Here is a 115,343-nt window from a genome sequence, read left to right as displayed (position 1 = left end):
AGTGCTGCATCACACGGTCGCGATAGGCTCCCACGGTGAGTGGTTCCTGGCGCAGCAGAGATGCCAGCGCCCGCCTGCGCACGGTCCAGGGTGTCAGGGGTCGAACGCAGACTTCGGCGCACAAGGCCTCGACCGGCGCGACGTATTGCCAGTCCGCAGGATCGTCCACGAACGTACCGAGGTACACCCGGTGGCGCTGCGCGAGTCGCTGCAGCACGTGGTACGAGCGGATCTTGTCGCCTTTGCTCGGCGGCCAGGGCAGTCGGTGGCAGAGGAAGAGTATGGAGCGCATGGCTACCCCAAATCCCTGGCCACCCACGGGCCCAGCGCGCAGCTGATCGGCAATGGCAGACGCTGCCAGGCCTTGATGAACAGACTGTACTTGCTGTTGGTGGGGCTGATGTTGGGGACGGTTTTGGCGCGCACCAGATGGTAGGCATAGGGCAGCGGCTGCGGCTCAAAACCCCAGTGCTTCTTGAAATGATACGAACCGGTGTCCTGCTTGCTGCGGCCGAAGTCGAACAGGCGGGCGCCCCGCTCCACCGCGCGCTGCATGACCGACCAGTACATGAAATCGTTGGCCGCCAGATGACGGCCTCGCGCCACGCTGCCACCGTAGTAAGGATGCACTTCATCGCGGAAGTACAGGCTCATCACCGCCGCGACGGGCTCGCCCTGATGCGTGACCACGGTGATTTCGCAATCCTCCCCAAACGTCTGTTGAAGTCGCATGTAGTAGTTGCGCGACAACACCGGCGTGCCGAGATTGCGCACGCTCTCGGCGTAGACCCGGTAGAACTCGGCGACACTGCCGCCGTGGCGTGCCTCCAGGCCCAGGCCGATGCCTTTGCGAACCATGGCGCGCTGCTTGCGTGGAATCGCCTTCAAGTTTTTGTCATGGTCCGGATCAATCGCCTTGCGGAAGCTGACGTACAGGTCCTTGACTGGCCACGCTGCATGGCGCAACGCGCGGTCACGCAATTCGAGATAGTCCACGCGCAACTCGTCGGCAAGCGCGGCCGCCGCGCGCGTGAGCTGTGCCTCGGCGTCCGCGTCAGCTGCCACCACGCCGCCATAAACGCACTGCGGCGTCGAAATGAGGGAGTGGCCAAACAGGCGACTACGTATTTCGGCCAGCGGCAATATGCCAGCCACCAGTCCATTCCGTTCCACATACAAATAGTGGCAGCGGTGACCGAGCTCCTGCTCTATGATGTCGCGCCAGGCGGCGCGATGGAAAAACGTCGCTTCGGGCGCGTCCTCGGCAAATGCGTCCCAGCGTGCCTCATCACCACGTTGCAGGCGCTTGATGGCACAAGTGTCGACTGGACTTTTGTCGTCCGCTTGATCCGGCATGTCCTGATTGCCCTCAATTCGCACAGAGTTCGGCAGCCTGCAACGTCACCACGGGGAAGTCGGCGGCTGCATCGGCAAGAAACACACGATCCATGCGGTCGAAGCGAAAATCGCCTATCAGACGCTCGAGCCGTGGCATCGTGCGTTTCAGATTCAAGTAGTGGCGCACCTGGTTCTTGAACGTCACGCCGGGCACCCTGGGCTGCTCCGGATCCGTCTCCCATGGATGGAAATAGAACACGCCGGCGGCCCGTTCCTGACGATTGACGCGGCGCAGACCGCGCTTGAACAACGCGTACGGCAGCAGGCGGAAGTAGCCACCGCCTCCACAGGGCCAGTTGCGCCCCCATCGCCGGGCGGTGGTCACCGGGATCTCGAGCAGGCCCGACTGCGACGTGAAAAACGGAAACCTGGGCGCGTCCGGCATGCCGTAAAGGTCATGATGAATCGGCACGATGCTGGAACTGTAGCGATAGCCGGCTTCACGCAATTCGTCGTGTGCCCACAGCGTCCCGGGGCCGATGGAATAGCTCGGCGCCCGGTAACCGGAGACGGCGAAGCCAGTCACGTCCTCCAACAGGTGTTTGGTGCGGACAATGTCGTCACGGAAATCGCCGCGCGTCAGATTGGTGATTCGCTCATGGCCAAAGCCATGGCTCGCAACCTCGTGTCCGGCCGCATGGATGTCTCGCACCAGCCCGGGAAAGCGTTCCGCCACCCAACCCAGCACGAAGAAGGTGGCGTGCACGTCGTTTCGCGCGAAAAGCTCCAGCACGCGCCGGGTGTTGCCTTCGACTCGCACGGGCCACCGCGGCCAGTCCTCGCGCCGGATGCACTTTTCGAACGCGGCAACCTGGAAGTAATCCTCGACGTCCACCGTCATGGCGTTGACAACGGGCGCCCGTGGCGGCGACGTGTTCATTTGCGCTTTCGCCGGGAACGGCCACGTCGCGGCTTGCTTGCCACGGCTTCTTCCGTGACGGGCGCTGCTGGCGGTTTGGTCTTCAGCAAGCTCCTGAGCTGGATGTTTTCGTGCATCAGCTGCAGCAGGATATTGTTCCGCTGCTTGAGGTCGAGCTCGGTGTATTCGGCTTCACGCTGGGCCGGTGTCGTGGGTGACGCCGGATCCAGACGCGACGGCGACGGAGGCGCCTCGAGCGTCTGCGGCACGTCGGCCATTTCCTCGCGAATTTCTTTCAGCACCGTGGTCAGCGCCGCCTGGTCGAGGATGTGCAACTCCTCCAGGTACCCATGCAGAAGCAACCGATCCATGATCAGGTTGACCTTGCGCGGGATACCGCGGCCCGCAAGATACACGCCCGCGAAGATGCCCGGCGCGAGCTCGGGATCATGGTTCCAACCAACCGCGCGCAGGCGATGCAGGATGTAGTCGCGACATTCCTCGGCCCCCATCGGCTCCAGCTTGTGGGACGCGATGATGCGCTGGCGCAACTGTTCCATGCGATGGTCGACGATGGTGCGTTGCAGCTCGGCCTGGCCAATGAGAAAGACCTGCAGCAGCGCATGGCCGTTGATCTCGAAATTCGACAGGATGCGCAGCATCTCCAACGCCGCCGCAGTCAGGGTTTGCGCCTCATCCACCACCAGCAGCGCATGTGAATGACGCTCACGCAGGCTCGCCAGGTGCTGCCTCAGGTCCTGCAGCAGGGCCTCCTTGCCGCGCCCCTCGTAGGCCAACTGGAAAGCCGAAGCCACGGCCGGCAAGATGTCCTCACCGTCGAGATTGGCCGACGCAATACCGGCGATCGCAATGTCGCGATGTGCGAGTTCTTCGAACAGTTTCTGGATGAGCAGCGTCTTGCCGGTGCCAACCGCGCCGGTGATCATCACAAAGCCTTCACCTTGTTCGAGCCCGTACAAAAGGTACGACATCGCGCGCTTGTGACCCTTGCTCGGAAACAACATGGCCGGGTCTGGCGTCAATTGAAAAGGTTTGCTGTGGAACTTGTAGAACGCCTGATACATATGGCTCTCAGAATAAATGGGTCCACTGCACGAAGACCACGTTCACCCGATAACCATGCGCGCCGGGCACACCGGAATACACGTTACGCGAGTCATGGCGCACCCGCAAACTGGCGAAGCTCTTCGGAGTCATCTGGTGCACGAGTTCCAGCTGCGCATAGCGATTGTAGTTTGTCTGGCCATCCTGGAATTGATATCGCTGCCATCCCAGCATGGGCGTAATCGCGGTGAATGCGCCAAGATCAAACCTCCATGAAAGGTTGGCATTGGCAACCTTTTCCTTGCCGTCATCCAGCATGAAGAACGTTCGTTTCTCGTCGTACAGCATGAGGCGCAGGCTGCTGGTCGGCATGGTATAGGTTGCCGAGGCGGTGGCACGCTTCATGAGGTAGATCCGACGCTCTGCCAGCGATGGAATCCCCGAAATGTTGACCGGCGGGCGAATCACCTGCGCAGGATCCTGACCCAGCAACTGCTGGTTGAGATCGGTGGGCTGCTCCACGTAACTTGCAGTTGTCGTCAGTAGCGCTGCAGTCCGTGTCCATGAAAACTGGTAGCTGCGCCCGTAGAAACGGTGCCCCGTCAGAAGCTTCAGGCTGTTGCGGCCCTGCGTCCAGTCGAATCCGACATCCCAGAAGTCGGTGCCGAGCTTGCGCGATGTACCGTCCGGCAGGTACCTGTTTTCCTTGCCGAAGTCGGCCAGCAACCTGATGCTGCTGTTGACCCGCCAGAAGACCCCCAGCTTGGCCATGGCAAAGTCGACACTTTGGCCGAAGTCGGGCCGCAGGCGCTGATCGGAATAACCTGCATTCCATCCCCAGGTTTCATATTCGGGGCTCACCAGACTGAACAGCAACGCGTTGCTGGTGACATTGGGAATCCCGCTCAAGCGACCGGCACTTTGCCCCTTGATGCCGTGATCGTCATAGGTCACGCGTCCCAGGGTATAGCGCAGCATCATCGTGCCGCCCCTGCCCAGGTCCTGACGCCAATAGGGGCTGAGCGCAGCCCTGGCCACATTGGCGTTGTTGTTGTTCAGAAAGAAAGTGCCGGACCCGGACGGCAATTCGTTGTTGATGACCTCGCGCCCGTACTGTGCCGCACCATCGATGAAAAGATGCTGCGGAACAACGGTAAAAGTGCCAAACGTCTTGAGGTCCTGGGCCAGTTGACTGGAGTGGGATTGTCCTGCGTACAGGTAGCCGGTCAATTGGTAATTGAGCACGCCGGAAAATCGCGGGCCGTTGCGTGCCCATCTGAAAAACGGCTGGACCTGGGTAATCCAGCTCGACTGCTTGGGGTCGCCATTGGCCGCCAGCTTCAGATTGTCGGTATAGAGCTCACCCAGGGTGACGCCCAGCACCATGCCGGGTGAGTCGATGGTCGGCTGCGGGATCACACCCACCGGTGCGTCGGCATCGGCGCCCGGCGCCTGTTCATCAAGAAACGGATCCCGTGCGTTCGATGCATCGACACGCATGCTCTGCGCCGTTGCCGCGCTCAACCATCCGCCCAGGACGACTGACGACAACACCGCGGTGGTCGTCAACGTACGCATTTAGGCTTCTCCTTTGAGGACCTTGATATCCTGACCGTGATCTTTGTAATAGTTCTCGCCCGCGGGCTGCCGACTCATGTTGAGAAGCAAGCCGACATACTGCAAGTCGTCCAACCGTCTCAACGCCGAGTTGACCGATTGCCGCCGGGTGCGACTCGCCGCCACCACCAGAACGACCTGGCCCATGTGCGAAGCCAGCACCTGCGATTCCGAAGTTGCCAGCAGCGGCGAAGAATCAAACACCATCAGACGCCGCCGGTTGCGCCCACCGAATTCATCGAGGACATGCTCCATGCGTCGACCGCGAAACAGTTCCGCCGCGAGAGGATGACGCGCCCCCGCAGGCACCACCAGCAGATTCGGCACATCGGTACGCATGATCGCCTCGGACGGAGCGCGCCGTTCATCCGCCAGCACGTCCATCAGACCGGTTTGTCCGCCGAGGCCGAACACACGGGTGATATCGGATTTCGGGATGTCGCCGTCCACCAGCAGCACTTCGAAATCCGTCTCACGCGCCAGGCTCAGGGCCAGATTCAGCGCAGCAAAGGTCTTGCCTTCACCTGCCTCCGCGCTGGTCACCATGATGCGTTTCCCGCGGACCAGTGCCTGGGAACCCTTGTCAATCGCATTGGCCAGCAACGGTCGCTTCACACCGCGCAACTCGTCTGCAAGCCGACGCTCCGCCTCGCCATCGACCGGCAGCAGTCCCAAACGCTTGAGCTCGCCGGCATCCACTTTCCACACCGTCTGTGGTTCCTCGGGCTGTTCCGGCGCGCGCGCCCGCTCCTGCAAACGCTCCACCGTCGACGTGGCTGCCGACTGGGGCGCGGCCTCGACCGGGGGAGGCGCCGATGGCGCCACCGGTGGCGAGGTTTTGAGCTTTTCGGCGGCTTTCTCGACAATACTCATGCGACACCCATGACAAAGAAGTGCTGCACCATACGGGCAAGATGTCCGTCGAATGCAAACGCAAGCACCAGCACCATGGGCAGCAGGCCTGCCCCGGCACAGAATCCGATCATGCTGCGACGTTGTTCCCGACGGCGCGCCCGCGACACGATCAAACTGAACGCGCCAAGTACCGGGTAGTCGCCGGCGGATTGCAGGCCCCTGATAGTCACGAATACGGGCGTTATCTTGTGAAGGAGATAGGCAAACCCGGCGCCGGCGGCTATCGCAAAGCCGAACACCAGCAGCAACAGCAGACCGCGATCCGGGCTAGCCGGGATTAACGGCACAGTCGGCGGATTGATCACCCGGAATTTCAGGTTGTTGCCGCTTTGCGTCGCGTCCTGCGACAACTGCGCCGTGTTCGAACGCTCCAGCAATTGGTCGTACTGCTTCTTGGTCACGTCGTAGTTGCGCATCAGCTGCTGCAACGTGGCCTGCACATCGGTAATCTTGTCCGCCTCGCTTTTGAGGGTGGCGATCTGGCGTTTTTGCAGGGCAATCTGGGTAGCCAGTGTCTGGATATTGACCTGGGTGGTGTACATCGACTTCTGCATTTCCTGGTACACCGGATTGTCCGAGGCCACGCCCATCACCGAGCCGCTCGCCACGTTTTGTTGCAGGGCCGCCCGCCGTGCCTGGAGCTGCGCGATCATGCGCCGCGTAGAAATCACGTCCGGATATTCATCGGTATAACTCAGCAACAGCGTGTTGAGTTTCTGCTGGTAGGCGGCAATTTGCTTGTCGACCACCTGGGTGCGTGGATCGACCCCGGAACCAGCCGAGCCAGTCGCCATCGCGCGCATCTGCTGCTGAGTGGTGGCGCGGCTGGCGATAGCCGTGTCGTATTGCGCCTGCAAGGTCTGCAGTTGCGTCTCGGCCGCCTGCAATCGCGTGAAATAGCTGCTGCCACCCTGGCTCGGGATATAGCCAACGTTGGCTTTCTGGAAATCTGCCAACTTGTTCTCGGCCTCGCTCAACCGCTTGCCGTAATCCTCGACCTGTTGGTCGAGGAAGTTCTGGGCGGTCGTGGTGGAGGCGGTGTTGGCGCCCACGGTGTCGTTCATCAGGATCTGCAGAAAGGCCTGCACCACCTTCTGCGCCATGTGCCGGTCCGAGTCGCTGTAGCTGATGTCATATAGGCTTTTCGTGCCAGCGTCCTTGATTCGTACGGCGTTGCCCAGTTTCAGCAGCAGCGCATCCTTGTCCGCCGGCGTCGAGGCTCGCAGGGACAAGCCGGTCTTGTCCGCCACCGTCTCCAGATTGGGGCGTGACAACAAGGTATGCGTGACCACCTGCAGTCGCGCGCGGACATCCGGCTGCACCGCGACACCGCTCAACAACGGATTCGTCAATGCATCGGTGTCCGCATACACCTGCGCGCTCGCTTCATATTTGTTCGGCAGGCTGAAAACCAGCAACACGCCCACGATCATCACGCACCACGCGACGATCAGCGCACGCCAGCGATAGCGCCAGGCAGCGCGGACCTCCAGCAGCACGTACTGGAACAGCTCATGTAAATCGAATGAATCGGTCTGCATTGCTCAGTTTTCCGGGGGTCGCCAACGGCAGTCGTGTCGTGGTCTTGTCAAAACAGTGACTGGGGAATGATCAGGATGTCGCCGGGTCGCATGACGACGTTGTCCTTGATCGCGCCATCCATCAAGGCGCCGAGGCGTACCGGGATGGTCTGCTCCTTGCCGTCGGGTGTGCGCCGGACAATCTTGGCGCTGTTGCCCGCGGCAAACTTGGTGAGGCCGCCGACTTCGATCATCACGTCCAGGACGGTCATCCCGCTGCGATAGGGCACGGCCTTGGGCGTCATCGCCTGGCCCACCACGCGCACCTGCTGGCTGTAGGCACCCACGAAGCTCTTGACGATCACGGTGACCAATGGAGCCCGGATGTAGCGACTCAGCTCCGTCTGCAGGTCACCCGCCAGCTCCTCCGGAGTCTTGCCTGCCGCCATCATGGATTGCACCAGCGGAATGGAAACGCGCCCGTCCGGGCGCACCGGCACCGTGGTGGTAAGTGTCGGGTTGTCGCGCACGAATATTTCGAGCGAATCGCCCGGACCGATGATGTAGCGCTCCACCGATGGCGACGACGTCGCCGCCGGCGAGTGGACGGTCGGCGTCGTGCTGCAACCTCCCATCAGAAGGAAGCCGACAACAATCATCAGCCAGAAAGCATGGTTTCGCGTCAGCGGTTTCACTTGCTCTTCTCCTTGACTTCAGCGGGCACCGCGTCCGAACAGCACAACTTCCACCGTCTGGACCAGAATGATCAGATCGAACACGAAATTGTGGTTTTTCACGTAAAAGAGGTCGAACTTCAGTTTTTCCTCGGCATCCTCGAGGGATGAGCCGTAGGGGTAACGCAATTGCGCCCAGCCGGTCAGTCCGGGCTTGATGGAGTGTCGCAGCGAGTAGTAGAGAATGCGATTGTTGAAATCGTCGACGAACTGCGGCCGCTCCGGCCGCGGGCCGATAATGCTCATGTCGCCGCGCCACACGTTCCAGAGCTGCGGCAATTCGTCGATCCGGACCTTGCGGATGAAACGCCCCACCTTGGTCACCCGGTCGTCGTACTTGGTCGCCCAACGTGCCACGCCATCACACTCGGCGTCGGTACCCATGCTGCGAAACTTGATCACCCGGAACAGCTTGCCGTTTTCACCCACGCGCGTCTGGTAATACAACACCGGGGCGCCCAGGCCCGACTCCAGCCAGATGGCCAGGACGGTCAACAGCATCAACGGCCACGTCAGCAACAATACCAGCGAAGCGATGACCAGATCGAAGGCACGCTTGATGGCGCGCCTGGCGGGAGAGATGTTGAAGCCATCCGAAAACACCAGCCACGACGGATTGGTCGGTTCCATCTTGATCTTGCCAGCCTCGCGCTCGAAGAACTCGGCGAGCTCGGTTACGGCGATCCCTCGCTGCTTGCATTCCAGCAGCTCGTTCACCGGCAAGGTACCGCGGCGGTCGTCCGGGCCGACGACAAGTTCGTCGATGCCAAGCTTGGTCGCCCAGTCAAACAGTGCTTGACCGGGCTGCAGCAGCAGGGACGGCGGGATGGACACCGGATCGCCACCCACCGGCACGCAACCGAGAATCTTGAACCCGCGTTGATCGGATTTGCGCCGCATCATGCGAATCATCTCGGCGGCGCGCGCACCGGCGCCGAGCACGACCACGCGGCGCTTGAACAGATCGGCATCCACGAAGCCCAGGAATGACACTCTCCATATCGCCAGAACCAGATAGCCGAGCAGCAAGGCTATGCCAAGAACCCCGCGCCCCAGGTACGCGACGGGGAAGGCGTAATAGAGGACGGACAGTGCAACACCGCCCAGCAGGAAGGCGACGCCCTGTCGGCTGAGGCGACCCAGCCAACTGGCACGCAAGTGAACTTGATACAGGCCGAGCGAAGCCATGGAGAGAATCAGCACCACGGCCACCAATGGCGTGCGCCATCGTATCGCGTGACTGAACGAGCTCTGTGTGGTGGCGTCCCCCCAATAGCGCAACACCACGGCAGCGTAAACGCATGCCACGAGCAGCAAAAACTCCACGAGCACCAAAAGTATCTGCCACCGGGCTGCCCCAAGTCGCAACAGTCGAGACACGTCGCACCTCCTTCGCTGACCAGCGCTCTAGACGAGTAACCCCTAGTTGCAAAAATGGACAGGCACTGTATCACGAAGTGTGACTATGCTCATGTTTTTTCACAGCTCCCTGTGTTAAAGCATAAAGCATGCCTGACAACGATGGCGGACTGTGAGCTGCGCCGCATGCCAGCATATTGCATCGCAACATCAGCAACCCCCGGAAGTGGCCTCCGCACCGGGCGCATTGGGTGAATGAAACCGGGAACGGCGCGCCCGTCCTTTGGTTTGCCGGGAGGCGTTTTGTTGCGACGCTGGGCAGGCCTCGACGAAGACATTTTGCTGCCCGCAACGCCCCAAGGCGTGGTCGTTCCGGCTTCGATCCGTTCGAAATCCGACACAGGCGTGGCAGCCTGGAAAGTGCGCGCCGGCTCAGGAAGGTCACTCTTTGACCCTGACCGTCGCCGCCATGGTCGGGCAGCGCTTTCACCTGGATGGCAGTTGCTGGTGTATCCACTCGACGGAGTCCCCCCGCAGCGAACCGGCACGCAAACCAAATCCATCAAGAGAGTGAGGGAGCGGGGCCGGATTGGTTCGGACGCCCGATGTGGTCGTTGCCGGGTGGCGTGCAGCCGCACATGCATCGGTTCACGTGGTGTCTTCGGCCAAAGGAATTGACGATCTGTCGACCTTGACGGCAGCTGCGGCAATCGTGCTGGTCTGCCAAACTCCCGAGATCGCGCACAGCAAGGCACAACCCGGCCACATCGATTTCTGCCACGGACCGCAATTACACTCGGCAGTCGGTACTGGTTCGCCTGACGGGCCCGAAGCCAATGCGCCGGGTTGTTTGGCGCAACTTTTTTGTGGAAGCGCTCGACGTTTCCGTCCAGCCCACGAGTAGCCCATCATGAATGCGATTCTGGTCACCGGCGGCGCCGGCTACATCGGCAGTCACGTCGTTCAACAGCTCAGCCAGCGCGGGGAGCGAGTCGTTGTACTCGACAATCTGGTCAGCGGCTTTCGCGAAGCGGTACGTGGCGCCGAACTCGTGGTCGGTGATGTCGGAGACCAATCGCTGGTCGCACGCATCCTGGACGAACACCGGATCGACGCGGTGCTGCACTTCGCGGCGCACACGGTAGTACCGGAGTCGGTACGCGACCCGCTCAAGTACTACGGCAACAACACCTGCAACACGCGCAATCTGCTCGCCTGTTGCGTGGAGGCCGGGGTGCGCCGGTTCCTGTTCTCGTCGACCGCGGCTGTCTACGGCATGCCGGCCAGCGGCATCGCCGATGAGGGCAGTCCGGTGCAACCGATCAATCCCTACGGATCATCCAAGCTGATGTCAGAAACCATGCTGCGCGACGTCGGCTCGGCGGGGGCGATGCAGTATGTGATCCTGCGCTATTTCAACGTCGCCGGTTGCGACCCACAGGGTCGCATTGGTCAATCCACTCCGCATGCCACCTTGCTGGTGAAGGTTGCCTGCGAGCATGCCCTGGGCAAGCGGCCAAGCCTTTCGATATTCGGTACCGACTACGACACCCCGGACGGTACCGGTATCCGCGACTACATTCACGTCGAGGATCTTGCGGCGGCTCACCTGCGCGCGCTCGACCACCTTCGCGCGGACGGCGAGTCATTGACCCTGAATTGCGGTTACGGCCACGGCTACAGCGTGCGTGAAGTGATCGACGCGGTGCGAAGGATCAGCGGCCGACCGCTGACCGTGATCGAGGAGCCGCGTCGAGCCGGTGATCCACCGATGCTGATTGCCCGGGCCGATCGACTGCGCGAACGACTCGGCTGGACTCCGCGCCACGACGATCTGGATTTCATCGTGAGTACGGCGCTGGCGTGGGAACGCACGCTGTAAGCACCTGACCGCGCTACGCGCGATGTGCGGCGTCGACGCTGCTGCAGGCGCCCTTGTCGAGCGGTGATGACCAGGGGCGCGCGGGCCACGTTGCGCCTGGCAAGAGGGGAAGGTCGGAAGATCGCACGGACAAAAAAAGCCCGCCATGCGGCGGGCCTTTTTTCGTCTGTTGAAATGACGCTGACCGCTCAGAGAATGTAGACAAACATGAACAGCCCGAGCCAGACCACGTCGACGAAGTGCCAGTACCAGGCCACCGCCTCGAAGCCGAAATGATGGTCCTTGCTGAAATGGCCCTTCAGCACCCGGAACCAGATCACCGCCAGCATGATGGTGCCCAGGGTCACGTGCAGGCCGTGGAAACCGGTCAGCATGAAGAAGGTCGAGCCGTACACGCCGCTGCCCAGGGTCAGGTTGAGTTCGGTGTAGGCTTCCATGTACTCGTGCGCCTGGAAGTACAGGAAGGTGGCGCCCAGCAGGACGGTCAAGCCCAGGAACAGCAGGATCTTGCCGCGATGTCCCGCGCGCAGCGCATGGTGGGCAATCGTCACCGTGACGCTGGAGGTCAGCAGGATCACCGTATTCAGCAGGGGCAAGCCCCAGGCCGGAACGATCTCGAACGCACCACCCACGTTTGCCGGGCCGTTGCCGCCATTGGCGCCCCAGGCAGCCGCGTAATCGCTCCACAGGAACTGGTGGGTGAGCACGCCGTGACCTTCACCACCCAGCCACGGCACCGAGAACATCCGGATGTAGAACAACGCACCGAAGAAGGCGCCGAAGAACATCACCTCGGAGAAGATGAACCACATCATGCCCATGCGGAACGAGGTGTCGACCTGGTGGTTGTAGCTGCCGGCGAGCGACTCCCGGATCACCGAGCGGAACCAGCCGAAGAACATGGCCAGGACGCCGATCACGCCGACGGTCAGTACCGTCTTGCCGAATCCGGCCTCGCCCGGCTCCGCATTGAGCCAATGCCCGGCGCCGAACATGAAGATGAACATGACCACCGCGGCGACGATCGGCCAGTAGCTCTTGGCCGGTACATAGTAGACGTCGTGTTGCTGACTCATGCTGGAACCCCGTGGATTTCTCTTGATGACCTGCCCCGCCTGCCGCCCGGGGTACTGCCCACCGATCGTACCCAAGCGCACGATCGTGAGGGAACTAAATGGTGCCGCGCGATCACTACTTCATCAGCAATATCTGGAGGAACGCCAGCAAGTAGAAGCCGATCACCACCGCAACAAGAATTGCCACGGTGCGCCGCACGCCGCGGCGACTGCCCGCGGCATCCTTGTCTTTCATTGGCTGCGTCATCTCCACAGGCTTCCCGATCCGGATCAGGCGTGCACGTCGCCGTGCGCCAATTCCTCGTCATGGATTACCGGCGGCACGGCAAAAGTATGATGCGGTGCCGGCGAAGGCACTGTCCATTCCAGGCCCTTGGCGCCTTCCCACGAACGATCGGCGGCCTTCTTCTTCGAGAAGAACACGCAGTGGATCACCACGCCGAGGAAGATCAGCTGCGAGGCGCCGAACAGGAAACCGCCGATCGAGCTGATCATGTTGAAGTTGGCAAACGCGACGTTGTAGTCGGGAATACGCCGCGGCATGCCGGCCAGCCCGAGGAAGTGCTGCGGGAAGAACAGCACGTTCACCCAGATCACGCTGTTCCAGAAGTGCACCTTGCCCCAGAACTCGTTGTACATGTGGCCGCTCCACTTCGGCAGCCAGTAGTAGGCCGCCGCAATGATGGCGAACAACGCACCGGTCACCAGCACGTAGTGGAAGTGCGCCACCACGAAGTAGGTGTCCTGGTACTGGAAGTCGGCCGGCACCAGCGCCAGCATCAGGCCGGAGAAGCCGCCGATGGTGAACAGGATGATGAACGCGATCGCGAACAACATCGGCGTCTCGAAGGTCATCGAGCCGCCCCACATGGTGGCCACCCAGTTGAACACCTTCACGCCGGTGGGCACCGCGATCAGCATGGTGGCGTACATGAAGAACAGGTCGGCACCAAGCGGCAGGCCCACCGCGAACATGTGATGTGCCCACACAATGAATGACAGGAACGCGATGCAGGCCAGTGCGAACACCATCGCCTTGTAGCCGAAGATCGGCTTGCGCGCGAAGGTGGGCACGATCTCCGAAATGATCCCGAACGCGGGCAGGATCATGATGTAGACCTCGGGATGGCCGAAGAACCAGAACACGTGCTGATACAGCACCGGGTCGCCACCGCCGCCGGGATTGAAGAAACTGGTGCCGAAATACTTGTCGGTCAGCAGCATGGTCACCGCGCCCGCCAGCACCGGCATCACCGCGATCAGCAGGAATGCGGTGATCAGCCAGCTCCACACGAACACCGGCATCTTCAGCAGGTCCATGCCGGGCGCGCGCATGTTGAGAATGGTGGCGATGATGTTGATCGCACCCATGATCGAGCTGATGCCCATCAGATGGATTGCAAACACCACGTAGGCCAGCGAATCGCTCTGCAGCGACAGCGGCGGGTACATGGTCCAGCCGCCGGCCGGGCCGCCGCCTGGCAGGAACAGGGTCGACAGCATCAGCGCAAAGGCGAACGGCAGGATCCAGAACGACAGGTTGTTCATGCGCGGCAACGCCATGTCCGGCGCGCCCACCATCATCGGGATCATCCAGTTGCCGAGGCCGACGAAGGCCGGCATGATCGCGCCGAAAATCATCACCAGCGCATGCATGGTGGTCATCTCGTTGAAGAAGTAGGGCTGCACCAGTTGCAGGCCCGGCTTGAACAGCTCGGCGCGGATCGTCATCGCGAAACTGCCACCGATGAAGAACATCGTCAGCGCGAAGATCAGGTACAGCGTACCGATGTCCTTGTGATTGGTGGACATGACCCAGCGCTGGAAGAAATTCTTCGGCGCGCCGTGGTGATCATCATGCTGATCATGGGTGGCTGCGTAGGACATGGCCGTGCACCTCTAACCTGTTATTGAATACGACTGCGATGAAACGTGATGGAACCGGGCTCAGCCGCGCTCGGCAGTTGCCGGCGTGCTGGCGGAAGCGGATGCGGGCGCGGCGGCATCGAACGGTGCGGGCGGCGGCGGCGCCTTCTTCGACTCGGCCTCCTGTTCGCTCAGCCACTTGGCGAAGTCCGCCTTGGACTTGGCCACCACCACGATCGGCATGAAGCCGTGATCCTGGCCGCACAACTCGGCGCACTGGCCGCGATAGGTGCCGGGTGTCTTGATGTTGGTCCAGGCTGCGTTGATGATCCCGGGGATGGCGTCGAGCTTCCAACCCAACGCCGGCACCCACCAGGAGTGGATCACGTCGCCACCGGTGATCACGAAGCGGATCTTGGTGTCGACCGGCACCACCAGCGGCTTGTCGACGTTCAGCAGGTAGGTGTGCTCGTCGCCGACCTTGACCGCATACGGGTCCATGCCCGAATCCAGCTGACGAGTCTCGTCGCTCTGCTTGTCGAGCTTGGACATGAAGCCGACTTTCTCGATCGGCTTGCCCATGTAGCTCACATAGTCGTAGCGCCATTTCCACTGGTAGCCGGTGACTTTCACCGTCATCTGCGAGCCGGTGGTGTCGGCCCAGCTGGTGAGACCGCCGGTGGCCAGGTACGCCAGCGAGATCAGGATGATCACCGGTATGGTCGTCCACACCACTTCGACCGTGGTGTTGTGCGCCCACTTCTCGGGAACCGCCCCACGCGATTTGCGGAAGCGGAACATGGCGATGAACATCGCGCCGAACACGAGAATGCCGATCACCACGCAGACGATCAGCGAGATATTGTTCAGATCGTAGGGCACGTGCGACCACGTGCTTGCGCCCGGCTCCATGTTCAGCTGCCATGGATGCGGTTCCGCCAGTGCCACGCCGCCGAACGATGCAAGGGCTAGGCTCGCCGCTGCCATGAATGATCGCCTGATCCCGCCAGATGTCATGTCTTGCACCTTTGTTGAACCTGCTTGCGCCACTGCCCATGGAAATCAGCCAGCAGCACCTTGAGTTTTTCCGACAACACCACGCGCTCCGATTCCGCCAGGAACGCGCCAATTTCCAGATCGCGACCGTGCGATGACAGCAGCAGGCGTCCGTTGCCAGTCTCCATGCGTACGCGCACCCAGTACGACTGGAAGCGCACACTTCGCCGGCCGGGCAACGACCGCACCTCCAGCGACGATTCGTCGAGGGTAATACGCTCGCAGCGGTCGCCAGCCCGCCAGGCCACGCTCAAGGCGACGGCCATGGCAGCGGATTCCACCAGGGCAAACAGCGGAGCAAACACATTCCCCTGCAAAGCTCCCAGTTCTGCCGTTGTCAGCACCAGTACCACCAGAACCACGATCAGTCGACGCAACCCGCGCCGGCTGAGCGAGCGATTGGGCTTGAGCCACATCGTCACGCGGGGCAAGCCGGCGGAAGCTGGTCGAAGCACGATCATGGGGACCCAGCGTGCCTGGAACGGCAGAATGATAGGCCGCGACGACGCAAGGGGCAAGAATGTCGCACCTGATTGATCTGGATCAACGCACGACGTGCGCCCGCGAATGGCCCGGAACGGGTTTGCAGCAAGCCAAAGTATCATGCTTGCGCAGGGCTGTACGAAGCCCGCGGATTCGCCCAAATCGCACGGTGTCCGGCGTACAATCCGGCGTTTGCCCAACCGCCAGCAGCCATCATCATCGACACGCCCGTGAACTCAACCATACTCAGCCCCGAGCTACCGGTTCAAATCACCCCTGCGCGCGCGCGAATCACCGCCGCCTGGTTACGCGACGAAACCGAGGCGGTCAATGACCTGCTCGACCAGGCCGACCTGCCGCCGGACGAGCGCGAACAGGTCATCGACCGGGCTGCGGGGCTGGTGACGCGGGTGCGGGCGCGGGCCAAAGACCAAAGCATGGTCGAGTCGTTCATGCGCCAATACGACCTTTCCAGCGAGGAAGGCATCCTGTTGATGTGCGTGGCCGAGGCGCTGCTGCGCATCCCGGACAAGACCACCACCGACAAGCTGATCCGCGACAAGCTCGGCGATGCCAACTGGCGCAAGCACCTGGGACGCAGCGAGTCGCTGCTGGTCAACGCGTCCACCTGGGGCCTGCTGCTGACTGGCCGCCTGGTGAACCTGGCCAACGGCACGCGCGACGACTTCAATGGCGCGATGCGGCGGCTGGTGACCCGCGTCGGTGATCCCACGATCCGGGTGGCGGTGCGCCAGGCGATGCGCATCATGGGCCACCAGTTCGTGATGGGGCAGAACATCGAGGAGGCGCTCGATCGCAGCACCAAGAAGGAGAACGCGGTCTATCGCTACTCGTTCGACATGCTGGGCGAGGCGGCCATGACTGCCGACACGGCCGAGCGCTACCAGCAGGATTACCGCAACGCGATTGCCGCGCTGGGCGCGCGCGGTCCGTATGCGAACCATGCCGATGCGCCATCGATCTCGGTGAAGCTTTCGGCGCTGTTCCCGCGCTACGAGCTGGCCCAGCGTGCGCGGGCGCGTGCGGCACTCACCGAAAAGCTGCTGGAGCTGTCGCAGCTGGCGATGAAGCATGGCATCGCGCTTTCGGTCGACGCCGAGGAAGCCGATCGCCTGGAGTTGTCGCTGGACATCATCGGCGAGGTATTCGCGCACCCGTCGCTGGAAGGCTGGAACGGCCTCGGCATCGTGGTGCAGGCCTATGCCAAGCGCACGCCTTTCGTGATCGACTGGCTGGTCGAGACCGCGTTGGCGTGCGGAAGGCGCTGGTACGTGCGGCTGGTCAAGGGCGCGTACTGGGATTCCGAAATCAAGAAGGCTCAGGAACAAGGCCTCTCCGGCTACCCGGTGTTCACGCGCAAGCCGAACACCGATGTGTCGTACCTGGCCTGTGCGCGACGTCTGTTCAATGCCGGCGGCAACTTCATCTACCCGCAGTTCGCGACCCACAACGCGCACACCATCGCCGCCGTGCATCACATGGCGCAGGGGCGGCCGTTCGAGTTCCAGCGCCTGCACGGCATGGGGTCGGACCTGTATGCCGAGGTCATCGGCAAGAACAGCTTGAACGTGCCCTGCCGCGTGTACGCGCCGGTCGGCACCCACGAAGACCTGCTGCCCTACCTGGTGCGCCGCCTGCTGGAAAACGGCGCCAACACCAGCTTCGTCAACCGCGTGGTGGACGAAGACGTGCCCGCGCGCGACCTGGTGGCCGACCCGTGCGAGACCGTGCGCGCCTTCGATCACATCCCGCATCCGCGCATCCCGCTGCCGGCCAATCTCTACGGTGAACTTCGGAAGAATTCCATGGGCGTCAACTTTGCCAACGACAACGAACTGAACGAACTGGCCGCCGCGGTCAACGCGCAGCAGGGGCCGTGGAAAGCCGGCCCGCTGGTGCCTGGCGCGGACGGCAAGGGCGAGACGGTGCAGGTCACCGATCCGTCGGACCGTCGCCGCACCATCGGCAGCTACGTCTGCGCCGACCAGGCCACGGTGGATCAGGCGATGGCCAACGCCGTGGCCGCCCAGGACCGCTGGAACATGCTGCCGGTGGCCAACCGCGCCGCGATGCTGGAGTACGCCGCCGACCAGCTGGAGGCACGCCGCGCCGAGTTCCTCGCGCTGTGCGTGCGCGAGGCCGGCAAGAGCCTGCCCGACGCGATCGCCGAAGTCCGCGAGGCCGCCGATTTCCTGCGCTACTACGCCACCATGGCGCGGCGCCTGTTCGCCGCGCCGGAACAGCTGCCCGGCCCCACCGGCGAAACCAACGAGCTGTACCTGGAAGGCCGCGGCGTGTTCGTGGGCATCAGCCCGTGGAACTTCCCGCTGGCCATCTTCGTCGGCCAGGTCAGCGCGGCGCTGGCCGCCGGCAACACGGTGATCGCCAAGCCGGCCGAGCAGACCAGTCTGATCGGCTACCTCGCCACCCAGCTGCTGCATGATGCCGGTATCCCGAAGGATGTGCTGCAGTTCGTGCCTGGCGACGGCGCCAGCGTCGGCGCCGCGCTGACCCGCGATCCGCGCGTGGCCGGCGTGGTCTTCACCGGCGCCACCGAAACCGCCTGGGCGATCAATCGTGCGCTGGCGGCCCGCGATTCGCAGATCGCCGTGCTGGTGGCCGAGACCGGCGGCCAGAACGCAATGATCGCCGACTCCTCCGCCCTGCCCGAGCAGATCGTCAAGGACGTGATCGCCTCCGCGTTCCAGTCCGCCGGGCAGCGCTGTTCCGCGGCCCGCGTGCTGTACATCCAGGAAGACATCGCCGACAAGGTGATCGAGATGCTGGCCGGCGCCATGGCTGAACTGAAGGTGGGCGATCCCGGCCTGCTGTCCACCGATGTCGGCCCGGTGATCGACGAAGATGCCAAGGCGATCCTGGTTGCCCATGCCGAGCGCATGGACAAGGAAGCGAGGAAGATCGCCCAGGCACCGATGGATCCGGCCGCCACCGAGCACGGTACCTTCTTCGCCCCGCGCGCCTACGAGATTCCGTCGCTGTCGGTGCTCAAGCGCGAGATCTTCGGCCCGGTGCTGCACCTGATCCGCTTCAAGGCCAGCAAGCTGAAGGAGGTCGTGGACGAGATCAACAGCACCGGCTACGGCCTGACCCTGGGCGTGCACAGCCGCATCGACGCCACCGTGCACTACATCAGCCAGCACGCCCGCGTCGGCAACTGCTACGTCAACCGCAACCAGATCGGCGCGGTGGTCGGCGTGCAGCCGTTCGGCGGCGAGGGCCTGTCCGGCACCGGCCCCAAGGCGGGCGGCCCGCACTACCTGTTGCGCTTTGCCGGCGAGCGCACGATCACCATCAACACCACGGCGTCCGGCGGCAACGCCTCGTTGCTGACGATTGGCGAATAAGCGCGACCCCGGGGAGCGCTTGCGCGCTGCACAAGCGCTCCGCCGTCCACGCATGATAGAAAGTCATGGACGCCGGTTCGCACCGGCCCGTTCACGCGTCGGAGCAAGCGCACCATGGCACGTCCTGCAGCACAAGTCAGCCTCGAAGATCTTGCGCCAACGATCAAGGATCCGCGCTTCACCGCTGCCGAGTTCCCACCAAATAAATTGCTGTATCTGGCCCAGATGGCCGACGCACGTGGCATCGACAGCCGCCCCTGGTTCGCCGGCCTGGCGCTGACCCGGGCACAGATCGCCGATCCCGCCCTGCGCGTCTCCTATCGCCAGGCCTGCACCTTCGTGAGACGGGCGCTGCAGGCACTCGATGTCCCCGATGCCGGATTGCTGATCGGCCGCGAAGGCACGATCGGCGGCTTCGGCCTGCTCGGCCTGGCGATGATGACCTCGCGCACCCTGGGCGAGGCGATGATGGCGGGCATCGCCCATCACAAGATTTGTGGCTGCCTGCTGGAACTGCACTTCGAGCCCGTGAGCGAGGGCGAGGTGGCGCTGGTGGCGCAACCGCGCTTCGGCGACCACGAGCTGCTGCCATTCTTCTGCGAGGAGCTGTTCGCCAGCTGCCTGATGATCGCTCGTGAACTCGTCGGCGATGTCCTGCGGCCCTCGCGCATCGAACTGGCTTATCCGCGCCCGGCCTATGCCGATCAATACACCGCACTGTTCGGTTGCCCGCTGCAGTTCGATGCGCCGCAATGCCGCTTGCTGATCGATACCCACTGGCTGGCCCAGCCACTGCCGGGCCACAATCCACTGACCGCCAAACAGGCCTTGACCCTGTGCGCGCAACAGATGACGCCGGAAGGGGGCGAGCCGCACCAGGAAATCGTGGCGGCGGTGGAGCGATTGCTGCGCAGCCGGCTGGCGCAGCAGCCAAAGCTCCACGACGTGGCGCGCACGCTGAATCTCAGCGAGCGCTCGTTGCGGCGCAAGCTGGCCGAGAGCGGCCGGATCTTCCGTGAGATCCACGACCGCGTGCGCGCCGAGCGTGCGTTGCAACTGCTGCAGGCGGGCGGCCTGAGCGTGGCCGAGGTGGGTTGCGCGGTGGGTTTCACCGATCCGCGCGAGTTCCGTCGCGCCTTCAAGCGCTGGACCGGCATGCCGCCCCAGGACGCGCGGCGCGCCGCAGCCTGAGCAATCTGGCCGATTTACCCCCCGTCGATTGGCCGATTTGCCCTCCCCTTGCGCGAAGGAATGGGCGAGAGTCGGAGACATCGCCGTTACTTGTCTTCCGAGGGGGAATCCGACCATGCGCAATCTGCTTTTCACCGTCGCGCTCGGCGCCGCCCTGGCCGGTTGCGGCAAGCAGGACGCGGCGCCGCAGAACACTGCCGACGCCAGCTTCGAGGCGAAACTGCAGGAGCAACTGCTGGATGCCAAGCCCGGCAGCGTGATCGAGATCCCGGCCGGACACTACTCGCTCAAGCGCGGCCTGAGCCTGCGCACGGACGGCGTCACCATCCGCGGCGCCGGCATGGACAAGACGGTGCTGTCGTTCAAGGGCCAGGTCGTCGGCCCCGAGGGGCTGCTGGTCAACGCCAGCGACTTCACCATCGAGAACCTGGCGATCGAAGACACCAAGGGCGATGCGCTGAAGATCAACCAGGGCAAGAACATCACCATCCATGGTGTGCGCATCGAATGGACCGACGGCCCCAGGACCACCAATGGCGCCTACGGCCTGTACCCGGTGAAGACGCAGAACGTGCTGGTGGAGGATTCGGTGGTGATCGGCGCCTCCGATGCCGGCATCTACGTGGGTCAGTCGCAGGACATCATCGTGCGACGCAACCGCGCGGAGCAGAACGTGGCCGGCATCGAGATCGAGAACTCGGTCAATGCCGACGTCTACGACAACACCACCACGAAGAACACGGGCGGCATCCTGATCTTCAACATGCCCAACCTGTCCCGCGAGGGTCACAGCACGCGCGTCTACAAAAACAAGGTATTCGCCAACAACACCGGCAACTTCGCCGCCAAGGGCGCCGCGGTGGCCAGCGTGCCAGCCGGCTCGGGCGTGGTGATCAACTCCAACGACAAGGTGGAGATCTTCGACAACGACATTGCCGACAACCAGACCGCGAACATCATCATTGCCAGCTATTTCTCCACCAACTACTACAACACGCGTGGCGTCGCCCCGGATTACAACCCGTATCCCAAGGGAATCTTCGTGTACGGCAACCGCCTCAAGGGCGGCGGCGATTCGCCCGACGGGCTCAAGCTCAAGACACTGAAGACCGCGATGTACGGTCTTGGCGGCAGCTTTCCCGATGTGCTGTGGGATGGCTACGCCGATCCCAAGGATCTGGTCGATGGCCTGCCTCCCGCCGAGGACCGCATCTGCCTCAAGGATGTCAACGGCGTGCTCAACGCCGATGGCCCGCACGACTACAAGAATCCGAGCAAGGACATGAAGCCGTTCGAGTGCACGCTGCCCAAGCTGCCGGCGGTGGTACTGAACCCTGAGCCGAAGGTGTGAGGCCGCTCGTGCAGAACCTGTTCCCCAGGCTTGCGCTCGTCGCCTGTGCGCTGATGTCCCTGGTCGGGTGCCAACAAGGCATGGATCCGGTGGCCTTCCACGCCGAGGGTCGGCCCGCCAAACTCAGCGACTGGCATGTGGTCGAAGTGCATGGCGGCAAGCTGCAACTCAATGACGGCGTCGTGCCCTACGACCTGAACACGCCGCTGTTCACCGACTACGCGCACAAGTTGCGCACGATCTGGATGCCCCAGGGGGTCTCGGCCACGTACAAGCCGGTCGACACCCTGGACTTCCCGGTCGGCACGGTGATCAGCAAGACTTTCTATTACCCGCGCGCCGCCGACGGCAAGTTCACCGACGTCGCCCGCACCGACGACTACTCCGGCGACTTCGCCGGCCAGGGTCTGGACATGGCCAAGGTGCATCTGATCGAGACGCGCATCCTGGTGCATCGCAAGGATGGCTGGGCGGCGATTCCCTACGTTTGGAACGACGAGCAGACCGAGGCCACCCTGGCGCGCACCGGCGCGGTGCTGCCGCTGACCCTGGTCGCCGCCAGGACCCGGGACGGCGTGCCGGCGCGGGAGGACTTCAACTACGTCGTGCCCGACGAAAGCCAGTGCGCCAGCTGCCATGCGCAGGACTGGATCGACCGCAAGGTGCATCCGATCGGCCCGAAGGCGCGCCACATCAACAAGAGCTATCTCTACGCCGATGGCGAGCACAACCAGCTCGAACACCTGGCCAAGGTCGGTTACCTCAGTGGCCTCCCGGCGCTGGACTCGGTGCGGCGCGACGTCGACTGGGCCGATCCGAAGGCGCCGCTTGATGCGCGTGCGCGCGCCTGGCTGGACATCAACTGCGGGCATTGTCACAACCCGCATGGTGCGGCCAATACCACCGGCCTTTCGCTGATCTACGGCACTCCCGAAAACCACGAGCTGGGCATCTGCAAGCCGCCCACCGCCGCCGGCCAAGGCACGGGCAACCACTTCTTCGACATCGTGCCGGGCAAGCCGGACGAATCGATCATCCCGTATCGGCTGGCGTCCACCGAGCCGGGCACGATGATGCCGGAGATCGGCCGCAGCACCGCTGATCGCGAGGCCATCGCCCTGATCAAGGCATGGATCGCCGCGATGCCGGGGACCTGCGTCGTGCTGCACTGAACCACCCACCACACGTCCGCCGCGGCCACCGGGCCACGGTCATTCCATGCATGGGGAGCACGGTATGAAACTGCGCCAACGTCCACTTCCAACCGCGCTGCGCTGCCTGTTGTTTGGCGGCACCGCGATGCTGTTGTCCAGCCCGTTGCTGGCGCAGACGACGGCACCGGAGCAAGCCGCCGCATCCACCGACGCCCGTTCCCACGGTGCGAATTCGGACCATCCCACGGAACTGGGCGCCATCACGGTCACCGCGCAAAGCCGCAGCCAGCAGATGCAGTCGGTGCCGATCACACTGCAGATCGTCACCGCGAAGCAGATCGACACGCTGGCCGCCACCGACCTGAGCAAGATGAGCCTGTTCGTGCCGGGCCTGGTGGTCAGCGCCAACCAGCCGACCCAGCCCAACTATCAGCTGCGCGGCATCAGCACCGATGACTTCGGCGTGGGCACGGAATCGGCTGTGGGCGTCTACGTCGATGGCGTCTATGCGGCACGTTCCGGAGGCGCACTGCTGGCGTTCAACGACATCCAGCGGATCGAAGTGCTGAAGGGACCGCAAGGTACCCTGTTCGGCCGCAACGCCGCCGCCGGCGCGATCTCGATCGTCACCAACGAACCCGGTGACAAGCTCGAGGGCAAGGTGCGCCTGCGCCTGGGCAACTACGGCAAGCGCTACGGCGATGCGCTCCTGAACCTGCCGCTCAACAACGACATGGCGCTGCGCGTCAGCGTGCTGGACAACCGCAGCGACGGCTGGGTCAAGGACGCGGCCAGCGGCAAGCGCTACGGCCGCGACAACGACTGGGGTACGCGCGCGGTATACCGCTGGAACATCACACCGAACACCCGCGTGCTGCTGTCATGGGATCACGAAAAGCTGGACCAGCCACCGCAACCCGCGTTCGGGCTGATTCCGCAGTCAGACTTCTCCACCGCCTCGGGCATCCTGGTTCCGCCATACCCGGCCAATCCGTCGAACTACCTCAACCCGCTGCATGCGCCGCTCTACAACGACGCAGTCGGTGGCGCCGAAACCCGCCGCTTCGATGGCTCCACCCTGACCATCGACCACAGCTTCAGCTGGGGCAGCCTCACCTCGACCACCGCGTGGCGCAACTTCGACACCTTCAACCGCGGTGACTACGACGGTACCAATCACCTCACCACCTATCTCGACACCACCAACATCGAGCACAACAACAGCTGGTATCAGGAATTCAAGTTCGCCGGCAGTACCGGCCTGGTGGACTGGGTCGCGGGCACCAGCTGGTACAGCGAACAGGCGCGCCAGACCAGCCAGACCAATGTCTACACCGACAGCATCGACACGCTGGCGCTGAACGTGGGTGGCGCCAGCTTTGGCAGCACGTTCGCGGGCTTCGATGCCTTGCTGCAGTCATTCGGGCTGCCCTACACCCTGCTTGGAGACCCCTGGCGCGAGCAGATCAACAACAACGGCCGCTTCAAGGCCTACGCCCTCTACGGCGACGTGATCTGGCACCTCAGCGACCAGCTGAACCTCACCACCGGCGTGCGCTTCACGCGCGACCAGAAGCAGTTCTCCTGGTTCAATCCGCCGCGCCAGGCACCGGCACTGGACCAGACCCTCGAGGCGCTCGACGCGATGGGCATCCTCGCCATGGCCGGCGTCACCCCCGCGGATTTCCAGCAAAACCTGATCTTCAACGCAGGCAGCGCCGCGCCGGTGAATACCCTCGTGAAGGCCAAGAACACCTGGAACGACCTGAGTCCGCGCGTGGTCGTCGATTACACCTTCAGCCCGAACGTGATGGTCTACGGCTCGGTCACCAAGGGCTACAAGGCCGGCGGCTACAACAGCGTGCAGATCGGCTCGCGGTTCGCCCCGGAAAAAGTGCTCAACTACGAGGCCGGCATCAAGACCTTGTTCCCCGGTCCGAATCTGCTGCTCAACGCCAGCACCTATTACTACCGCTACGACAACCGCCAGTCGCTCACGCTGGATCCGAACAGCGCCGGCTCCGGCGTGCCGCGTTACCTGGTGACCAGCACCAACCAGCAGGCGAACGGGCTGGAGGTGGAACTGCAATGGCAGCCGAACACGGCCTTCCGTCTTGGCCTCAACGGCGCCTGGATCGACGCCACCTACCGCGACGCGACGGCGCCCTCCGGCGCCAGCCTGGACGGCCAGCCGACCGGCGAGCCGAGATTTTCGTACGCCGCCAATCTGGCCTACATCTGGCATGACGTGGCCAACGGCGCGGTGGAGTTCGATCTCAGCCATGCCTACCGCGGCCCGTCCCGCTGCAACAACGATTCGCAGTTGCAGGGCACCTGCCAGATCAGCCCGAATTTCCGGGTGGGTGCCGCACGCCAGAGTACCGACGTGCGCCTGGGCTGGAGCTCGGCGCAGGATCGCTGGGGCGTGGCCGTCTACGGTACCAACGTGTTCAACAAGCGCTACGTGATGGGCGTCAACAACATCACCACGAGCGTGTTCGGCACGCCGTTCGCGAGTATCTCGCCGCCGCGCATGTGGGGCGTGGAGTTGCACGCACGGTTCTGATGACTGGGTGAGAGCCGGCGCTCGTCACGCCGGCTTTCACCACTGGCGTGCATGCTGCAGACCTTCCCCCGAGTAGCCTGATGACCCACGACAACGCTTCCCAGCTCACCGAACGCCTGCAGTCGCTGCGCGACGCCCAACGCGCCCGACCCATGCCCGACTGGGTCGAGCGCGCAGCCCGCTTGCGCGCGCTGGACAGCATGCTGCGCGACAACCGCGAACGCATCGTGGAAGCGATCCATGCCGATTTCGGCTGCCGCCCACGCGAGGAGACCGAGTTGCTGGAGTTCTTCCCCAGCCTGTCCGCGATCCGCCACGCACTGGCCAAGGGGCGACGCTGGATGAAGCCGCGCCGGCGTCTGGCCGACCTGCTGTTCCTGCCCGCGCGCACCGAGTTGAGACCACAGCCGCGCGGCGTGGTCGGCATCATCGTGCCGTGGAACTACCCGCTGTATCTGGCGGCGGCGCCGTTGGTCGATGCGCTGGTGGCGGGCAATCGCGCGATGGTGAAGATGAGCGAATTCACCCCGCGCTTCTCGGCGCTGTTCGCGGAACTGGTCGGCAAGTATTACAAGCCCGACGAGGTGACCGTCGTCACCGGCGATGCCGACGTGGCGCAGGCGTTCTCGGCATTGCCTTTCGACCATCTGCTTTTCACCGGCTCCACCGCCGTCGGTCGCCACGTGATGCGCGCCGCCTCGGCCAACCTCACTCCGGTGACGCTGGAGCTGGGCGGCAAGTCACCGGCGATCATCGGACCCGGCGCACGACTGGAGCATGCGGTGGAACGGATCATGCTCGGCAAGCTGCTCAATGCAGGGCAAACCTGCATCGCCCCGGATTACGTGCTGCTGCCGCGCGCGCAACTGTCCGCCTTCATCGAGCTGGCCGGACGCGCGGTGTCGCGGATGTATCCGCAACTGCAGCAGAACCCGCAGTACGCCAGCATCGTGTCCGATCGCCAGTACCAACGTCTGGTCGGCCTGCGCGACAGCGCCGTGGCTGCGGGCGCGGACGTGCATGCACTTGGCGAGGCCAGCGAGGACGCGGGGCGTCGCCTGCTGCCGCCGCACCTGGTCAGCGGCGTCAGCGACGACATGCCGGTGATGCAGGAAGAGATTTTCGGGCCGTTGTTGCCGCTGGTCCCCTACGATTCGCTGGACGAGGCGATTGCCTATGTCGCCGCCCGCCCGCATCCGCTGGCGCTGTATCTGTTCGAACGGGACTCGAGCCGCATCAAGCAGGTGCTCAGCCAGACCCACGCCGGTGGCGTCAGCGTCAACGACACCATTTACCACGTGGCGCAGCACAACCTGCCGTTCGGCGGCATCGGCCCGTCCGGCATGGGCGGATACCACGGCAAGACCGGTTTCGAGACCTTCAGTCACATGAAGGCGGTATTCCGGCAATCCCGCTTCAATGGCGTGGGCCTGCTCAACCCGCCGTACGGGAAACGTTTCAAGCGCATGCTGGCCCTGATGTTGAAGCGCGGTTGAATCACCGGGCCTGATCGGGCCCCTCGATGTCGCGCTGCTGCTACGCTGGCGAGTGCCGCGGGTCGCGCCCGCATTCCGGAACGGTAACGCGATGCACTGTCATGTCTACGCGAGCCTGCGCAAGCCCGACAGTTACCTGTGGCTGGCGCAGCGCGACGGCTTTGAAGTCGTACCCGAATCGCTGTTGCTGATGTTGGGCGAGCTGCGCTTCGTGATGGAGGTGCAGCTGGAGGCTGAGCGCAAATTGCCGGTCGAGGATACGGCCCAGGTCATCGAACACCTGCGCGACCAGGGCTGGCATCTCCAGTTGCCGCCAAAGGAAACGCTGGCCGCGGCAAACCATCCTGCGTACACCCACTCTCCCAAGAATGACCGGCTCGAATGAGTCATCCACGCATCGGCGCTGGCGAAGTCGTCATCGAAGTTAACGCTCGGTTACCGTATGCCGGTTCAACGATTTCTATACTGTCGCCATGACCCAGCCCAAATCCCGTCGTCGCCCTCCCTTTTTGCACGCGCTGGCCTGGTTCATTCCCGGCCTGCTGGCCGTCGCCATCGCAGGTCTGGCAACGCATCCGCTGACCCTGATCCCGCTGCTGGTGGCCAACGCGCTGACCATGGCCGCCATCTGTCACGCCATCGGCTTCGACCCCGAACCGAGATTCACCCGGACCGTGCTGCGCCGGGGCGCCGCGCATCTGGTGATGTTCACCGCTTACTGCGTGCTGGTGTTCCTGCTGGTGGCCTGGCCGATGCTGCAACTGAGCCACGCACCCAGTCTCAGCGCCGCGCTGCTGCTGGCTGCGGCACTGGTGCTGGCGCTGGTCGTCCTGTGGCGTCTCTGGCCGGCATTCGGACTGGTGTTCGTGTGGGATGACGCGTATCCGCCGCAGCGCGACGGTTCGTGGATCTTCACCGCCACCCTGCGCAGCATGGCCTTCGGTCGACACCTGTCGCGCGAGGAGCGCTTTTTCAGCCACTTCCTGCCGGCATCCCTGTGCCTGCTGATACTCGCCTTCGGCGCGATCGCGCTGACCGGCCTGGTCGGCATGCTGCCGGAGGAAATGCGCATCGCGGCGCTGGCGATCTATGCCGTGGTGATCATGCCGCTGGCCTGCCTGGTGATCGCCAACCGCACGCTGCGTGCCCTGCTGTGCGAACGGCATACGCCGCGTCGTCGCACGGATGAAGACCCTGCCGCCAGCGACGCGCCACGTCCGGTGCTGAATGAGCGGGAACGGATTGTCGGCAGCGCCGAACAGGCCGCGGCCCTGCTGGCCGCCACCCGCGACGGCGACATCGAACGCGCGCTCGCGCTGCTGGAAGTCGGCGCCGACCCTGGCACCGCGCCGGATCCGGACGACCGCGACCAGCGCCCGGTGCTGATGCTCGCCGCGCTGCTGCCAGACACCCGCCTGCTGCGTGCGCTGATCGCCAAGGGCGCCGATGTGAACCAGTCCAGCGGCGGCATCACCCCCCTGCTGGCCGCCACCCGCGACAGCCGGCACGGCCGCGCCGAGGCGGTACTCACCCTGCTCGCCAACGGCGCCGATGCGCTGGTGACCGATGCCGACGGCAACACGCCGCTGCACGGCGCAGTACTCAGCGCCGACGCCGGCGTCGCGGCGATGCTGCTCGATGCCGCCGCACCGATCGACGCATTGAACCAGGCCGGCCTGAGCCCGTTGGCCACCGCCTGCCGCGCAGGCAACTGGCCACTGGTCAAATTCATGCTCGAACGCGGCGCCAAGACCAGCCTTCCGGGTGGCGAACCGGCGCTGGTCGCCGCCGCCACGATTGCCGATGACGATCCCGCCGGGGTCAAGCTTCTGCTCAAGCACCGGGCCGCCGTGAACGCGCTGGACGGGCGCAAACGTCACGCCCTGCTTGGCGCGGCGACCGAAGGCCACGAACAGATCGTGCGCGCGCTGTGCGAGGCCGGCGCCGACGTCAACCTGGCCGACCAGCACGGCAGTACCGCCTTGATGGAGGCCGCGCGCGCGGGTGCCAGCGGCATCGTGCAACGGCTGGCCGAGGCCAAGGCCAACGCGCTGGCACGCGACCAGCACGGTCGCGACGCGCTGATGCTGGCCTGCCAGTCGCCGCACGCCGACGCCACCACGATAAGCTCCTTGCTTGCGCTGGGAGCGGACGCCAAGGCAACCGGCAGCGACGGACGCAGCGCGCTCGATCACGCCACCGCGGCCGGCCGCTGGGATCTGGTCGCCCTGCTCGATCCGGACACGGCGTTGCCGGCCAACCTCAGCCATGACCTGCTCGGCGAGGGTGCCGACACGCCGCAACATCTGCTCGACGCGCTGCGCTTCGGTCACTGGGCGATCGTCTCCGCCTTCGCCGAAACGGTGCGGTCATGGCCGCAGCCACAACTGGCCCGGCTTTACCTCGAGCTGGCCGCGCCCGGTCTCGGCACGGCGCGCCGCTGGTTGCTCGACCACGGGCTGGATCCAGAAACCCGACTGGAAGCTCCTCGTGTCGATGATGCCGACACCGGCGACGAGGCCGCCTTGCCGCCACTGGGCCGGCGCCTGTTCGATGCGCTGCTGCAGCAATTGCCGGATGCCGCCGAAGCGGTGGAAGACCTGCTGCAGGCCGGCGCAAGCCCGGCCGGTACAGGCCTGCTCGCCACGGCGCTCGCGCAGTTGGGCGATACCGCGCGCGCGACAGCCTTGCCGATCAGCCTGCTCGAACGCGGCGCCGATCCGTTCGGCCCCGATGCCAACGAACGCACCCCGCTGCATCTGGCCGCGATGTACTCGCAGGATGCGTTGCTGCGCACCCTGCTGGTCCGCGGCTGCAACCCGAACACGCGCGATCGCCACCAGCGCACACCCCTGTTCGCCGCACTCGAACACGGTGTGGCGGCGCTGCCGCTGGTGCGCAGCCTGATCGCTCACGGCGCCGATCCTGAAGCGACCGACAGCCACGGCGAAACGCCGCTGGGACTGGCACTGGATCACCCTGTGCTGGAGCGCTGGCTGGACTGGCGCGACTGGCCCTTGCCCACCCGCCCGTTGCGCAGCGACGACCTGCCGCTCGCCGCCGCCGCTGGCGCGCTGGATGCCGTGCAACGTCTGCTTGAACTCGGCTTCGCCGTCGACGCCCGCGACGAGCAAGGCGCCACCGCGCTGCTGCGCGCCTGTGGCGCCGGTCATCGCGAGGTGGCCGCTTGCCTGCTCGACGCCGGTGCCGACCCGGCGTTGCCGGCGAACAGTGGCGTCACCCCCCTGGTCGCGGCGGTGACGGCACGCCGCGAGGCGCTGGTGGCCTTGCTGCTGCAGCATGCTGTCGCGGTCGACCAGCGCCTGCCCAACGAAGCCACGGCCTTGATGGTGGCGGCAGCACTCGGCTACCCGGATATCGCCGCACAACTGCTCGAGGCCAATGCCGACGTCAAGGCGGTGGACGCCGCCGGGCGCGGCGCGCTGCATGCTGCCGCCCAGTTCGGTTTCGAGCACAACGACAGCCTGCGCACCCGCCGCCTGTTCGACAGCCTGCTGGCGCGCGGTGCCGACATCAATCACGCCGATCGCGAAGGCAAGACTCCGCTGCTGCTGCTGCTCGGTGCCCAGCTCCCGCCCGGCAACGATGGCGACGCCACCCATCTTGGCGCGCTGGTGCCGTTGTTGCTGGACGCCGGCGCCCGGGTCGAGCACGCCGACCAGCGTGGCGTGACCGCCCTGCACGCCTGCGCCATGCACGCCATGCTGGCGCCCGCGCGCGTGCTGCTGGCGCGCGGCGCCGATCGCCAGGCCATCGACGCGTTCGGTCGCACGGCGGCCGAGGTGGCGCGGCAACTCGGCTTCGTCGATATCGCGCATGAACTCGGTGCGCGCGGCCAGGCCATCCCCAGCGTGCGGCAGACCCTGCGCCAGCCGGCTCAGCCAGCCGACTGACACCAGGTCATTCGGGGCCGGGCGACTCGCGCGATTCCCTGGCGCGTTCGCGCTCGGCATCGGGCGCCGCATCGGCATCGAACAGGCGCTGCAGGTCGACCAACGCATCGCGGTTGCTCTGGATCAGCTTGGTCTCGTCGTCATAGACCAGCGCCTGCTTCTTCAGCAGATCCTCATCGTAGCGACGGAAGCGCTCGACCCGGTCCACCGCGAACTCATGCGAGAGCCCCAACGCCTCCAGCGTCTTGCGGGTCATCTTCAGGCTGGAATGGAAGGTCTCGCGCACCGGGTCTTCCACACCCATGTCCAGCAGGCGGAACACGTGCTGGCGGTTGCGCGCCCGCGCCACGATCTTCAGGTGCGGATACTGCCGTTTGACCAGTCGCGCCGTGCGCAGGTTCGCTTCCGGGTCATCGGTGGCCAGCACGAACACCTCGGCCGTGGCCGCCTGCGCCGCGCGCAGCAACTCCGGCCGCGCCGGGTCGCCGAAGAACAGGTTGACCGTGCCGAAACGGCGCGAGAAATCGACCTGGTCGGCCGAATGCTCCAGCGCCACGAACGAGATGCCCTGCGCACGCAACACGCGGGCAATGATCTGGCCGACCCGGCCGAAGCCGGCGATGATCACCCGTGGCGGCGCGGTGTCGATGGTGTCGAACTCGCGCGCCGGTTTGCGCGGACGCACATTGAGTGCCCTCGCCGCCAGCACCACCAGCAACGGGGTCAGAGCCATGCTCAGCGTGATCACCAGCACCAGCGCATCGCGCTGGCCGATGCTGAGCAGTTGCTGGTCGGCCGCCAGCCGCAACACCACGAAGGCGAACTCGCCACCACAGGCCAGCAGCACCACCAGGCGCAGCGTGTCGGAGCGATTGAGTCCGCCCAGCAGCCGGCCCAGCGGCCACAATAGCAGTCCCTTCAGCAACAGCAGCATGGTCACCAACACCAGAATCAGCCCCGGTCGATGCCACAGCAGGGACAAGTCCATCGACATGCCGACGCTGATGAAGAACAAGCCCAGCAAGAGCCCCTTGAACGGCTCGATATTGGATTCCAGCTCGTGCCGGTATTCCGAATCGGCCAGCAGCATGCCGGCAAGGAACGCGCCCAGGGTGACCGAGACGCCGGCCAGCTCCATCAGCCACGCCACACCCATCACCACCAGCAGGGCGGTGGCGGTGAACACCTCCACCGAGTCGGCCTTGGCCACGAAGCGGAACACCGGCCGCAACAGGTAACGGCCACCAACCACCACCGCCAGGATCATGCCGACCGTGCGCAACACGCCGAACAGATCGACATGGGTAGCCGTCGAGGCGGCCAGCAGCGGCACCGCGGCGATCAGCGGAATGGCCGCCAGGTCCTGGAACAGCAGGATCGCGAACACCTGACGTCCGTAGGCTGCACCGGCCTCCTTGCGCTCGGCCAGGATCTGCAGGCCGAAGGCGGTCGAGGACAACGCGAGACTGCCGCCGACGATGGCGGCTGCCTTGCCGGTCAGGCCGAACAGGTAGTAGGCCACCGCCGCAATCGCCAGCATGCTGGCCAGCACCTGCAGCAAGCCGGTGCCGAATACCGAACGCCGCATCACCCACAGGCGCTGCGGCGACAACTCCAGCCCGATCACGAACAGCATCAGCACCACGCCGAACTCGGAGATCGTGGCGACGCCCTCGGTATCGCGAACCAGCCCCAGCAACTGCGGCCCGATCACGACGCCAGCCAGCAGATAACCCAGTACCGCGCCCAGTCGGAAACGCTTGGTCAGCGGCACCATGATCACCGTGGCGAGCAGGAACACCACGGCAGTCTGCAAGAATTGATGGCTGTCCACGCGGCTCGCTCCGTTAGACCAGTCGCGATTGTCCCACGCCGCGAAAACCGCCAGGCCCTTTTTGCTTGGGAAACTCGTGGCGAGGTCGTTCGCGCCCACAAAAAAGCCGGCAATGCCGGCTTTCTTGTGCCACGTGACGCGAGGGGCTTACTTCTTCGGCACTTCCTTCAGGCCGCGGTTCTCCAGCATCGGCTCGATGCTGGGGTCCTTGCCGCGCCAGTCCTTGTACATCTTGGCCAGGTCCTCGGTGTTGCCGCGCGACAGGATCATCTTGCGGAAGCGATCGCCATTGGCGCGGGTCAGGCCGCCGTTTTCCTTGAACTCGACGAAGGCGTCATCGGCGAGCATCTCGGTCCACAGGTAGGCGTAGTAGCCGGCGGCGTAGCCGTTGCCCCAGATGTGCTGGAAGTAGCTCGAGCGGTAGCGCGGCGGCACGTAGCCGAGGTCCACCCCGTCCTTCTTCAGCGAAGCCGCCTCGAACTTGTCGGCATCCTGCAGCGGCGCGTCGGCGCCGAGCATGTGCCAGTTCATGTCGAGCATCGCCGCGGCGACCAACTCGGTCATGTCATAGCCCTTGTTGAACATGCCGGCCTTTTTCATCTTGTCGACCAATGCCTGCGGCATCGGCTTGCCGGTCTTGTAGTTCTTGGCGTAGTTGGCGAACACCTTGGGATTGCTGGCCCAGTGCTCGTTGAACTGCGACGGGAACTCGACGAAGTCACGCGCAGTGTTGGTGCCGGACAGGGTCGGATACTCCTCGTCGGCGAACATGCCGTGCAGCGCATGGCCGAATTCGTGGAACATCGTGGTCACGTCGTCGAACGACAGCAGCGCCGGCTGGCCCGCGGCTGGTTTGGTGAAATTGGCGACGTTGTAGATCACCGGCTTGGTGTTCATCAGCCTGGACTGGCCGACGAAGTTGTCCATCCACGCGCCGCCACCCTTGTTGTCGCGCTTGAAGTAGTCGGCATAGAACAGCGCCAGCGACTTGCCGTCCTTGTCGAACACCTCGAACACGCGCACGTCCGGCTGGTACACCGGGATGTCCTTGCGCTCCTTGAAGGTCAACCCGTAGAGCTGGTTGGCGGCGTAGAACACGCCATTCTTGAGCACGTTGTCCAGCTCGAAATAGGGCTTGATCTGGTTCTCGTCCAGATCGTATTTCGCCTTGCGCACCTGCTCGGCGTAGTAGTTCCAGTCCCACGGCTCCAGCTTGAAGCTGGGCTGCTTGAGCGCCTTCTGGTCCTGGTCGATCTGCGCCTGGATGTCGGCCGCCTCGCGCTTGGCGCGTGCCACCGCGGCGGGTGCCAGCTTGTCCATGAAGTTCATCGCCGTGGCCGGTGTCTTGGCCATCTGGTCGTCGAGCTTCCATGCGGCGTAGTTCGGGTAGCCGAGCAGCGCGGCTTCCTGCGCGCGCAGTTGCGCCAGGCGCTCGATCGTCTTGCGGGTGTCGTTGGCGTCCCCCTGCTCGGCGCGATTCCACGACGCCTCGAACAGCTGCTTGCGGGTGGCGCGATCGTCCAGGTCCTGCAGCTCGGGCTGCTGCGTGGTGTTCTGCAGCGACAGCACGTACTTGCCGTCTTCCTTGCGGTTCTTGCCGGCCTGCAAGGCCGCGGCAAGCTCGGCATCGGACAGGCCCGCCAGCTTGCTCTTGTCGCTGAATACCGGAGCGGCATCCTTGGTCGCTGCCAGCAGCTTGTTGGTGAACGAGGTGCTGAGGCTGGATTCCTCCTGGTTCATCTTCTTCAGCTTGGTCTTGTCCGCCTCGGACAGCTTGGCACCGGCATGCACGAAGTTCTTGTAGACCACCTCGACCAGGCGCGCCGACTCGGGATCGAGATTGAGCTTGTCGCGCTGGTTGTAGACCGCCTCGACGCGTTGGAACAGCTTGTCGTTGAGATAGATCGCATCCTGGTGCGCGGCCAGCTTCGGCGCCTCTTCCTCCTGCACTTTCTGCAAGGTGTCGTTGGTGTTCGCCGCGGTGACACCATTGAACACGGCCATCACGCGATCCAGCATGACGCCGGATTTCTCCATCGCCACGTAGGTGTTCTCGAACGTGGGCGGCTCGGGGTTGTCGGCGATCTTCTGGATCTCCGCCAGCTGGCGCTTCATGCCCTCCTCGATCGCCGGCTGGTAGTCGGCATCGGTGATCTTGTCGAACGGCGGCGCCTGGAACGGCAGCGTGCTGGCCTGGAAGAACGGATTGCTCGACATGGCGGTGGCCGGTGCGGCGGTGCTGGCGGTCGCCACCGAAGCGGTGGTCGCGGGAGTGGAATGGTTGGCATCGGGTTGCTGCGAACAGGCAGCAAGGGCGACCGTGGTGGCAATCACAAGCAGGCGGAGACGAAGCATCGGGTTCCCCAGTCAGAGCGTCCGCGACGGGACGGGATAGGTTGGCAATTCCCGACTTTACCGATACGGCTGCCAGTTTCCAAACAACCGCAGGATCATGCGATCGGCTCGATCAGGCCGCGCGCATGTCGCGCAACTGCCAGGACGATCCGATCAGCAGATACAAGCGATGCCGCACCACGCTCATCGGCAGGCTGGTGGTGAGCTCCACGTCGGTATGCAAATCGGCCACCTTGGCCGTCACTTCGGCCGCGGGATCGGTGGCTCCCAGGCTGGCATCCACCGCATCGGGATCGGGTTGCGCGGCGCGCCAGCGCTGGAACAAGCCGTCACCGCGCAGTGCCTGTTGCAGCGCGGCGGCGAAATCATTCGGGCCTGCACCGTCATAACTGAAACGGGTGTCTTCGCCGCGCGCATGGGCAAGGTCGGCGATGGAGAGATAGTAGCGATTGCGGGCCATGTTGCCTCCGAGCGTGGATATTGGTGTCTATCCAAGCACGCCGAATGTGAAGAACCTCATTCCAGCGCCGTCACCGCCGCTCCCAGACGTTCGGCAGCCTGCGCCGGAGGCAGATCGTGCGGCAACACACCCAGGCAGGGTGCCGGCAACAACTCCCGCAGCGTATCCAGGTTCTCTGTTACGGCCTCCATGTCCGGGTCTATCCCGTTGCCGATCCAGCCCGCAAGGCGACAGCCATCGGCGAGGATCGCCCGCGCGCTGAGCAGGGCATGGTTGAGACAGCCCAGACGCAGGCCTACCACCAGGATGACCGGCAATTCCCATTCACGGGCGATGTGCGAGGCCAGCAAGCCCGGCGCCAGCGGCACCATCCAACCGCCGATACCCTCCACCACCACCCGTTGGTGATCGGTGCACAGCTGCTCGAACGCAGCCCGGGCTGGCTTCAACGTTATCCGCACGCCGTCATGTAACGCAGCCAGATGTGGCGAAAGAGGATCGCGCAGCGCAACCGGATTGATGAGTTCATACGGAAGCGTCGCGTCGCTACCCGCGGCCTGCAATGCCAGCGCGTCGTCATTGCGCAACCCATCCGGGGTCTGCGAGCAACCGCTTGCCACCGGCTTCATGCCGCAAACACTGTAACCAGCGGATCGCAGCGCATGAATCAGGGCGCATGAAGCATGCGTTTTGCCAATTCCAGTATCGGTGCCGGCGATGAACACGGCATTTGTACGTTCGTGATGCATGAAGAAGTCCGCGATGGTCCGGCGCATAATACGCGTTTGCCGACGGATCCCTTTCCATGTTCGAGTCCAAGCCCCAGACCTACGCCAGCAAGCAGGAACACTATCGGGATCTGCTGCAGCATGCGCGCGGACTGCTCCACGGCGAGCGCGACCTGATCGCCAACGCCGCCAACTTCAGCGCGCTGATCTACCACAGCCTGCCGCAGCTGAACTGGGCCGGCTTCTACCTGTTCGACGGCACCGAACTCGTCGTTGGCCCGTTCCAGGGCAAGCCGGCCTGCATCCGTATCGCGCTCGGCCGCGGCGTCTGCGGCACCGCCGCGCAAAGCCGCCAGACCCAGCTCGTGCGCGACGTCAACGCGCATCCCAACCACATCTTCTGCGACTCCGCCTCGCAATCGGAAATCGTGGTGCCGTTGATCAAATCCGATGGCTCCCTGCTGGGCGTGTGGGATGTCGACAGCCCGGTGACCGACCGCTTCGACGAGGACGATCAGGTCGGGATGGAAGCCCTGTGCAAGGCGTTCATGGACTCCGTGGCGACCTGATCCGCGCGCGCCTGCGCCGCGTGCAGGGGGGCGACTGAAAGTTTTCCGATCCGGCAGCCCCTTGGGCGGTCACGGTCACTTGCATTTGCGCCCATCTCGCGCGCCTCGCATCTTGCGGCGCATTTTCTTGGGGACCGGCTCGTTTCGTGGTATTCAAGATCGGTCCTCCCCCGCCGTTAACGAGAGGGCGACTCACCATCTACCGAAGCTCCTTGCCGGCCCATGCGCATTGAGAACATGTCCCGATTGCCATGATCAAGAAACCGCTCCAGCGAAGCGCCGGCTTTTCCCTCGTCGAACTGATGATCTCGGTCATCATCATGGGGCTGCTTACAGCGATCGCCGTACCGATCTACATGAAGGCCGAGACGAAAATACACGGCAATGACGCGGTGGCGTTCCTGACCTCCACCGCACAAAAAATCGAGGAATATTACGCGCAGCATTCGACCTATCCCGCCAGTCTGTCAGAGATTGGCATCAAGGAACCGGCGCTCGATCCTTGGGGCAATCCGTATCAATACATGCCCATCGACACCAAACCGCCGCCGAAGAAAGGCAAAATTCGCCGGGACAAGAACATGAACCCGCTCAACACGGATTTCGACCTGTACAGTTTCGGTCCAGATGGGCGTACCCAGACCCAGTTGACGGCCAATTTTGCCCGCGATGACATCGTGCGCGCAGGCAACGGGAGCTACATCGGCACGGCCCAGGATTTCTAGGCTCGCCAAATGCGCATCTACCTGTCAGGCAAGGTCAGCCGGCGCCTTATCCTGCAGTTTCTCCTGGCGGCGTTGATTCCCATGAGCGGCATGGCCTGGTACGTCTATCACCAGGTCAGTACGCTTCTGCTGGACTCCGCATATCGACAGCTTCGCGCCGACAGCAAATCGTTCGGCATGAACCTGATCGGAATATTGAATTCCCGCGCCAGCGATCTGCGACAACTTTCATCGGAAAATGTCGGCAAGCCGTCCGCAGCCGCGAAACTTGGTTTCAGCACCACCTCTTTGCAATCATCCAGTGAGCTGACGCGAGAACAGCAGTCCCAGCTCGCGCGCGGCAAAAGCGTGTTGCGGCTGGCCGCTGGAAAGCCGGTCGAGTTGCTGGTGCCTTCCGCGATGCCGGGCAAGACCGTAGTGGGGGAGATCCGGACCGTTCCGTTGTGGGCCAACGACTCCGCACCGGAACGGTATTGCATCCTTGATGCCGATTACACCGCCCTCTTCTGCACCCCTGGACTCGCCCCGCTGAACAGACAGGTGCTGGAGTCGGCGCTCGGAACCGGCACCGGCGGCACCGTGCAATGGAAGGCTTCGGGTGAAGATCTGCTAGTCGGCCTCTGGCGGCTCAAGTTTTTGCCCATGTTCGACAGCCCGGGCTTCCTCGTCATGCAGGTCACCTCGCGAGCCGAGGCCCTGCGCGCGCTGGACAACTTCCGGCGGATGTTTCCGATCATCTTGCTGTTGGCGCTGGCCGTCGCCGCAGCGCTGGCCATCCGGCAGATCCGGCGCCAGATGCAACCGCTGGAGCATTTGACCGAGCTCACCCGCCGACTCGCGACCGGCGACCTGGCCGCCCGCATCCAGCTGATTGGCAACGACGAGTTCACCGAGCTGGGGCGCACGTTCAACGACATGGCGGCCAACCTGGAATCCCGCTTCCACATGCTCGCCCTGCTGAGCGACCTCGACCGAGCCATCATCAGTGCATCACGCATGGAGCACGTTGCAAGCGAGGTGCTGGGGCACATTCGCAAAGCCATCCCCAGCGACGGGGCGGGCTTGCTGGTGCATGGGGGTGAGGAAGATTATTACCTGCTGACGCGCGATTCGGAACGCGACGCGGGCTGCCTGCGCACCTTCCCCGTCAGACTCGACCTGAGCGCGCTGAGCCGCACCCAACCAGCCAGCATCCTTCCGCCAAACCTTCTGCCGGAGGAATTCCTGCATCGGCTTTGCCACGAACAGGCCGCGCGCCTGATCGCGTTCCCCATCAGCAACGACAACCAGCTGCAACAGGTGCTGCTGCTGGCTAGTCTGACGCCACGCGAGCCGCTCGACACCGTCATCCAGGGTGGTCGTGCCCTGGCCGACCGAATTGGCATCGCGCTATCCAGCCTGGCGCAGGAAGAAAAGCTCTATCATCAGGCCCACCACGATGCGCTGACCGACCTGCCGAATCGGGTTCTGCTGCGCGATCGGTGCGAACAGGCCATCCGTCGGGCGGAGCGCAGCCAGACCGGGGTCGCGCTGATCCTGATCGACCTCGACAATTTCAAACAGGTCAACGATACGCTCGGGCACGCCAGCGGCGACCAACTGCTGCTCCAATGCGCCACGAACCTCAATCAGCACGTTCGACAATGCGACTTGCTTGCCCGTCTGGGTGGCGACGAGTTCGTGATGCTCGTGCAGGACCTGGCAAGGGGCGAAGAGCGCGCCATTCTCGAGGAACGACTGCGCGACCTGCGCGGCGCCTTGTCCGAATCGGTTACCGTGAACGGGCACCAGATCAACACGCCCGCCAGCATGGGTATTGCGCTGTACCCGGCAAACGCCAACCACTTCGACGAACTGCTGCAGATGGCGGACGCCGCCATGTACAAGTCCAAGCGCGGACAGCCGGGCGGCTTCCAGTTCTACTCCAGCGACCTCACCCGGCAATCGAAAATCCATTTCGACTTGACTCAGGAGCTACGCAAGGCAGTCGAAAGAAGCGAGCTCGTGTTGCATTTCCAACCGAAGGTCGAGGCCCGCACACGGCAGATCGTGGGCGCGGAAGCCCTGGTGCGCTGGTTTTCGCCCACGCGAGGCTTGGTTCCGCCTGGCACGTTCGTGCACGTGCTCGACGAAATGGGCTTGGGCTCTTGGCTGGGCGACTGGGTGCTAGATCGTGCCTTCGCGCAAATGCGCCAATGGCAGGACGAAGGGCTGCCGCCGATCACCATATCGATCAACATGTCGCCGGTGCAGTTTGAGCGTGCCGCGGTGTTGGAAGGGGTCAAGACCGGCTTGAAGCGCTATCAACTCGATGCGCGCCGCCTGGAAATCGAGATACTTGAAGCGACCGCAGTCAATGACTCGCGCCAAGTGCGCGAGACGCTGGTCGCACTTCGCGCCGCGGGCGTCGGCGTGGCGCTGGACGATTTCGGAACCGGCTACTCCTCGCTCGTTTATCTGACGCGCATCCCGGCCAACGTACTCAAACTCGACCAAGCCTTCATCCGGGGGCTTTCCACCGACCCGCGCCAGCAGGAAATTGTCAGGCACATCATCGCGCTGGCCAAGACGCTGGACTACACCATCGTGGCGGAAGGGGTCGAGGAAGAAACCCAGCTCTCGCTGCTCGTGGACATGGGCTGCGACCACATCCAGGGCTATCTGATCGGTCGCGCCGTGCCGCCGGATGAATTCGCCGAACGCTGGTTGCGCTGAAAACGGTGGTTTTCGCAGCGCAGCGCGCGGCGGATCAGTCGCCGCGATCGTGCTGAAACGTTCCGCGGCGCTGCCGCAGCAACGCGGCCACCGCCTCGCGGGCTTCCTCCACGCCGGTGCCGGCGGATGACGAAAAGATCTGTGCGGTGGCATGCGGCGCCTCGGTCGCGAATTGCTTGCGCAGGGCGGCCAGGGCCTGTGCGGCCGCACCACGGGAGAGCTTGTCGGCCTTGGTCAGCAGCACGTGGCACGGCAACTGCGTGGCGAAGCAGAACTCCAGCATCTGGCGATCGAATTCCTTCAGCGGATGGCGGATGTCGACGATCAGCACCAGTCCGCGCAGGCTGCGCCGCTGGTGCAGATAGGCGTCGATCTCCACCTTCCAGTGTTCGCGCATTTCCAGCGGTACCTTGGCATAGCCGTAGCCCGGCAGGTCGATCAGACGTACCTCTGCAGGCGGCTGCCCGTTGACCTGAGCCGGCGGCGGCAGGCTGAAGGCAACCATCTGCTGGGTGCGCCCCGGCGTCTTCGAGGTTCGCGCCAGCCCCTTGTGATTGGTCAGGGCATTGAGCGCGCTGGACTTGCCGGCATTGGATCGTCCCGCGAACGCGACTTCGGCGCCGTGGTCGGCTGGAAGCTGGCTGATGCGGTGAGCGGCGAGCATGAATTGCGCGCCCTGTAGGGGATTGGACATGGGGACGGTTTGACCAAGGCAGGGTGGCACGGGATAATTCCGGGGTTTCTGTCGGTGGCAGGTCTGAGGGCCTGACCGACGGCTTTTGCAAGTCTCTCGGGAGTCAAGTGTATGAGTTTTCGCTCCGCTGGTTTTCGGCCGGTCGTTCTCGGCGCCGCTGTGGCTCTCGCGCTGGCCTTGTCCAGCACGGCCCTCATCGCGCAGGACGCCCCTTCGTCCGCCGCTACCGCGAGTGCTCCCGCAGCCGCCGGCAGCGCTGAAGCAACCCCTGCCGTTGCGGAGCAGGCCGCCATCAAGCCGGGCGACGCCACCGCCGGTCAGGCCAAGGCCGCGGTCTGCGGTGCCTGCCACGGGCTGGATGGCAATTCCGCCGATGCGCAATACCCGAAACTGGCCGGCCAGAGCGAACAGTACATCGTGCGCCAGCTGACCGATTTCAAATCCGGCAAGCGCCAGAACCCGATCATGCTGGGCATGGCCACGCCGCTTTCGACGCAGGACATGCACGACATCGGCGCCTACTTCGCCAGCCAGAAGCCGGTGCCAGGCGTGGCTGACCAGGCGCTGGTCGAGCGCGGCCAGACCCTGTTCCGCCAGGGCGACCCCACGCTTGGCGTACCGGCGTGCATGGCTTGCCACAGCATCGATGGCAGTGGCAACCCCGGTGCGATGTATCCGCACCTGGCAGGCCAGCACGCGCAGTACATCGAGGCGACGCTGAAGGCCTGGCATGACGGCGACAGCTGGGGCACCGACGCGCATTCGCAGATCATGCCGACGATCGCCAAAAAACTGGACGCCAACGACATCGCCGCGCTGGCAAGCTACATCGAAGGCCTGCACGGCACCGATGGCCAGCCTGCCGCTGCCACGCCCTGACCGATCCTGCGCCGACCCGAGGTCGGCGCTGCCGTTTCATGTTTCGCCGATCCGAGGTTGCCATGCTCAAGCGTCTGCCTATCCTGTGTGCCGCCCTGCTCGCGCTTGCCGCCTGCAGTCATGACAAGGACAGTCAGCCTGTACAGCAGCCGGCGCCCGTTGCCAGCAGCACCACCGCCGCAGTGACGCCGGCAGCGACCGCCAGCAGTCCGGCCCCGACCGCCTCGGCAGCTGCGCCCGCCACCAGCGGCAGCATCGCCCCGGCAAGCAGCGACAACACCGCGGCGGCGGCCGCACCTGCCGCGGCGGCCGTACCGTTCGTCGACAACGGCAAATGGGTGGAGGGCAAGAACTACTTCCTGATCGATCCGCAGCAGCCGACCAGCCATCCCGGCAAGATCGAGGTCACCGAGGTGTTCTCGTTTGGCTGCCCGGCCTGCAACGCCTTCCACAGCACGGCTGACCAGATCCGCAAGAGCCTGCCTGCCGGCGCGGTGATGAATTACCTGCCGGCCGCGTTCCGCCCCGATGAGAACTGGGTGGTCTACCAGCGCGCGTTCTACGCCGCACAGGCGCTCGGCCTGGCCGAAAAAAGCTATGACGCGATGTTCGACGCCACCTGGAAAACCGGCGAGACGGCCACCTACAACCTCAAGGGCACCGGCCTGAAGCCGAAGGAAGCGTGGCCGACAATCGACGACATCGCCAAGTTCTACGCCAAGAAATTCGGCGTGGATGCGAAAGAGTTCGTGGCCGTCGCCAATTCGTTCTCGGTCAACACCAAGATGAAGCGGGCCGACGACCTGGTGAAGGCCTACGGCATCGACGGCACGCCCTCGATGGTCGTCAATGGCAAGTATCGCTATGGTCCGAGCACCGCTGGCGGCTATGCTCAGACGATCGAGCTGACCCAATGGCTGATTGCCAAGGAACAGGCCGGCAAGTAGGGCCAGCCCGGTCAATCCCGCTCCCGTGGGGCCCCACGTCCGACCGAGAGAAGAGAACAACCCGATGCTCAAGCGATTCGCCCGTCTGCACGTCCTGGCCCTGTTTGCCGGTTTGCTGCTGACCAGCGCCTGCACCGCGCAATCCAGCGACTCGGCGCCGTATGTCGAGGGCACCGACTATGTCACCCTGCCCGCCCCGCACGAGCGCTACAGCAATTCGGGCAAGGTCGAGGTCGTCGAAGTCTTCTCGTACGACTGCATTCACTGCGCCAGCTTCGCGCCCGATGCCGAAAAGCTGCGCAAGGAGTTGCCGGCAGGTGCCGAGTTCAAGCTGATGCCCGCGCCGTTCAACGCCGCATGGGTGCCGTTTGCGCGCGGCTACTACGCCGCCAAACAACTCGGCGTGGTCGACCACACGCACTTGCAGCTGTTCGTTGCCAAGTTCGGCGAGCATTACCCGATCAACTCGATGGATGAGATCGCGGACTTCTATGCACGCGAAGGCGTCAATCGCGACGACTTCATGCGCATCGCCACCTCCGAGGCCACCACCGACAAGATGAAGCGCGATCTCAAGCTGCTGCGCACATGGCAGGTCGACGGCACGCCGAGTCTGGTGATCGACGGCAAGTATCGCGTGATCACGGATCGCTCGCACGCCAAGATGCTGGCGGTGGCGTTGTGGCTGACCAAGCGCGAGCTCGCGGGAAAGTAGCAGCGACATCAGGCTCCGGGGGCGCACGGAATCGCGCGGCAAGCGTCGTGTTCACACAGCTGCGTGCATGCTGTCTTTGATTGCCTGCCCGGCATGCCGGGGGAGGCGATCACCCCTCCATTACTGCCGTGTGTTGCCATGAGTCGCGCCGCGATCAACTCCACTGCCCCTGCCGAACGCCGTCTGCGGCTGCTCAGCTGCAATATTCTGGCGGGCGCCAGCGTGCAGCACTACCGCGACTACGTGACCCGCAGTCTTACCGCGGTGCTGCCCGGACGCAGCAAGATGGACAACCTGGACCGGCTGGCCGAGGTGCTTGCCGGGTTTGACCTGATCGGTCTGCAGGAGGCCGATGCCGGCAGTTTGCGCTCGGGTTTCCTCAACCAGACCCGCTATCTCGCCGAAACCTCCGGCTTGCCGTTCTGGAGTCACCAGCCCAACCGGCCGGTGGCCAAGCTGGCACACTCCGCCAACGGCCTGATCAGTCGGCTCGAACCGAGTTCGGTGACGGATTATCCGCTGCCCAGCCGCATCCCCGGCCGTGGCGCCTTGCTGGCGCAATTCGGCGAGGGCAAGAATGCGCTGGCGGTGATGATCGCGCACCTGTCACTGAGCGCCCCCGCGCGTGCACGCCAGCTCGCCTTCATTGCCGAACTGCTGCAGGACTTTCCGCACGCCGTGCTGATGGGCGACCTCAACACCGAACCGCACAGCGCGGAAATGCGCCAGTTGTTTGCCAAATGCGGCCTGCAGCCTCCCGCCCAGCCCACCCCGACCTTTCCCAGCTGGAAGCCGCGCCGGGCGCTGGATCACATCCTCACCTCGGAGGCGATCCAGCTCGAAAAGACCTGGGCGCTGCCGCAGGCGTTTTCCGATCACCTGCCGGTGGCGGCAGAGATCCGCCTGCCTGCGCACGTGGGCATCAAGTCCGAGCCACGGACGCGTCGATGACCTCGTCGCCGTGGCGATTGGCCATGCCGTGGCTGCTGTTGCTGGCGGTTGGATCGGGCGCGGCGGCGCTGCGCTTCGGCTTGATCGAATCCAGCGCGATGGGGCAATTCTGCAGCACCCACCACCCGTGGTGGTGCCAGCTGCGAACCGCGCTGGTGCTGGGCTTTCTGCACAACATCTACGACGTGGCGGCCCTGCTCGCTGCCGTGCTTGCCCTGGTTTTCAGACGTCGTGCGCTCGCCTGGCTGGCTGCGGCACTCGGGCTGTTCGCAATGCAGTTGTATGGCGCCGAGGCCGGCGCGCTGGCCCTGCTGCTCGGCAGCCTACGCCTGCTGCGCCTGCAGGCGAATGCGTGCAGCACGCCAGTCGAGCAGCACCGGCAGGGCCAGCAGCAGGTTCAATCCCAGCCATAGCCAGGCCACCGGATTGCGCCCCGCCTCCTGCACCACCACGACCGCCCCCAGCAGCGGCAGCCACGCGGCCAGGAAGCGCTGTTCCAGCCGCGGCATGACACGCCGGCCTGGCTCGGACAGCACGCCGGCCAGCGCATAACCCATGCACGGCAGAAAAAACAGACCCAGCGGAAAGTCGCGATAGCGTCCATCGAAAACCAGCAACAGGCCGTAGTACGCCAGGCCGAACAACCAGCCCAGCCGCAGCCACCCAGGCTTGAACTGACGCGTCGCCCCGGACAGGTGTGCCCCGATCCAGCCCGCCAGGCGCAAGGCAGTGAACAAGGCCAGCACGCAGGCCGCCAAAGACACGACCCATTCCCACACGTCGCGGCACGCGAACAGCATCTGGCGGAACTGCCACGCCAAGGCAGCGCCACTGGCAAGCCCGGCCAGAGCCCTCGCCAGCGCATCGCGCCAACCACGACGACGCCGTCGCCATGCCCCGACCAGCACGAACACCGCGCCGCACGCCGCCGCTGCCAACCAGCCCAGCCACCAGCGCGGGACCTCGACGACCGGGCCCTGCATCGCGAACTTCGGGCGCGCCCGTGCATCGAAAATGCCCCAATAACCACCGGCGGTGCCTTCCTGCGCGCGTTTCCACGGCTGGTCGAAGGCCTCGATCACGTTGTACGGCAGCTGGGCCTGCGCCGCGTAGCGCAGGAAGTCGCGCAGGTAACGGGCCTCGTTGACCACGCTGGCACTGGCTGACTGGCGCGACCGCCCGGCGCTGGGCCAGCCGGTTTCGCCGATCATCACGCGCCGTCGCGGAAACGCCTGCTGCACCTTTGAATACACAGTCGCCACGTGCTGCACCGCCTGCTCCGGCGGCACCGGCCGGTCCTCCCAGTAGGGCAGGATATGGATGGTCAGATAGTCGACCGAGTCGGCCAGCTCGGGATGCCGCAGCCAGAACTCCCACACGTCGGCATAGGTCACCGGTTCGGGCACCGCCGCGCGGACCCGGGCCAGGTCAGCAGCCAGCTCGGTCGAGGACAAGTCGCCACGCAGCAACACTTCGTTGCCGACGATCACCGCACGCACCACCTCGGGGTACTCGCGCGCGGTGGCGATGCCAAGCTGGATCTGGCTGGCATTCGCCGCGCGGTCGTTGCCCAGCCAGATGCCCAGCAGCACCTTCATGCCATAGCGCCCCGCAATTTGCGGCACGGCACTCAGCCCCTGTCCCTGCGAATAGGTGCGCACGCAATCGAAGCGTTTCGACAGCACGCGCAGGTCGGCGTCGATGCGCTCGGGGCTGATGAACGCACTGCCGTCCAGTGGCGTCTCGCCGGGCAAGCGAAAGGGCGCGTACGACACGCAGGCGATGCGCGCCGAAGGCGCATCCGGCAGATTCACCGGCCGCCCGATCGCCCACCACCAGTACAGGGCAGCCAGCGCCGCGCCCGCCAACGCCAACCACACCAGGCCCTCTCGACGAAGAACAGCCGCAGGTTTTGACGACATGCCGGGTCCGTGAGTGAGGGGTGAATCAGCGTGCCAGCTTAACAGCACGCGCCGCATCCTCACCGAACCCAAACAAGCCGGACGGCGCCATCCACTACACTGCGGCCAGTTCGAATCGCGGAGTTTCCATGCCTGTTGTCTGCACCCCGTCGCGCCGAGCCTGGTCGCCCTGGCTGGTACTGATATTCACCTGGCTGGCGGCCTCCAGCGTGCATGCCGGCGCACCGACTGCCGCCCAGCGCAGCGCGTTCAAGCAGGCCTATGCGGCCGCGCAGCAGGGCGATGCCAACTGGCACCAGCTGGCCCGCGGGCTGCACCACTATCCGCTGTACCCGTACCTGCAAGCCGCTGCGCTGGAACACGACATCCGGCAGGTCGATCGCGCCACGGTGGAGTCCTATCTCGAGAAGTATCCCGACTGGATTCCCGCGGCCGACCTGCGTCGCGCCTTCTTGCAGGAACTGGCGCGTCGGCAGGACTGGAACGACTTCCAGGCGCTGTACCAACCCGGCCTCGGCGATACGCTCAGCTGCTACGCGCTGCAAGCGCAGCTGGCGCAGGGCGGCAAGCTGGACTTCGAGCGCGACCTGGCCTCGCTGTGGACCAGCCCGAACCTGCCCGGTGCCTGCGACCCGGTGCTGAATGCCGCGCAGGCGCAAGGCCTGCTGACCACCGCGCGATTGTGGACGCGCATCGACCGCGCCGCCGACGCCGGCCAGGCCGGCACCATCGCCAGCCTGGCTGCCTGGCTGCCGGGCACCGACCAGGCCAGCGCCCAGCAATTGGCGTTGGCCCTGCGCGATCCGGCCGATGCACTGGCCAAGGCCAACGGATGGGGCGATACCGCGCGTTCGCGGCAGGCAGCAACGCTGGCGCTGGTGCGGCTGGCGCGGCGCGACTCCGACCATGCCGATACGGCGTGGCAGCAACTGGAGCCGCGTTTCCACTTCAGTCAGCAGCAGCGTGACCAGATCCTGCGCGCGCTGGCGCTGTTCCATGCCACCGATTTCGACGATGGGGCGCTGGCGCGGCTGGCCGCATTGCCACCGGCCGCGCAGGACGACAGCACCCGCGAGTGGCGCGCCCGCGTGGCATTGGCGCGCATGAACTGGCCGGCCGTGCTGGCCGCCATCGAGGCAATGCCGACCAGCCTGCAGGAGGACGGCGAGTGGCTGTACTTCCGCGCCCGCGCGCTGGCTGCCACCGGCCACGCCGACCAGGCACGACAGCGCTTCGAGGCGCTGGCCACGCAAGCCACCTATTTCGGCTTTCTGGCCGCCGACCAGCTGAAGCAGCCCTACGCGATCTGCCCGCTGACCCTGGCCGACAATGCGCAGCGCGAGCAGCAGCTGTTGTCGCAACCGGGCTTGCAGCGCGCGTTCGAGCTGTTCGCGGTCGACCTGCCGCAGTTGGCGCGGCGCGAATGGACCCGGGCGCTGCGCGACAGCGACGAGGCCAGCCGACGGATCGCGGCCGACCTGGCCAATCGGCGCGGCTGGTACGACCGCGCGGTATTCACCCTGAGCAGTGGCGATGCGTTGCGTCTGTACGATTTGCGCTTTCCGCTGGCCAGCCAGGATGGTCTGGTGCCGCAGGCCGAGCAGGCCGGCATCGAGCCGGCCTGGGCCTACGGCATTCTGCGCGCCGAAAGCGCCTGGATGAGCGATGCCCGCTCCGGTGCCGATGCACGCGGACTGATGCAGCTGCTGCCCAGCACCGCGGCGCTGGTGGCCCGGCGCAACGGCCTGAACTGGGATGGCGCGGCCAGTCTGTACGACCCCAGCACCAACATCGCGCTGGGCACGCGCTATCTTGCGCAGATGGCGCAACGATTCAATGGCTCGACCTGGCTGGCCAGCGCCGCCTACAACGCCGGACCGAACCGCGTCGACCAGTGGCTGGCCCAGCGCGGCACGCTGGCGCCGGAGCTGTTCGTGGCCACCATCCCGTACAAGGAAACCCGCGAATACGTGGCCCGGGTGATGGCCTTCAGTGTGATCTACGACTGGCGCCTGCATGGCACGGTGGTGCCCCTGGCAGTACGCATGAGCCCGATCGGGCAACCCTATGCACCGCCGGGGCCGAGCGTGGCGCGCCGTGCCATCCAGTGTCCGCTGGCGACATCGACGGCAGTCACCGACGCCGCCGCCGCGGCAACCAGGCAGGCCACCCCACCCGCCAAGGATTGAATACGCATGGCGATACGGCAACTTGTCATTCTCGGCGGCACGGGTTTCGTGGGCAGCCACCTGGTACCGCGGCTGGCCGCCGACGGCCATCGCATCGTGCTGCTCAGCCGCAACCGCGAGCGGCATCGCCAGCTTGGCGTCTTGCCCGGCGTGAGCGTGCGCAGCCTCGACATCTACGATGACGAAGCGCTGCGCGCGACGCTCAGCGGTGCCGACGCGGCGATCAATCTGGTCGGCATCCTCAATCGCAACGGTCAGCACACGTTCCAGCGCGTCCACGTCGAGCTGACCCGGCGCCTGATCGCCGCCTGCGAGGCCAGCGGCGTGCCGCGACTGCACCAGATGAGCTCGCTCAAGGCCGGCCAGGGCTTGTCGCAATACCTCAAGACCCGTGGCGAGGCCGAGGCCCTGGTCAAGGCGTCCTCGCTGAACTGGACGATCTACCAGCCCAGCGTGATCTTCGGCAGCGGCGACGGGCTGGTCGGACGTTTCGCCAGGTTGCTGCGGCGCATGCCGACGCTGCCGCTGGCGCGCGCCACGTCGCGCATGGCGCCGACCTGGGTCGGCGACGTGGCCGAGGCGATCGCGCGCTGTGTCGGCAGCGACGACCTCGGGCGGCGGCGCAGCTTCGAGCTGTACGGCCCGGAAGTGCTGACCCTCGGCGACATCGTGCGCCGCATCCGCGATCAGGCCGGCCTGCGCACGCCAATCCTCGCGCTGCCCGATGGTCTCGGCCGGCTGCAGGCGCAGGTCGCCGAGTGGCTTCCCGGCAAACCATTCTCGCTGGACAACTTCCGCTCGCTGCGCACCGACTCGGTCGGCAAGGTCGACGGCTATGCCGCGCTGGGCATCACGCCACGGGCGTTCAGCACCGAACTGGCGTCCTTGCTCGAACCGCCGCAGCGCCAACGCCGACTGGATGCCATGCGCTCGCGGCGACGCTGATCGGGCAGCTGGCCAGGCGCTTTCAGTCTGCGCCAAGACGCATGCGCAACAAGCCGCGCAGCCGGTTCAGCTGCTCGCCATAGGCGGCGCAGCGCAAGGCGTCCTGACGGATCAGCTGGCCCGCCGCCATGCTGCTGGCGGCGCGCTCGACGCGTTGCGTGCGATGCACGTCCAGGCAAGCCTGATCGAACGGCAGACCGCAGAAATCCAGCAGCCGGCGTACCTGCGGCGCGGGATCCGAGTCCCACGCCTCGTGGTCATGATCGAGGAAGCTGGCGGGAAAGGTCCGGCGCCAATGCCGGCACAGGCGATCGTAGTCGGACCAGTAGCTCACCACGTGGTCGACGTCGTAGCTGAATTCGTGGCCATCCACGAACAGCTGGCGATAGCAGGAAAAACAGGTTTCCAGTGCGCCACGGCGACTGTTCACCACACGCGCGCCCGGCAGCATCGCGGCGATCGCCCCGACCAGGCGCCAGTTGCCCGGCGTGCGGTCGACGAAATGCGCCTTGCCGTCACGCAGAGGCTCGTTACGGGCCAGATACGCCTCTCCCAGGCCTTGCCATTGCGCCGGCGTGGCCACGGTCATCCACTGCCAGAAAGGTTGCTGTCGACGCATCGACTCGGCGTCCAGCAGTTTTTCCAGCTCGCTCAATTCGTCGGCAATCGCCACCGTGGGGTGCGCGGCGAGGATCTGCCCGGTCAGCAAGGAACCGGCCTGGGGCATGCCCACGACGAAGGTGACGCCATGGCCCAGGCTCGCATCGCTTGCCGGTGCCAACGGATGCGCGAACAGCTCGCGCAAGGTGTTCATCAGCGTCGTGGCCTTCACCGCGTTCCAGCGCAGCAGCCGATGCATCATGCCGTTGGCTTTGCGCAGCGCGCGGAAGGCCTCGGGAAAATCGCCCACGTCCTCCAGCGCACGGACCAGCGCGAAGCCGAAGCAGATCCGCGCATGCTGGTCTGCTCCCGGCGACTGCAGCGCTCGCTGCAGTTGCGCCACATCGTCTGGCCTGAAGCGGACGTCGAGGTCAGCCAAGCCGATCCATGCATCCGCATGGTCGGGCTGAAGACGCAGGACCTCACGATAATTCTCGCTGGCCGGCTGCATCGCCCCCAGGCTCGCCTCGGCCCGCGCAAGTTGCATGCGTGCAGGCACATGCTCCGGCTCGAGATCCAGCGCGCGGTGCAATGCCGTGACGGCGCCGGCCGGGCGGTCCTGCAACATGTACATCTTGCCGAGGTTGTACCAGGCCGGCGCGAAATCCGGCGCCATCGCGCAGCCCTGTTGCAGGCACGACAGCGCCTCCTCCGACTGGCCGCTGGCATACAAGGCGGTCGCAAGGTTCGTTCGCACCAGCGGATCGTCCGGCAGCCGCGCCTGCACTTGTCGCAACCGCTCCACCGCCTGCCGATAGTCGCCGCGCACATGCCACACCAGGCCTTGCAGGCGCAAGGCCTCGGTGCAATCCGGTACCAGCGCCAGCACTTCGGCCAGGGTGGTTTCGGCCGCCTGAAGATTGTGCTGATCAAGCGCGTCAGTGGCACGTTCAAGCAGGTCCGCCGCAGCCGGCGGCAAGTCCGCGGCGCGGTCGCGCATGCGCGTATGCAAGCGCATTTCCTCCATCGTCCGGATGCCCCCTGTCTGTCTTCGCGCCAGCTTACGCGAGCACCGCGACGGCATAAAGCGTGGTTCGTACGACGTGATCGGCGCCTGCTGCCGGCAGCCGCATGGCAGAATCCCCTGCATGCACATCTACCTGGTCGGCGGCGCGGTCCGCGACAAATTGCTGGGACGGACGGCAGGCGACCGCGACCATGTGGTGGTCGGCGCCCTGCCCGAGGACCTGCTTGCGCTGGGTTACAAGCCGGTAGGCAAGGACTTTCCGGTATTCCTGCATCCGGACAGCGGCGAGGAATACGCGCTGGCGCGCACCGAGCGCAAGACCGGGCGTGGCTATCACGGCTTCGTGTTCCAGGCCGACGCCACGGTGACGCTGGCGCAGGATCTGGCGCGGCGCGACCTCACCATCAATGCGATTGCCGAGGACGCGGACGGTACACTGACCGACCCGTTCGGCGGCCTGGGCGACATCGAGGCGCGCCTGCTGCGGCATGTCTCGCCGGCGTTCGTGGAGGACCCGGTGCGCGTGCTGCGGGTGGCGCGCTTTGCGGCGCGCTTCGCGCCGCTGGGTTTTACCGTGGCGCCGGAAACGATGGCGCTGATGCAGCAGATGGTGCGCGACGGCGAGGTGGATCACCTGGTGCCGGAGCGGGTCTGGGCGGAGACGCGCAAGGCGCTGGGCGAGGCGCAGCCGTCGGCGTTCGTAAGCGTGCTGCGCGAGTGTGGCGCGCTGGCCGTGCTGTTTCCGGAGATCGACGCCTTGTACGGCGTACCGCAGCGTGCGGAGTTCCATCCGGAGATCGACTGCGGCGTGCATCTGGAGCTGGTGCTGGATCAGGCGGCAAAGCTGGCACCGGGCGATGACCTGGTCGGCTTCTGCGCCCTGACCCATGACCTCGGCAAGGCACTGACGCCCGCATCGGAGCTGCCGCGCCACGTCGGTCACGAGCACCGCGGCGTGGCGCCGCTGCGTGCACTGGCAGCACGTCTGAAAGTGCCCACCGAGCACGCGGCGCTGGCCGAACTGGTCTGTCGCGAGCATCTCAACGCGCATCGCGCGTTCGAACTGAAACCGGCCACCGTGCTGAAGCTGCTTGCCGCACTCGACGCCCTGCGCCGCCCGGCACGGCTGGAGACCTTCCTGCTCGCCTGCACCGCGGACAAGCGCGGTCGGCTGGGCCACGAACACGATACCTATCCGCAGGCGGATTATCTGCGCGACGCCCGCGTCGCCGCCGCCGCAGTCGATGCCGCCAGCTTCGTGGCTGCCGGTCTGACCGGCCCGGCGATCGGCAAGGCGATGGAGTCGGCGCGCATCGCGGCCATCGCCACGGTGAAAGCTAACCTTCCGCAAAGCTGATCCGCGGTATAAAGGGCGGATGGCCGTCGCCCGCAGCGGGCTGCCCGCTGAACCAAGAGATTTACTGGAGTTGCCCGTGTCCAACGCATTCACCCCGAGCTCCCCCTTGCGCCAGCGTTTCCGCCCGCTGTGGTGGTTGGGCATCACTTACCTGGCAATTACCTTCGTCACCCGGATCGTGCTGTTGATCATGTCCGGCAGCAATGTGCCGCACACGCCGCTCAACTTGCTGTATGCGTTCGGGGTGGGGCTGGGTTACGACCTGATCACCTTCATCTATATCGCGTGGCCGATGGTGTTGTTCCTGTGGCTGGTGCCGACACGTTCCGGCCGGATGCCGCCGCTGCTGCGCTGGTTGATCTACGCGCTGGGCGTGGCGCTGGCCTGCGTGCTCTGCGTGGGCACGCTGCATCTCATGTATCACGCCAGCCTCAAGGTGACTTGGCCGGCGATCATCCCGTTCCTGTTCGTGCTGCCGCTGGCGGCCTTCACCTATACCTCGCGCGCCGGCCAATGGGTGCTGTACGCGTTCGGCCTGCTGCTGGTCTACGGTTTGCTGTTCGTGGCCGCCTCCGAGCTGGTGTTCTGGAACGAATTCAGCGTGCGCTTCAACTTCATCGCGGTGGATTACCTGGTCTACACCACCGAGGTGATCGGCAATATCCAGGAGTCCTACCCGATCGGTCGCTGGCTCGCCTTGCTGGTGGTGCTGGCGCTGGTGGTGTTTTTTGTCGGCAAGCGCGGCCTGCGCGCGCGCGACGACGGCAGCCGGCTGTGGCAGCGCGGCAAGGTGGTGCTGGTGTGGCTGGTGCTGACCGTGGTTTCGGTCGCCGCCGTGAACGGCAGCATGAAGGATCGTACCCACAACAACTACGTCAACGAGCTGGCCGGCAACGGCATCTACCAGTTTTTCGCGGCATTCCGCAGCAGCCACCTCGACTATGCGCAGTTCTACCGCACCCTGCCAGACGACCAGGCCTATGCGCGACTGCGCCAGTTGCTGAAGACGCCGGACTCGACTTTCATCAGCAACGACCCGCGCGACCTCACCCGCGAGATCCGCCGGGTCGGCCCTGAGAAGCATCTCAACGTGGTGCTGATCAGCGTGGAGAGCCTTTCAGGCGACTACCTGGGCACCTTCGGCAACACCGAGCACCTCACGCCATATCTGGATTCGCTGGTCGACAAGAGCGTGTTCTTCGACAACCTCTATGCCAACGGCACCCGCACGGTGCGCGGCCTGGAGGCGCTGGCGCTGTCGGTGCCGCCGACGCCGGGCGACTCGCTGGTGCGCGAACACAACAACGAGAATCTGTTCTCGTTGGCCAGCATCTTCAACGACCGCGGCTATCAGTCGGACTTCGTCTACGGCGGCTATGGCCAGTTCGACAACATGAATTATTTCTTCGCCAACAACGGCTATCGCGACGTGGACCGGCGCGACATCCCCAAGGGCGCCGTCATCCACGGCCAGAACGTGTGGGGCGTGGCCGACGAGGACCTGTACACGCTGGCGCTGGGCCAGATGGACCAGATCCACGCCGAGGGAAAGCCCTTCTTCCTGCACGTCATGACCACCTCCAACCACCGGCCGTACACCTTCCCCGACAATCGCGTGAAATTCCCCAATCACTCGCGCGCCGGTGCGGTGGCCTACACCGACTGGGCGATCGGCGACTTCATCCGACGCGCGCGCGAAAAGCCGTATTTCGACAACACCGTGTTCGTGATCACCGCCGACCACTGCGCCTCCAGCGCCGGCAAGACCAGCCTGCCGATCAACCGCTATCACATTCCGCTGTGGATCTACGCGCCGACCCAGTTCAAGCCCGAGCGTGTGCACCGGCTGATGGGCCAGTTGGACATCCCGCCGACCCTGCTGGGCATGCTCAACTTCAGCTACCGCACGCGCTTCTTCGGCCACGACCTGTTCCAGCTGCCGCCCGAGCGCGAGCATGCCTTCCCCGGCACCTACGAAAAGCTCGGTTACCTGCACCAGGATGTGCTCACCATCCTCGAACCGCAGCGCAAGCTGGAGCAGCTCAAGCCCGACTACGCCACCGGCGACGCCACCCCGATCGATCCGGTGAACCAGTCACTGGTCGATGACGCCGTGGCCTACTACCAGATCGCGAGCGAGCAGTTCAAGAACGGCAAGCTGAAGCGGCGACCGGAGGACTCGACCAAGGTCGAGCCATTGCCGGCGCCGGCCACATCGGCCCCGGCGCCTGGCGGTTCGTCGGGATCAGTGTCGATCCCGACGAACTGACCAGGCTTCGACGCTCGTCAGCACCCCGTCGAGCGGCGTTCGCAGCAGCAGCAAGCCGACGAGAATGCCGACGCCGTCGGCCAGCACGTCCAGGGCGTCGGCATCGCGCGGCGGGTCCAGCCATTGCGCGAACTCGATGAAGACGCCGAATGCCAGGCAACCAAGCGCCGCCCAGGCACGCGGGCGACGAGTGCGATAGACGTTGCCCCACCAGCCCATCAAGGCGGTAAAGGTGATCGCGTGCAGCAGCTTGTCGCCATAGGGAAACGGCAGAGTGATGCCCGGGTCCGGCGTCAGCGCCATCCACAACGTCCAACCCATGATCAACGCACCCAGCGCGACCCAGGCCGGGTACCAGCGCAGCCGGGCGGCTGACTGATGCGATAGGGGTTCGTTCAAAGACGCCCGCCCTGATCGGCGGCCAGCAGCTCGGCGGGCAGCGGCAGGGCGTCGAGTCCGCGCGCCAGCAGCATGGCCTGGAAGCGCTCGCCCATCTGGTCGGGCAGCATCAGTTTCTTGACCTGCTGTGCCAGGCGGTAGCGGCCGTGTTCGTCCTGCGGCTGCATCTGCTCGAAGACCTGTTGCAAGCCCGAGCCGATCAGGAACTGGGCCTGCGGCAGATACGCCGCCACGCCGAAACCGGCACTGTTGCCGGCTTCGGCCAGCGCGGTGAAATCAACCGACGCGGTGAGGTCGTTCAGACCCGGCAGATAGAACGGATCGTTGTGCGCATGATGGCGGTAGTGCGCCATCAGCGTGCCGTCATCGCGCTCGGGCAGGTAGAACTCGCGGCGCACGTAGCCGTAGTCGACGAACAGCATCACGCCGGCGGTCAGCGAGCCGGCCACCGCCTGGATCCAGTACGGCAGTTGCGGCAGGATTTCCGAGCGGTAGCCCTCGGCGAACGCGGCGCCAAGATCGCGTTCGACATGGCGTACGGCGCCTGATACCAGGGCATCGGCCGGACGGTCGACGCGCGTGAGCCGCCCTGCACCGTTCAGCGCCACGTATTCCTCGAAGATCTCACCATCGCGCACGCTGAACCGTGTCGCCGGCAGCGCGTCGATCACCTCGTTGGCGAACAGCACACCGCGCCAGTCCGGCTCCGGCGGACGATCGAGCCAGCGCACCCGCGCGTTGAGGGCGGCCGGCAGGTTTGCCTGCAACCGCTCGCGCTGGCGCTCGCGCAGATCGGCGCTGGGCTCGAGAATCAGATATTCCCGCGGCAAGGTGTCGGCGACGGCGAAGGCCTGCAGAGCCGCCTCGGCGAAGGCACCGCTGCCGCCACCAAGCTCAAGGAAATCCGCCTCCGCACCGAGCATCGACAGCACCGGTTGCAGCGCGCTCACCACACAGCGTGCAAACAGCTCGCCCAGCTCCGGTGCGGTGATGAAGTCACCCGCGGCGCCGAATTTGGTGCGACCCGCGCTGTAATAGCCCAGCCCTGGCGCATACAGACAACGCTCCATGTACTGCGAGAACGGCATGGGGCCGTGCGAGACGATCTGCTCGCGCACCAGTTGCAGCAACTGATCGGAATGGGCGCGCTCGTCGGCGTCCGGTTCGGGTAGACGGGAGTGCATGGATGTCGCCGGTCATGAAAGTCGCCGGAAGCATAACGGATGAGGCCAGCCAGCCCTGCGTTTCAAGCACGAATGGCAGGAGCCCGCCCCGTGCGCGACGCTCTTCCGAATCCCGAATCCCGAATCCCGATTCCCGACCAATCAGAAATCCTTCTGCACCACCAGATACACGCCACGCCGCGGCCCGAACTGCGGTGCACCGACACCGATGCCGCTGCCGTCGCGCAATTCATAGCTTCGATCGAGCGCGTTGAGCACGGCCAACTGGGTGTGCAGCTTGCCGAAGCGGCCGAGTGCGAAGTCGTGCGAAACGTTGAGGTTCAGCTGGAAGTACGCGGGCAGCGAGGCTCCATTCGGCACGGCGCCATCCTTGCGCAGACCGCTTCCGAACAGATAGTTGGCGCCGACGTGGGTGTCCTCGTTCAGCGCGTAGTTCACGCCGCCGGAGGAAGTCAGCTTCTGGTCGTGGTCGAGCGCGATGTAATGATCATCGACGTAGGACAGGTCGTCGGGATCGAAGTTGTACTGGCTGGTGGTGATGCGTTTGCCGATCGCCCTGCCCAAGGATGCGTTGAAGTACGCCGAGAATGGTCCCTGCGCATAATTGACGGTGAATTCCAGCCCCTTCACCCGGCCCTGGGCGAAGTTGAAGGTGGAGTAGACCAGGGCCTCGCCAAACTGGCCTTCGTCCTGCAGGCGCCGCACCTTGCGGTAGTAGGCATCCACACCGACGGTCCAGGCCGGGCCAAGGTTTTGCTGGACGCCAACGTCGAAGTAGTCCGAGCGCTCTGCCAGCGGGGTGTTGTTGCCAGTGTCCGCCACCGCATTGGTGGTGCCGTCGAACTTTTCGATGTTGGCACTGGCGATCATCTCGGTGGCGGGCGGCGTGAAATAGCGCGAGTAACCGGCGTGGACCACGGTGCTGCCGGTGGCCTGCCAGACCAGACCCACGCGGGGACTCAGCTGGCTCTCGCTGCGCGCCAGCTGGTAGCGGTCTCCACGCAATCCGTAGTTGAGGATCCAGCCGTCGGCGAGGTTCCATTCGTCCTGCACGTACGCGGACCAGGTCCTGGCGAGGAGGCGACTGCCGTCGAGGATGTTGATCGGGTTGGTCGTCAGCTGATTGCCGTCGGCATCGGCCGGAAACACCCAGGCGTCATTGTCGCTGACGGCACGTTCGAAGCTGCCGTACAGCCCATAACGCAAGGTGTGCGCGTTGCCCAGCCGGGTGGCGAAATCCGCCTGTACGGTAGTTGCGCGGCTGCCGCGGGTGACCCGGGAAGCCACACCGTTGAACATCAGCTCGCCGATGCGATCCGGCATGTAGGCGAGACTGCTGTAACGCTGGCCCAGGGCGAGCTGATAGTCCGTCGCGCCCAGCTTGCCTTGCAACGCCAGCACGCCGAAGCGGGTGTTCTCGCGTTGGCGCTCATCGAGCTTGGCGGAATCGAAGCTCACCGTGTCGAGGTAGCCGAACTGCGGGACCTGACCGGGATTGTTCGGAATCTGGAAACGATTGTTGGCGACGCCGAACAGAAAACTCAGGCGGGTGTCGTTGTCGATCAGGTAGCTGATGTCGCCAAAGCCCTTCGCCTGGTTCGTGCGATCGTGGATCGGCTTCCTGCTCGGGGTGGGGTTCTCGATGCCGGCGTCGCTTTCCAGGAAATTGGCGGTGAGGAACCAGCTCCAGCGGTCGCTGCTGCCCCAGAGCGACGCGTTCGGGTTCAACGTGTCGTTGCTGCCGCCGGTGAATCCCAGGCTGCCGCCGTTGCCGAGGTCCCGGCCGTTCCGGGTGGTGATGTCGACCACGGCAGCCGTGCGCAACCCGTACTGCGCGGGCAACGCCCCACCGAGCAATTTGACGGTATGGATCGTGCGCGCGTCGAGGCTTTGTCCAAAACCACCGATCGACTCGGGGATGATCACGCCGTTGATGCGGTATTGCAGGTTGGCATGATCACCGCGCACATGCAGGCCGCCGTAGGAATCCTGTACCACGCCCGGCGCCTGCAACAGGACCTGGTTGATCGGCGTGGAAGCGCCCAGCGGCAGTTGCCTGATCGCCTGCTGATCGATCACGTACTGGCTGCTGCCCGTATCGGGCGACAAGGCGTTGCGGGCCTGGTCCAGCGCGGTCGACACCGATACCTCGGCCAGATCCCGCACTTGCGGCCGTCCGCTCGCGCTGCCGCTGGCGATTGGCTCGGCCGCATTCACGGGTGAAACCGGCGCGGCGATCAAGTCGTTGGCGTGAGCCATGGTGAGGGTCAACGCCGCGGCGAGACCCAGGGCGAGGGCAGTGCGTTTCATCGAGATTTCCGGCAGAAGACAAGCGAGTGGAATGATACGTTATAACATAGCATAACAAGAAGCCCGGAAACCCGTCGCGCGTCCTGTCTTCGATGCGGAGCCCCACTCGCCACGTCGCATCCAGCGGCACTAACGCCCGCGTTCACGCAGTCGTCCTAGACTGCACCGACATCCCTTTTCGTTCAGCGCCGCGTCCGCCGCGTGGAGTCGCCCATGACCAAGTCCGCCAGCCAGCAGATTCCTGCCGTGATCGCGCCGGCCGAGCACAGCCGGATCACCACGGCGATCCTGGATTTCGTCAGCGAAGTGCCCGCCAGCCGGATCAGCGACAGCGGCGACCCGGCCGGCGAGGCACGCCGACTGGCCAACCGTGCGGCGCAACGCGCTGCGGTCACCGCCGGCTCGCTGGCGTTGCCGCCCGGGCCGCTGGGTTGGCTGACGGTGCTGCCGGAGCTGATCGCGATCTGGCGGATCCAGGCGCAGATGGTCAGCGACATCGCCGCCACCTACGGCCGCCACGCCACGCTGGGCCGTGAGCAGATGATGTGGTGCCTGTTTCGCCACACCGCGGCGCAGGCGTTTCGTGACCTGGTGGTACGCGTCGGCGACCGACTGGTATTCCGCCGCATGTCCTGGGGCGTGCTCGAGCGCGTGGCGAAGCAGGTCGGGATCAAGCTGACCCAGCGCACCCTGAGCAAGGGCGCGTCACGCTGGCTGCCGGTGATCGGCGCACTCGGCGTGGGCGCCTATGCGTATTACGACACCGGACAAGTGGCCAGCACCGCGATCGCGATGTTCGAAGGCGACATCGTGATGGAGGAGATCGATGACGACGGGAGCACGGCAACCACGGAGTCGCCGCAGCAGCGCGCGGGATGACGCACGCCAGGCTTTGCGGCAAGCTGGTCGTCGACCCCATGCAGGATGCCCCCGATGACGCCACGCCATGATCGACCTGTTGCGCTGATCACCGGCGCCGCCCGCCGTGTCGGTGCGGTGATCGCGCGTACCCTGCACGCGGCCGGATTCGACCTGGCGCTGCACTACCGCCATTCCGCGGACGAAGCGCGCGCGCTGGCGCTTGACCTCGATTCGCGGCGCCGCGGCAGCACCTTGCTGGTACCGGCCGAGCTGGCCGACCTGGTCGCCTTGCCGGTGATCATCGAGCACGTGCTCAAGCACTATGGACGGCTCGATGCACTGGTCAACAATGCCTCCGCATTCTTCCCCACGCCCGTGGACAGCGCCACCCCGCAGCAATGGAACCAGCTGTTTGCCTCCAACGCCCAGGCGCCATTCTTCCTGAGTCAGGCAGCGATACCGGCGCTGCGCGACGCGCGTGGCAGCATCGTCAACCTGATCGACATCTACGCCGAACGACCGCTGGCCGATCACCCGCTGTACTGCATGGCCAAGGCGGCGCTGGCGGCGATGACGCGTTCGCTGGCGCTGGACCTGGGACCGGAGGTGCGCGTCAACGGCGTGGCCCCCGGCGCCGTGCTGTGGCCCGGCGACGGCAAGCCGTATGACGACCAGCAAGCCATGCTGGCGCGCACACCATTGCAGCGCGCCGGGTCACCGGAAGATGTAGCGAACACGGTGCTGTGGCTGTTGCGCGACGCACCGTTCGTGACCGGGCAGATCATCCGCGTGGATGGTGGACGCACGTTGTCGGTGTGAGGTTCCGCGGCGGGCTGCTTGGTGAGCAAGAGCCGGCGGGCAGAGCCCGCCCTACGGTCACGGCGGCGCCGTAGGGCGGGCTCTGCCCGCCGCTTGTTCCAAGGTGATCGCTACTTCTTCTTCGGCGCAAACGCCTGCTGCAGCAGCGCCTGGTCGAAGCCGACGCTGGCCTCGCCCGCTTCGGCATAGCGATACAGCGCCGCCGCGTAGATGCCCTGCATCGAGGACTGGATCAGGCCGAGCAGCACGAAGCCCAGCACCACGATCGCCACCGCCAGCACGATCAGCACGATCGATTTGGTCACCGCCGCGCCGATCACCAATGCCGCACCGACGAGCCCCGCCAGCACCATCAGCAAGCCGAACACGATGCCGATGCCGCCGTTGCCGATCAGGTTTTCGCCCCAGCTGCGCTTGAGCAGTTCCACGCTGTGCTTGACCGCATCGACCGGGCCGACATCCTTGCTTGCAAGTACCGGCACCACCAGGAAGGTCGCCACCGTCCAGGCCAGGCCGATCAGACCAACCACGAAGCGGCCGACCAGGCCAAGGCGCTCCTGGATCATGCGCAGGATCAGGCCGACCGTGGCGGCAATCAGCGCATAGCCGAGGATCTGCGGCAGCTTCGCGCGCGCCAGCGCAAAGCCGGCGCCCACGCTGGTCGGTTCGCCGCGCAGATGCATCAGCGCCACGCCGGTCAGGGCGGTCTGGAAGAAGATGATCACGAAATACTGCACCAGGTAGAAGCCGAACATCAGCAGATACGCGCCCACCGACATGCGCTCATGGAAGTCCTGGCCGACATGCTCGCCGCCCATGGCCATGACCCCGACCGGAATCAGGAAGCTCGCCGCCACCAGCAAGGTGCAGATGCCCGAAAGCAGCGGAAAGATCAGTAGCGACTTGTCCGAGCGCAACACCCCCGCGCTCGCCTTCATCAACGCCCAACTGCGCGCAAATTTTCCGGCCATGCCTGTTCCCCTTCAAACGTGGATCCCGAGATGTACTTTCTAGCATTCGCCGCGTGCGCACGGAAGTGCGTGCCGTCACTCGGGTAGCGATTCGACCCGCAGCGGCTCGGCCTGCACCGGGAACGCCGCCCACAATTCGGCCATGCTGCGACCGCTGACGGGGTGGCGAAAGTCGGGCGCGATGTCCGCAATCGGCCGCAACACGAACGCGTGCTGCAGTTCGTCGCGTGGAACCTGCAGATGACCCGGGCCGTTCAGCACCTGGTCGTCGTAAAACACGATGTCGATGTCCAGCGTACGATCGGAGTAGCGCGGCACGTCGCGCCGCCGACCATGGCGATTCTCCAGCGCGTGCAGCCAGTCGTTGAGCGCCTCGGGGGACAGAACGGTATCCAGGCCTACCGCCAGATTGACGAACTCGGCGCCCTCGAAGCCCACGGCCGTACTGCGATACGCCGGGGACACGACCAGCTCACCGAAGCGCTCGCGCAGTTCGCGTATGGCCTCCGGCAGATGGCGCCGCGGATCGAGGTTGGAACCCAGGCTCAGGTAGACGCGCGCCAACGCCTCAGGCCTCGTCGAGTTCGATCGCGGCCCGGCTCCCGGTCGGCGCCTGCGTGGCCGGACGCTCGATCGCCAGCGCCGCACGCACATCCTGTCCCGACGGCTGCTGGTACAAGGCCAGACCAAACTCGGACATCGACGCAAACAGGTGATCGAAAATGTCGGACTGGATCCCCTCGTACTCCGCCCACTTCACGGTGGTGGTGAAGCAGTACAACTCCAGCGGGATGCCCTGCGGCCCGCTGGCCAACTGACGCACCATGCAACTCAACTCGCGGTGGATCTGCGGATGCTTGTCCAGATACGCCTGCACGTAGGCGCGGAAGGTGCCCAGATTGGTCAGCCGGCGCCGATTCCCCGGCAGTGTCGCCGCTTCACCCAGCCCCTGGTTCCACGCCTTCACGTCGCGCTCTTTCGAAGGCAGGTAGTCCGACAACAGACGCAGCTGCGACAGGCGCCGGATCTCCTCGTCATCGAGGAAGTGCACGCTGGCCGCGTCGATGTACAACGCGCGCTTGATCCGCCGTCCGCCGACCTCCTGCATGCCGCGCCAGTTCTTGTACGAATCGGAGATCAGCCGCCAACTGGGGATGGTCGTGATCGTCTTGTCCCAGTTCTGCACCTTCACCGTGTGCAGCGCGATATCGATCACGTCGCCGTCGGCATTCAATTGCGGCATCTCGATCCAGTCGCCGACCCGCAGCATGTCGTTGGAAGACAACTGCACGCCGGCCACGAAGCCCAGGATGGTGTCCTTGAAGATCAACATCAGCACTGCCGACATCGCGCCCAGGCCGGACAGCAACAAGCCGACCTGCTTGCCGGTGACGGCGGCAATGATGATCAGCGCAGCCACCACGAACAGGCCAATCTTGATCAACTGCACAAGACCCTTGATCGAACGCTGCTGCCCGCGCGGCGTCTGCTGATACATGTCCTCGCTGGCCGACAGCGCGGAGCTGATCGCCATCACCAGGCAGAACACCACCAGCGCCGTCATCACGTTGCCGATCATCGCCTCGGTACTGGCTGGCACGTCGGGTACCAGCACGATTCCGTACTGCACCACCAACGGGGGCACCGCGCGCGCCAGCCAGCGGAACGTGCCATAGCGGAGCAGCGCATCGTCCCAATGCGTGGTGGTGCGCAGCGCGATGCCCTTGACCAGCCGCAACAGCAGTCGTCGCACCAGCTGACCGGCCAGCCACGCCAGCGCCAGCAGTGCCAGCAGGCCCAGCACCGTCCGTATCCAGGGGAGATCCAGCAGGTCTTGCAGCGTTTGCATCAGTGGTTCCTGTCGACTCGTGGGGTCCGCACGCCGTACCGGTGTCTGGTTCGGCACGATGTGGACCGCGCGGAAAATTCAGGCCAACCACTGACGATGGGGGTGACGCCCCGGTGAAACAAGCTTGCGCCTGTGCACGAACAGGGCGTCAACCGGGCAGTTTGCCGCGTTCGATGCGCACGCCCACCGACTTCGCGCCACGCACCGCGCCGGGTTTGGAGAGTTTCAGGCGCACCCAGGCCACCCCGAACTCTTCGCGGATGATCGCCGCACAGCGCTCGGCCAGCGTCTCGACCAGGCCGAAGCTGGACGCCTCGACGTACGCGATCAGCCGTTTCGACACGTCCTTGTAGTTCAAGGTCAGCGCGATGTCGTCGGTGGCGGCCGGCACGGTGTTGTCGAACGCCATCTCGATATCGAACGCCAGCGTCTGCCGCACGCGGCGCTCCCAGTCGTAGATGCCGATGACGGCATCGATGCGCAGGTCTTCGATGAAAACGATGTCCATGGGGAGTTTTCGGCAAGGCTGGGTGATACAGGGTCGGCGAGCGGGCGCGTGGATGCAAGTCGGCAGGCCCGGGCATGCGATCATGCATGCATGATCGCCTTCAATACCCTCCCGCTGAAACCCGCCCTGCTCGCCAGCGTCGACACGCTCGGCTACGCCACGATGACGCCGGTGCAGGCGCAGAGCCTGCCGCCGATGCTGGCCGGCCGCGACGTGATCGCACAGGCGCAGACCGGCAGCGGCAAGACCGCCGCGTTCGGCTTGAGCATCCTGCAGACCCTGGACGTCGACGCCATCCGCTTGCAAGCACTCGTGCTGTGCCCCACCCGCGAGCTGGCCGATCAGGTCAGCAAGGCGATCCGCAAGCTGGCCGCGAACATCCCCAACGTGAAGCTGTTGACCCTGTGCGGCGGCATGCCGCTGGGGCCGCAGCTGGCCTCACTGACGCATGATCCGCACATCGTCGTCGGCACCCCCGGCCGCGTGCAGGAACATCTCAAGCGACAAAGCCTGCACGGCGGCGGGATCAAGGTGCTGGTGCTGGACGAGGCTGATCGCATGCTCGACATGGGTTTCACCGACGCGATCGACGACATCATCGGACGCATCGCCAAGCACCATCAGACCCTGCTCTTTTCGGCCACGTACCCGGACGAGATCCGCGCGGTGAGCCAGCGCGTGCAGAACGATCCGGTCGAAGTGACGGTGGATGCGCCCGCCGGAGAGAAACCCGCGATCGAGCAGCGATTCCATGAAGTCGAGCCGGCACAAAAGCCGGACGCGCTGGCCCAACTGCTGGTCGGTACGCAGGCAGGCCAGGCACTGGTGTTCTGCAACATGCGGCGCGAGGTGGATGCGCTGGCGCAAGAACTCGATCGCCGCGGCTTCTCCGCGCTGGCCCTGCATGGCGACATGGAACAACGCGACCGCGACGAGGTGCTGGTCCGTTTCGCCAACCACAGCTGCGCGGTGCTGGTGGCCACCGACGTGGCCGCGCGCGGGCTGGATATCGCCGCGTTGCCGCTGGTGGTCAGCTACGACATCGCGCACGACCCGGAAACCCACACCCACCGCATCGGTCGCACGGGCCGCGCGGGCGAAGCGGGACTGGCGATCACCCTGTGCACGCCGCGCGAGCGGCCCAAGGCGGCCAACATCGAGGAGATGCAGGGCGCACCGCTGCCGTGGCGGCCGCTGAAGATCGCACCAGCACGTGGCAAGACCTTGCATCTGGCGCCGATGAAAACCCTGGTGATCGATGCCGGGCGGCAGGACAAGCTGCGCCCGGGCGACATCCTCGGCGCGCTCACCGGCGACGCGGGCCTGGAGGCGAAGGACATCGGCAAGATCGACGTGTTCGCCACCCGTGCCTACGTGGCGATCACCCGCGCGCTGGCCAACAAGGCACTGGAACGCTTGCGCGCCGGCCGGATCAAGGGCCGCAACTTCCGCGTGCGCGCGCTCACCTGACTCCGCACACCCATCGGTAGCCCCATGCGACGCCTCGTCATCATCCTCGCCTTGCTGCTTGCCACGACCGCCTGCCACGCGGCCATTCCGGTCTACGACTACCGGATCGTGCACGTCTATCCGCACGACACCTCGGCCTACACCGAAGGGCTGTTCTACAAGGACGGCTTTCTGTACGAAAGCACCGGCGAGAAAGGTGCCTCGACCATCCGCAAGGTGCAGCTGGAAACCGGCAAGGTGCTGCAGCGGCACGATCTACCCGCGCAATATTTCGGCGAAGGCATCATCGACTGGAGGGACCAGCTGATCCAGCTGACCTGGCAGAGCGAAACCGGCTTCATCTACGGCCTGGACGATTTCAAGCTGCGACGCACCTTCAGCTATCCCGGCGAGGGCTGGGGGCTGACCCGCGACCACACGCACATCTACATGAGCGATGGTTCATCCGTGCTGCGCATCCTTGACCCGGACACCCTGGTCGCAGTCGGCGGCATCATGGTCACCGCCGATGGCGTGCCGGTGACCAACCTCAACGAGCTCGAATGGGTCGACGGCGAGATCTACGCCAACATCTGGCTGACCAACCGCATCGCCCGCATCGACCCGATCAGCGGCCATGTCGTCGGCTGGATCGACCTGACCGGCCTGTTCGACGTGAATACCTTGCCGGTGCCGGCCAACGACGTGCTCAACGGCATCGCCTGGGATGCGCAGCACAAGCGCCTGTTCGTCACCGGCAAGCACTGGCCGAAGCTGTTCGAGATCAAGCTGGTGCCACGCGCTGCTCGCTGAGCGGACGCGAGCGTGCCCGGGAGCCTGTCAGGCTTGGGTGATCGAGGCGAGTCCGACAGGCTCCTGGCTCCGCAACCAGTTTGCCGCGCCCTGTCCGGCAAGCCGTCCACTGGCGAAGCACGCGGTAAGCAGATAGCCGCCGGTGGGCGCTTCCCAGTCGAGCATTTCCCCGGCACAGAACACGCCGGGCCGATCACGCAACATCAAGTGCGGGTCCAACGCCTCCAGGCGCACTCCACCCGCCGTGCTGATCGCCTCGGCGACCGGGCGGGGCGCGCGCAAGCGCAAGGGCAACGCTTTCAGTTGCGCGGCGAGCGCTACCGGATCGGCCAGCGTGGGCTTGTCGGTCAGCTCGAACACCAGTGCGTTCTTCGCCGCGTCCAGGCCGGCACGCCGACGCAGCCAGTCGCCGATGCTGTGCTTGCCACGGGGCACGGCGAGGCGCTCGGCCAGCGCGGACTGCGCATGGCCCGGCACCAGGTCCAGCGTCAGCAACGCCTCGCCGCGCTCGGCGATCTGTTCGCGCAACTCCGCGCCGATCGCGTAGACCAGGCTGCCTTCGATGCCGTATTCGCTGAGCACGAACTCGCCCTGGCGTCGATGTTCGACGCCGCGTCGATCCGTCCACTGCGCCACCACCGGTTTCAGTGGTGCGCCGGCAAAGCGGCTGCGCAAATGCTCGCTCCAGACCAGCTCGAAACCGCAATTGGCCGGTTGCAACGGCGCGATATCGATACCGGCGCGCTGCAGCGGCACCACCCACGCGCCATCGGAGCCCAGCTTCGGCCAGCTCGCACCGCCAACGGCGAGCACCATCGCGTCCGCGGGCACCGCGCGTTGACCATTCGGGGTGGCGAAATGCAACGCGTCATGCGCCTGCCAGCCCAGCCAGCGATGATGCATGTGGAAGTTCACGCCGGCCTCGCGCAGACGCCGCACCCAACGACGCAGCAGCGGCGCCGCCTTCATGTCCGCGGGAAACACCCGCCCTGAACTGCCGACAAAGGTTTCCACGCCGAGATCGCGCGCCCATGCACGCAAGGCGTCCGCGTCGAACGCCGCCAGCCAGCGGCCGACCTCGGTCTGGCGTGCGCCGTAGCGTTCGGCGAATTGCGCCGTGGGCTCCGCGTGAGTCAGGTTGAGTCCGCCCTTGCCGGCCAACAGGAATTTCCGGCCGACCGAGCCCTTGGCCTCGTACAGATCCACCTCGATGCCGGCCGCACGGGCGATCTCGGCGGCCATCAATCCGGACGGGCCGCCGCCGATGATGGCGAGTCGGGGAGATTGTGTGGAGGTCATGCGTCCATGGTCGCATGAGCAGGAGGCTGTTCGGCATGGGGCTAGATATCGTCGGGAGACCCGGGCGTGGTCAATGCATGAATCGAAGCTGACTGCGCCCGGTGAAAAGTCACGGAATGCGTCCTGCCGACATACCCCCGCAGCGGCCTTCCGAGTAATTTCTTGCGCCGATCGCAAGCACCGGAATACGTAAGTTCATTCGAATAAACATTTATGTCTGCTCCGCTGATACAAGTCCTCCCGATCACTCGCAATAATCATGTTGATATTGACTTCGCAGGTTATTTTGATCGGCCTGGAAAACCTCTCGCAATGATGCCGCCTGGACGGAGCTGTCGTGCGCCCCATGTTCCGCACAGAAAACCGCAGGTAATTACGTGCTCTTCAACTGAAACCATGGCCATACCCGCTGTGATGAAAATCACGCGGGGTCAGAAAAAGTCCTATTGACGGTCTCGTTCGCGCAGCCATACCGTCGAGCGGTTCGCCAATCGGGAGCTTGGCGAATGATCCTGTCATGAGGCCACGCAATAAGGCGTGGCCCGCAGTCATTGAAAACAGTATCCCCGCAGCGGGCCCTCAGGGATTTACGGGGGAGGGTCAGCCGAAGCGGGTACGGGATCGTCGGTCAATTCAAGAAACCACGGGTGTCGTGTCTGTACACGACATATCAATCATGAGGCGTGCGCGGTCTCAGGGCCCCGCTTTGCCTTTAAAAACTTCGGGAGTTACAAATGCCAAGTCATTTTCGTCTCAAGTTGCTGGCGGCTGCCATCAGCCTCGCCGCGGCGGGCTCTGTGGGCGCCACGCCGGCCAGCGCAGCGGTCGGCACCAATGCATTCGTCGCGCTGAACCAGCACGCCACCGTGCTGCGTCAGGGTGATGTGGTCAGCGGGGCGGTACCCGCGGCGCAGCCGATGCATATTGAAGTTGCACTCAAGCTGCGCAATCCGTCCCAGCTGCACAGCTTCATCGCCACCGCCAGACACTCCCCGCTGGCGATCGTGCAGCGCTCGATGACGACACCGCAGTTTGTGGCCAACTACTCGCCCACGGCGGCGCAGGCACACAAGGTGGCCGCATGGCTCAAGTCCGCGGGCTTCACCAATGTCCAGATCGCGCCCAACAACATGCTGGTTTCCGCCGATGGCCGCGCCGACACCGCCCACGCCGCTTTCAAGACCACGTTCTCCCGCGTGCGTACGAAGGACGGCCGCATGGCCTTCATGCACAACGATACGGTGCAGATCCCCGCCTCGTTGCAGGACAGCGTGCTGTCGGTGATCGGCCTGCAAAGCGTGCACCAGGCCCACACCTTCGCCAAGCCGATGCAGGCGGGTTACACCACCCAGGCGGTGACCGGGCACAACCCGACCGAGTTCTCCTCGATCTACGGCGGCAACGGTGTAACGACCGCGGCAGGCGTGCCGGTGGGCATCGTGACCCAGGGCAAGATCACCCAGACCATCACCGACCTCAACACGTTCACTTCGCAGAACGGCCTGGCGACGGTGACCACGCAGACCGTCAACACCAACGGCACCAGCAACGACACCAGCGGCCTGGGCGAGTGGAGCCTGGACAGCCAGGACGTGGTCGGCATGGCCGGCGGCCAGGTCGGCAAGCTGATCTTCTACAACATCCCGACCCTGTCCAACGCCAACCTCACGGCTGACTTCAACACCATCGTCAACGCCAACGCGACCAAGATCATCAACGTGTCGCTGGGTGAGTGCGAAACCAGCGCGCAGGGCGACGGTTCGGCCGCCGCGCAGGACCAGATCTTCCAGCAGGCGGTGGCGCAGGGCCAGACCTTCTCCATCTCCACCGGCGACTCCGGCGCCGACGAGTGCGGCGATGGCGGCGTCACCCCGAGCTGGCCAGCCGCATCGCAGTACGTGGTCGCCGTGGGTGGCACGACGCTGAATGCTTCCACCACCACCTGGAACAGCGCCACCGTGTGGACCAGCGGCGGCGGCAGCTCCAGCACCTTCGAGCCGCAGCCGAGCTGGCAGAACGGCGTGGCCCCGGGCAGCAAGCGCGGCCTGCCGGACATCGCCTATGACGCCGACCCGAACTCGGGTTCGAAGATCATCGTCAACGGCGCCACCCAGCAGTACGGCGGCACCAGCCTGTCCGCACCGCTGTTCGCCGGTGCCTGGGCGCGCATCATCGCGCTCAAGGGCTCCAACGTCGGCTTCGCGGCGCCGCTGCTGTATCAGCTGCCCGCCTCCGACTTCCACGACATCACCTCGGGCAACAACGGCGGCGAGAGTGCCAGTGCGGGTTACGATCTGGCCACCGGTCGTGGCGAGCTGATCATCAGCGCGGCCGCCAACGACATCGGCGGCAGTTCACCGCCGGCAAACGTGCCGCCGGTCGCCAACTTCAGCGACAGCGTCAGCAATCTGGTGGTGAACTTCACCGACAGCTCGACCGACAGCGACGGCAGCATCGCCTCGCGCTCGTGGAACTTCGGCGACGGCAGCACCTCGACCGCGACCAATCCCAGCCACACCTATGCCAGCGCCGGCACCTACAGCGTGTCGCTGACGGTGACCGACAATGACGGCGCGACCAACACCAAGACGCAGTCGGTGACGGTCACGGCGGCCGGCGGCGGTGGCGGCAATCAGCTGCAGAATGGCGTGGCGCTCACCGGCCAGTCCGGCGCGGCGGGTGACCAGCTGTTCTACACGGTGGTGATCCCGGCCGGGGCCAGCAACCTGGTGATCTCCGAATCCGGCGGTACCGGCGATGCCGATCTGTACACCAAGTTCGGCTCTGCCCCGACCCTGTCCAGCTACGACTGCCGTCCGTACCTCACCGGCAACAACGAGAGCTGCACCGTGGCCTCGCCGCAGGCGGGTACCTACTACGTCATGCTCAATGGCTACCAGGCATTCTCCGGCGTCAGCGTCAAGGCGACCTGGAGCACCGGCGGCAGCGGCGGCGGCGGCAACGTGCTGCAGAATGGCGTGCCGGTGACCGGTCTGCATGCGACCAAGAACAACGCCGTGTACTACACGATGGTCGTGCCGTCCGGTGCCAGCAACCTCAACATCAACATCGCCGGTGGCACGGGCGATGCCGATCTGTACGTGAAGCTGGGTTCGCAGCCGACCACCAGCAGCTATGACTGCCGCCCGTATGTGTCGGGCAACAGCGAGAGCTGCACCGCGTCGGCACCGACTGCCGGCACCTACTACATCATGGTGCGCGCCTACCGTTCGTACAGTGGCGTCACGCTGACCGGCAGCTACAACCCGTAAGCAACAACGAGGAATCAGGCTGCGCAGGGACGCGCAGCTTCCGTCGATATCGAACGAGACGGATTCTGGCCCGCCCGGCAACGAGCGGGCTTTCTTTTTATGCGGGCACGCGGTGGCGTGGAGGTTGTATGGTCACGGTTCCGCCACCCGAGGAATCCGACGATGCTCCGGTTGATCCTGTCGTCCGCCACCCTGCTGTTTGCCGCCACCGCGGCCATCGCGTCCACCGAGCTTCCGGCGGTACCCCGCGAGCAACCGTCACTGCACGCGCTGGTTGACGCACCGAGCCAGGTCGAACTGCGCATGACGCTCACCCGCCTGATCGGCTTCGGCACCCGCCACACCATGTCCGACACGAAGTCCGACACGCGCGGCATCGGTGCCGCCCGGCGCTGGGTGAAGTCACGCTTCGAGGCAATTTCGAAGGACTGCGGTGGTTGCATCGAAGTGGTCACGCCGTCTCAGGTGTTCACCGGCAAGCGCCTACCCACCCCCACCGAGGTGATGGACGTGGTGGCGATCAAGCGCGGCAGCACCGATCCGGACCGCGTGATCGTGATGACCGGCCATCTCGACTCGCGCGTCACCGACGTGATGAACAGCACCAGCGATGCGCCCGGCGCCAACGACGACGCCTCGGGCGTGGCTGCCTTGATCGAAGCCTCGCGGCTGCTGTCGAAACAGGACAACGGCGCCACCCTGGTGTTCGCCGCGCTGTCCGGCGAGGAACAGGGGCTGTATGGCGGCAAGGTACTGGCTGCGTACGCGGTGGCCCACGGCTGGAAGGTCGAGGCCGAGCTCAACAACGATATCGTCGGCAACAGCCACGGCCAGAACGGCGTCATCGACAACACCACCGTGCGCGTGTTTTCCGAAGGCACCAAGACCAACGAAACCCTGGCGCAGGCCGACTATCGCCGCTATCACGGGGGTGAAGTGGACTCGCCCTCGCGCAATCTGGCCCGCTACATCGACCAGCTCGCCGAGCAGTACCTGCCCGACTTCCGCGTGCGCATGATCTATCGCACCGACCGCTACGGCCGTGGCGGCGACCAGGTGCCGTTCCTGCAGGCCGGCTACCCGGCGGTACGCGTCACCGAGGCGCATGAGAATTACACCCGGCAACACCAGGATCTGCGCACCGAGAACGGCATCCGCTACGGCGACACCATCGACGGCGTCGACTTCCGCTACCTAGCACGGGTCACCGCGCTCAATGCCATCACCATGGCCGCGCTCAGCCGCGCGCCCGCACCGCCCGGTGACGTCACGATCGAAGGCGCGCTGGCCACCGATACCACCGTGCGGTGGGCCAGGGTGCCCGGTGCCGCCGGCTACCGCGTGCACTGGCGCGACACCACCGCGCCCCAATGGCAATACGTGCGCGCGGTCGGCAACGTCGACCATACGGTGCTGCAGGACATGGTGATCGACGACTGGTTCTTCGGCGTGTCGTCGGTATCGGCCGATGGCTACGAGAGTCCCGTCGTGTTCCCCGGCTTCGCCGGCAGCTTTGATCGCTCGCCATCGAATGCCTCACCGTAGCCAAGTGCGCCTGCCTGCGGGAGCCAGCCGTACGGTGACCCGGTAGGCGCTCGGGCGGGCAAGGCCAAGCTAAACTCGACCGATGGCTCCGACTCCACGCAAACGCAAACCCCGCAAAGCCGGCGCACCCGCGCCAGCGACCAAACCGCGACCGCGCCCCGCTGCGAAGAAAGTCCCTGCCAAGGCCAAGCTGCAGCCGGCGGACAGCTCGACGCGCGCCACCCGCGTACTGAACTGGCTGCTGCGCAAACTGCCGGTGCGGCAGCGCGAAAAGGCGCTCGACTACCTGGTGCTGACCCGGATGGATCGACCGATCGGCGCGCTGCTGCTGCTGTGGCCGACCTGGTGGGCACTGTGGCTGGCCGCCGGCGATTTTCCGCCATGGAAGCCGCTCGTCATCTTCACCCTCGGCGTGTTCGTGATGCGCGCCGCCGGTTGCGCGATCAATGACTACGCCGACCGCAAGCTCGATCCACAGGTGGCCCGTACCGCCGGCCGACCGATTGCCTCGGGGCGGGTCAGTCCACGCGAGGCCCTGCTGGTGTTCGGCGTGTTGGTGCTCGTCGCCTTCGTGCTGGTGCTGTTCACCAACAAACTGACGATCCAGCTGTCCTTCGTCGGCGTTGCGCTGGCGGCGCTGTACCCGTTCAGCAAGCGCCATACGTACATGCCGCAGGTGGTGTTGGGCGCCGCCTTCGGCTGGTCGATCCCGATGGCGTTTGCCGCGGTGACCAACACCGTGCCGCCGATCGGCTGGCTGCTGTTCATCGCCAACATCCTGTGGTCCACGATCTACGACACCGAGTACGCGATGGTCGACCGCGAAGACGACCTCAAGGCCGGCGCCAAGTCCACCGCGATCCTGTTCGGCGATGCCGACCTGCCGATCCTGGGCATGCTGATGGGCACCTTCCTGCTGGCGATGCTGTTCGTCGGCCAGCGCGCGCAGCTTGGTTGGCCGTACTGGCTCGCCTTGCTGATGGCCGCCGGACTGTTCGCCTGGCAGCACTGGCTGATCCGCGACCGCCTGCGCGATGCCTGCCTGGCCGCATTCCGGCACAACAACTGGCTCGGCCTCACGCTGTGGGTCGGCATCGTGCTGGCCCTCGCGCTGCGCTGAACACACACCTCTGCACGCGCCGTAGGGCGGGCTCCGCCCGCCGGCTCTTCGTCACGCGCGAGCAAGCGGCGGGCAGAGCCCGCCCTACACAGGTCGGCGCGCAGCGGTGTCACTGCCTCATGCCCACTGCCATCGCACCATCCCGTAGGGCGGGCTCCGCCCGCCGGCCCTTCGTCACGCGCGAGCAAGCGGCGGGCAGAGCCCGCCCTACACAGGTCGGCGTGCAGCGGTGTCAGTGCCTCATGCCCACTGCCATCGCACCCACTCCGCAGGGCGGGCTGCGCCCGCCGGCAATCACTCAACCGGAAAGCCGCTACGGACCGCGTCCTCGTGGCGCCCGCGCCAGCGCCCACACGTCGACCCGCGCCACGCCGATCCGCTTGAGCACGCGCGTGCACTCGGCAAGCGTGGCGCCGGTGGTCATCACATCGTCGAGGATCGCCACGTGGGCCGGCAGCGCCAGCCCCGCGCCTGGCGCGAATGCCCCGTGCACGTTCCGGCGGCGGCTTTTCGCATCCAGTTCGGTCTGCGCATCGGTGGCGCGCACGCGTTGCAGTACATCCTGGCGCAGCGGAAGGTTCAGCGCGCGCGCCAGCGGCTTGGCCAGCTCCAACGACTGGTTGTAGCCGCGTCGACGCAGCCGGTTTCGATGCAACGGCACGGCAAGCAGCAGCGATGGCAGACCAACCGGACAAGGCTCGAGTTGCCACATGCTCGACAGCACGCGTCCGGCTGCCAGATCTCCGGCGAATTTGTAGCGGGACTCCAACCGATCCAGCGGCCAACCGTAGCGGAACGGTGCCCAGGCCGCATCCCAGGGCGGCGCATGCTGCTGGCACTCGCCACACAGGTCCGCCGGCGTGGCCAGCGGCAGCGCGCAGCGCGCGCAACAGCTGCGGTTGCGCGGCAACTCGGCCGCACAGTCGGCGCAGAGATCAATGCCATTGGCGCCAGCAGCGCCGCACAACAAGCATCGCAACGGCAAAACGAAACGGTGCAGGCCGAACCAGGTGCGCCGCATGCCTTCCCTGAAAACCATCGCCGCCCCTCCCTTGGCAGTCCGAAGGTGATCCTAGCAGCCTGCTGTCGACGCCGCCGTCAACTTGATCAGCACCGGTTTGGTTGACAGGGAATGGGCCGACTTCCACACTTTCCGCCTTACCGACCGGAGCACGTACCGATGGCCGACGCCACCACCCGCCATGACTGGAGCCGCGACGAGGTGCGCGCGCTGTTCGACCTGCCATTCAATGAATTGCTGCATCGGGCGCACACCGTGCATCGCGCACACCACGACCCGAACGCGGTGCAGGTATCCACCCTGCTTTCGATCAAGACCGGCGGCTGCCCCGAGGATTGCGCCTACTGCCCGCAGGCCGCGCGCTATGACACCGGCGTGGCCGCACAGAAGTTGCTGCAGATCGACGACGTGCTGGAGCGCGCCCGCGCGGCCAAGGCCGCCGGCGCCAGCCGCTTCTGCATGGGTGCGGCATGGCGCGGACCGAAGGACCGTGACATTCCCAAGGTCGCCGCGATTGTCGCCGCCGTGAAGGAGCTGGGCCTGGAAACCTGCGCCACGCTGGGCCTGCTTGGCGACGGCCACGCCAAGGCGCTGAAGGATGCCGGGCTGGACTACTACAACCACAATATCGACAGCGCGCCCGAGTTCTACGGCGAAATCATCCACACCCGCGAGTATCAGGATCGACTTGAAACGCTGGAGCAGGTGCGCGACGCCGGCCTGAAAACCTGCTGCGGAGGCATTGTCGGCATGGGCGAAACCCGCGACCAGCGCGCCGGCCTGTTGCAGGCGCTGGCCAACCTGCCCGAACATCCGCAGTCGGTGCCGATCAACCAGTTGGTCCCCGTGCCGGGCACGCCGCTGGCCAATGCGGAAAAGCTCGATCCCTTCGAGTTCGTGCGCACGATTGCGGTGGCGCGTCTGCTGATGCCGCTGTCGATCGTGCGGTTGTCGGCCGGGCGCCAGCAGATGGATGACGCGGTGCAGGCGCTGTGCTTCCATGCCGGCGCGGGTTCGATCTTCCATGGCGACAAGCTGCTGACCACCGGCAACCCGGATGTGGCTGCCGATGAGGCGTTGTTCCGCCGACTCGACTTGCATCCGATGGAGGTGACCGAGGACACCGGCCCCGGCCAGACGGCGCTCGGTGCCACAAGCGAAGCTGGCTGCGGAGCAGGCTGTGGCTGCAGCGCAGCGGCCTGACCTGCTGCAACGTCTGGCCGTCCAGACGGCCGCACGCGAGCAGGCCGGTTTGCTACGTCGACTGCGCACGATCGAACATGCCGACGCGCCGTGGCTCGATCTTGGCGGCCGTCGCCTGCTGTCGTTCTGCAGCAACGACTACCTGGGTCTGGCGCAGCACCCGGCGGTAATCGGGGCGCTCGTCCGCGCGGCGCGGCAGGTTGGCGTCGGGAGCACATCCGCACACCTGATCTGTGGCCACCGCAGAGAGCACGCCGCGCTGGAAGAGGCACTGGCCGCCTGGACTGGCCGGGATCGCGCGCTGCTGTTTTCCACCGGCTACATGGCCAACCTTGGCGTGATGCAGGCGCTGCTGGGGAGCGGCGACGTCTGCGTGCAAGACAAACTCAACCACGCCTGCCTGCTCGACGGGGCCAAGCTCGCGGGCGCCGGACTGAAGCGCTATCGGCACGCCGACATCGACAGCGCGCGACGCCAATTGCACAGTCACCCTGACGCAGCCGCGCTGCTGGCCACCGATGGCGTGTTCAGCATGGACGGCGACGTGGCGCCCCTGGTCGAACTGGCCGCCACCTGCACCGACACAGGCGCCACACTGATGGTGGACGACGCACACGGCCTGGGCGTGCTGGGATCGCACGGCGCCGGCAGCGTCGATGCCGCCGGCCTTGGGCAGAGTGAAGTCCCCTTGCTGATGGCCACGCTGGGCAAGGCGCTGGGTTGCAGCGGAGCCTTCGTCGCCGCCCCGGCGGCATGGATCGAAGGCCTCATCCAGTTCGCGCGGCCCTATATCTACACCACCGCCATGCCACCGGCGCTGGCCGCCACCGCGCTGGTAGCGGTGGAACTGGCACGAAGCGAAGGCTGGCGCCGCGACAAGCTTGCGGCGCTGATCGAGCGTTTCCGCCGCGGCGCCACCGAGTTGGGCCTGCCCTTGATGGACTCGCGCAGTGCGATCCAGCCGCTGCGTTTCGGCAGCGCCGAAGCTGCCGTCACGGCGATGCAGGAGCTGGAAGCGCACGGCCTGCTGGTCACCGCGATCCGGCCGCCCACGGTGCCCGCCGGACAGGCTCGACTGCGCATCACCTTGTCGGCCGCGCATGAAGAAGCGCATGTGGACCGATTGCTGGCCGCGCTGGAAACCCTTCGCCGGCCGGGCCATGCCGGCTGAACCCGGCTCACCGCGTATAATTGCCGGCTTGCTGCCGTGATCCCCCGCATGTCGATCGTCAATATCTCCGCCTACAAATTCATCAGCCTGGACGACCTGCCGGCGCTGCGCGAACGGTTGCTGGCTCGGTGCGAGGCGCTGACGTTGAAAGGCACGATCCTGCTCGCGCCCGAGGGCATCAACCTGTTCCTCGCCGGCACACGCACCGACATCGACGAGTTCGTGGCACGGTTGCACGACGATCCGCGCTTCGCCGATATCGCGCCGAAGGAATCGCTGTCCGACAGCACACCCTTCCGCCGGATGCGGGTGCGCCTGAAGCGCGAGATCATCACCATGCGCATGCCGACGATCCGGCCCGAAGGCGGCCGGGCGGCCTCGGTGGATGCAGCCACGCTGCGCCGCTGGCTCGACCACGGTCATGACGACGACGGGCGCGAGGTGGTGTTGCTGGATACGCGCAACGACTACGAAACCGCCGTCGGCAAGTTCCCGCAGGCGGTCGACTACCGCCTCGCCAGCTTCACCGGGTTTCCCGACGCGATCGCCGCCGACCGGGCGCGCTACGCCGGCAAGACCGTGGTGTCGTACTGCACCGGCGGCATCCGCTGCGAGAAGGCGGCGCTGCACATGAGTGAGTTGGGCATGCAACACGTCTACCAGCTCGAGGGCGGCATCCTGAAATACCTGGAACAGACCGACGCGGCGCACTGGCATGGCGACTGCTTCGTGTTCGACGGTCGCGGCGCCGTTGACCGGACACTGCGTCCTGCTCATATCACTGAGCTTCCGACGTGAATCTGCACGTCGACAAGCGCGGCCACGGGCCCATCCCGCTGGTGCTGTTGCATGGCTGGGCGATGCACGGTGACGTGCTGCAGCCGTTGGTCGATGCGCTGGCCGAGCACTGCACCATGCATGTGGTCGACCTGCCCGGTCATGGCTATTCGCGCGACTGCGCGGTGCCGCTGGAACCGCACGCCTGCGCCGCCGCGATCGCCGCGGTCACGCCGCCGGCGATCTGGCTGGGCTGGTCGCTGGGTGGATTGATCGCGCTCACGGCCGCGCTGGAGATGCCGCAGCAGGTGCGTGCCCTGGCCATGCTGTGTGCCACGCCCAAATTCGTGCGCGACGCCAGCTGGCCGCACGGCAGCGATGCCGCGCTGGTGCAGCAGCTGGCCAGCGACCTGGAAACCGACTACCACGCCACGCTGGAGCGCTTTCTGGCGCTGGAGGCGATGGGCAGCGCCGATCCGCGCAAGGAGCTGCGCCATCTGCGCGAGCTGGTGTTCGCCCGCGGCAAGCCTGATCTGCGTGTACTGCAGGAAGGGATTCGCATCCTGCAGGACAGCGACCGCCGCGCCGCGCTGCCTGACCTGGGCGTGCCCAGCACCTGGATCGCCGGTCGCCGCGACCGTCTGGTGCCGCCGCAGGCGATGGCCTGGTCGGCCAGCCAGTGCGGCGGCGCCATGCACGAGATCGCGCAGGCCGGTCACGCCCCGTTCTTCGGTCACGTGTCGGCGCTGGTGCAGGCGCTGCAACCCCTGTTTGCGCAACACGCCGGCCGACCTGTCGCGCTGAGTCTTTCCGAATGAATGATTTCCACCTCGATCGCCGCCAGGTGCACCGCAACTTTTCCGGTGCCGCGGCCACCTACGACCAACACGATGCGCTGCAGCGCGAGGTGCAAAAGCATCTGCTGGAGCGGCTCAGCTTCTATCTGGAGGCGCCGAAGCGGGTGCTCGATGTCGGTGCCGGCACGGGTCGTGGCAGCGCCCTGCTGAAACAACGCTACCCCAAGGCGGAGGTGATCGCGGTCGACCTGGCGCTGCCGATGCTGCGTGCGGCCAGGCGGCACAGCACCTGGCGCAGGCCGTTCGGGCGCGTTTGCGCCGACGCCAGCGCCTTGCCGCTACCGGACCACAGCATCGACGTGCTGTATTCCAACCTGTGTTTCCAGTGGGTCGACGACCTGGCCACGTTGTTCGGCGAATGCATGCGCGTGCTGAAACCCGGTGGCCTGATGGTGTTCTCCAGCTTCGGCCCCGATACGCTGATGGAGCTGCGCAGTGCCTGGGCGCAAGCCGATCAACAGCCGCACGTGAGCCGGTTCCTGGACATGCACGATGTGGGTGATGCCATGCTCGCCTCGGGCCTGCGCGATCCGGTGCTGGATGTGTTCCGCTACACCCTGACCTACAGCGAGCCGCGCAAGCTGCTGGAAGAGCTGCAAGGCCTCGGCGCCACCAATGCCGACCGCATGCGCGAGCGCGGGCTCACCGGCAAGCAGCGCTACCAGCGCATGCTGCAGGCTTACGAAGCGATGCGCGTGGACGGGCGCATTCCGGCCACCTGGGAAGTCGTCAGCGCCCACGCCTGGGGCCCGCCGGTGGGTCAACCGCGTCGCGTGGGCGGCAGCGAGATCGCCAGTTTCTCGATCGACAAACTGCGCGGATCGCGCCGCGGGTGATTCGGGATCCGATGGTCGGCCAAGCCCGTTCGTGCAGGTCGGCACGCGCGCCGTCGCGCTGGCCGACGCATGATCGAAAGGACGGCAGGAGCGCGCCAAGCCTGGCAAAGTCCACGCGCATCGATGCCAAGCAGGGTGACACCTGGAAGCTTGTGCATGCCCAGGTTGCCGCGGTGGTGCGGAATGACTGATGTGCAGTTCGCAGCCGGGTCGACGTCGGCCCGGTTGCGAACCCTGCGTCGACCGGCCCTCGCCCGCACACCGCCGGGACCCGTCAAAAGCTGTAGTTGATCGACGTTCCAACACCCCAGTCCGGGCTGCCGTTGGTCATGCCGCCGGTGGCCTGACCCTGCAGACGAAGGCGCGGGTTGAACTTGTGTGCCCAGTAGGCGGTGACTTCGCTCTGGCTCGCGCCGCCTGCCGCGATCCGCTGCCGGTAGTTGTAAGCGACGCCCAGGTTGTCTTTGTCCGCGAGCCGGTAGTCCATGCCGGCATTTGCATGGATGGCGTTGTCGAGCCTGATGTATGGCGAACTGGTGTAGTTCGTCCAGCCAATGCCGCCGAACGGGGTCCACTTGCCGAGGGTCTTGTAGGTGTCCAGCGAGACGCCGTAATCATTCTCGCCGGTACCCAGTCCCTTGTTGACGTCTGCGGTGCCAAATTTGATCTTGCCGGTGACAACAATCCCGAAGCTGCGGTCGTCACTGGAGAACAGGCGATAGCCAGCCGATGCCACCAGGTCTCCGGCGCCCGCAGCAGCGGTGCTGGTGTCGCCGCCGGTCGGCGCCGATCCGCCGCCGAGCAGTTGGTCGAGGCCGCGCTCGAGCGGATTGGTGTTGTCCACCGGGCCGGTACCCGGAATGACATTGCCCGAACCGTGAACGTGGACGTAAGGGATGCTCAGCCCAAAGGTCCAGCGATCGCTCTGATAGATCGCAGTGAACGGAACCGACCAGATCTCGGTCGTGATGTCGGAGCCATAGTTGCCGGTGCTGTAGTTGGCGCCGGTGCCGATACTGAAGCCGTCGGCCGCATGTGCGGTCGGCATGCCGATCAGTACGGCGCCGACGATCGCCATCCGGTTCATGTTCTTGCGCATGCCGTGGAGTCCTTCTATCAAGCCTTGGTGAGCGGGCCCGGCAGGATGCCGGGCCCGCAAGCGTGTGAATTCGGCGAGCGATCAGTGGTGATGGGTGCTCGCACTGGCACCCGCGCTGCCGTCGGCCTGCGCCGAGGTGGACACGCCGTCGCTGGTCGAACCGTGCGCGCCAGCGTGGCCGCTCGCATGGGCCGAGCCTTTGGCAGCGGAATCTGCACGCGTCGCCGGAACACCGCCCAGTCCGACCGAGCCGGCGCTGCCGGCGTTGCCACTGGCCGCGCCTGAGCCAGTCAGATCAACCGAGACGGCCTTGCTGCCTTGCGCCCCGTGGAGCAGTGCCGGAGCCTGGTGCGGAGTCGGCGCCGCGGTGTCATTTGACGGCGGGTTGGTGTTCCCCACATCGACGTTGCCGGCGGGCGACGCGTTGCCGGCCACGCCGCTCGCCAGCGAGAGCGAGTGCTCGCCGCCGGCTGCAGCGCCTTGTGCTGCGGCATGGGCCGAACCCTGCGCACGGCCGGCGACCTTGCCGATCCGGTCCCGCGCATGGTTCGCGGCACCAGCGACGTCGGCCTTGGCAGTCGAAGCGGCAGCACCTGCCTGGCCAAGCGCCTGTCCGGTCGCATTGGCGGCGGCGTTGCGCGTGGCGGTGGCGTCGACCGCACCTGTGGCTGAGCTGGCCAGGCTGGCCGCGGGATTCAACGCGGTACCGGCGTTCGGGCCGACATTGCCAACAACCGCCCCGGTCAGGCCGGCAGTGGTGCCGGCACCCGCCGAACCGTTCGCCTGACCGACGCCTTCCGCCGCCGTGCTCTTGGCCGAAGCAGCAGCCGAAGAGACCCGTCCCTTCAAACGTTCGGCGCGGTCCTGTACCCCCATCTTGCCGACGTCGGGCCTATTGATGCTGCCGGCGCCGTGGGCCGAACCAGCGATCTGGCCCATCGCGGAATTCATCGGGCCAACCAGCCCACCAGCGAGGCCGCCGGCAAGGCCGCCGCCGCCCACTACTTGGGCATGAACCGGGGCCATCATCACCAACGCAAAGGCGCCAGCGATCAAGGTCATGTTGAGGGACTTGTTGTCGAGAGTGCTGTTTCGCATGAGAGGACCTCCTGCCTGCGGGGGATCCGCGGCTTGCAAGGTCCATTACGTTCGGGCTCGATGATTCCTTCCCTGCGACCGGGTCACGTTCGATACCCGTTCAGTTTCAAGGGGACAACAGCCCGAAGCCATAGCGCGGATCGCGCCCGGGCGACCCCAGATCGCGAGCCTCGCTGGCCAGGCGACGCATCACTTGCGCTGCGGCACCGACCTGTGGCGAAGCGAGCAATCGGGCAGCCCGTCGCGCCACGATGGGTGCCGCGAACGATGTGCCGCGCAACGCGTGGCGGCCGCTGCCGATCACGCCCAAGGCGCAGAAGGCAACTTGGTCACCCCGGCCCGACTCCGGCAGGATGCGGTCGCGCGCGTCGACGCCACTGACGCCGATCACACCCGGGTAGGCCGCCGGGAACAAGGGCGGCGCCGCGGGTCCGTCGTTGCCCACTGCAGCGACCAGCACGTGGCCGCGCGCGATCATCGTCTGCACCGCTCGCGCGAGCACCGGGTTATCCGGTCCAACCAGGCTGATATTGATCACCGGCACGCGCTCGCGCGCCATCCAGGCAAGCGCATCGACCAGGCTCGAGGTTGCTCCGCCAACCACATCGCCGCACCACAAGTCAGCTGCATACAGTGTGTCGGCGTCGCCCTCGACAAGGCGCGAAGCCACCGCGGTGCCGTGCCTCGATTCGGTCGGCCTGGAGCAGCCGTGATCCACGATGTGTGCGCGAGCCAGCGCCGGATCGGACGGATCCACGCCGCCATCGATCAAACCCACGCGGTGCGGCAGGTTGGCGGATGGACGGCGCACCGCCGGACGTTCGCCGACGACGTCGCCAGTTCCGGCCGGCAGGTACAGGTGCTGATAGGCGAACACCGCCTTCGGCGCCGCCGCTTGCAGTTCGCGCATGGCGCGCGCTTCGCTGCGTCCGCGCGTGTCGTGCAGGATCACCATGTCCAGACCGAGAGACGCGTCGGTCGAGCTTCGACTGTCCACGGCAAAGCCCTGCGCCTGCAAGGCAGCCTGCTCCATCCCGGTCAGGCCAAGCGCAAGAAACTCACCGCGCAGCACCGGCTCGCCATGGGGATCGACCGCCACGCGCCGTGGTCGTTCGCGCACCAGCGCATCGATCTGCAACTGGCGCGGCAATGCGCGGGTCGCCTGCAGCAGGTCGTCGACACGCGGCAACGTCGGCTCGGGCGGCAACCCTGGCAAGCCCACGCCCGGAATCTGCGCGCCGGGCAAACCGCGCACGGGACCCAGCACCTGTGCATGCGCAGGACTCGCGCCAAGCACCGCCAGCACGAAAATGAGCATGGAAAGCAGACGCTGCATCGTATGGCGCACCCGGTCGGTAGCGAAGAATCCGGATGCTAGCATTGGTCGACTTTATGCCCCCGAACCGGACCGTCGGGCGCAAGGGAAGGATTTGCCCCACTCGAACGTACTGGAAAGGTAATACGTGGATCCGAGCCAAGCCGTGCGTGAAGGATTGATTCCGCTGCTCCCGCGTCTGCGCCGACTGGCGCGGGCGCTGGCCGGACAGGTAGCCGACGCGGACGACCTGGTGCAGATCGTGCTCGAGCGGGCGCTCAGCCGGGCCACGCAATGGCGGCCGGACGCCGCACTGGACAAGTGGGTGTTCGCGATTGCACGCAATGCATGGCGCGATGAAATGCGCGCACGCGGGCGCTCGCAAAACCTGTTTGCGCCCGAGGAGGCCGGCGCCAACAGCTCCGACCGCAGTAGCGCACCCGCGCAGAAGATAGAACTGGCGGCGGCATTGGCAGCGTTGCCACCGGATCATCGTGAAGTGGTGGCATTGGTGCTGGTCGAGGGATTGTCTTACAGCGAAGCCGCCGAGCTGATGGAGGTGCCGGTGGGAACCGTCACCAGCCGTCTGGCGCGTGCTCGCGCCACCCTGCAGAACCTTCTTGGGAAGGACACATGAAACCGATCGACGACGACATCTTGCAGGCCTATGTGGATGGCGAACTCGACGCCTCCGCCACCGCAAGCATCGACGCGGCGCTGGTCCAGGACGCTTTGCTCGCCCATCGCGTGCAGCAGGCGCGCGCGGTCAGGGCGGAACTGAACGCGGCATTCGACCCGGTGCTCGAAGAACCGGTGCCAGCGCATCTGGCCGCGCTGTTGAAAGCCCCAGCGCCTCCGGCAACCATCTCGGTCGCTCCTCTCGCCATGGCCCGACGCCGACCCGGATCTGGCGCGAATCGACACCGCCTTCGCCGGCGCTGGTTCGTTCCGGCGGCGGCCGTGGCCGCATCCCTCGCAGTGTTGAGCGTGGCAATCTTTTGGCGGGGCAACGGCGATCTGGTGCGCGTGCAGGACAATCGGCAGTTTGCCGCCGGAGCGTTGTCGCGAGCGCTGGACCAGACGCTGGCCAGCGAACCCGAACAGGGTGCGTCCATCCGTGTCGGCCTGACCTTCCGCAGCGCGGACGGCCAGATCTGCCGCACCTTCGTCGCTCACGCAAAACCGGCCATGGCGGGCCTTGCCTGCCACGGCCAGGCGGGCTGGGCGCTGCCGGCGTACAGCACGGTGAGCGAGCCCGCAAGCGGGGGCTTGCGCCAGGCCGGCAGTGGTTTGCCGCCCGAAGTCCAGGCCGCGGTGGATGCGCGTATCCGCGGCGACGCGTTCAACGCCCAGCAAGAACGCGCAGCGCGCGATTCCGGCTGGCGCTGATCCCCGGGCATGCCCACGAGAAATGCTGATCTTCCTGTCCACGGCACTCCCGAATGCCGCGAGAAATCTCCGCTGGCGCGCACTGAATCACGCAACCGCGATGTCGCGAGCGCCCGGCGGCAGGGAGCAGCAGGCAGGCTGCCAACCCGAACCGTACCGGAGTAGGCTGGAAAGCCCGCCTCGGCACATCCAGACCATGCGCCATAGCTCCTGCAAATCTCTGATCGTCCTGACCATCGCCCTGCTGCTGCCCGCCTTCGCCAGCGCCGTCGCCACGGATACGAGGGTCACCACCCAGCTGCAACGGGCCGTCGATGGGAGTTGGCGCTCCACCGCGAACAAGACGCGCGATCAATACCGCCATCCGGTCCAGACCCTGGAATTCTTCCGTATCCGGCCGGACATGACGGTGATCGAGCTGGACCCGGGTGGCGGGTGGTACACCGAGATCCTTGCGCCATTCCTCGCCGCGCATGGGCATCTGATTGAAGCGGGCTCAACGAAGTTTGCCGACAAGATCAAGGCCAATCCGGCCGTGTTCGGCCACATCGAGCAAGTCGTGCCGTTTGCGCCGCCGTTGCAGCTCGACCTGGGCGCACCGGATTCCGCCGACATGGTGCTGACCTTCCGCAACACCCACGACTGGCTCAACCACAGTCCCGACACCTTGGCAGCAGTGTTCAAATCCGTGTTCGACGTACTCAAGCCCGGCGGCGTGTTCGGCGTGGTGGAGCATCGCGCCAAGCCTTTCGCCGATGCGCAGGAGTCCTCGAAGAAGCTGCACCGCATTCCCGAGGACTACCTGATCGCACTGGGCCTGAAGACCGGCTTCCGGCTTGAGGGCGTGTCCGGGATCAACGCCAACCCGGACGATCCGGAGGACATCAACGTGCACCGCCTGCCGCCCAATCTTGCTGGCCCGCAGAGCGAGCACGCCAAGCTTGAAAAGGTGGGCGAATCGGATCGGATGACGTTGCGCTTCGTGAAGCCCTGAAGTCACGCGCGGGGGTGCCTGTCGCTGTTCAGCAAACCGCAGCTCACGCTGCGGCGTTCAACGCGCGTGAAAACACGCGAGATTTGCGGCGTGCGGTTCCGGCCTCAGTGGGTTCCACCCTGCTTCACCAGCGGCAGCGTCACCACGAACTCGCTGCCCTGACCGCGGCCCTCGCTGCGGGCGACGACCTGTCCGCCATGTGCCTGCACCAGCTCGCGCACCACTGCCAGGCCGATACCCAGACCGCCCGCGGACTGCGCCAACCCGGCTTCATCCTGCACGAACAGGCCGAATACTGCCGACAACGCTTCGGCCGACAGGCCGATGCCGTTGTCCCGCACGGTGGTCACCGCCGAGCCATCGCGAACCAGTAGTTCGATGGCAATCTCGCCGCCATCGTGCGAATACTTGCTGGCATTGTCCAGCAGGTTGCGGAACACCTGCCCGATCCGTACCGGGTCACCATGCAACCTGGCCGGCTCGGACGTCGTGCGCATGCTCAGGTGCTGCTGGCGAAGCTCCATGCCTGGCCGACAGAAATCCACCACGTGCCCGAGCAAGTCCCGCAGGTCGAAATCGCTGCGCTCGATCCGAAGCTTGCCGGTACTCAAGCGCGAGCCGTCGACCAGGTCGTCGATCAGCCGGGTAAGGTGGGTGACCTGGCCCTCGATGATCGCTTCGAGGCGCGCGACCTGCAGATCGTCCGTGGCGTGGTGGATCAACAGTTCGGTTGCAATGCGTAGTGGGGTCAGCGGATTGCGCAGCTCATGCGCGGCAATGGCCATGAATTTCATCTGCTGGCGTTGCGCCTCGGTCGCGTCCAGCGTGGATTGCTGGGCTTGCAGGGCGGCCTCTACGAGTTGCGCATTGGCCTCGCGCATATCGTGAATGGAGGGCTGCCGCGCGGATTCCGTTACAAGGTCAGGCGCGTGTGGCGAACCCCCGTGTACCGCCGGGCTTTTGCGCCGCAACCAGGCCGCATCGCGCGCCTGGAGATTGCGCGGCAAGTCCCGTTTGTTCCGATACATCGCCCTGTCGGCATGGTTGATCAGGGCGGTCACGTCCTCCCCGTCATCGGGATAGATGCTGATGCCCATGCTGGCCGAAAGTTCCAGCACCTCTCCCGCCACACTGGCGGGCTTGCTGAGCGCCGCCAACATCAAGGCCGCAAGCCGACGCGCGTCGGCAGGTGCCGAAATCTCCGCAAGCAGCACCAGAAACTCGTCACCACCGTAACGGCATACGGCGTCTGATTCACGCAGCACCGCTTGCAGCGAGCGCACTACGAATTGCAATACCTCATCGCCCGCGGCATGACCGAGGTGATCGTTGATCTGTTTGAAATAATCCAGGTCGACAAACACCAGAGCCATCTGCCGCTGCTCGCGCCGGGCCATCAGCAGCGCCTGCTCGATCCGGTCCAGCATCGGCGCGCGGTTGATCGCGCCGGTCAAGCCGTCGCGCTGGTAGGTATCGGTCAGGGTGGCCAGATCGACGAGGGCCTTTTCGGCGTTCTGATCGGCTTGCAGGACGGCCATCACCAGTTTCTGGTTGGCTTCCTGCAACTGGATGGCATGGTCGGCACTGAGCTGATGCCGCGCACGGGAAAGCTGTTGCTGCAGTTCCACCAATTCTTGGCGCAGGCGGGCGGCTTCCTTGTCGAGCAATGCGGTGGCTCGCTTGGCGACCGCCTCGGCGGAGTGGGACCGATCGATCATGACGTCACGCTGCCGCGGCAATCATCCATCGTCGGAGCCCAGCGGCAGCGTGTGCAGGGAAGCGCGGCGCCTTGGACGGCCACCAAGCAGGCCTTCGTAGTTGCCCAGCCTCTCGCCGATCTTGATTCCCTCGTCATCGATGTGGAACAGGCGCAGGTCACTGGAGTGCGCGCTGGCCCGGATCTTGAGTACCGCCATCACCCGCAGCAGGCGGCTTTCCACCTCGATGTATCGCTGCACGATGATCGCGTCGGTGAGGAATGCCGTGCCATAGGGGCTGAAGCGCAGTTCCGTGTAGCGATCCTCCAGCTCCGAAGTCATCAGCACGGTCACGCCGGTGCTGGCCAGGGCCGACACCATCCGTGCCATCGCCTCGCGGAAATCCGCGCGGAAACCGGGCGCCAGCGACAGCTCGAAACCCGACAGCGAGTCGATGACGACGCGGGTGGCGTTGAGCCGCTGCACCTCCGCCATCAGCAGCACGGAGATCTCGTCAACCGACAGCCCCGGGTCCCTCGTGTCGACCACGCCGATCTGGCCGGACACGATCAGTTCGGCAATCTGCTTGCCGCGCGACTGCGTCGCGCGCTGCTCGAACGCGGCAATCACACTGGTCTCGCCGCGGCTGGCTCCATTGACCAGAAACGCCGCCGCCAAGATGCTCTTGCCCGAGCCGGACGGTCCGGCCACCAGCAACGAGTAACCTCGCGGCAAGCCGCCGCCCATCATGGCATCCAGCTCAGGCACCCCCATCGACATCCGCTCCCTGATCGGCGAGTTGGTGACAGGCGCGGAAATACTCATCGCCAGCGATGGCGCAAACACCCGCAGCCCCGAGTTGCCGATCCGGAACGTATGCAACCCCGGCATCGTGGCCTGACCACGCATCTTGTCGATGTTGAGCTTGCGTACCATCGAATCACGCTGGACGTCCTGGCGCAGCCAGATCAAGCCATCGGCCACGGTGAACACCGGGCTGGGATCGCTGTCACTGAAGTACTCGCCGATCAGGAAGGTGGTCGCCTGCCAGCTGGTCATCACCACACCCAACTGCTGGACGAACTGCTGCAGGCTGATGAAACGACTGCCCTCGGCCAACCCGGCGAGGATGACCGAGCGGAACGAGTCGACGAATACCAGGCCCGGTCCGTGCGCCTCGACCTCGGCCACGATTCGCGCCAGCACGCGGGCGAGGTCGCCCGAAGCCACTTCCTCGGCAAGATTGATGAAATGAATCGAGTGATTGACCTTCTCGCTGTCAAAAAAGTCGAACTGCTGCTGGTATCGCAGCATCTTCAGCGGTGGCTCGCCGAGCACGGTGAAATACAGCGCCGGACGCGCGGGTGTGGCCAGCGCAAACATCATTTGGTGCGCCAGCGTGGTCTTTCCACTGCCGGGTGACCCGGCGATGACATTGAACGAGAATTCGGGCAGACCACCGCCCAGCACCTCGTCCAATCCAGGCACGCCGGTGCTGAGCCGGTTGATGGTGGCTTTGGCAATGGTCATGTGATGTCTTCCGATACGGCGTCGCCGCTTGAGGTGATGTCCCATACGGGACGCAGCAACCGCTCGGTGAGCGATGCGCCAATCAGGCTGACCAGCACTTCATGGAAGTGCTGCAACAACGCGACATTCGTCGCAACCGCCTCCATGCTTTCCTGTCGTGACAACACCCCCCGCAGCATGTCCAGCGCGTCGCTTGGCGACGCACCCTCGTCGAGGTGGTGCAGGCAGGGATGTTCAGCGCGCGTCAGATGAATGCTGCGTTTGAGCAGCGCGGCTACCCCGGACGGACCTATGATCGGCGCCAGCGCCGCGACCATGTCGCGCCAGATCGAGATGGCCAAGTCCGCGTTTCGCGCAGCATCCATGCTCCCGGCGACAAGACGCGCAAACATTGACTGCACCCCGGATGCATCCGTTTCCATGGCGATCCGCAAGTTCTCATAGTCAAGGGTATTCACCATACTCCATTGCGAGGTAGCACCTCGTGAAGGGAGTTGGCCCGCCCAGCAGCTGGCGCCCGGGGCTCGTTGGTGCCTGTATATTTGCCGAGTTTGAGGGTACGTCACGTTTTGCCCGTACGGCGTCGGGCATGCTGTTGCACACTACTCAGTACACCAGCAACGCACACAGGGGGCCTGATGATCGAGCTGGAAATCCAGGCCCTCGCGGAACGACGGGAGGGCCTGCTGGTCGAAGTCGGCCATTGCGTCATCGAGAACGGTTTCACCTTGCAGCGGCAACGCCTGATCCAGGATCCGCACGGCATCCTGCTCACGATGGTGGTCCGCGGACCACGGCGCAAGAAGCGTGCGCTGGAATCGGCGCTGCGCGCCTACGAACGCATCATCAGCTTCGAACTTGCGCCTTGTGTCGAGGGCGAAGTACGCCCGCATTTCGCGGCCTCACGCACGGTGCTGAACTACGTTCCCGCGCCGCTGCCCGAACCCGAACCCGTGGCGGTCGCCGGCAACCCCGCGACCGCCACGCCGAAGGTCGCCGCACCGACCACCGCGGCGTTTGACCAGATCGCACCCGCGCGTCTCACGGCCGCTCCGGCAACCGTGCCCGCGGGCGGAAGCGAGGCCGCGCCCGAGCCGGAGGCCGCAGCGCCATCCAGGCCGGAGCCGGACTTCGACTTCATCCTGCCCGAACCGCCACGTGCCCCGCCCGCACCACCGCCGGTGCTGGACGAACCCTTCGTCGAACAGGTCGCGCTCGAACCCGACCAGGCAGCCATCGACAAGGTCGTATCGAGACTCGACGCCGAGTACCCGCAGATCATGCCGCGCCTGCTGACGCTGGCTGGCTCGGTCGCCGAAGGGGCGCGCGAACCGTCGCTGCATCAGGCGGGAGTGCGCATCGGCCGCTGGGTGTTCGAGCACGAGCATGCGCAGCTCGGCAAACTCGCCTTGATTGATGCAATTGCCCAGCTCGGCATATCCGCGCTGGGTGCCTTGGCCGAGGTTGAACAGGATGGCGCCCAGGTGCATATCCGCAACAGCCCGCTGTGCACGCGAGACGGCCATTCCGGCTGCACCTTCTTCAGCGGTTTCCTGGAAGGCGTGCTGGGGAATGCCGTGGCGTCGAACGAGGTCACGATATTCCCGGTTTGCTGCTGCAGTTACGGCGCGGACGACTGCGTGCTGGCCCTGTCTGAATGACGGGTGCGCCGATCGCGACCGCGCCTTGCCTGAGCAGCGCCAGGCGGCGGGTCCGCGGGCACATCGAGCAAGGCCACGCGCGCAAGGTGCACAATGGTCGTCAACAGCAGCTAGCCACGACTCCGCAAGAGCAGACAGACTCCCATGGCCACCATCCTCGACATCCGCCGCACCGAGCTCGCCAACACCATTGAGCGCCTGCGCGAACAACGCGCCCAGATCGACGAGAAACTGGACAAGCTGGAGCAGGAGCTGGAATCCCTGAAGGACTTCGTGCCGGCCACGGACGCGGAATAGCACGGCCGCCGGCAACCCGGCCATCGACCACCCGACCGTCAGCCCCAGCAGCGTGCCCACACCCTTGATCACGTGCATTCCCTTTCGCCGCACCATCGGCCTCGTGCTCCTGCTTGCGCTGGCACAAATCGCCTGCGCGCACCCGCCGCGCACAGTTCAGCTGCAGGACCTGACCTGGACCGAACTGCGCGACCGCATCCAGGCTGGTGCCACCACCATCATCATTCCCATCGGCGGCACCGAGCAGAGCGGCCCCGCCATCGCGCTGGGCAAACACAATGCGCGGGCGGCATGGCTCTCGCAGAAAGTTGCGGAACAGCTGGGCAATGCGCTGGTGGCGCCGGTCGTCGCCTATGTGCCCGAAGGCAGCTACGCGCCACCGCGCGGCCATATGCGTTTCGCGGGGACGATCACGGTGCCGGATGCCGCATTCGAGCAGGTGCTGGAATCGGCGGCCAACAGTTTCGCGGTGCATGGCTTCAGGAACATCGTGCTGCTGGGCGACCATGGCGGCTACCAGCAGGACCTGCAGCGCGTGGTGGCGCACCTGAACAGGCAATGGGCCGGTTCGGGCATCCGGGCGTTGGCGCCGCCGGAATACTACGCGGCGAGCTCCAGCGGCTTCGACAGGATCTTGCGCCGGCACGGCTTCCGCGCAGACGAGATCGGCACCCATGCCGGACTGGCCGATACCTCGCTTCAGCTGGCAGTCGCGCCACAGATGGTGCGAGTGGATAAACTGCACGACGGCAGCAAGCCTGGCGCCGCCATGGGTGTCTATGGCGGCGACGCACGGCGCTCGACGGCCGCACTGGGCCAGTTGGGCGTCGACCTGATCGTTGCCAGGACGGTCGAGGCGATCAGGAAGGCCACGGCCGGACACTGAGCGCGACCCACCTTCACGCTGAAATTTGCCAAACCTTTTTGCGAGGACACTCACCATCAACACGCAACTGTTTCGCCACGGACGACACTTCGCCTGCACGGCGGTCTTGCTCTGGGCTGCCGGCATCGCCGCGCCGGTTGTCGCCGGATCAGCGGTGCACACGGTGCCCGGCATGCCGCCGGTGACCGACGCCGCCAACCTGTACGGCGACGCCGGCGCCAACATGTTCAGCCCTGCCGTGGCCGGCGCACTGGCACGGGTCTACGTGCCCAATGTGCGTTCCAATCGCGTGTCGGTGATCGACCCGACCACCTTCAAGGTGGTGGACACGTTCAAGGTCGGTCGCAGTCCGCAGCACATCGTGCCGTCGTACGATCTGCGCACGCTGTGGGTGACCAACAATGCCGAGGACCGCGACGACGGCAGCCTTACCCCGATCGACCCGATCAGCGGCAAACCCGGTCAGGCCGTGCCGGTCGACGACCCGTACAACATGTACTTCACCCCGGACGGCAGGGATGCCATCGTGGTGGCCGAGGAGCATGCGCGGCTGGACTTCCGCGACGCCCACTCGATGGCGTTGAAATTCAGCCTGCCAGTGCCCGGCTGCAAGGGCATCAATCACGCCGACTTCTCGATCGACGGCCGCTACGCGATCTTCACCTGCGAGTTCGGAGGCAAGCTGGCCAAGATCGACATGGTCAACCACCAGGTACTGGGCTACCTGACGTTGAAACGCCGAGGCATGCCGCAGGACATCCGCGTCTCGCCCGACGGCAAGGTGTTCTACGTGGCCGACATGATGGCCGATGGCGTCTATCTGATCGATGGCGACGACTTCACCAGGATCGGCTTCATCCACACCGGCATCGGCACCCACGGCCTGTATCCGAGCCGTGACGGCACCCGACTGTACGTGGCCAATCGCGGTTCGCACAGCATCCACGGCGCGTGCCATGGCAAGGGCAGTGTCTCGGTGATCGACTTCGCCACGCGCAAGGTCGTCGCCACCTGGCCGATTCCGCACGGCGGCAGCCCGGACATGGGCAACGTCAGCGCCGACGGCAGCATGCTGTGGTTGTCGGGGCGTTTCGACGACGTCGTTTATGCCATCGACACCCATACCGGCAAGGTCCGCACCATCAAGGTGGGGATGGAGCCGCACGGGCTGACCGTATGGCCACAACCGGGACGCTATTCGCTCGGGCACACCGGGATCATGCGCTGACCGGCACGCCGCAAGGTCGACTCAGTCGGTTTTGCCGAGCAGCGGGGTGACGATCCGCTGCAGCCGTTCAGACGTCCATACCGGATCGTGATCCTTCCAGCCGTTGTCGAGCAGCCGGCCGTCGCGACCGATCAGGAAGCTCACGGGAAGATGCCAGATGCGGCCATAGCCCGGCACGTGCGGGTCGCCCAGCAAGCCCACCGGGAAACTCAGCGTATCTGCGATGGCGCGTACCTCGGCGAGCTGGTCGGGCGTATCGAGGCTGAAACCGAGCACGACCAGGCCTTGCGACTTGTGTTCGCTCGCGTAACGGGAGAGCAGCGGCAGCTCCTCGCGGCACGGCTCGCACCAGGTGGCCCAGAACGTGACGATCACCACCTTGCCGCGCAGGTCGGTGGTGGCGATCTTCTTGCCCTCCAGGGTGGTCAGGGTGATGGGCGGTGCCGGTTGGCCGACGACGAGGTGGTTGGCCTGGGCGGGAACCGCGATCGCCAGCAACGCGAGCATCGCGCATGCGATGCCGAAGCGTCCGAGGAGGGTATGCGTATTCACAGCGCCACGCTGATGCCGAGCGTACCGGTCCAGTGCGGGAGCAGCTGATAGCCGTCCAGACGGCTGTACACCGGCACCTGCACGAACGCATAGGCCTGCACACCGCTGGCCAGGGTCGCACTGATGCCCGGACTCAGGTAGGCGATGGTGCCAGCCGTGTCGGGCGTGTCGGCCAAGGCACCCTGGTCGGCGCTCTTGTGCAGCAGGTTGAGCTGCAGTTGCGGCACCCAGTTCGCATGCGCCTCGTAGCGCAGGCCCAGGCTGGCGCTGGCGAGATTGCCGGGGCGGAAGTCGGCGCCTGCGCTGTGCAGCCGCTGCGATACCGCGGCCTGGAACTGGCCATTCACGAAGGCATCGAAGTTCTGGCTCACCGGCTGGTAGTAGTAGGCACCCACGATCAGGTCGGTACTGCCGGTGCCGGCCTGCAGGCTGGTGTCCAGCGCCTCGCCCCGCGCCGGGCCGGAGCGGAAGTAGGTCGGCTGACCCACCACCTTGCCGTCCTCGGTCTCGCCGCCGTAGTGACCGGTCGGCAGCTTCAGGCCGAACTGCACGCCGAGGTTGTGCACGGGCAGGAAGCCCTGGTAGCTGGCCAGCAGCTTCACGTCGCCCAGCCCGGAGACACGCGTGCCACTGATCTGGTCGGGCGCGGTTTGCGCCGGCGCATACGGCTGGTCCTGATCGCCGTAGGTGGTGTGGCTGCGCAGCACGTAAGGCAGCAGCAGATTGAAGCCCCAGTCGGCGTTGAGCCGGTAGGCCAGGCTGAGATTGGTGTAGCGGTTGATCGTGCGCTTCTCGATCTCGCCGCCGCCGGCAGCCGGGTCGGATGGCTGATCCACCACCTGTTGCGGCGTGGCCTTGCCGGTGCCGTTGCGCAGCTGATCCTGGTCGATGAAGGTGTAATCGAGGTTCAGACGCCAGCCCGACTGGGTGGTGTAGCCAGTCGCCGCATCCGTGCTCAGGGTACAACCGCAAGTGGCGCAGGCTTGCGCCGCCAACGGCAGGCAGCCCAGGCCGAGTGCCGCCGACGCCACGATCCAGAATTTGCCGCCCATCCGTCTGCTTCCTCTTGCCTGCGAAAAATCCAGCTTGCGCCCAACCCGGGACCCTAGTCCAGACATCGCCGTGCGGCGTATCGTCGCCGTGACGCACCGCCCTGCCCGCGTGGTGGCGAGCGCTCAATCGACCGGCGTGTGCCGATAGGTGCTCACCTTGTCCGGTTGCACCGCGCCGGCCTGGTTCGACCAAGACTGGCGGATGTAGTTGACCAGCGCCGCGATGTCGTCGTCATTCAACTGCTGCGCGAACGGCGGCATCGAGTAGGGCGTCGGGTTGCCGGCCGTGGCGGGGGCGAAGCCACCGAGCAGCACGCTGCGGATCGCGTTGATGCCGGTGGGTTCGGTGACCGAGGTATTGCCGTTGAGCGGCGGATAGACACCGGCCACGCCGTTGCCATCCATGCCGTGGCAGTCGGCGCAGTGCTTCGCGTAGAGCTTGCCGCCCTGCTCGATGTTGGCGGCGCGCTTGAACGGCGCATTCGACTTGGCGGGCGCCCGTGGCGGCAGGGATTGCAGATAAGTCGCCACGGCCTGCAGATCGGCATCGGTCATGTGCTGGGTGCTCAGTCGCACCACGTCGGCCATCGGCCCGAAGGCACTGCCCTTGGCCGACTGCCCGGTTTTCAGCAGGTCGACGATGTCCTGCGCACGCCAACCTTCGAGGCCGCCACCTTCCTGCGTACTGAGATCGGGCGCGTACCAGTGCAGCGCCGGGATCTGGCCACCGGTGAGATGGTTGTCCTTCTTGATGCCGCCCAGCGAATCACGCTCGGTGTGGCACTCGTTGCAGTGGCCCAGCCCCTGCACCAGGTAGGCGCCGCGGTTCCACTCGGCGGATTTCGCCGGATCGGGCTTGAACACGCCCGGCGTGAAGTACAGCGCGCGCCACGCCAGCAGGCTGCTGCGCACGTTGTAGGGAAACGCGAGGCCCGATGGAAGATCGGGCCGGTTCACCGGCGGCAGCGACTTCAGATAGGCAAAGATCGCCAGCGCGTCCTCGCGCGTGACCCTGGTGAACGAGGTGTAGGAGAACACCGGGTACAGCAGCTCTCCCTGGCGGCCCCTGCCCTCGTGCAGTGCGCGCCAGAAGTCGTCGAAGCTCCACTGGCCGATGCCGGTGGCCGGATCGGGCGTGATGTTCGGCGCCGGCACGTCACCGAACGGCGTGGCCAGCGAACGTCCGCCGGCATAGGCCTGACCGCCGCGGGCCGTGTGGCAGGCGGCGCAATCGCCGACCGTGGCCAGATACTCGCCGCGCTTGATGACCGCGGGATCGTTCAGCGCGGCGGCATCGGCAACATGCTGCGCTGGCGACGAAGGCTGCAGCGCGCTGCGACCGAGATACCACCAGGCCAGGCCGCCGATCAGCACGATCAGCACCAGCAGAGCCGCTCCACGTCGCAGCCACTTCATGGAGTCACCCCGCTCTGACCCATCACGCACCAACCGGGCAACGGCGTGGTCTGTGCCGAGGCGGGTTCCGGGTGCATGTCGGCCGGCGGCTTCTGGCTGGCCAGATACGCGGACACAGCGGTGATGTCGGATTCACGCATGCGGTTGGCCACCACGCCCATGCAATAAGGCCCCTCCGCCGCGCGGGTGTGGTTGCGCCACGACGCCAGCTGGGCGCTGAGGTAGCCGTACGACAGGCCGACCAGGCCGGGCATCATCGGCTCCACGCCAGTGAGTTTTTCACCATGGCAACTGACGCACGAGGGCACGGCGCGACCGGGATCGCCATGCAACACCAGTTGCTCGCCGCGTCGCATCGTTTCGGCAGGAACCTTCGGTACGGGCCACTGCCGGTAGGGCAGGTCCTGGCGGGAGAAGTAGTCGGCAATCTGGCGCAGGTAGGCCGGGCTCAGCTGGCGCACCACGTACTCCATCGGCGCATGCCGGCGCTGACCGGTCTGGAAGTACTCCAGTTGCTGCAGCAAGTAGCCGGCGGGCTTGCCGGCCAGACGCGGCACCAGCACATTGTCGGGCGAGCCCTCGCCGTGCGCGCCGTGGCAGCTGGCGCATGCCATCACGCGTTGTTGCATGGTGTCAGGCACCGATGGTGCCGGGTCGTTCTGTGGCGTGGCGGCGGGCGCCGCACCGCAAAGGCAAAGCGCGAGCAGCACGACGATCGCGCGGGGGAATCTGCGCCGTGGTGCGGAGGTGGTCATCCGCCCATTGTAGGACCACGCAAGCCTCGCTTCGGGGGCGATGGCGTGGACGCGACAACATGCCACGGGCAGGGGCTGCAGCGCGGGCGCGAAAAAAGTTGCAGATGTATCTGTTGACTGCAGCGCAGCAATCCCCGTAAGGTCGAAACCATGTCGCCACTTTCCGCACCAGCTCGCATGCACTTCGCACCGGTTTGCACCGGTCGCATGCGCTCGTGCATCGGCGTCATCGTCACCACGATTACCACCATTACCACCGGTACCGGTACCACGGGTCCCGGGCGGAATGTCGTGCGTAGATAGGTTTCCAAACGCAACGGCCCGCCCTCGACGAGGCGGGCCGGCACACACCGACACGCCAACGAGAACGGGCCTCCACCGGAGAGGCTGTCGTGATCACCTGTGCACCCGAGCAAGTCCAGCGTTCCCCATCGCCACCGCGGCTGCGGCACGTCACCGCCAGCACCCGGCGGCGCGTGCTTGCAGTGGGCGTGATCGGCCCCGGCCGGGTCGGTAGCGCGCTGCTGGAGCAACTGCGCGCGGCGCAGCCACGACTGGCCCGCGACAGCGGACTGGAACTGAAACTGTGCGGCGTGGTGGCCAGCAAGCGCATGTGGCTGGATTGCGACGATGCCGAGCTCAACGGTCGCCATGGCGGCGCGCAGGTATGGCGGCCGAACGATCTCGATGCCTTCGCCGAGCACGTGCGCGGCATGGACGGCCGGCATGCCCTGCTGATCGACTGCAGCGCCAACGACGAGGTCGCCTCGCATTATCCGGGCTGGCTGGCGGCGGGCATCCACGTGGTGACGCCGAACAAGCTCGCCGGCAGTGGCGCGCTGTCGCGCTGGCAGGCCATCCGCAAGGCCTGCGCCAGCGGCGCGCGCTTCCGCTACGAAGCCACCGTCTGCGCCGGCCTGCCGGTGGTGCAGACCCTGCGCGACCTGCTCGACACGGGCGACGAACTGCTCGCGGTGGAGGGCATGTTTTCCGGGACCCTGGCGTGGCTGTGCAATCGTCACGACGGCGCGCATGCGTTCTCGGCGCTGGTACGCGAGGCGCACGCGCTGGGCTATACCGAACCCGATCCGCGCGACGACCTGTCCGGCCTCGACGTGGCGCGCAAGCTGGTGATCCTGGCGCGCGAAGCAGGCTGGCCGCTGTCACTGGAGGACGTCGACCTGCAGGGCCTGGTGCCCGAAGCGCTGGTCGCGCTGCCACGCGAGGAGTTCATGGAACGGCTGGACGAGCTGGATGCGCCGATGGCGGCCCGCCTCGCCGAGGCGCGCGCCCAGAACGGCGTGCTGCGCCATGTCGCCCATCTCGACCGCCACGGCCGCGCCAGCGTAAGGCTGGTCGTGCTGCCGGCCACGCATGCGTTCGCCCATTCGCGACTGACCGACAACGTGGTGCAGTTCAGCACCCGTCGCTACTGCGATAATCCCCTGCTGGTGCAGGGCCCGGGTGCCGGGCCGGAAGTCACCGCAGCCGGCGTGTTTGCCGACCTGCTGCGCATCGCCGAGTCGCTGGCGGTGCACGCATGACCATCTCGTTGCCGGAATCACCCATGTCATCTGCCCACTCCACGGACTCCCGCGTCGCCCACGCCTTCGCTCCGGCCAGCGTCGGCAATGTCGGTGTCGGCTTCGACCTGCTCGGCCACAGCATCGCCGGCACCGGCGACGGTGCCGAGGTGCGCCGCATCGACGAGCCGGTCGTGCGCATCGCGGCGATCCGCGGCTGCGTCGACGCGCTGCCGCTCGATCCGCTGCGCAACACCGCGGGCACGTCACTGCTGGCCTTGCGCCATGCGCTGGACCTGCCGTTCGGTTTCGAGCTGGTGCTGCACAAGGGCATCGCGCTGGGTTCCGGCATGGGCGGGTCGGCGGCCTCGTGCGTGGCGGCACTGGTCGCCGCCAATGCGCTGCTGGACCAACCGCTGGCGCGCGAAGCGCTGTATCCGTTTGCGCTCGACGGGGAGACCGTCGCCAGCGGCAGTCGCCACGGTGACAACCTCGGCTCGATGTTGCTGGGCGGGCTGGTACTGGCCACGCATGACCGGCTGCTGCGCGTGCCGGTACCCGCCGCCTGGCATTGCGCCCTGGTCCATCCGCACGTGGTGCTGGAAACGCGCAAGGCGCGCGCCGCGCTGGCCGGCCACTACGCCCTGGGCGAGTTCGTCGCGCAAAGCAGCAACCTGGCGCTGGTGCTCGCCGGCTGTTACCAGGGCGATGCAAGCCTGGTGCGCGCAGGCCTCGCGGATGTACTGGTCGAACCGCGCCGCGCGCCGCTGATCCCGAACTTCGCGCAGGTGAAGCAGGCCGCGCTGGATCACCGGGCGATGGGCGCCAGCATCTCCGGTGCCGGACCCAGCGTGTTCGGCTGGTACGAAAACCGCGCCGACGCGGAGGCCGCCGGCGCCGCGATGCGTAGCGCATTCGCCGACGCCGGATTGGACAGCGACGTGTGGGTATCACCGATCAACGGACCGGCGGCCAGCCTGGTCGATTCACTCGACCCGGAGACCAAAGCATGACCGTCGCCCTTGTAGGAGCGCACCCTGTGCGCGAGCTCTTTCGCAGGCTGACCAAGAGCATCGCGCACAGGGTGCGCTCCTACAATTCGAGGCAGCCATGAGCGTACCGGCCCGTTACCACAGCACCCGCGGCCAGGCCCAGGCCGTGCCGATCAGCCAGGCGATCGCCGCGGGGCTGGCACCGGACGGCGGCCTGTATGTCCCCGAAGCGCTGCCGTCCATCGCGCCGGATGCCTTCGATCCGCGCGGCTCGCTGGCGGACACTGCCGCCACCTTGCTGATGCCGTTCTTCGCCGGCGACCCGCTGGCCGACGACTTGCCGGCGATCTGTGCCGAGGCATTCACCTTCGACGCGCCACTGCGTGGCTTGCCCGCCCATCCGCACACGCTGCTGCTGGAGCTGTTCCACGGCCCCACCTCGGCGTTCAAGGATTTCGGCGCACGCTTCCTCGCCGCCTGCCTGCGCCGATTGCCGCGTACCGACGCTCGCCCGCTCTTGATTCTGGTCGCCACCTCGGGCGACACCGGCGCGGCCGTGGCGGCGGCGTTCCATCGCCAGCGCGGCGTGAGGGTGGTGATCCTGTATCCGGATGGCCTCGTCTCGCCGCGGCAGGCGCACCAGCTCGGCTGCTTCGGCGACAACGTCACCGCCCTGCGCGTGGCTGGCCGCTTCGATGACTGCCAGCGCATGGTCAAGTCTGCGTTGAACGACGGCGAGCTGCAGGCCGCCGTACCCATGTCATCCGCCAACAGCATCAGCCTCGGCCGATTGCTGCCACAGATGAGCTACTACGCGCACGCGGCGCTGCGCTGGTGGCGTGAACACGACGCGCGGCTCAACTTCATCATCCCCACCGGCAACCTCGGCAACGCTATGGCCTGCCTGTGGGCGCGCGAGATGGGTCTGCCGATCGGCGAAGTGCGCCTTGCCTGCAATGCCAATGCCACCCTGCCCGACTACTTTTCCGGTGCCGACTATGCGCCGCGCGAAGCCGTCGCCACCATCGCGAACGCCATGGACGTCGGTGCCCCCAGCAACTTCGAGCGCCTGCGCTGGACCTTCCCTGACGAGACGCAGCTGCGGCAGCTGCTGCACGCCCACAGCGTCGACGACGACGCCATTCGCCAGACCATCGCCACTCACGCCCGCGAGCACGGCGAAGTAATTTGTCCGCATACCGCCACGGCCATGCATGAACTCGATCGGCTGCGCCTTGCCGGCGATGCATCGCCCTGGGCCGTCGTGGCCACCGCACACGCAGCCAAATTCGAAAGCGTGGTGGAACCATTGATCGGCCATGCGGTTCCGGTGCCGACGGCGCTTGCCGCCATGCTGCAACGACCCGCCAAGGCCGAACTCATCGCGGCGGATGACATGGCGTTGCGGGAGCGACTGGTTCTTGCGCCGATCGACGGCTGATCCTGTAGCCGCAAGACACGGGAGACGCGCGCCTGTGTGCCGTCAGCGATGCCGTGCCCGCTCTTCAGTCTGGCTGCCGCCAAACGGACTCCATCGACGAATTGGTTTCATCTGTATCCATTTGGACGGATAGCCGTCCAAATGTGATTTGCGGGGCTGATGAGCATTCGTCATGAAAATTTTTGTTGACATGCTGCATCGGCATCGTTTACGGTCGATCCATGTCGCAGCGCAACAGCCATTGCCGCACCGCCGAAATGAACCGTCTCGCGACGGTCGGCGGCCTGCTGCAGGTCGGCGGCACGCTCATTATTGCTCTCGTACTCGTACTCCTTATTACCAACGGAGGTGCGGGCTGAGGGCATGTGTCCAGGTAGATAAGAAACAAACCTGAAGACTCCCGAAGAACCCCGCACCGGCAACGGCGCGGGGTTTTTTGTTGCCCTCGGCTCGCATCACGGAGCCCGCGATGAAATCCGAATCAGACGTAGCAACTCCAGTCACCGACAGCACCAATGCTGCCGCCGAGCGCGTGCGGATCTTCGACACCACCCTGCGCGATGGTGAACAGGCCCCCGGATTCTCGATGGACCGGCGCGCCAAGCTGCGCATGGCGCGGCAGCTCGAGGCGCTCGGCGTGGATGTGCTCGAAGCGGGCTTTCCGCAGGCGTCACCGGACGATTTCGCTGCCGTGGCGGAAATCGCGGGCGCGTTGAAAAACACCACGGTGTGCGGCCTGGCCCGTTGCCAGCCTGGTGATATCGACGCCGCCGGGCGTGCCCTGGAACCGGCGCAGCACTCGCGCATCCACGTGTTCCTGTCGACCAGCCCGCTGCATCGCGAACACAAGCTGGGCATGAGCAAGGCGCAGGTGCTGGACACGGCCGTGGCGGCGGTGGAGCGTGCCCGCAAGCTGTGCCACGAAGTGGAGTTCTCAGCCGAGGATGCGCTGCGCACCGAACCCGACTTCCTGGTCGAGGTGTTCAGCGCCGCGCTGGAAGCCGGCGCCACCACGCTGAACGCGCCGGACACTGTCGGCTACACCACGCCGGTGGAAATCGCCGCGCTGTTCGAGTACCTGCGCCGGCATGTGCGCGGTGCGGAGCGGGCGATCTTCTCCAGTCACTGCCACAACGACCTGGGCATGGCGGTGGCCAACAGCCTGGCCGCGGTGAGCGCCGGGGCGCGCCAGGTCGAATGCACCATCAACGGCATTGGCGAGCGCGCCGGCAATGCGGCGCTGGAAGAGGTGGTGATGGCGTTGAAGGTGCGCGCCGCGCACTTCGGCGTCGACACCCGCCTGGACACGCGCAAGCTGTACCCCGCCTCGCGCCTGCTGACCCAGCTGACCGGCCAGGCGGTGCCGCGCAACAAGGCGATCGTGGGCGAGAACGCGTTTGCGCACGAAGCCGGCATCCACCAGCACGGCATGCTGAAGCATCGCGGCACCTACGAAATCATGCGCCCGCAGGACGTCGGCATCGCCGAGACCAGGCTGGTGCTGGGCAAGCATTCCGGCCGCGCGGCATTGAGCCAGCGGCTGCAGGCGCTGGGCCACACGCCGGATGCCGCGGCGATGGACACCATCTTCGCGCGCTTCAAGAAGCTGGCGGACAAGAAGCGCGAGATCCACGACGAGGATCTGGAAGCGATCGCGCTGGGCCAGGACCCGGATGCGGTCGGCCCGTGGCATCTGCTGCAACTCAACAGCGCCACCCACCTGGGCGGCAGCGCCTCGGCGTCGGTGAAGCTGGCCCACGACGACGGTCGCGAGGCCAGCGAGGCGGCGATCGGCGACGGCCCGGTCGACGCGGTGCTGCGCGCGATCGAGCGCGCCACCGGCAGCGACCTGGAACTCACCGATTTCCTGGTGCGCGCGGTCAGCGAAGGCGGTGACGCGCAAGGCCAGGCGCGGCTCACCGCGCGCCACGACCAGCGCGACTGGCGCGGCCATGGCGTCAGCACCGACATCGTCGAGGCCACCGCGCAGGCCGCGCTGGCCATCGTCAACCGCATTGCACGACAGACACCGGCCCCCGCGCCGGTCGCCGTCGCCCACCTGTGATCCCGAGGACTACTGCATGAGCACCGCCTACCTTTGGCACAATGGCCGCATCAAACCCTGGGCCGACGCCACCTGCCACGTCAGCACCCACGCGCTGCACTACGGCTCGTCGGTATTCGAGGGTGAGCGGGTCTATGCCACGCCGCAGGGCCCGGCCTATTTCCGCCTGGTCGACCACACCGCGCGGCTGTTCGAGTCGGCCGCGATCTACGGCATCGAGATCGGCTACAGCGAAGAGGAAATCAACGAGGCGTGCCTGGAGCTGATCCGTGCCAACCGGATGCCTTCGGCCTACGTGCGCCCGATCGTGTTCCGCGGCGCCGGCGGCCTCGGCGTGCTGCCGCAGGAGGGCGCACCGGTCGAAGTGGCGATCATGGCGCTGGAGTGGGGCGCCTACCTGGGCGAGGCGATCGACAAGGGCGCCGATGTCTGCGTGTCGTCCTGGCAGCGCCCCGCACCGAACACCATCCCCAGCTGGGCCAAGGCCGGGGGCAATTATCTGTCCAGCCAGCTGATCGCGGCCGAGGCACGTCGCGGCGGCTACGACGAAGGCGTGGCACTGGGCAGCAACGGACTGCTCAGCGAAGGCTCCGGCGAGAACCTGTTCCTGGTGAAGAAGGGCAAGTTGCTGACCCCACCAAGCAGCGCCGGCATCCTGGCCGGCATCACCCGCGACTCTGTACTGAACCTGGCCGACGACCTGGGCCTGCCGGTGGAAGAGCGCGATCTGCCACGGGAAGCCCTGTACACGGCCGATGAAGTCTTCATGACCGGCACCGCCGCCGAGATCACGCCGGTGCGTTCGGTGGACCGCAAGACGGTCGGCCATGGCACGCCCGGCCCGATCACCCGCGCGCTGCAGCAGGCGTTTTTCGGTTTGTTCGACGGACGTACCGACGATCGCCATGGCTGGCTGGAGTATGTGGACGCGGACGTCGTTGCCCCGCGGCCCGATGGCGATTGCGCGCACGCCTCCGTGGAGGCTGCCGCATGAGCGCACGCACGCTGTTCGAGAAAGTCTGGGATGCGCATGTGGTGGCTCCCGAAACCACCGACACCCCGGCGATCCTGTACGTCGATCTGCACCTGGTGCACGAAGTCACCTCACCGCAGGCGTTCAGTGAGTTGCGCGAGCGCGGGCTGAAGCTGCGTCGGCCGGATCGCATGCTGGCCACGCTGGACCACTCCACGCCGACGCTGCCGAGTCGCGCCGACGGCAGCCGCCCGTATGCCAATGCCGAGGCCCAGGCGCAGGTGACGCAGCTGGAAACGAACTGCCGCGAATTCGGCGTCGAGCTGCATGGCTGGGACAGCGCGGACCGCGGCATCGTGCACGTCATCGGCCCCGAGCTGGGCGCCACCCAGCCCGGCATGACCATCGTCTGCGGCGACAGCCACACCTCCACCCATGGCGCGTTCGGTGCACTGGCCTTCGGCATCGGCACCACCGAGGTCGGCCACGTGATGGCCACCCAATGCCTGCTGCAGCGCAAGCCGAAAACCATGGCGATCCATGTGGACGGCCAGTTGCCGCGCGGCGTCGGGGCGAAGGATCTGATCCTGCACATCATCGGCACCGTGGGCATCGATGGTGGCACCGGTCACGTGCTGGAGTATCGCGGCGCGGCGATCGCGGCGCTGTCGATGGAAGAGCGCATGACGGTCTGCAACATGTCGATCGAGGCCGGCGCCCGCGCCGGCCTGATCGCCCCGGACGACACCACCTTCGCGTGGCTGAAGGGCCGGCCCCACGCGCCACAAGGCGAAGCATGGGACGCGGCGGTCACCGCGTGGCGTGCGCTGCGCAGCGACGACGGCGCCCGCTACGACCGCGAAGTGCGCATCGATGCGCGCGCGGTCAAACCCACGGTTACCTATGGCACGCATCCGGGCATGGCGATCGCCATCAACGCGCCGGTGCCGGCGGCCACGACGGCGCAGGAAAAGCGGGCGCTGGACTACATGCGCAGCCGGACCGGCGAGGCCATGCAGGGCACGCCGGTCGACGTGGTGTTCGTCGGCAGTTGCACCAACTCGCGCCTGTCCGACCTGCGTGAGGCCGCGCGCGTGCTGCACGGCCGCCACGTCGCCGAAGGCGTGCGCATGCTGGTGGTGCCCGGTTCGGAAGCCGTGCGGCGCGATGCCGAACGCGAGGGTCTGCACCAGGTGTTTCTCGCCGCCGGTGCCGAATGGCGCGTGCCCGGCTGTTCGATGTGCATCGCGATGAACGGCGACCTGGCGCAGCCCGGTCAGTTGGTCGTGTCCACCTCCAACCGCAACTTCGAAGGCCGCCAGGGCAAGGGCGCCCGCACCGTGCTGGCCAGTCCGGCGACCGCCGCCGCCTCGGCCGTGGCCGGATGCATTGCCGATCCGCGCGAATACCTGCAGGCGGAGGTGGCGGCGTGAAGATGAGAAGTGAGGGAAGAGGAGTGAGAAGTGAGAGAGAGCGGCTTCTCCGCGTCTTTGATCCTCGCTGTTCTCTCACTCCTCACTCCTCTCCACTCACTTCTATTCAATCCGGAGCAAGCATGAAGCCTGTAACTCGCGTCACTTCCCGCACCGCCGTGCTGGCCGACGAGAACATCGACACCGATCGGATCATCCCGGCGCGCTTCCTCACCACCACCACCCGCGAGGGGCTGGGCAAGTTGTGCTTCCACGACTGGCGCTACCAGGCCGATGGCAGCGACAACCCCGCCTTCCCGCTCAACCAGCCGCAGGCACAGGGCTGCTCGATCCTGGTCGCCGGGCGCAACTTCGGCTGCGGTTCGTCGCGCGAACATGCACCCTGGGCCTTGCTCGATTACGGCATCCGCGCCGTGCTGTGCAGCGAGATCGCGGACATCTTCCGTGGCAATGCGCTGAAGAACGGCTTGCTGGCGATCCTGGTCAGCGCGGCCGAGCATCGCTGGCTGCTCGATCACCCCGGCGTGGAACTGGGCATCGACGTGCGCGGCCAGTTCATCAGCCTGCCCGACGGTGGTCGCATCGGTTTCGAGCTGGAGCCGTTCGCCCGCCACTGCCTGCTCAACGGCGTCGACCAGCTCGGCTATCTGCTGCAGCACGTCGACGCGATCGACGCGTTCGAGACGCGCTTGGGGGCAGCGGCATGAAACCTCGTGCGCAGCCCACGCCATTCCCCCGTCATTCCGGCTTTCGCCGGGATGACGGCGATTCCGTCGCCCTATTCGAGAACACCCGCGCATGAAAGCACACATCGTCACCCTGCCCGGCGACGGCGTCGGTCCCGAAGTCACCGCCGCCGCGGTGGCCGTGCTCAAGGCCGTCGCGGCACGCTGCGAGCACGTGTTCCACTTCGACCCGCAGTTGATCGGCGGCGCCGCCATCGATGCCTGCGGCGAACCGTTGCCGGCGGCGTCACTGGCCGCTTGCGAATCGGCCGATGCCGTGCTGCTGGGCGCGGTCGGTGGCCCGAAGTGGTCGGACCCGAACGCACGGGTGCGGCCCGAACAAGGCCTGCTCGCCCTGCGCGCCGCGCTGGGGGTCTATGCCAACCTGCGTCCGCTGCAGGTGCATCCGGCGCTGGCCAGGTTGTCGCCGCTGAAGAACGAACGCCTGCACAACGTCGATGTGCTGTTCGTGCGTGAGCTCACCGGCGGCGCCTACTTCGGTGCGCGTACCCGCAGCGCCGACACGGCCACCGACGAGTGCAAGTACAGCGTGGCCGAAATCGAACGCGTGTGCCGCCGCGCCTTCGAGCTGGCGCGCGGCCGTCGCCGCCATCTCACGTCGGTGGACAAGGCCAACGTGCTGGAGACTTCGCGCCTGTGGCGCAGCACGGTGCAGCGTCTGGCCGCCGAGTATCCCGACGTGACGGTCGAACATCAGCTGGTCGACTCGATGGCGATGCTGCTGCTGACCCGGCCCGGCGCCTACGATGTGGTGGTCACCGAGAACCTGTTCGGCGACATCCTCACCGACGAGGCCGCCGCGCTGGCCGGTTCGCTTGGCTTGTTGCCGTCGGCTTCGCTGGGTGATCGCGCGCCCTCATCCGGTCCTGCGGACCACCTTCTCCCGTCAACGGGAGAAGGCAGTGTGGAGCGGCCTGCGACCGCCTCATCCGGGAGGGGCCTGTATGAACCGATCCATGGATCGGCGCCGGACATCGCCGGCACCGGCACGGCCAATCCGGTCGGCGCGATCCTGTCCGCCGCGCTGCTGCTGCGTCACTCGCTGCAGTTGGAGGCCGAGGCGCAGGCGGTCGAAGCCGCGGTCGACCATGTATTGCGCGATGGCCCGCATACGCGCGACCTGGGCGGCAGCGCCGGCACCGATGTCGTGCTCGCTGCGGTGCTGGCTGCGCTGGACAGCCAACTCGACAACGCCGCCACCTTCCCGAGTGGGGCACGCGCATGCGGTTGAGTCGCAGCCACCACGAATCACGCTTTCCCCAGCGGGTACATGGACGTATCCGTATTTTCTGCCGCCCCTTGCGTGTTGCCGACACCGCACGGTTTGCGAACGCCGTGATGGCGCCTGATTCGCCCTCCGTCCAGTCACCCTCCCCGGCACGCAAGGGGCGCTTTTCCTTCAACCGCAACTGGAATTCCCATGCGTAGCGACCTGATCAAGACTGGCCCCGACCGCGCCCCTGCCCGCGCCATGTTGCGCGCCACCGGCCTCGACGACGAGGCGATTGCCAAACCACTCGTGGCGGTGGTGCACACCTGGTCCAATGTCAGCCCGTGCAACCTCAACCTGCGCGAGCTGGCGGTGGAGGCTGCGGCCGGCATCCGCGCCGCCGGCGGCACGCCGGTGGAGTTCAACACCATCGCCGTCACCGACGGCATCGCGATGGGCACGCCCGGCATGCGCTCGTCGCTGATCAGCCGCGAGGTGATCACCGACTCGATCGAGCTGGCCGTGGATGGCCACTGTCTGGACGCGATGGTGGTGCTGTGCGGCTGCGACAAGACCATCCCGGCCGCGGCGATGGCGATGGCGCGCCTGAACATCCCCGCGGTGGCGCTGTACGGCGGCACTATCGCGCACGGCACCCACGATGATCACCCGATCACCGTGCAGCAGGTGTTCGAGGCGGTCGGCGCGCATGGCGCGGGCAAGATCAGCGACGAGGAGCTGACCTCGGTGGAGCGTGACGCCTGCCCCGGCGCCGGTGCCTGCGGTGGCCAGTTCACCGCCAACACGATGGCGATGGTGCTGACCACGCTGGGCCTGTCGCCGCTGGGCTACAACGACGTTCCCGCCACGCACCCGGCCAAGGGCGCCACCGCGTTCCGCTGCGGCGAACTGGTGATGGAATGCCTGCGCGAGAAGCGCACGCCGCGTGAACTGATCACCCGCACCTCGATGCGCAACGCCGCGCGCATGGTCGCCGCCACCGCCGGCTCCACCAACGCGGTGCTGCACCTGCTGGCGATCGCGCGCGAAGCGGGCGTGGAATGGACGATCGAGGATTTCGAGCCCGCCTCCGCGCACACGCCGGTGATCGCCGACCTGCTGCCGGGCGGGCGCTACACCGCGGTCGAGCTGTTCGGCGCGGGCGGCAGCGCACGGGTCGCGCAGGAATTGATTGACGCCGACATGCTGGAAGACACCCCCACGGTGACCGGCCGTTCGCTGTTCACCGAAGTCGCCGGCGCGCCGCGCGCCGAGCAACAGGACGTGGTGCATCCGGTCAGCGCACCGCTGAAGCCGCGCGGCGGCTACTCGATCCTGTACGGCAACCTCGCGCCGGAAGGCTGCATCCTGAAGATCCCCGGCAAAAGCGGCAGCTTCGAAGGCAGCGCGCGCGTGTTCGAGAGCGAGGAAGCGGCCTTCGCCGCGGTGCAGGGCGATCGCATCCATGCCGGCGACGTGATCGTGATCCGAAATGAAGGTCCGGCCGGCGGGCCCGGCATGCGCGAGATGCTCGGCGTCACCGCGGCGCTGGTCGGTCGTGGCCTGGGCAACGACGTGGCGCTGATCACCGACGGCCGCTTCTCCGGCGCCACGCATGGCTTCATGGTCGGCCACGTGGCCCCCGAGGCGGCACGCGGCGGCCCGATCGCGCTGCTGCGCGACGGCGACCGCATCGCCATCGATGCCACGCGACGCGAGCTGCGTACCGATGCCGATCTGGCGGCGCGCCGCGCCGACTGGCAACCGCCGACGCCCAAGGTCACGCGCGGCGCGCTGGCCAAGTACGCCTTGCTGGTCGGTTCCGCGTCCGACGGCGCCACCACCCATCCCGACACCCGCGTTCCGCATCGCAACCCATCCACTGCAACAGTCACCGAAGGAGTTTCCGCATGAGCAGCAACAATCCCCTCGCCTCATCCCGCATCGCCGTGCTCGGCTACGGCAGCCAGGGACGTGCGCACGCGCTGAACCTGCGCGACTCCGGCCTCGACGTGGTCGTCGGCCTGCGCCCGAATGGCCCGACCTGGCACAAGGCCAAGGCCGACGGGTTCCAGGTGGCCGAGCCCGCCGAGGCGGTCAAGGGCGCCGACCTGGTCGCCGTGCTCACGCCGGACATGGTGCAGCCCACGCTGTACACGGAGTCGATCGAGCCGAACATCAAGCCCGGCGCGGCGCTGCTGTTTGCGCACGGCTTCAACGTCCACTTCGGCCAGATCGTGCCGCGCGAGGACATCGACGTGATCCTGGTCGCGCCGAAGGGTCCCGGCGCGCTGGTGCGCAGCGAGTACGAACGCGGGCGCGGCGTGCCCTGCATCTGGGCCGTGCACCAGGACGTCAGCGGTCAGGCCGAAGCCAAGACGAAAGGCTATGCCGACGGCATCGGCGGCGGTCGCGCCATGATCATCAAGACCGATTTCAAGGAAGAGACCGAGACCGACCTGTTCGGTGAGCAGGCGGTGCTCTGCGGCGGCGCCAGCGAACTGGTGACCAAGGGTTTCGAGACCCTGGTCGAGGCCGGCTACCAGCCGGAGATCGCCTACTACGAGGTGATGCACGAGCTGAAGCTGATCGTCGACCTGTTCTACGAGGGCGGCCTGACCAAGATGCTGCAGTTCGTCTCCGAAACCGCCCAGTACGGCGACTACGTCAGCGGTCCGCGGGTGGTCGACGACGGCGTCAAGGCACGCATGAAGGAGGTGCTGACCGACATCCAGGACGGCACCTTCGCGCGCAACTGGACGGCCGAGTACGCCGCCGGCCTGCCCAACTACAAGAAGCTCAAGCAGGCCGACCTCGACCATCCGATCGAGAAGGTCGGCGCGAAGTTGCGCGCCCAGATGCCGTGGCTGCAGCCCAGTGCAGCCAAGGGCGTGGTCGAACCGCTGAAGAAGGTGGGCTGAGCCCGCACCGGACTGCCGGCGCCCATCGCCGGCAGTCCATCACGTCATTGTCCAAATACACGAGGTTTGCCATGAAACGTTTTCACATTGCCCTGGCCGTTGCCGACCTGGACGCCTCCATTGCCGATTACAGCGCCCGTCTGGGCCAGCCGCCGCAAGCGGTGGTCGCCGGCGCCTACGCGATGTGGCGCACCGACCAGCTGAATTTCTCGATCAACCAGCAACCCGGACACGCCGGCCAGCTGCGCCACGTGGGCTTCGAGGATGACGACGCGCACGGCTTTACCTGCGAGACCGACGTCAATGGCATCGCGTGGGAAAGCTTCTCCGCCCTGGCGCAGGAGCTGCGGATCATCTCCACCTACGGCGTCCCGGCCCACGAGCCGGTGGCCGAAGAGCTGATCCGCAATTAGGCAGTCCTTCGCAACCCACGCCCGAACCGCCGACCCGCTCGGCGCACCCAGGAAATCATTGTGAGCACATCAAGCCAGACAGCCAACGCTGCCGCCTTCACCGTCGAACACCCGCCGCTTGCCCATGCGCCGACCAGCGGCGCCGAAGCCATCGTGCAGGTACTCGCCGACGAGGGTGTGGAGATGATGTTCGGCTATTCCGGTGGCGCGATCCTGCCCGTGTACGACGCGGTGTTCCGCTACAACGCGTTGCATCCGCGCGCCGACGGCAGCGAGCCGATGCCGTTGGTGGTGCCAGCCAATGAGCAGGGCGCCGGCTTCATGGCAGCCGGTTATGCACGCGCCTCGGGCAAGGTCGGCGTGGCGATCGTCACCTCCGGCCCCGGCGCCACCAACATCGTCACGCCGGTGCGCGATTCGATGGCCGACTCGGTTCCGCTGGTGGTGATCTGTGGCCAGGTCGGCACCGCCGCGATCGGCAGCGATGCATTCCAGGAAGCGCCGGTCAGCAACATCATGGGCGCCTGCGCCAAGCATGTGTTCCTGGTCACCGATGCGTCGCGGCTGGAGGTGACCTTGCGCACCGCATTCATGCTGGCGCGCAGCGGCCGTCCGGGCCCGGTGGTGGTGGACGTGCCCAAGGATGTGCAGAACGCGGCGATCGCGTGGCAAGGCACTGGTGAACTGCTGCTCAGCGGCTACCGGGCGCGCCTGCGCGCAGTGGAACAGTCCAGTCTGGGCGACGCCGATTGCGCGGCATTCTTCGCCGCGCTGGCGCAGGCACGCCGGCCACTGATCTACGCTGGTGGCGGGGTGATCGCGGCGGCCGCGGCCCCGGCGCTGCGAGCCTTCGTCGACCAGTTCCAGCTGCCGGTGACGACCACCCTGATGGGCCTGGGTGCGTTCGACACCACCGACCCGCTGGCGCTGCACATGCTCGGCATGCACGGCACCGCCTACGCCAACTACGCGGTGGAGGATTGCGATTTCGTGCTGGCCCTGGGCGCGCGCTTCGACGATCGCGTTGCCGGCGTGCCCGACAAGTTCGCGCCACGCGCGAAGTTCATCGCGCAGATCGACATCGACCCGGCCGAAATCGGCAAGGTGAAGCAGGCGCAATGGCACCACGTCGGCCCGCTCGATCGCGCGCTGGCGCGGCTCATCGAGTACGGCCAGACACACGCGGTCAAGCCCGACCTGTCCGACTGGCACGGCGAGGTGGCCGCGCTCAAGCGCGCGCACGCGATGGACTACGACCGCACCGGCACGCTGATCCAGCCGTATGCGGTGATCGAGGCGATCAACCGGCACGCCAGGGGACGAGCGATCGTCAGCACCGGCGTCGGCCAGCACCAGATGTGGGCGGCGCAGTACTTCGATTTCCGTGCGCCGCGGCAATGGCTCACCTCCGGTTCGATGGGCACGATGGGTTTCGGCCTGCCCGCCGCCATCGGCGCGCAGTTCGCGCGTCCCGATGCGCTGGTGATCGACATCGACGGCGATGCCAGCATCCGCATGAACATCGGCGAGATGGAAACCGTCACCACCTACGGCCTGCCGCTGAAAATCGTGGTGCTCAACAACCGCGGCGACGGCATGGTGCGGCAGTGGCAGAAGCTGTATTTCAAGAGCCGCTTTGCGGCCACCGACAAGAGCCTGCACAAGAAGGATTTCGTGCTGGCCGCGCAGGCCGACGGCTTCGCCTGGGCGCAGCGGCTGGAGCGCAACGGGGACCTGGAATCGACCATTGCGGCATTTCTCGCCTTTGATGGGCCGGCTTTCCTCGAGGTGATGATCGATCCGGATGCCGGGGTGTACCCCATGGTCGGTCCCGGCGCCAGCTACGCACAGATGATCACCGGCGATTTCATTGCCGCGCGGAACGCGCCTGAGCCGGCCGAAGAAACTGCCACCGCGATGTTCTGACAAGAGCCGGCGGGCAGAGCCCGCCCTACCACGGCACCGTAGGGCGGGCTCTGCCCGCCGCTTCTGCCGAAACCACGACCACCGGAGTCAACCATGAAGCACACCTTGTCCATCCTGATGCAGAACGAATCCGGCGCGCTGGTGCGCGTGGCGGGCCTGTTCGCGGCGCGCGGCTACAACATCGACACGCTGACGGTGGGGCCCACGCATGACCCGACTGTCTCGCGCCTGGTGCTCAGCCTGCAGTGCGACGAGGCCAGCCTGGCCCAGATCATGCAGCAGACCCGCAAGCTGATCGACGTGCTGCAGGTCGCGCATCCGGCGACGGCGCTCGCGGCGTGAATGCAGTCGCGCCACTGTCCGTGGACGACGAAGGCGACCTGCCGACGCGGATCCGCGCCGCGCGCGTCTACGACGTGGCGCGCGAATCGGCGCTGGAAACCGCGCCGCTGCTGAGCACGCGATTGGGCCAGCCGGTCATGCTCAAGCGCGAGGACCAGCAGCCCGGGTTCTCGTTCAAGCTGCGCGGCGCGTACAACCGGATGGTGCAGCTGGACCCGGCGCAGCGCGCGCGCGGCGTGGTGGCGGCTTCGGCCGGCAACCATGCGCAAGGCGTGGCCCTGGCCGCGGCCAAGTTGGGCATCCGCGCCACCATCGTGATGCCGGTGACTGCACCGCAGGTGAAAGTGGACGCGGTGCGCCGTTTCGGTGGCTCGATGGTCGAGGTGGTGCTGACCGGCGATTCGTACAGCGAGGCACAGGCGGCCGCCGCGCAGCTGCAAGCCGAACGGGGCGCCAGCTTCGTCCATCCATTCGACGATCTGGCCGTCATCGCCGGCCAGGGCACGATCGCGCTGGAAATCCTGCATCAGCACCCCGGCCCGCTGCACGCCTTGTTCGTGCCGGTCGGTGGCGGTGGGCTGCTGGCCGGCGTCGCTGCCTGCATCAAGGCCATGCGACCGGAGGTGCGGGTGATCGGCGTACAGGCGGCGGATTCGGATGCGATGGCGCGCTCGCTGGAGAAGGGTACGCGCGTCGTGCTGGACGAGGTCGGCCTGTTCGCCGACGGCACCGCCGTGAAGCAGGTCGGCGCGCTGACGTTCGAGCTGTGTCGGCGACATGTCGATGGCATGCTGCGGGTGGATGCCGACGCGATCTGCGCCGCGATCCGCGACATCTACCACGACACCCGCAGCGTGCCCGAGCCCTCCGGGGCGCTGGCGCTGGCCGGCCTGAAACAATACGTCGCCACGCACGGCGCCGGCGATGGCACGCTGGTGGCGATCGTGTCCGGCGCCAACATGAACTTCGATCGGCTGCGCTTCGTCGCCGAGCGCGCCGAACTGGGCGAACAGCGCGAGGCGGTCTTCGCCGTGACCATCCCGGAAGAACGCGGCAGCTTCCGCCGTTTCTGCGCGACCCTCGGCCAACACGCGATGACCGAGTTCAACTACCGCATCGCCGACACCCGCACGGCGCAGATCTTCGTCGGCGTGCGGATTGCCAGCCGCGCGGGACGCGAAGCGCTGGTCGACGCGTTCCGGGAACAATCGTTTGACGTGCTTGACCTCACCGACGACGAGCTGGCCAAACTGCACCTGCGCCACATGATTGGCGGTCGCTCGCCGCTGGCACACGACGAACTGTTGTACCGCTTCGAGTTTCCCGAGCGTCCCGGCGCCCTGGTGCGGTTCCTCGACCGGTTGCACCCGGACTGGAACGTCAGCCTGTTCCACTATCGCAACCACGGCGCCGATCACGGCCGCATCCTGGTCGGCATCCAGGTGCCGCCCAGCGAGCACGCACTGTTCCAGCAGTTCCTCGACACGCTCGGTTATCCGTACGTGGACGAGAGTGCGCATCCGGCCTATCGGTTGCTGCTGCGCAGCTGAGCCGGGATCGTCCCTCCCGGTCGCATCTTGCAAGGATGCCAGGCAGCCGGCGGGCAGAGCTTCCCTGCGAATGACGGTCGCGGCGCGCATCGCGCGCCGGCAGTTGCCGCCTCAGAACAGGTCGATGGTGCCGGCTACCTTGTCATGGCCAAGCAGGCCGCCCGCGCCCAGTTCTTCGTAGCCACGAATGCCGTTGCGCCCGTTCTGCTTGACGAAGTACAACGCCTGATCGGCGCGATCCAGCGCACTGGCGGGATAGTCATGTGCTCCGATCCGGGCGTAGCCGATGCTGATGGTGATATGTCCGATCTGCGGGAACTCGTATTCCTCGATGCGCCGGCGGAAGCGTTCCAGAACGGCCTGCACGGTGGCTTCGTCGGTGGCACTGAAGAGGATCACGAACTCTTCTCCACCAAAGCGGAACAGCACATCGCCCCGACGGAAGCAGGCGCGCATCTGCTGTGCCAGCAGCAGGATCACCTCGTCGCCATAGATATGCCCGTAGTTGTCGTTGATCCGCTTGAAATGGTCGATGTCGAGTATGCCGACCCACACCTGGGGCGCCTCGCCAGTCGGTGCATGGCGTTGTTCGCGTGCTGCGGGCGCATCAGCCGAATGGCCTTGCTCGTCGCGCTGCTGCAGCAGGCGCTGCAGCTGTCGTTCCAGGCTGCGGCGGTTGTACAGGCCGGTCAGCTTGTCGTGTTCGCTTTCGTGCAGGAGCGCGGTGTAGTTGGCATAGATGCGCGCGAAGCCGTCGATCAGCTGACGACTGGTCGAAGGTGCCATGTAGCTGTCCAGCTGCAGCGCACCGATCGCGCGTCCGTCACGCATGATCGGGACCACCTGCCGGTGCAGGCCGTCGGTCACCTCGGTTATGGCCTTGAGCCGGTCCAGGCAGTGATGCAGGAGCTGCAACGTCGCATGGATCCGTGCTGGCTCGACCGGATGTACCCGGTACGCGCCCAGCATGTCCGGCGCGCAGCGGACGATGCTTTCCAGATCGGTTTCATCCGGCCCGCGTTTGGCCAGGATCACGCTGCGGGCCGAGGTCAGCTCGGCAAGGGTGAGCACAAGGCTGTGATCGAGCGCATCGATATCACGATGGTGGGTCAATGCAGCCAGCGAATCGAGCACACGCAGTTCACCCGGAGCCTCCACCGCGGCTGGCGCGGCGGCATCCGGTTCGGAGATGCCAGCAGTGTCCGCCTGGTCGGCAAACGCGTGGGCCAGCATCAGTGTGTCCTCCTCGATGGTTTCCTGCTCGATCACAGGCGCTCCAGGCGCCAGTCCCCCCGGACTCAAGTGGCGCGTGCATGACGAAACCACAAACGGTGCCGTCCAGTGACGGTATCGGCCACGCGGGGATGAACTTTAATGGGTGAAGCGGCCGTTCCGGATCCGCTCAGTCGCGCTGAAAACACGCCGGTTCGGGATGATGCAGGGCGAAACCCTGCACCAGGTTCACGCCCAGCGCATCCAGAGCCTGCGCCGTCTCGAGATCGGTCACCCATTCGGCCACGATCTTCAGCCCGAGCCGGTGCCCGATGTCGGTCACGGCCTTGACCATCAGATGACTGACCGGGTCGGTCAGCATGTCGCGCACGAAACTGCCATCGATCTTGATCACGTCCAGCGGCAGGTTTTTCAGATAGGTGAACGAGGACATGCCGGCACCGAAATCGTCCATCGCGACCTTGCAGCCGACACAGCGCAGGCGCTCCATGAACCGCACGACCTGCGAGAGACTGCGCACCGCCACGGTCTCCGTGACCTCGAAGCAGACCCGCTGCGGCGCCACCTGGTAGT

Annotated in this window: 97 protein-coding genes (2 of these 97 only partly in view); 55 read left to right on the top strand and 42 right to left on the bottom strand. The window is 65.9% G+C overall.

Annotated features, from left to right (window positions below):
• The 9 genes from AC0L58_RS00765 to AC0L58_RS00725 form a co-directional block, all read right to left on the bottom strand.
• Window positions 1-292 carry the start of a TIGR03087 family PEP-CTERM/XrtA system glycosyltransferase gene (locus tag AC0L58_RS00765; protein ID WP_473685707.1) on the bottom strand. 956 nt of this gene lie to the left of the window's left edge, so 292 of the gene's 1,248 nt are visible here — the first part of the coding sequence; the start codon lies at window positions 290-292; its stop codon lies beyond the left edge, outside the window.
• Between the two features lie 2 nt (window positions 293-294).
• Complete coding sequence (locus AC0L58_RS00760) at window positions 295-1,356, bottom strand: FemAB family XrtA/PEP-CTERM system-associated protein (RefSeq protein ID WP_473685705.1); 1,062 nt, start codon at window positions 1,354-1,356, stop codon at window positions 295-297.
• Window positions 1,357-1,369: 13 nt separating this feature from the next.
• Complete coding sequence (locus AC0L58_RS00755) at window positions 1,370-2,278, bottom strand: XrtA system polysaccharide deacetylase (protein ID WP_473685703.1); 909 nt, start codon at window positions 2,276-2,278, stop codon at window positions 1,370-1,372.
• Complete coding sequence (locus AC0L58_RS00750) at window positions 2,275-3,249, bottom strand: AAA family ATPase (RefSeq protein ID WP_473685701.1); 975 nt, start codon at window positions 3,247-3,249, stop codon at window positions 2,275-2,277. Before AC0L58_RS00750 ends, AC0L58_RS00755 begins: the two co-directional genes overlap by 4 nt.
• Window positions 3,250-3,349: 100 nt before the next feature.
• The gene (locus tag AC0L58_RS00745) at window positions 3,350-4,900 is read right to left on the bottom strand and encodes a TIGR03016 family PEP-CTERM system-associated outer membrane protein (RefSeq protein WP_473685699.1); all 1,551 of its coding nucleotides are present in this window, start codon (window positions 4,898-4,900) and stop codon (window positions 3,350-3,352) included.
• The gene (locus AC0L58_RS00740; protein WP_473685697.1) at window positions 4,901-5,704 is read right to left on the bottom strand and encodes an AAA family ATPase; all 804 of its coding nucleotides are present in this window, start codon (window positions 5,702-5,704) and stop codon (window positions 4,901-4,903) included. It lies immediately after the preceding gene.
• Between the two features lie 104 nt (window positions 5,705-5,808).
• Entirely contained in the window at window positions 5,809-7,395 is a 1,587-nt protein-coding gene (locus AC0L58_RS00735) for an XrtA system polysaccharide chain length determinant (protein ID WP_473685695.1), read from the bottom strand.
• A gap of 47 nt (window positions 7,396-7,442) precedes the next feature.
• Window positions 7,443-8,069, bottom strand: coding sequence for an XrtA/PEP-CTERM system exopolysaccharide export protein (locus AC0L58_RS00730; RefSeq protein WP_473685693.1), 627 nt, complete (start codon window positions 8,067-8,069; stop codon window positions 7,443-7,445).
• 18 nt (window positions 8,070-8,087) lie between these two features.
• Window positions 8,088-9,488: a TIGR03013 family XrtA/PEP-CTERM system glycosyltransferase gene (locus AC0L58_RS00725; RefSeq protein ID WP_473685691.1), complete on the bottom strand. Its 1,401-nt coding sequence runs from the start codon at window positions 9,486-9,488 to the stop codon at window positions 8,088-8,090.
• An 889-nt stretch (window positions 9,489-10,377) separates the two neighbouring features.
• Here AC0L58_RS00725 and galE point away from each other — a divergent pair.
• The gene (galE, locus tag AC0L58_RS00720) at window positions 10,378-11,349 is read left to right on the top strand and encodes a UDP-glucose 4-epimerase GalE (RefSeq protein WP_473685689.1); all 972 of its coding nucleotides are present in this window, start codon (window positions 10,378-10,380) and stop codon (window positions 11,347-11,349) included.
• 188 nt (window positions 11,350-11,537) lie between these two features.
• Here galE and AC0L58_RS00715 read toward each other — a convergent pair whose 3' ends face one another.
• The 5 genes from AC0L58_RS00715 to AC0L58_RS00695 all read right to left on the bottom strand — a co-directional run bounded on the left by AC0L58_RS00715 (window position 11,538) and on the right by AC0L58_RS00695 (window position 15,763).
• On the bottom strand, window positions 11,538-12,425 hold the full coding sequence (locus AC0L58_RS00715) for a cytochrome c oxidase subunit 3 (protein ID WP_473685687.1): 888 nt from the start codon (window positions 12,423-12,425) through the stop codon (window positions 11,538-11,540).
• Between the two features lie 115 nt (window positions 12,426-12,540).
• Window positions 12,541-12,672 (bottom strand): hypothetical protein, encoded by a 132-nt coding sequence (locus tag AC0L58_RS00710; RefSeq protein WP_473685685.1) that lies wholly within the window; start codon window positions 12,670-12,672, stop codon window positions 12,541-12,543.
• A gap of 23 nt (window positions 12,673-12,695) precedes the next feature.
• Window positions 12,696-14,312, bottom strand: a complete 1,617-nt coding sequence (gene ctaD / locus AC0L58_RS00705; RefSeq protein WP_473685683.1) for a cytochrome c oxidase subunit I — start codon at window positions 14,310-14,312, stop codon at window positions 12,696-12,698.
• Between the two features lie 60 nt (window positions 14,313-14,372).
• Entirely contained in the window at window positions 14,373-15,308 is a 936-nt protein-coding gene (gene coxB, locus AC0L58_RS00700) for a cytochrome c oxidase subunit II (protein WP_473685681.1), read from the bottom strand.
• Window positions 15,305-15,763 carry a DUF2244 domain-containing protein gene (locus tag AC0L58_RS00695; RefSeq protein ID WP_473688517.1) on the bottom strand — a complete coding sequence of 153 codons (459 nt, stop codon included), beginning with the start codon at window positions 15,761-15,763 and terminating at the stop codon, window positions 15,305-15,307. The genes coxB and AC0L58_RS00695 overlap by 4 nt, the downstream gene beginning before the upstream one ends.
• 297 nt (window positions 15,764-16,060) lie before the next feature.
• On the opposite strand from AC0L58_RS00695, the gene putA reads away from it, so the two are divergent.
• The 8 genes from putA (at window position 16,061) to AC0L58_RS00655 (ending at window position 30,888) form a co-directional block, all read left to right on the top strand.
• Window positions 16,061-19,216, top strand: a complete 3,156-nt coding sequence (gene putA, locus AC0L58_RS00690; RefSeq protein ID WP_473685679.1) for a bifunctional proline dehydrogenase/L-glutamate gamma-semialdehyde dehydrogenase PutA — start codon at window positions 16,061-16,063, stop codon at window positions 19,214-19,216.
• Window positions 19,217-19,330: 114 nt separating this feature from the next.
• Window positions 19,331-20,407 carry an AraC family transcriptional regulator gene (locus AC0L58_RS00685; protein ID WP_473685677.1) on the top strand — a complete coding sequence of 359 codons (1,077 nt, stop codon included), beginning with the start codon at window positions 19,331-19,333 and terminating at the stop codon, window positions 20,405-20,407.
• A 115-nt stretch (window positions 20,408-20,522) separates the two neighbouring features.
• Window positions 20,523-21,758, top strand: coding sequence for a parallel beta-helix domain-containing protein (locus tag AC0L58_RS00680; RefSeq protein WP_473685675.1), 1,236 nt, complete (start codon window positions 20,523-20,525; stop codon window positions 21,756-21,758).
• Window positions 21,759-21,766: 8 nt separating this feature from the next.
• On the top strand, window positions 21,767-22,930 hold the full coding sequence (locus AC0L58_RS00675; RefSeq protein WP_473685673.1) for an SO2930 family diheme c-type cytochrome: 1,164 nt from the start codon (window positions 21,767-21,769) through the stop codon (window positions 22,928-22,930).
• Between the two features lie 64 nt (window positions 22,931-22,994).
• Complete coding sequence (locus tag AC0L58_RS00670; RefSeq protein WP_473685671.1) at window positions 22,995-25,478, top strand: TonB-dependent receptor; 2,484 nt, start codon at window positions 22,995-22,997, stop codon at window positions 25,476-25,478.
• An 80-nt stretch (window positions 25,479-25,558) separates the two neighbouring features.
• Window positions 25,559-26,974, top strand: coding sequence for a coniferyl aldehyde dehydrogenase (locus AC0L58_RS00665; RefSeq protein WP_473685669.1), 1,416 nt, complete (start codon window positions 25,559-25,561; stop codon window positions 26,972-26,974).
• A gap of 91 nt (window positions 26,975-27,065) precedes the next feature.
• Window positions 27,066-27,359 carry a YcgL domain-containing protein gene (locus AC0L58_RS00660; RefSeq protein ID WP_473685667.1) on the top strand — a complete coding sequence of 98 codons (294 nt, stop codon included), beginning with the start codon at window positions 27,066-27,068 and terminating at the stop codon, window positions 27,357-27,359.
• Between the two features lie 88 nt (window positions 27,360-27,447).
• Window positions 27,448-30,888, top strand: coding sequence for an ankyrin repeat domain-containing protein (locus tag AC0L58_RS00655; protein ID WP_473685665.1), 3,441 nt, complete (start codon window positions 27,448-27,450; stop codon window positions 30,886-30,888).
• A gap of 7 nt (window positions 30,889-30,895) precedes the next feature.
• On the opposite strand, the gene AC0L58_RS00650 is transcribed toward AC0L58_RS00655, so the two are convergent.
• From AC0L58_RS00650 to bioD, 4 genes are all read right to left on the bottom strand, one after another.
• Entirely contained in the window at window positions 30,896-32,722 is a 1,827-nt protein-coding gene (locus tag AC0L58_RS00650) for a monovalent cation:proton antiporter-2 (CPA2) family protein (protein WP_473685663.1), read from the bottom strand.
• 147 nt (window positions 32,723-32,869) lie between these two features.
• A complete protein-coding gene (gene dcp, locus AC0L58_RS00645) occupies window positions 32,870-35,077 on the bottom strand; it encodes a peptidyl-dipeptidase Dcp (RefSeq protein ID WP_473685661.1) in 2,208 nt (735 codons plus the stop codon).
• Between the two features lie 112 nt (window positions 35,078-35,189).
• Window positions 35,190-35,537, bottom strand: a complete 348-nt coding sequence (locus AC0L58_RS00640) for a hypothetical protein (RefSeq protein ID WP_473685660.1) — start codon at window positions 35,535-35,537, stop codon at window positions 35,190-35,192.
• Between the two features lie 56 nt (window positions 35,538-35,593).
• Window positions 35,594-36,286 carry a dethiobiotin synthase gene (gene bioD / locus AC0L58_RS00635; RefSeq protein ID WP_473685658.1) on the bottom strand — a complete coding sequence of 231 codons (693 nt, stop codon included), beginning with the start codon at window positions 36,284-36,286 and terminating at the stop codon, window positions 35,594-35,596.
• A gap of 56 nt (window positions 36,287-36,342) precedes the next feature.
• Here bioD and AC0L58_RS00630 point away from each other — a divergent pair, with 56 nt between their 5' ends.
• From AC0L58_RS00630 to AC0L58_RS00620, 3 genes are all read left to right on the top strand, one after another.
• Window positions 36,343-36,834 (top strand): GAF domain-containing protein, encoded by a 492-nt coding sequence (locus AC0L58_RS00630; RefSeq protein WP_473685656.1) that lies wholly within the window; start codon window positions 36,343-36,345, stop codon window positions 36,832-36,834.
• A gap of 251 nt (window positions 36,835-37,085) precedes the next feature.
• On the top strand, window positions 37,086-37,559 hold the full coding sequence (locus AC0L58_RS00625) for a type IV pilin protein (protein ID WP_473685654.1): 474 nt from the start codon (window positions 37,086-37,088) through the stop codon (window positions 37,557-37,559).
• Window positions 37,560-37,568: 9 nt separating this feature from the next.
• On the top strand, window positions 37,569-40,274 hold the full coding sequence (locus AC0L58_RS00620) for an EAL domain-containing protein (RefSeq protein ID WP_473685652.1): 2,706 nt from the start codon (window positions 37,569-37,571) through the stop codon (window positions 40,272-40,274).
• 34 nt (window positions 40,275-40,308) lie between these two features.
• On the opposite strand, the gene yihA is transcribed toward AC0L58_RS00620, so the two are convergent.
• A complete protein-coding gene (yihA, locus tag AC0L58_RS00615; RefSeq protein ID WP_473685650.1) occupies window positions 40,309-40,968 on the bottom strand; it encodes a ribosome biogenesis GTP-binding protein YihA/YsxC in 660 nt (219 codons plus the stop codon).
• A gap of 111 nt (window positions 40,969-41,079) precedes the next feature.
• Here yihA and AC0L58_RS00610 point away from each other — a divergent pair, with 111 nt between their 5' ends.
• The 5 genes from AC0L58_RS00610 to AC0L58_RS00590 all read left to right on the top strand — a co-directional run bounded on the left by AC0L58_RS00610 (window position 41,080) and on the right by AC0L58_RS00590 (window position 44,873).
• Entirely contained in the window at window positions 41,080-41,847 is a 768-nt protein-coding gene (locus tag AC0L58_RS00610) for a c-type cytochrome (RefSeq protein WP_473685648.1), read from the top strand.
• A 62-nt stretch (window positions 41,848-41,909) separates the two neighbouring features.
• Window positions 41,910-42,794: a thiol:disulfide interchange protein DsbA/DsbL gene (locus AC0L58_RS00605; RefSeq protein WP_473685646.1), complete on the top strand. Its 885-nt coding sequence runs from the start codon at window positions 41,910-41,912 to the stop codon at window positions 42,792-42,794.
• Between the two features lie 64 nt (window positions 42,795-42,858).
• Window positions 42,859-43,509 (top strand): thiol:disulfide interchange protein DsbA/DsbL, encoded by a 651-nt coding sequence (locus AC0L58_RS00600; RefSeq protein WP_473685644.1) that lies wholly within the window; start codon window positions 42,859-42,861, stop codon window positions 43,507-43,509.
• 138 nt (window positions 43,510-43,647) lie between these two features.
• Window positions 43,648-44,460, top strand: a complete 813-nt coding sequence (locus AC0L58_RS00595) for an endonuclease/exonuclease/phosphatase family protein (RefSeq protein WP_473685642.1) — start codon at window positions 43,648-43,650, stop codon at window positions 44,458-44,460.
• Window positions 44,457-44,873, top strand: a complete 417-nt coding sequence (locus AC0L58_RS00590; RefSeq protein ID WP_473685640.1) for a hypothetical protein — start codon at window positions 44,457-44,459, stop codon at window positions 44,871-44,873. The genes AC0L58_RS00595 and AC0L58_RS00590 overlap by 4 nt, the downstream gene beginning before the upstream one ends.
• Here the strand turns inward: AC0L58_RS00590 and AC0L58_RS00585 are convergent.
• On the bottom strand, window positions 44,784-46,382 hold the full coding sequence (locus tag AC0L58_RS00585; RefSeq protein ID WP_473685638.1) for a glycoside hydrolase family 17 protein: 1,599 nt from the start codon (window positions 46,380-46,382) through the stop codon (window positions 44,784-44,786). The two genes, AC0L58_RS00590 and AC0L58_RS00585, sit on opposite strands and share 90 nt — an antisense overlap.
• A 128-nt stretch (window positions 46,383-46,510) precedes the next feature.
• Here AC0L58_RS00585 and AC0L58_RS00580 point away from each other — a divergent pair, with 128 nt between their 5' ends.
• Together AC0L58_RS00580 and AC0L58_RS00575 are read left to right on the top strand one after the other, a co-directional pair.
• Complete coding sequence (locus AC0L58_RS00580; RefSeq protein WP_473685636.1) at window positions 46,511-48,571, top strand: transglycosylase SLT domain-containing protein; 2,061 nt, start codon at window positions 46,511-46,513, stop codon at window positions 48,569-48,571.
• A gap of 6 nt (window positions 48,572-48,577) precedes the next feature.
• Window positions 48,578-49,516 (top strand): complex I NDUFA9 subunit family protein, encoded by a 939-nt coding sequence (locus AC0L58_RS00575; protein ID WP_473685634.1) that lies wholly within the window; start codon window positions 48,578-48,580, stop codon window positions 49,514-49,516.
• Between the two features lie 22 nt (window positions 49,517-49,538).
• On the opposite strand, the gene AC0L58_RS00570 is transcribed toward AC0L58_RS00575, so the two are convergent.
• Window positions 49,539-51,134, bottom strand: a complete 1,596-nt coding sequence (locus AC0L58_RS00570; protein WP_473685632.1) for a tetratricopeptide repeat-containing sulfotransferase family protein — start codon at window positions 51,132-51,134, stop codon at window positions 49,539-49,541.
• 130 nt (window positions 51,135-51,264) lie between these two features.
• Here AC0L58_RS00570 and AC0L58_RS00565 point away from each other — a divergent pair, with 130 nt between their 5' ends.
• Both AC0L58_RS00565 and AC0L58_RS00560 read left to right on the top strand, forming a co-directional pair.
• Window positions 51,265-52,500 carry a multifunctional CCA addition/repair protein gene (locus AC0L58_RS00565; RefSeq protein ID WP_473685630.1) on the top strand — a complete coding sequence of 412 codons (1,236 nt, stop codon included), beginning with the start codon at window positions 51,265-51,267 and terminating at the stop codon, window positions 52,498-52,500.
• A 76-nt stretch (window positions 52,501-52,576) separates the two neighbouring features.
• Window positions 52,577-54,769, top strand: a complete 2,193-nt coding sequence (locus AC0L58_RS00560; protein WP_473685628.1) for an LTA synthase family protein — start codon at window positions 52,577-52,579, stop codon at window positions 54,767-54,769.
• Here AC0L58_RS00560 and AC0L58_RS00555 read toward each other — a convergent pair.
• From AC0L58_RS00555 to AC0L58_RS00545, 3 genes are all read right to left on the bottom strand, one after another.
• Window positions 54,746-55,168: a VanZ family protein gene (locus AC0L58_RS00555; protein ID WP_473685626.1), complete on the bottom strand. Its 423-nt coding sequence runs from the start codon at window positions 55,166-55,168 to the stop codon at window positions 54,746-54,748. The genes AC0L58_RS00560 and AC0L58_RS00555 overlap by 24 nt on opposite strands.
• Complete coding sequence (locus AC0L58_RS00550) at window positions 55,165-56,352, bottom strand: class I SAM-dependent methyltransferase (RefSeq protein ID WP_473685624.1); 1,188 nt, start codon at window positions 56,350-56,352, stop codon at window positions 55,165-55,167. Before AC0L58_RS00550 ends, AC0L58_RS00555 begins: the two co-directional genes overlap by 4 nt.
• 141 nt (window positions 56,353-56,493) lie before the next feature.
• Entirely contained in the window at window positions 56,494-58,662 is a 2,169-nt protein-coding gene (locus tag AC0L58_RS00545; protein ID WP_473685622.1) for a TonB-dependent receptor, read from the bottom strand.
• Between the two features lie 213 nt (window positions 58,663-58,875).
• On the opposite strand from AC0L58_RS00545, the gene AC0L58_RS00540 reads away from it, so the two are divergent.
• A complete protein-coding gene (locus tag AC0L58_RS00540; RefSeq protein ID WP_473685620.1) occupies window positions 58,876-59,541 on the top strand; it encodes a hypothetical protein in 666 nt (221 codons plus the stop codon).
• A gap of 54 nt (window positions 59,542-59,595) precedes the next feature.
• Window positions 59,596-60,342 (top strand): pteridine reductase, encoded by a 747-nt coding sequence (locus tag AC0L58_RS00535; RefSeq protein WP_473685618.1) that lies wholly within the window; start codon window positions 59,596-59,598, stop codon window positions 60,340-60,342.
• Window positions 60,343-60,452: 110 nt separating this feature from the next.
• On the opposite strand, the gene AC0L58_RS00530 is transcribed toward AC0L58_RS00535, so the two are convergent.
• From AC0L58_RS00530 to folB, 4 genes are all read right to left on the bottom strand, one after another.
• Window positions 60,453-61,313 (bottom strand): DUF6159 family protein, encoded by an 861-nt coding sequence (locus AC0L58_RS00530; RefSeq protein WP_473685616.1) that lies wholly within the window; start codon window positions 61,311-61,313, stop codon window positions 60,453-60,455.
• A gap of 75 nt (window positions 61,314-61,388) precedes the next feature.
• Window positions 61,389-61,877 (bottom strand): 2-amino-4-hydroxy-6-hydroxymethyldihydropteridine diphosphokinase, encoded by a 489-nt coding sequence (gene folK / locus AC0L58_RS00525; RefSeq protein WP_473685614.1) that lies wholly within the window; start codon window positions 61,875-61,877, stop codon window positions 61,389-61,391.
• A gap of 4 nt (window positions 61,878-61,881) precedes the next feature.
• Complete coding sequence (locus AC0L58_RS00520; RefSeq protein WP_473685612.1) at window positions 61,882-63,162, bottom strand: mechanosensitive ion channel family protein; 1,281 nt, start codon at window positions 63,160-63,162, stop codon at window positions 61,882-61,884.
• 148 nt (window positions 63,163-63,310) lie between these two features.
• Window positions 63,311-63,670, bottom strand: a complete 360-nt coding sequence (folB, locus tag AC0L58_RS00515; protein ID WP_473685610.1) for a dihydroneopterin aldolase — start codon at window positions 63,668-63,670, stop codon at window positions 63,311-63,313.
• Between the two features lie 90 nt (window positions 63,671-63,760).
• Between folB and dbpA the strand changes: the two genes are divergently transcribed.
• Both dbpA and AC0L58_RS00505 read left to right on the top strand, forming a co-directional pair.
• Window positions 63,761-65,140: an ATP-dependent RNA helicase DbpA gene (dbpA, locus tag AC0L58_RS00510; RefSeq protein WP_473685608.1), complete on the top strand. Its 1,380-nt coding sequence runs from the start codon at window positions 63,761-63,763 to the stop codon at window positions 65,138-65,140.
• Between the two features lie 24 nt (window positions 65,141-65,164).
• The gene (locus tag AC0L58_RS00505; protein WP_473685606.1) at window positions 65,165-65,932 is read left to right on the top strand and encodes a glutaminyl-peptide cyclotransferase; all 768 of its coding nucleotides are present in this window, start codon (window positions 65,165-65,167) and stop codon (window positions 65,930-65,932) included.
• A 27-nt stretch (window positions 65,933-65,959) separates the two neighbouring features.
• Here the strand turns inward: AC0L58_RS00505 and AC0L58_RS00500 are convergent, their stop codons facing one another.
• Window positions 65,960-67,231 (bottom strand): TIGR03862 family flavoprotein, encoded by a 1,272-nt coding sequence (locus AC0L58_RS00500; protein ID WP_473685604.1) that lies wholly within the window; start codon window positions 67,229-67,231, stop codon window positions 65,960-65,962.
• Between the two features lie 734 nt (window positions 67,232-67,965).
• On the opposite strand from AC0L58_RS00500, the gene AC0L58_RS00495 reads away from it, so the two are divergent.
• From AC0L58_RS00495 to ubiA, 3 genes are all read left to right on the top strand, one after another.
• The gene (locus AC0L58_RS00495) at window positions 67,966-70,503 is read left to right on the top strand and encodes a pre-peptidase C-terminal domain-containing protein (RefSeq protein ID WP_473685602.1); all 2,538 of its coding nucleotides are present in this window, start codon (window positions 67,966-67,968) and stop codon (window positions 70,501-70,503) included.
• Window positions 70,504-70,665: 162 nt separating this feature from the next.
• On the top strand, window positions 70,666-72,048 hold the full coding sequence (locus tag AC0L58_RS00490) for a M28 family metallopeptidase (RefSeq protein WP_473685600.1): 1,383 nt from the start codon (window positions 70,666-70,668) through the stop codon (window positions 72,046-72,048).
• A 190-nt stretch (window positions 72,049-72,238) separates the two neighbouring features.
• Window positions 72,239-73,168, top strand: a complete 930-nt coding sequence (gene ubiA, locus AC0L58_RS00485) for a 4-hydroxybenzoate octaprenyltransferase (RefSeq protein WP_473688516.1) — start codon at window positions 72,239-72,241, stop codon at window positions 73,166-73,168.
• 313 nt (window positions 73,169-73,481) lie between these two features.
• Here ubiA and AC0L58_RS00480 read toward each other — a convergent pair whose 3' ends face one another.
• Window positions 73,482-74,207 (bottom strand): ComF family protein, encoded by a 726-nt coding sequence (locus AC0L58_RS00480; protein ID WP_473685598.1) that lies wholly within the window; start codon window positions 74,205-74,207, stop codon window positions 73,482-73,484.
• Between the two features lie 141 nt (window positions 74,208-74,348).
• Between AC0L58_RS00480 and bioB the strand changes: the two genes are divergently transcribed.
• Genes bioB through bioC form a run of 5 tightly spaced genes read left to right on the top strand, consistent with a single transcriptional unit; the run spans window position 74,349 to window position 79,033 of the window.
• Window positions 74,349-75,392, top strand: coding sequence for a biotin synthase BioB (bioB, locus tag AC0L58_RS00475; RefSeq protein WP_473685596.1), 1,044 nt, complete (start codon window positions 74,349-74,351; stop codon window positions 75,390-75,392).
• Entirely contained in the window at window positions 75,370-76,563 is a 1,194-nt protein-coding gene (bioF, locus tag AC0L58_RS00470) for an 8-amino-7-oxononanoate synthase (RefSeq protein ID WP_473685594.1), read from the top strand. The genes bioB and bioF overlap by 23 nt, the downstream gene beginning before the upstream one ends.
• A gap of 48 nt (window positions 76,564-76,611) precedes the next feature.
• Entirely contained in the window at window positions 76,612-77,361 is a 750-nt protein-coding gene (locus AC0L58_RS00465) for a sulfurtransferase (protein ID WP_473685592.1), read from the top strand.
• Complete coding sequence (gene bioH / locus AC0L58_RS00460) at window positions 77,358-78,158, top strand: pimeloyl-ACP methyl ester esterase BioH (protein WP_473685590.1); 801 nt, start codon at window positions 77,358-77,360, stop codon at window positions 78,156-78,158. The genes AC0L58_RS00465 and bioH overlap by 4 nt, the downstream gene beginning before the upstream one ends.
• Window positions 78,155-79,033 carry a malonyl-ACP O-methyltransferase BioC gene (bioC, locus tag AC0L58_RS00455; RefSeq protein ID WP_473685588.1) on the top strand — a complete coding sequence of 293 codons (879 nt, stop codon included), beginning with the start codon at window positions 78,155-78,157 and terminating at the stop codon, window positions 79,031-79,033. Before bioH ends, bioC begins: the two co-directional genes overlap by 4 nt.
• Window positions 79,034-79,307: 274 nt before the next feature.
• Here the strand turns inward: bioC and AC0L58_RS00450 are convergent, their stop codons facing one another.
• The 3 genes from AC0L58_RS00450 to AC0L58_RS00440 all read right to left on the bottom strand — a co-directional run bounded on the left by AC0L58_RS00450 (window position 79,308) and on the right by AC0L58_RS00440 (window position 82,566).
• Window positions 79,308-80,111, bottom strand: coding sequence for a transporter family protein (locus tag AC0L58_RS00450; protein WP_473685586.1), 804 nt, complete (start codon window positions 80,109-80,111; stop codon window positions 79,308-79,310).
• A gap of 102 nt (window positions 80,112-80,213) precedes the next feature.
• Complete coding sequence (locus AC0L58_RS00445) at window positions 80,214-81,230, bottom strand: hypothetical protein (RefSeq protein WP_473685584.1); 1,017 nt, start codon at window positions 81,228-81,230, stop codon at window positions 80,214-80,216.
• Between the two features lie 106 nt (window positions 81,231-81,336).
• Entirely contained in the window at window positions 81,337-82,566 is a 1,230-nt protein-coding gene (locus AC0L58_RS00440) for a S8 family serine peptidase (RefSeq protein WP_473685582.1), read from the bottom strand.
• 127 nt (window positions 82,567-82,693) lie between these two features.
• Here AC0L58_RS00440 and AC0L58_RS00435 point away from each other — a divergent pair, with 127 nt between their 5' ends.
• From AC0L58_RS00435 to AC0L58_RS00425, 3 genes are all read left to right on the top strand, one after another.
• A complete protein-coding gene (locus AC0L58_RS00435) occupies window positions 82,694-83,182 on the top strand; it encodes an RNA polymerase sigma factor (protein WP_473685580.1) in 489 nt (162 codons plus the stop codon).
• Complete coding sequence (locus AC0L58_RS00430; protein ID WP_473685578.1) at window positions 83,179-83,934, top strand: anti-sigma factor family protein; 756 nt, start codon at window positions 83,179-83,181, stop codon at window positions 83,932-83,934. The genes AC0L58_RS00435 and AC0L58_RS00430 overlap by 4 nt, the downstream gene beginning before the upstream one ends.
• A 196-nt stretch (window positions 83,935-84,130) precedes the next feature.
• Window positions 84,131-84,928 (top strand): class I SAM-dependent methyltransferase, encoded by a 798-nt coding sequence (locus tag AC0L58_RS00425; protein ID WP_473688515.1) that lies wholly within the window; start codon window positions 84,131-84,133, stop codon window positions 84,926-84,928.
• Window positions 84,929-85,032: 104 nt separating this feature from the next.
• On the opposite strand, the gene AC0L58_RS00420 is transcribed toward AC0L58_RS00425, so the two are convergent.
• From AC0L58_RS00420 to AC0L58_RS00410, 3 genes are read right to left on the bottom strand one after another with little or no spacing between them, the layout of a single operon-like run.
• Window positions 85,033-86,646: a diguanylate cyclase domain-containing protein gene (locus AC0L58_RS00420; RefSeq protein WP_473685576.1), complete on the bottom strand. Its 1,614-nt coding sequence runs from the start codon at window positions 86,644-86,646 to the stop codon at window positions 85,033-85,035.
• A gap of 21 nt (window positions 86,647-86,667) precedes the next feature.
• A complete protein-coding gene (locus AC0L58_RS00415; protein ID WP_473685574.1) occupies window positions 86,668-88,155 on the bottom strand; it encodes an ATPase domain-containing protein in 1,488 nt (495 codons plus the stop codon).
• Window positions 88,152-88,613 carry a hypothetical protein gene (locus AC0L58_RS00410; RefSeq protein ID WP_473685572.1) on the bottom strand — a complete coding sequence of 154 codons (462 nt, stop codon included), beginning with the start codon at window positions 88,611-88,613 and terminating at the stop codon, window positions 88,152-88,154. Before AC0L58_RS00410 ends, AC0L58_RS00415 begins: the two co-directional genes overlap by 4 nt.
• Before the next feature lie 180 nt (window positions 88,614-88,793).
• On the opposite strand from AC0L58_RS00410, the gene AC0L58_RS00405 reads away from it, so the two are divergent.
• From AC0L58_RS00405 to AC0L58_RS00390, 4 genes are all read left to right on the top strand, one after another.
• The gene (locus tag AC0L58_RS00405; RefSeq protein WP_473685570.1) at window positions 88,794-89,816 is read left to right on the top strand and encodes a hypothetical protein; all 1,023 of its coding nucleotides are present in this window, start codon (window positions 88,794-88,796) and stop codon (window positions 89,814-89,816) included.
• Between the two features lie 144 nt (window positions 89,817-89,960).
• Complete coding sequence (locus AC0L58_RS00400) at window positions 89,961-90,113, top strand: hypothetical protein (protein WP_473685568.1); 153 nt, start codon at window positions 89,961-89,963, stop codon at window positions 90,111-90,113.
• Between the two features lie 103 nt (window positions 90,114-90,216).
• On the top strand, window positions 90,217-90,999 hold the full coding sequence (locus AC0L58_RS00395) for a creatininase family protein (RefSeq protein ID WP_473685566.1): 783 nt from the start codon (window positions 90,217-90,219) through the stop codon (window positions 90,997-90,999).
• A gap of 154 nt (window positions 91,000-91,153) precedes the next feature.
• Window positions 91,154-92,227: a YVTN family beta-propeller repeat protein gene (locus AC0L58_RS00390; protein WP_473685564.1), complete on the top strand. Its 1,074-nt coding sequence runs from the start codon at window positions 91,154-91,156 to the stop codon at window positions 92,225-92,227.
• A gap of 21 nt (window positions 92,228-92,248) precedes the next feature.
• Here the strand turns inward: AC0L58_RS00390 and AC0L58_RS00385 are convergent, their stop codons facing one another.
• From AC0L58_RS00385 to AC0L58_RS00370, 4 genes are all read right to left on the bottom strand, one after another.
• Window positions 92,249-92,779 (bottom strand): peroxiredoxin family protein, encoded by a 531-nt coding sequence (locus AC0L58_RS00385; protein WP_473685562.1) that lies wholly within the window; start codon window positions 92,777-92,779, stop codon window positions 92,249-92,251.
• Window positions 92,776-93,831 (bottom strand): transporter, encoded by a 1,056-nt coding sequence (locus tag AC0L58_RS00380; protein ID WP_473685560.1) that lies wholly within the window; start codon window positions 93,829-93,831, stop codon window positions 92,776-92,778. The genes AC0L58_RS00385 and AC0L58_RS00380 overlap by 4 nt, the downstream gene beginning before the upstream one ends.
• Before the next feature lie 123 nt (window positions 93,832-93,954).
• Window positions 93,955-95,247 carry a cytochrome c gene (locus AC0L58_RS00375; protein ID WP_473685558.1) on the bottom strand — a complete coding sequence of 431 codons (1,293 nt, stop codon included), beginning with the start codon at window positions 95,245-95,247 and terminating at the stop codon, window positions 93,955-93,957.
• Window positions 95,244-96,002: a c-type cytochrome gene (locus AC0L58_RS00370; protein WP_473685556.1), complete on the bottom strand. Its 759-nt coding sequence runs from the start codon at window positions 96,000-96,002 to the stop codon at window positions 95,244-95,246. The genes AC0L58_RS00375 and AC0L58_RS00370 overlap by 4 nt, the downstream gene beginning before the upstream one ends.
• Before the next feature lie 392 nt (window positions 96,003-96,394).
• On the opposite strand from AC0L58_RS00370, the gene AC0L58_RS00365 reads away from it, so the two are divergent.
• The 15 genes from AC0L58_RS00365 to ilvA all read left to right on the top strand — a co-directional run bounded on the left by AC0L58_RS00365 (window position 96,395) and on the right by ilvA (window position 113,537).
• Entirely contained in the window at window positions 96,395-97,546 is a 1,152-nt protein-coding gene (locus AC0L58_RS00365; RefSeq protein ID WP_473685554.1) for a homoserine dehydrogenase family protein, read from the top strand.
• Window positions 97,543-98,538 carry a homoserine kinase gene (locus AC0L58_RS00360; RefSeq protein WP_473685552.1) on the top strand — a complete coding sequence of 332 codons (996 nt, stop codon included), beginning with the start codon at window positions 97,543-97,545 and terminating at the stop codon, window positions 98,536-98,538. The genes AC0L58_RS00365 and AC0L58_RS00360 overlap by 4 nt, the downstream gene beginning before the upstream one ends.
• A gap of 97 nt (window positions 98,539-98,635) precedes the next feature.
• Window positions 98,636-99,958: a threonine synthase gene (gene thrC / locus AC0L58_RS00355; RefSeq protein ID WP_473685550.1), complete on the top strand. Its 1,323-nt coding sequence runs from the start codon at window positions 98,636-98,638 to the stop codon at window positions 99,956-99,958.
• Window positions 99,959-100,179: 221 nt separating this feature from the next.
• Entirely contained in the window at window positions 100,180-100,317 is a 138-nt protein-coding gene (locus tag AC0L58_RS00350; RefSeq protein ID WP_473685548.1) for a hypothetical protein, read from the top strand.
• Window positions 100,318-100,427: 110 nt separating this feature from the next.
• Window positions 100,428-102,023, top strand: a complete 1,596-nt coding sequence (locus tag AC0L58_RS00345) for a 2-isopropylmalate synthase (protein WP_473685546.1) — start codon at window positions 100,428-100,430, stop codon at window positions 102,021-102,023.
• Between the two features lie 16 nt (window positions 102,024-102,039).
• Window positions 102,040-103,017: a branched-chain amino acid transaminase gene (locus AC0L58_RS00340; protein WP_473685544.1), complete on the top strand. Its 978-nt coding sequence runs from the start codon at window positions 102,040-102,042 to the stop codon at window positions 103,015-103,017.
• A complete protein-coding gene (leuC, locus tag AC0L58_RS00335) occupies window positions 103,014-104,429 on the top strand; it encodes a 3-isopropylmalate dehydratase large subunit (protein WP_473685542.1) in 1,416 nt (471 codons plus the stop codon). Before AC0L58_RS00340 ends, leuC begins: the two co-directional genes overlap by 4 nt.
• Window positions 104,430-104,551: 122 nt before the next feature.
• Window positions 104,552-105,136: a 3-isopropylmalate dehydratase small subunit gene (leuD, locus tag AC0L58_RS00330; protein ID WP_473685540.1), complete on the top strand. Its 585-nt coding sequence runs from the start codon at window positions 104,552-104,554 to the stop codon at window positions 105,134-105,136.
• A 91-nt stretch (window positions 105,137-105,227) separates the two neighbouring features.
• The gene (gene leuB, locus AC0L58_RS00325; protein ID WP_473685538.1) at window positions 105,228-106,406 is read left to right on the top strand and encodes a 3-isopropylmalate dehydrogenase; all 1,179 of its coding nucleotides are present in this window, start codon (window positions 105,228-105,230) and stop codon (window positions 106,404-106,406) included.
• 189 nt (window positions 106,407-106,595) lie between these two features.
• Window positions 106,596-108,299: a dihydroxy-acid dehydratase gene (gene ilvD / locus AC0L58_RS00320; protein WP_473685536.1), complete on the top strand. Its 1,704-nt coding sequence runs from the start codon at window positions 106,596-106,598 to the stop codon at window positions 108,297-108,299.
• Window positions 108,296-109,306 carry a ketol-acid reductoisomerase gene (gene ilvC, locus AC0L58_RS00315; RefSeq protein ID WP_473685534.1) on the top strand — a complete coding sequence of 337 codons (1,011 nt, stop codon included), beginning with the start codon at window positions 108,296-108,298 and terminating at the stop codon, window positions 109,304-109,306. Before ilvD ends, ilvC begins: the two co-directional genes overlap by 4 nt.
• Before the next feature lie 71 nt (window positions 109,307-109,377).
• On the top strand, window positions 109,378-109,719 hold the full coding sequence (locus tag AC0L58_RS00310) for a VOC family protein (protein WP_473685532.1): 342 nt from the start codon (window positions 109,378-109,380) through the stop codon (window positions 109,717-109,719).
• Between the two features lie 60 nt (window positions 109,720-109,779).
• Window positions 109,780-111,645, top strand: coding sequence for a biosynthetic-type acetolactate synthase large subunit (ilvB, locus tag AC0L58_RS00305; RefSeq protein WP_473685530.1), 1,866 nt, complete (start codon window positions 109,780-109,782; stop codon window positions 111,643-111,645).
• A gap of 93 nt (window positions 111,646-111,738) precedes the next feature.
• Window positions 111,739-111,987: an acetolactate synthase small subunit gene (ilvN, locus tag AC0L58_RS00300; RefSeq protein ID WP_473685528.1), complete on the top strand. Its 249-nt coding sequence runs from the start codon at window positions 111,739-111,741 to the stop codon at window positions 111,985-111,987.
• The gene (gene ilvA, locus AC0L58_RS00295; protein ID WP_473685526.1) at window positions 111,984-113,537 is read left to right on the top strand and encodes a threonine ammonia-lyase, biosynthetic; all 1,554 of its coding nucleotides are present in this window, start codon (window positions 111,984-111,986) and stop codon (window positions 113,535-113,537) included. The genes ilvN and ilvA overlap by 4 nt, the downstream gene beginning before the upstream one ends.
• Window positions 113,538-113,648: 111 nt before the next feature.
• On the opposite strand, the gene AC0L58_RS00290 is transcribed toward ilvA, so the two are convergent.
• Window positions 113,649-114,806, bottom strand: coding sequence for a GGDEF domain-containing protein (locus AC0L58_RS00290; RefSeq protein WP_473685524.1), 1,158 nt, complete (start codon window positions 114,804-114,806; stop codon window positions 113,649-113,651).
• A 133-nt stretch (window positions 114,807-114,939) separates the two neighbouring features.
• Window positions 114,940-115,343, bottom strand: partial view of a bifunctional diguanylate cyclase/phosphodiesterase gene (locus tag AC0L58_RS00285; protein WP_473685522.1) — the final stretch only. 2,188 nt of this gene lie beyond the right edge of the window; only the last 404 of its 2,592 coding nucleotides appear in the window; its start codon lies beyond the right edge, outside the window; its stop codon occupies window positions 114,940-114,942.

Source organism: Rhodanobacter sp. G2-10, from assembly GCF_055809185.1.
The sequence above is the reverse complement of the archived record's forward strand: the minus strand, read 5'-3'. Positions and strand labels throughout refer to the sequence as shown.

Bases quoted from the DNA above. Each gene is read 5' to 3' on its own strand.
- AC0L58_RS00625 (WP_473685654.1), top strand. From the start codon at position 37,086: ATGATCAAGAAACCGCTCCAGCGAAGCGCCGGCTTTTCCCTCGTCGAA.
- AC0L58_RS00570 (WP_473685632.1), bottom strand. From the start codon at position 51,134: ATGCGCTTGCATACGCGCATGCGCGACCGCGCCGCGGACTTGCCGCCG.
- AC0L58_RS00380 (WP_473685560.1), bottom strand. From the start codon at position 93,831: ATGGGCGGCAAATTCTGGATCGTGGCGTCGGCGGCACTCGGCCTGGGC.
- AC0L58_RS00445 (WP_473685584.1), bottom strand. From the start codon at position 81,230: ATGCGAAACAGCACTCTCGACAACAAGTCCCTCAACATGACCTTGATC.
- AC0L58_RS00595 (WP_473685642.1), top strand. From the start codon at position 43,648: ATGAGTCGCGCCGCGATCAACTCCACTGCCCCTGCCGAACGCCGTCTG.
- ilvN (WP_473685528.1), top strand. From the start codon at position 111,739: ATGAAGCACACCTTGTCCATCCTGATGCAGAACGAATCCGGCGCGCTG.
- AC0L58_RS00665 (WP_473685669.1), top strand. From the start codon at position 25,559: ATGACCCACGACAACGCTTCCCAGCTCACCGAACGCCTGCAGTCGCTG.
- AC0L58_RS00540 (WP_473685620.1), top strand. From the start codon at position 58,876: ATGACCAAGTCCGCCAGCCAGCAGATTCCTGCCGTGATCGCGCCGGCC.
- AC0L58_RS00695 (WP_473688517.1), bottom strand. From the start codon at position 15,763: ATGTGGCTCAAGCCCAATCGCTCGCTCAGCCGGCGCGGGTTGCGTCGA.
- AC0L58_RS00345 (WP_473685546.1), top strand. From the start codon at position 100,428: ATGAAATCCGAATCAGACGTAGCAACTCCAGTCACCGACAGCACCAAT.
- AC0L58_RS00440 (WP_473685582.1), bottom strand. From the start codon at position 82,566: ATGCAGCGTCTGCTTTCCATGCTCATTTTCGTGCTGGCGGTGCTTGGC.
- dbpA (WP_473685608.1), top strand. From the start codon at position 63,761: ATGATCGCCTTCAATACCCTCCCGCTGAAACCCGCCCTGCTCGCCAGC.
- AC0L58_RS00350 (WP_473685548.1), top strand. From the start codon at position 100,180: ATGTCGCAGCGCAACAGCCATTGCCGCACCGCCGAAATGAACCGTCTC.
- yihA (WP_473685650.1), bottom strand. From the start codon at position 40,968: ATGTCCAATCCCCTACAGGGCGCGCAATTCATGCTCGCCGCTCACCGC.
- AC0L58_RS00420 (WP_473685576.1), bottom strand. From the start codon at position 86,646: ATGATCGATCGGTCCCACTCCGCCGAGGCGGTCGCCAAGCGAGCCACC.
- AC0L58_RS00710 (WP_473685685.1), bottom strand. From the start codon at position 12,672: ATGACGCAGCCAATGAAAGACAAGGATGCCGCGGGCAGTCGCCGCGGC.
- AC0L58_RS00670 (WP_473685671.1), top strand. From the start codon at position 22,995: ATGAAACTGCGCCAACGTCCACTTCCAACCGCGCTGCGCTGCCTGTTG.
- AC0L58_RS00750 (WP_473685701.1), bottom strand. From the start codon at position 3,249: ATGTCGTACCTTTTGTACGGGCTCGAACAAGGTGAAGGCTTTGTGATG.
- AC0L58_RS00430 (WP_473685578.1), top strand. From the start codon at position 83,179: ATGAAACCGATCGACGACGACATCTTGCAGGCCTATGTGGATGGCGAA.
- AC0L58_RS00310 (WP_473685532.1), top strand. From the start codon at position 109,378: ATGAAACGTTTTCACATTGCCCTGGCCGTTGCCGACCTGGACGCCTCC.
- AC0L58_RS00755 (WP_473685703.1), bottom strand. From the start codon at position 2,278: ATGAACACGTCGCCGCCACGGGCGCCCGTTGTCAACGCCATGACGGTG.
- AC0L58_RS00495 (WP_473685602.1), top strand. From the start codon at position 67,966: ATGCCAAGTCATTTTCGTCTCAAGTTGCTGGCGGCTGCCATCAGCCTC.
- AC0L58_RS00660 (WP_473685667.1), top strand. From the start codon at position 27,066: ATGCACTGTCATGTCTACGCGAGCCTGCGCAAGCCCGACAGTTACCTG.
- AC0L58_RS00550 (WP_473685624.1), bottom strand. From the start codon at position 56,352: ATGCACTCCCGTCTACCCGAACCGGACGCCGACGAGCGCGCCCATTCC.
- AC0L58_RS00715 (WP_473685687.1), bottom strand. From the start codon at position 12,425: ATGAGTCAGCAACACGACGTCTACTATGTACCGGCCAAGAGCTACTGG.
- dcp (WP_473685661.1), bottom strand. From the start codon at position 35,077: ATGCTTCGTCTCCGCCTGCTTGTGATTGCCACCACGGTCGCCCTTGCT.
- AC0L58_RS00590 (WP_473685640.1), top strand. From the start codon at position 44,457: ATGACCTCGTCGCCGTGGCGATTGGCCATGCCGTGGCTGCTGTTGCTG.
- AC0L58_RS00425 (WP_473688515.1), top strand. From the start codon at position 84,131: ATGCGCCATAGCTCCTGCAAATCTCTGATCGTCCTGACCATCGCCCTG.
- AC0L58_RS00605 (WP_473685646.1), top strand. From the start codon at position 41,910: ATGCTCAAGCGTCTGCCTATCCTGTGTGCCGCCCTGCTCGCGCTTGCC.
- AC0L58_RS00745 (WP_473685699.1), bottom strand. From the start codon at position 4,900: ATGCGTACGTTGACGACCACCGCGGTGTTGTCGTCAGTCGTCCTGGGC.
- AC0L58_RS00640 (WP_473685660.1), bottom strand. From the start codon at position 35,537: ATGGCCCGCAATCGCTACTATCTCTCCATCGCCGACCTTGCCCATGCG.
- AC0L58_RS00565 (WP_473685630.1), top strand. From the start codon at position 51,265: ATGCACATCTACCTGGTCGGCGGCGCGGTCCGCGACAAATTGCTGGGA.
- bioB (WP_473685596.1), top strand. From the start codon at position 74,349: ATGGCCGACGCCACCACCCGCCATGACTGGAGCCGCGACGAGGTGCGC.
- AC0L58_RS00760 (WP_473685705.1), bottom strand. From the start codon at position 1,356: ATGCCGGATCAAGCGGACGACAAAAGTCCAGTCGACACTTGTGCCATC.
- AC0L58_RS00610 (WP_473685648.1), top strand. From the start codon at position 41,080: ATGAGTTTTCGCTCCGCTGGTTTTCGGCCGGTCGTTCTCGGCGCCGCT.
- AC0L58_RS00685 (WP_473685677.1), top strand. From the start codon at position 19,331: ATGGCACGTCCTGCAGCACAAGTCAGCCTCGAAGATCTTGCGCCAACG.
- AC0L58_RS00620 (WP_473685652.1), top strand. From the start codon at position 37,569: ATGCGCATCTACCTGTCAGGCAAGGTCAGCCGGCGCCTTATCCTGCAG.
- AC0L58_RS00580 (WP_473685636.1), top strand. From the start codon at position 46,511: ATGCCTGTTGTCTGCACCCCGTCGCGCCGAGCCTGGTCGCCCTGGCTG.
- AC0L58_RS00480 (WP_473685598.1), bottom strand. From the start codon at position 74,207: ATGGTTTTCAGGGAAGGCATGCGGCGCACCTGGTTCGGCCTGCACCGT.
- ctaD (WP_473685683.1), bottom strand. From the start codon at position 14,312: ATGTCCTACGCAGCCACCCATGATCAGCATGATGATCACCACGGCGCG.
- leuD (WP_473685540.1), top strand. From the start codon at position 104,552: ATGAAGCCTGTAACTCGCGTCACTTCCCGCACCGCCGTGCTGGCCGAC.
- AC0L58_RS00630 (WP_473685656.1), top strand. From the start codon at position 36,343: ATGTTCGAGTCCAAGCCCCAGACCTACGCCAGCAAGCAGGAACACTAT.
- AC0L58_RS00735 (WP_473685695.1), bottom strand. From the start codon at position 7,395: ATGCAGACCGATTCATTCGATTTACATGAGCTGTTCCAGTACGTGCTG.
- AC0L58_RS00505 (WP_473685606.1), top strand. From the start codon at position 65,165: ATGCGACGCCTCGTCATCATCCTCGCCTTGCTGCTTGCCACGACCGCC.
- AC0L58_RS00415 (WP_473685574.1), bottom strand. From the start codon at position 88,155: ATGACCATTGCCAAAGCCACCATCAACCGGCTCAGCACCGGCGTGCCT.
- AC0L58_RS00400 (WP_473685568.1), top strand. From the start codon at position 89,961: ATGGCCACCATCCTCGACATCCGCCGCACCGAGCTCGCCAACACCATT.
- AC0L58_RS00340 (WP_473685544.1), top strand. From the start codon at position 102,040: ATGAGCACCGCCTACCTTTGGCACAATGGCCGCATCAAACCCTGGGCC.
- AC0L58_RS00405 (WP_473685570.1), top strand. From the start codon at position 88,794: ATGATCGAGCTGGAAATCCAGGCCCTCGCGGAACGACGGGAGGGCCTG.
- AC0L58_RS00600 (WP_473685644.1), top strand. From the start codon at position 42,859: ATGCTCAAGCGATTCGCCCGTCTGCACGTCCTGGCCCTGTTTGCCGGT.
- AC0L58_RS00535 (WP_473685618.1), top strand. From the start codon at position 59,596: ATGACGCCACGCCATGATCGACCTGTTGCGCTGATCACCGGCGCCGCC.
- AC0L58_RS00490 (WP_473685600.1), top strand. From the start codon at position 70,666: ATGCTCCGGTTGATCCTGTCGTCCGCCACCCTGCTGTTTGCCGCCACC.
- folB (WP_473685610.1), bottom strand. From the start codon at position 63,670: ATGGACATCGTTTTCATCGAAGACCTGCGCATCGATGCCGTCATCGGC.
- ilvC (WP_473685534.1), top strand. From the start codon at position 108,296: ATGAGCAGCAACAATCCCCTCGCCTCATCCCGCATCGCCGTGCTCGGC.
- bioD (WP_473685658.1), bottom strand. From the start codon at position 36,286: ATGCATCACGAACGTACAAATGCCGTGTTCATCGCCGGCACCGATACT.
- AC0L58_RS00375 (WP_473685558.1), bottom strand. From the start codon at position 95,247: ATGAAGTGGCTGCGACGTGGAGCGGCTCTGCTGGTGCTGATCGTGCTG.
- AC0L58_RS00465 (WP_473685592.1), top strand. From the start codon at position 76,612: ATGTCGATCGTCAATATCTCCGCCTACAAATTCATCAGCCTGGACGAC.
- AC0L58_RS00680 (WP_473685675.1), top strand. From the start codon at position 20,523: ATGCGCAATCTGCTTTTCACCGTCGCGCTCGGCGCCGCCCTGGCCGGT.
- AC0L58_RS00545 (WP_473685622.1), bottom strand. From the start codon at position 58,662: ATGAAACGCACTGCCCTCGCCCTGGGTCTCGCCGCGGCGTTGACCCTC.
- AC0L58_RS00575 (WP_473685634.1), top strand. From the start codon at position 48,578: ATGGCGATACGGCAACTTGTCATTCTCGGCGGCACGGGTTTCGTGGGC.
- bioC (WP_473685588.1), top strand. From the start codon at position 78,155: ATGAATGATTTCCACCTCGATCGCCGCCAGGTGCACCGCAACTTTTCC.
- galE (WP_473685689.1), top strand. From the start codon at position 10,378: ATGAATGCGATTCTGGTCACCGGCGGCGCCGGCTACATCGGCAGTCAC.
- AC0L58_RS00530 (WP_473685616.1), bottom strand. From the start codon at position 61,313: ATGGCCGGAAAATTTGCGCGCAGTTGGGCGTTGATGAAGGCGAGCGCG.
- ilvD (WP_473685536.1), top strand. From the start codon at position 106,596: ATGCGTAGCGACCTGATCAAGACTGGCCCCGACCGCGCCCCTGCCCGC.
- AC0L58_RS00360 (WP_473685552.1), top strand. From the start codon at position 97,543: ATGACCATCTCGTTGCCGGAATCACCCATGTCATCTGCCCACTCCACG.
- thrC (WP_473685550.1), top strand. From the start codon at position 98,636: ATGAGCGTACCGGCCCGTTACCACAGCACCCGCGGCCAGGCCCAGGCC.
- AC0L58_RS00520 (WP_473685612.1), bottom strand. From the start codon at position 63,162: ATGCAAACGCTGCAAGACCTGCTGGATCTCCCCTGGATACGGACGGTG.
- AC0L58_RS00585 (WP_473685638.1), bottom strand. From the start codon at position 46,382: ATGTCGTCAAAACCTGCGGCTGTTCTTCGTCGAGAGGGCCTGGTGTGG.
- AC0L58_RS00500 (WP_473685604.1), bottom strand. From the start codon at position 67,231: ATGACCTCCACACAATCTCCCCGACTCGCCATCATCGGCGGCGGCCCG.
- AC0L58_RS00370 (WP_473685556.1), bottom strand. From the start codon at position 96,002: ATGACCACCTCCGCACCACGGCGCAGATTCCCCCGCGCGATCGTCGTG.
- AC0L58_RS00655 (WP_473685665.1), top strand. From the start codon at position 27,448: ATGACCCAGCCCAAATCCCGTCGTCGCCCTCCCTTTTTGCACGCGCTG.
- AC0L58_RS00450 (WP_473685586.1), bottom strand. From the start codon at position 80,111: ATGGCGATCGTCGGCGCCGTACTGATCGGCATGCCGACCGCACATGCG.
- leuB (WP_473685538.1), top strand. From the start codon at position 105,228: ATGAAAGCACACATCGTCACCCTGCCCGGCGACGGCGTCGGTCCCGAA.
- coxB (WP_473685681.1), bottom strand. From the start codon at position 15,308: ATGACATCTGGCGGGATCAGGCGATCATTCATGGCAGCGGCGAGCCTA.
- leuC (WP_473685542.1), top strand. From the start codon at position 103,014: ATGAGCGCACGCACGCTGTTCGAGAAAGTCTGGGATGCGCATGTGGTG.